Raw genomic sequence first — 112430 nt, 5'->3', positions numbered from 1 at the left:
CATGTAACACCAGAAGAAGAACAAGTAGAAGAAGAAACAACAGAAGAAATAAAAGAAGAAAAACCGGAAGAACCAAAGGTGACAGAAGAGCCGAACGTGCTTGAAACGCCAGAGGTGAAAGAACAACCGGAAATCTTGGTAACACTAGAAGAAACAACGAAGGAACTGGCAGAGCCATCAAAACCGGAAACACCAAAGGTGACAGAGGAAACAAGTGTGTTAGAAAAACCGGAAGTACAAAACAAACAAGATATACACAGTCAATCTGACGTACCATCTAGTAAAGAAAATAATAAGCAATCAAAATCTCTTCCTCAAACAGGTGGAGTATCAACTGAATCTACTTCTACTATTGCGGGTATGCTTGCATTAATTTTAGGAGCGATGATGTTTAGACGCAAAAAAAATTAATGAACGTGAGAGTATTAAGTGCCTGTGTTTGTAGTTAGGGAGCACGAGGTATATAAAAAAGCGGAGACGATAGGTCTCCGTTTTTTTTTGTTATTTGTGGGAATTTTACTGCCCGTAAACGCCAGATTGGTGAGAGTTGATTAAAGTTTCACTTTATAAACGAATGCTTTATTTTTTTGCGAAATCGTATGATTAGCGTAATGAAAATAATACCGAAAATAATTTTCCAAATGTGTTGACCAAGTATCATGAATATATCTTCTAAATTTTCACCTAACCAGTAACCACCGATCAAGAAGAATGATACCCAAAATAGAGCGCCTGAATAAATTGTCATCGCAAAGCGGCGAAATGGTAAGTTGATAATTCCTGCAAAGTATCCTGTAAAGTGGCGTACGCCTGGAATGAAAAAAGCGATAAAGATGAGGAAATATCTGTATTTATCGAACCACATTTTCGTTAAATCAATTTTTCGTTGTGTTAAGAATACATATTTGCCGTATTTCTGAATGAAAGGCATGCCAAGTTTGTTTCCTACAAAGTATTGGAATGTGATACCTACACTTGTCCCGATAAAAGATAAAATAATTAAAGTTGGTAAATTTAAATCACCTTGATGGGATAAAAATCCCGCATAGGCTAATGTTGGCTCCCCTGGAAATGGAAGAGCGATATATTCTAAAAGCAATCCGATGAGTACGACATAATACCCGTATTGCTGAAACAATTCATAAATCCATTCCATGTTGTACTCTCCTTTTCAAACTGATGTTGTGCCATATCTGCCCCTTTTCTTTTATGTTGAATAGCCTCACCCCAATTGAGCTGAAACTGTATTGGTGGAAGGGTTTAGTCTATCTAATGACCACGCGCTTCTTTTCTATATAGGAGTGATCGTGAAAGGGGTGAGATGTAAAGTGAATAATCATACTTCATATAGCCCTTTACTATTTAGTAAAGAGCATAGAAGTGTGAAAGTTACAATTAGTTGAAATCATAGCGGTATAAAAAGATATTTAGATTTTCTTGTATTGATTCAAAAGTAATTTCTTTTTCTGTGACACGCTTGAAGTTTTGTTTGTCATAAAATCTATAGTTACAGTTATTGTCTGTATATAAATATAAAGATGTCACATCTTCGGTTCTCATATATTGGAACAAGTAGTTCATTAAAGTTTTCCCAACTCCAAGACCTCTCGATTCTTCGGATACGATGAATAATTGTATGCAGCCTTGAAAGCGATCTTCTTTTCCTTGAATTAGTTCTTTATATGTTTTTTCAACTTTTATAAATGATTTTAAAAACTCTCTATTCTCTTTATTCGTCATGATTAGTTTCAGTGTGTTATAGGCAAAGCTAAAATTATTATGAAATCTCTTTAAACGATTTTTGTCTTTTTCGGAATCGCCTAAAATGACACCGATAACTTTATTATCTTTTTCAGCTACTTTGCTAAAAGAACTTCCTAAAATACAACTTTGTAGATAGAAGTTTAATAAGGAATCTAAATAGTTTTTATCTGTAATGAATTGATTAAATCCAAATGCTTCACCAATTAAATGTTTAATGGATTCATAGTCTTCTCTAACAATGCTTCTATATTTTACTGTGCTCATAATTATATACTCCCTTTATTAATGTAAATAACTTATTATAATAGTAATGTCTCCTCTAAGGGGAGAGTCAATAGTGGTAGGAGAAAAAGTAAAAAGGAAGAGATTCAGGTGAAAAAATTATTTTCTATTGGAGAAGTTGCAAAAATAAAAGATATAACGATAAAAGCATTAAGGTACTATCATAAGATGGGGATTCTTATTCCAAAGCATATTGATGAAGTAACAGGATATAGGTATTACTCTATAGATCAATTTATTCACATAGATATTATAAAAAGCTGTAGAGAACTGAACACCAGTATCGTAGAACTTCAAGAGATTTTTAAGGAGTGCAATACAGACAAATTATTCCAATTCTTATACTTAAAGAGAGCAGAAGCTGAAGAACATATAAAGAAAATGAAAGAGGTAATTGAAACGATTGATGGGTTACATGCGAAAGTAGGGAGTTCACAGGAAATGTTAAAACGTGATGAAGTATCTATCGAGTTCTTTGAACAGCGGTATGTCATTGTAGCGCCTTGTAAAGAAGTGGGGAGTTTACAGGAGTTACTTTATTATTCCGATTTAGAGAAAATCACTCAAGATTATGAAGGGGAAATGGCAATGGAAATGGGGATTCTCTACAATGTCAATGAAAAGTGGGATGTAGAACCGAAGTATGTTTTTAATAAGGTACAAGATCATGTACAGATGGAAGACATGCAAAATATAAAAATATTACCGAGCGGGAAATATTTAACATTGGCATATAGTAAAGAGAATGAAGAGGAACGTAGAAATACTATGATTAAATATGTAAAAGAAAATCATATAGAAGTGGAAAGTTTCATTGAAGTGGAGTTAGTTACTGATGTTTTTAATACAGAGTCGTATAGTTGTCAACTTCAAATTTTTATCGGGGATAGTGAAAATAAGAAGTTTTGACTTCGTAATTTGATAAATGGTGATCTCGTAATGTACGGGATCACCATCAGTGGTGTGCTCCTTACTTAGTAAAGGAGCACATTATTTACGTGAGAAACCTTCTTCATCAAGGTATTCCGCAGCTTCTGGATAAGAGTTGAATGTACCGTCTAAGTTTACGCCAGCGTAAACGTTCCACATGTCATCCTCTGAGATAAGAGTAAGAATATGACCATCTTCGTTATGCCATTCTTCTTCTTTCGCAGGCTCTGCAGGAACTACGATTTCTTCTTGTGATAGTCGTTCGATTGATTGCTCAATTACTGAACGCAATTCTTCTGCTGAAAATTCGCGGATGTTAATCATACCTTTATCGTCCGTTTTGTAACCTTTAATGCCGTTCGCATATACAAAGCCGTTTCCATTTGGATGTAAGTGATATACAACGTTCTTTTTATCTAAACGACTTTCTTCAAAGTGAAAGTTTACACGTTTTAATGATACGTTCTTTCTTTCTAATTCAGGGAAAGATTCAATGATCGATAATTTTTCTTCAAAAGTTAGCATAGTGCCTCCAAGTATATAGTAAAAGATTTAATTTGTTCATTATAGCATAGTTGCAATTGTTTCCAAAGATAAGGGGGAAACTTTTCATTGAATACGTTTACTTCACGAGACTGTAAAAAGTACGCTAACGAATAAATCTATTTAGGTGTACAATGGAATGTGGACTTAATAAGTAAGGTGGTTATTGTATGTTTCAAAAAATAGCAAAGGAATGTTTAGCAGGGTTTACTGTTGCGATTGTTGCATTGCCACTTGCGATTGCATTTGGTATTGCGGCAACGGGAACATCTGAAGGAGCGCTTGTCGGATTATATGGTGCCATTTTTGCTGGTTTATTCGCGGCGTTATTTGGCGGGACACCTGGGCAAGTAACAGGACCAACTGGACCGATTACAGTTATTGCGACAGGAGTAATTGCGACGTACGGGTTAGAAGCGAGTTTTATCGCATTTATGATGGCAGGACTGTTTCAAATTTTATTTGGTGTATGTAGGCTCGGTTCTTACGTTCGATATATTCCGTATCCTGTTGTTTCCGGATTTATGAATGGCATTGCACTGATTATTATTTTAGGTGAAATGAAGCACGTGCAAAATAGTTTTCTACTTGTATTATTAACGATTATTGTAATGATTGTTTCTGGAAAGTGGATTAAGGCCATTCCATCTAGCTTAGTTGCATTAGTCGGTGTGACAGCTACGCTTCCTTTATTTTCTTCTGTATTAGAAGGACTTACGGTGAATATTCCAATGGTAGGGGATATTTCGCTCAATAAGGTAATTGAAAAGATTGGAACCATTCCAGAAGCGATGCCGTCTATTCATATTCCGGCTTTAAGCGGCTTAGGGATAGTAGAACTTATTTTACCAGCGCTTAGCATTGCTTTATTAGGATCGATTGACTCGTTATTAACGTCGGTCGTAATGGATAACGTGACAGGTACACGTCATAAAAGTAATAAGGAACTTGTTGGACAAGGTATTGGTAATATGATGAGCGGATTGTTTGGAGGATTAGCAGGTGCGGGTGCGACTGTGCGTTCTATTGTGAATATAAGAAGTGGCGGTAAAACGGCGCTTTCGGCATGTATGCATAGCGTTATATTGTTTATTTTCATTATGGGGCTTGGCTCGGTCGTACAATACATTCCACTTGGCGTATTATCAGGTATTTTAATTTTAACTGGTATTGGAATGTTTGATTGGGAAAGCATGAAGAAGATGCATGTAGCACCTAAAGGTGATGTGCTTGTTATGCTCGTAACGATGATTGTCACAGTGAAGTTTGATTTAATGATCGCGGTTGCGTTCGGGATTATTCTTTCTTTCATTCTATACATGGTGAAATGTAAAGAGCGTAAAGCTTCAATTGTAAAAGAAAGAGAAGCAACGTATACGATTCAAGGCCCGCTTTCTTTCTTATCAGTAGATCGTATTTTTACGGCTTTACAAGGTATAAAGTCGCCGGTTGTTTTACGTATGAAAGATGTGCGCTATATGGATGTGTCAGGAGCGATGGCGTTATTAAATTTTGTTGAGCAGTCTGATAAAGCAGGAGCGAGTGTAACGCTTGAACAAGTACATCCAAGTATTGAAAAAACGATCGTAGTAATGGCGAACGATGAACAGAAAGAGAAATTGAAGTTTTTAGGCGTTTAGAAGGTATAACAAGAATATCTCACACTCTTAGGTGAAGAAATGATAAATGGAAAAGCATGGATTAAAATTATTTCAGATAAATCGAAAAGAACAATCACATAACAAAGAAGGTGCTTCAAAAGCCAGTGTGACTTTATGAAGCACCTTCTTTGTATTATTCAATATCAAGGTCAACAATCGTATAAGCAAGTATAACGGCAAAGAAAATACTTACGGCTGGAGCTGTTAATACGTGACCAGACATAAAGCCGATGCCGAGCGATAGGACGAGTGTACTAGCTAGTAGCATGTGTTTTACGCTTAATAGTTTCTTGAAGTTAGTGATGATGCAAATGAATATTTTAATACCAAAATAAAGAAGCGGTAGTAAGTACATAAGGAACCCAACAATTCCGAATGCGAAGAATAGATCGTGGAAATCCATTTCGACTAACTTCGGTTTAACCGTATAGTTACCAGCATAGCCCATTCCAAATAGTTTTTGAGATAGTGGTGCGTCTTTATAGTATTGTTTGTGTATGTTTAAAAGCTTGTCACGATCACTGTAAATTAAACTTTTCATTTCAGAGTCTGTTAATTCACCCTGCGCACGTTTTCTTGCTTCTTCTGGATCTTCTGTAATTAATTTTCCTTCTCTGCGGTCGTTTTCTTCTTGTACTGACTTTTTATGTTCATATATTTGTAAATGGATGCTCATATTTTTTGCGATAGGAGTATGTGGTGTAAGTACGAATAAACCTCCTAATATGATAGCAGCAACAGCTGTGTTTACAAGATATGTGAATCCTTTTCCTTCTTTTTTACGATGAATGATATATTCAATAAATAAGAAGAAAAGGGCGATACCAAGTGTAATAACAATGGCACCGTAGCCTACTTTCGTTCCGATCATGATGCTTGCATACATCGCAAGTATAGTTGGAATCCAGTAATAGACTTTTGAGAAAGAAGTTGTTTTATGGACCGAGTATAAGACAACGATTGGGAACATAATTGCGAAAATAGCACTTAAATCATTTCCAGCAAAGAACCAACCTCTTGAACCAATCTTTGAGTTTGGATAGCTTGGGAAATCTGTACTAGTTAACATTGCCACAATCATTGAGATACTGAAAATTAAAGTTGCATATAAGAAATAGGTAATGATTTTATGAAACGTATATTCGTTATTTTTTAACTCTTTAAATGCGATGATATATCCAAACAGTAGCACAATTGGGTATAGGATTTTTAAAATAAATTTCACTTCTTCGACCAATGAAATTGGAGATTTGACCATTAAATTATTAACAAGGCCGATTGCGAGTACAACTCCAAGTAGGCATAAGTAGAGAATATATTTTTTCGCATCCTTTTGTTTATGATGAAGAAGTAGATATCCTAATGCAAGAAGCATAAAGATGAACCGGACTACGATTCCGACTGTTGCGCTCATATGTAATACATAGATTGAAAAAGAGGTTAATAAATCTAAAATTGGTTGAAATACAATGAATAGCAGCAGTAAGTGGGGGAAGTAGTTATCCGTTTGTTTGAACTTATTAATCATATACTCCTCCATTTCTTCATTCTTTTATCCCGTTATTTGCCGGGCAGTAAAACTCCGCACCCGAGTGAGGGGATACAGGCCTTTTTTATAGGAAGACGAATGAAATTCAATATTTGTTTTTATGTATCAAACATAAGAATACACCATTTCATAGTAACGGTAAATAAATGAAATATATGGAGAAAACGACTTTAATTTCTATATTTTGCAACGGGATTGTATGTTTTATACAGAGCTGTATACAAATTATACAATTATTAGACAGAAAATTAAGAAAAAAGAAGGGTTTTTTATCTGCTTTCTATAATTATATAAGTATAATCTTTATGTGGAAAAGAGGGGTATATAATGGAAGTAACAAGTAAAACAGAATCTGTTGTTGTGAAATATGAAGGACGCGTAGCAACGGTTATGGTCAATCGTCCAGAAGTGTTAAATGCATTAGATGAACCAACGCTAAAAGAGCTATTACAAAAGTTGAAAGAAGTAGCGGAGAGTTCTGCGCATATTGTCGTGCTATGCGGGAATGGCCGTGGTTTTTCTGCGGGTGGGGATATTAAATCGATGCTTTCAAGTAATGATGAAAGCAAGTTTGATGGCATTATGAATACCATTGCTGAAGTCGTTGTGACTTTATATACGATGCCGAAGCTTGTGATTAGTGCAATTCATGGACCAACTGCTGGTCTTGGATTAAGTATTGCATTAACAGCTGATTATGTTATGGCAGATATATCATCAGTTATTGCGATGAACTTTATTGGAATCGCTTTAATTCCAGACGGTGGTGGTCATTTCTTCTTACAAAAACGCGTCGGTGAAAATATGACGAAGCAAATTATTTGGGAAGGAAAGAAATTATCGGCGACAGAAGCATTAGATATCGGTTTAATTGATGAAGTAATCGGTGAGGATTTCCAAACAGCTGTGAAGCAAAAGATTAGTGAATGGTCACAAAAACCGATCAAAGCAATGATTCAAACAAAGCAAATTTTATGTGAAGTGAATCGCTCTAATCTAGAACAAACATTGCAACTTGAAAAGCGCGGTCAATATGCGATGAGACAAACAGCGGATCATAAAGAAGGCATTGCTGCTTTTTTAGAAAAGCGTCTACCGGCATTTAAAGGGGAATAAAGTGAAAATGTAATCCGTGGGGATCATCCCCCGTTAATTCGAGATAAAGGGGAGAAAGTGCTAACACATTTTAGTATAATTGTGTTAGCACTTTTTTTTAGGAGTAATATATGAAGAAAAGTATCGGTGTTATCGTTATTATTTTACTTACATATTATGCTTTGCATAGTACACCATCTCTTGCAGTACGGACTGCGCTATTCTTTGAGGGACATCCAATTGTTGCTTTCTCAGGTGAAGTAACGAAAGAACGGGATGTGAAAAAAGAGGCGATTCCTGATGAGTACCAGACCTTATACGGCGATAAGAAAGAAGAACCAGAGCATTATTTCTTTCCGGTAGTAAGGGCGCACGGATCAGGAATTGATATGTTAAGTGCTTGTGTGAAAAAAGAATGGTTTTTCTATAAAGCAGAGCTCGGGTGTTATTAAATAGAGGAGGATAAATGATGTCAATGTACAACAAGCTAGTAAGAGATCGTGTTCCAGAGAAAATTTTAATGTCTGGAAAAACGTATACAGCACAAAAATTAACAGGACAAGCATACATACAAGCTTTAGCGAAAATTGGAACGGAAGAAATTCGTGAATTTGCTTCCATGAAAGAGCGTGAGCATGCATTAGATTCTCTTGCAGATGCACTGGAAGTTATTATCTCATTAGCGCGTGCAGAAGGTGCAACAATTGAAGATGTAGAACGCCTTCGTAAGCAAAAAGAAATAGAGCGCGGTGGATTTGAAAGAGGAATTTATTTATTAGATGTTTCAGAAGAATAGTTTCATAGGAAAAGCATTGCGTTAGTGGATAACGCGATGCTTTTTTGTCATTAAGATTAGGTTGAAGTGAATTGTATTGCAATTTAGAAAATTGAGCTATATCAGTAGAGGTTTCATAGTAAATTTTGTATACTGAATAGTAGAGAAAATGAGGAGGAAATGACAATGGCACATCATGCGAAAGAAACGATGGAACTCATTAAGGAGCTTGTCTCTATTCCAAGTCCATCTGGAAATACGGCGAAAATTATTAAATTTATTGAGAACTATGTGAGCGAGTGGAATGTAGAAACGAAGCGTAATCATAAGGGCGCTCTTATTGTAACTGTAAAAGGGAAAAATGATGATCAGCATCGCCTATTAACTGCACATGTTGATACGCTAGGTGCGATGGTGAAAGAGATTAAACCTGACGGTCGTCTTCGTCTATCTATGATTGGTGGATTTCGCTGGAACTCTGTAGAAGGAGAATATTGCGAAATTGAAACGTCAAGTGGTAAGACGTATACAGGGACGATTTTAATGCATCAAACATCTGTACACGTATACAAAAATGCAGGCGAAGCGAAACGCGATGAGCAAAACATTGAAGTACGTATTGATGAGCGTGTTTCTTCGGCAAATGAAGTACGCGAATTAGGAATTGAAGTAGGGGACTTCGTTTCATTTGATCCGCGTGTTCAAATTACAGAGAGTGGATACATAAAATCACGTCATTTAGATGACAAAGTAAGCGTCGCAATTTTATTGAAATTAATTAAGAGATTACAAGATGAAAAGGTAACATTGCCATATACAACGCATTTCTTAATTTCGAATAATGAAGAAATTGGGTACGGTGGTAACTCTAATATTCCAGAAGAAACTGTTGAATATTTAGCGGTTGATATGGGAGCGTTAGGTGATGGACAAGCATCTGATGAATATACAGTATCTATTTGTGCGAAAGATTCTAGTGGTCCGTATCATTATGCGTTACGTAAACATTTAGTTGAGCTTGCGAAGGCGAACAGTATTGAATATAAAGTAGATATTTACCCGTACTACGGATCTGATGCATCAGCTGCGATTCGCGCTGGATTTGATGTGAAGCATGCGTTAATTGGAGCTGGTATTGATTCTTCTCACGCTTTTGAACGTACACATGAGAGCTCCATTGCACATACAGAAGCGCTAGTCTATGCGTATGTAATGTCTAAGTTAATTGAAGACTAATTTCATAGAAAATAGAGAGAGCTGATTGGAAATCATATTTTTAATCAGCTTTTTATTTGGGGGGCAATATGAAGAAGTTATTGATGGGGAGTATCGTTGTAAGTTTAGCATTAAGTGGATGTTCTAAAGAAAGTTCAGAGGAAAAAGTAGTGACGAAGGTAGAGGATACCGCGGGGAATAAAAAAGAGAGTAGAAAAATACAAGGATCACAAATAAATCCACAAGTGCAAAGTCGCTACACTGTCTCAATGAATTCTACTGAGGGAGAAACGTATACTTTGCATGTATTTTCGAATAACGAACAACATGAAACACAAAAAGAACCTTGGGTTGGTGCACAAGAAGGGGATCAAATATATAAAGGTGAATATCAGCTTGCATTACAATCTACAAGTGAGACGTTATATTTGCAAGAGGCGCAAATTGGAGAGTTTGTATTTAATACGTCTAGAAAAAATGGATTTGTTAGTAAAGGTACACCAGATTTTTTCGTAGCATTGCAGCGTGAGTCTTCTAATTTTTCAACAGCGAAAGCTTTTTATATTCATAAAGGAAAAGTACTCGAAGTGAAAATTGGTGAAGATGATTTTGGTATTGCAGGAACTTGTTTTAAAGCGTTAGATAACGGGAAGTTTCTTATTGGGAATTATAATAATGGAGAAGGAATATGGTATTTCTCGACTTTCCAAACAAATCTTGAGACGGGAAAAGCAAAAAAGATCGATGAGATCAAGCTTCCTTTGGAGGAAGGGAATGTATATGTGAAAGACAATTTCAAATGATAGATTAGGAGAAGCGATTAGAGCAATATGCATTAATCGCTTTTTTATATACATTCATTATTAGTTATATATGCGATTTTTTATGTGAAGGGAGAACGTATTTACTATACATATATAATGTTATAATCTGTGAAAGGATTTATCCCGCATTAACGGGCAGTAAGCTCCCACCTCAAGATTCAGTTGGAGCAAAGAAATTAGGTGGGAGATCAACTGCCCGTAAATGCCCGATTGGTTCAACTAATAATCAGTGGGGGATGAAGAACCCCCCCACTGATTAAAGTTTCACTTTATAAAGGTTTCTCTTTATTTCCGGCATATGATATCATTTAATTTTATATGAAAAGTATTCGAGTAATCGTGAGAATAACAATTTTAAATGATAAAGGATGATAATAGATTGAGTAATCATAGTAAAATACCTGCATGTATATATACGTATGCATTTCGTGAGGATGAACGTTCTTTATGCTACTTGGAAATGCGCTCATTATTTGGAATGGAGTCCCACGTTAACATTTTGAAAAGTGATGTCAAAATTAATCCGAGCAGAAGCCCGTTTATTAAAGAACGAATTGAAGTTATGTATGAAGGAGACGACTTAGAAAGTATCTTGAAACAAGTGGAACAAATTGACTTGGCGGGAGCGACATTCAAAGTCATCTTCGTTAAAATTAATGACCTTGTTGGAGAGAATAAAATTGAATATGGAGAAAGACGTCTCATTGAGCGAGACCTTGGTATGCATATTGAAGGAGAAGCAGACGTTCGTAATCCAGAGCGCGTATTCGGGATTGTTCCTCTTGGGGGACGTTGGTACTTCGGGCATTATGTAGAAAGTGATCCGGTTTGGTATCATCACATAAAAAAACCGCATAGCTATTCGACATCACTGAGCACACGTGTTGCTAGAGCTGTCGCAAATATCGCTGTGCCAAATCCAGATGGAGTGCGAGCTATTGATCCGTGCTGCGGCATTGGAACAGTAGTAGTAGAAGCACTTTCTATGGGGATTAACATTGTTGGTAGAGATATAAATCCACTTGTGGTTCTTGGAACGAGAAAAAACATCGCACACTTTGGGTTTGAAGGAACAGTAACAAAAGGTCCAATTGAGGAAATCACTGAGAACTACGACGTCGCAATTATTGACATGCCGTACGACTTATTTACGCACGCAACACCAGAAGATCAATTTTCCATTCTCTCAAGCGCGCGCCGCATTGCAAAAAAAGTAGTCGTTGTTACGATGGAAACAATGGACGACATGATTCATGAAGCCGGATTTGAAATCACAGATCGTGGCGTCGCAAAAAAAGGAACATTCTCTAGACAAATTCTTGTTTGTGAATAGGAAAGGTCACCCGTTTGGGTGACCTTTTTTGGTTGGTATTAGCGTAGCCTGGTGTGGATTTAGTTGGTAGAAGAAGGAGTTTGATGGAATTTGTCGAATCCCTAATATATTATAATTTGTGATCGATATATTTGAAAAAACGCTGATATATTCCGAGAATCGTTCAATATCACTTTATCCCGCATTAACGGGCAGTAAAACTCCCACCTTAAAATTCAGTTGGAGCAAAGAAGTTAGGTGGGAGATCGACTGCCCGTAAACGCCCGATTGGTTCAACTAATAATCAGTGGGGGATGAAGAAAACCCCCACTGATTAAAGTTTCACTTTATCAGCATACTACTTTTCTTTTAATTTCTCTTGTTGCGCGATTAGTAGATTGCGCAAGATGTGTCCGCGGTAGCTTTCTAGCTTCCGTCCTTCCAAATAACGAACGCCTAATTTTTTTAGTTCGGCTACGTACCAGCCTTTTGTTCCGTAGTACATGAGATCACTTCCTTTTGCTTTTGAACAGTATATGTTGCGAAGATTTGGAAATTTCTCCTCAAATTAATATTGAATATTCAGTTTATTTGTATTATGATTAACTTATTATCGGATGACAGTGATTAGCCTCCCTGCAAGCCCGGATGTATGTTTGAAAATGAATAGAGGAACTTCTTTCCACTTGAGCTTCCTTAGCAGGAGGACGAGCCATAAGGATAGAGGCAGTAAAATTCAATGCAGCTGTAGGCGTTGTTTTTCTGGCTCTTTTTATTTTTTCTTAAAACGTAGGATGGGATTTTGAGAAAGCTTTATCAATGGGTTATGGCGCACGTTCATGCTAATGGAGGGGTTGGTGAACTGTTTGGCTAAAGAGAAAAAAGAGTTACAGAAGGATTTAAAAACTCGGCATATAACAATGATTTCGATTGGTGGGGTTATCGGGGGCGGCTTGTTTGTAGGAAGTGGAACGATTATTCAATCTACGGGTCCAGCAGCAATTTTGTCCTATATTATCGGGGCTTTAATGGTTGTACTCGTAATGCGGATGTTAGGAGAGATGGCAGCTGAAAATCCTGATAGTGGTTCTTTCGCAACGTATGCGAACAAAGCAATTGGGCCGTGGGCAGGATACACAATCGGATGGTTATATTGGTTTAACTGGGTCATTATTATCGCAATCGAAGCAGTACTTTTAGGCGTGATGATTAACAATTGGTTCCCTTCGATTCCAGCATGGATCGCAAGTTTGGGCATGGTCCTTCTCATGACGATGACGAATGTATATTCAGTAAAATTGTACGGTGAATTTGAATATTGGTTAGCGCTTATTAAAGTTGTGGCGATTGTTGCGTTTTTAATTTTAGGAGTTTCGATGTTTTTTGGCCTTGTTCCAGGGGTGGATAGACCGAGTCTTTCTATTATTACGGAACACGGTGGTTTCTTCCCGAACGGTATTGTCCCTGTCTTACTGAGCGTTGTGTTTATTTCTTTCTCTTTATCCGGAAGTGAAGTAGCAGCGATTGCGGCCGGGGAATCTGATAATCCAGAGAAAAATGTAATACGAGCGATTAATAGTGTAGTATGGCGCCTTATGCTTTTCTTCGTAGGGTCCGTAACGATTTTAGTTATGTTTATCCCGTGGACGGATAAGGAGTTATTAAAACTTCCGTATGCAAGTTTATTTAATATGGCAGGGGTACCTGCAGCCGCAGAGATTATGAATGGTGTTGTATTTTTATCACTACTTTCCGTTATGAACTCAGGTATATATACGAGTTCGCGTATGTTATTTTCACTTGCTAAAAAAGGCGATGCTCCGGCAGCTTTTTCAAAGTTAAATAGTAGAGGGACGCCGGTTATAGCGATCTATGCGAGTATTGTATTTGCATTTATTTGTGCGATGTTAAAATTTATATCTCCTGATAAACTGTTTGCGTTTTTAGCGAATAGTTCAGGTGGGGTAACGATGCTTATGTATATGTTCGTTGCAGTTTCACATGTAAAGTTAAGACGAGAAAGGGAACGAGAAGGCGCTGGAAAGCTAAAAGTGAAAATGTGGTTATTCCCGTATCTCACATATGCAACTCTTCTAATGATTGTTACGATATTTGTTTCGCAGGCATTTATTGAAGATATGCGCATGCAGTTTTACATGACAATACTAGCTACAATCGTAGTAATAATAAGCTATTTCCTAAGAGTTAGAAAAATAGATAAGCAAAAGTTAAATGATTTTACGATTATAAAAGATTCGGAAGTTAGCATAGAGAAAGAATAAGAAAAGGGGTATATTCCATGTTGAAAGAGAAGAAAGATATTACAACTACAAAATCTAGCATATTACATGAAAGAAGAAAGAATGCGGTGCCAGAAGGGCCTTACAATATTACAGAGTTATATGTGCAATCAGCAAAGGGAGCGATTATTACAGATATAGATGGTAATGAACTGATTGACTTTGCGGGCGGAATTGGTATGCAAAACGTTGGGCATTGCCATCCGAAAGTAGTGAAGGCAATCCAAGAGCAAGTGGAATCTTCTATTCATAGTTGTTTTCACGTAGCACCGTATGAAAGTTATATTGCACTAGCTGAAAGACTGAATGAATTAACACCAGGTGATTTTAAGAAAAAAACGATGTTTGCCAATAGCGGTGCTGAAGCAGTAGAAAATGCGGTGAAGATTGCTAGAAAAGCAACTGGTAGAAGTGCGATTGTTTCGTTCGAGCGTGCTTATCACGGGCGTACACTTTTGACGATGTCACTTACAAGTAAAGTGAAACCGTACAAGCATGGATTTGGACCGTTTGCATCAGAAGTATACAAATTACCATATCCATACTATTACCGTGCTGAAGAAGGACTGTCGCCAGAAGAAGTAGACGCGCAAATCTTAGCGTATTTCGAACGCTTCATGTTAGAGGAAGTAGCAAGTGATAACATTGCTGCGATTATTTTGGAGCCTCTTCAAGGAGAAGGTGGATTTATCGTTCCGACGACTACGTTCATGCAAGGTGTTCGAAATATTTGTGATAAATATGGAATTATTATGATTGCGGATGAAATTCAAACTGGTTTTGCTCGTACGGGTAATTTATTTGCAATGGATCATTTCGGCGTAGCTCCTGATTTAATGACATTTTCAAAATCAATCGCTGCTGGGATGCCGCTTAGTGCAGTAACAGGGAAAGCGGAATTGATGGATGCACCTGGTCCTGGTCAACTAGGTGGTACTTTCTCAGGAAGTCCAGTTGCCTGCGCAGCTGCACTAGCCGTTTTGGATATAATCGAGGAAGAGAATTTAGTGAAGCGTGCTACGGAAATTGGAAATCGTATGATGGAAGTATTTAATAGTTGGAAAGAGAAATATGAACTAGTTGGCGATGTGAGAGGTCTTGGCGCGATGACTGCAATTGAGCTTGTAAAAGATAAAGAAACGAAAGCGCCAGCAGCGGAAGAGGTTAAAGCGATTATGAAGGAAACGCATAGTAAAGGGGTCATTACGATAAGCGCTGGTATTTATAGTAATGTACTTCGTTTCTTGCCACCTCTTGTTATAACAGATGAACAGCTTGAAGAAGGGCTTACTATTTTAGAAGCAGCTATTGCGAAACTATCAAAATAAAAAAACGGTGGGGGCAGGGGCATGAGGTTTTTCAATTATATAAACGGTGAGTGGAAAGAACCTTCCACGAATGCATACGTTAAAGATTATAATCCGCATAACGGGGAAGAGTTAGGTGAATTCCCGCTTAGTTCGGCAGAAGATACACGAGTAGCAATTGCATCAGCGAAAGAAGCTTTTTATAAATGGAAAAAGTTATCGTTTCAAGAGAGAGCGAGTTATTTATGGAAAGCGGCAGCTATTTTAAAAGAAAAGGTAAATGAAATTGGCCGAGATGTAACGAATGAAGAAGGAAAGACGCTCGCAGAAGGGATTGGCGAGACGAAGCGGGCAATTAGCATTCTTGAATATTATGCAGGGGAAGCAAATCAGCCGATTGGAGAACTAATCCCATCCGCTAATGAAAGTACGATGCTTTACAGTAAGCGAGTGGCAGTAGGACCGGTTGGATTAATTACACCGTGGAACTTTCCGATTGCAATTCCAGCGTGGAAAATGGCGCCGGCACTTATTTACGGAAATACAGTTGTTATTAAGCCGGCTGAAGTGACGCCAAAATCAGTGTATCATCTTGTAAATGCTTTTCATGAGGCAGGTATTCCAGCAGGTGTAATCAATTGTGTGTTCGGAAAAGGCACTGAAGTTGGGACAGAATTAACGGGGAATCCGGATATACAAGCAATATCTTTTACCGGATCTAATCACGTTGGAAATATCATTCAAAAAGCAGCCGTTGAAACCCGGAAAAAAGTGCAATTAGAAATGGGCGGGAAAAATCCGTTAGTTGTATTAAAGGATGCCGATATTGAAAAGGCGGTAACTATTACGATAAAAGGTGCGTTTATGTCAACAGGGCAAAAGTGTACCGCAACAAGTAGAGTCATTGTAGAAGAGGAAATTTATGAAGCGTTCAAGGATCGACTGTTGCAGCGCACGGAAGCTCTTACAGTTGGGAATCCGTTAGATCCTGCTACATTTATGGGACCATGTGTTTCAAAAGGGCAGCAACAATCTGTTTTATCGATGATTGAAGTAGGGAAAGCGGAGGCTTCTTTATTGTATGGAGGCAGCGTGCCGGAAGAAGGAGAATTGCAAGCTGGTTGCTACGTGTTACCGACTATTTTTGAAAATGTAGATGTGGATGCGCGCATTGCAAAAGAAGAAATTTTCGGGCCAGTTATATGTTTATTTAAAGTGAATAGTTATGAAGAAGCAGTTTCTTTAGCGAATGATACTGAATACGGGTTAAGTGCATCGATTTGTACGAATAATTTAAGTTTATCGCAGCGGTTTATTGATGATGTGGAAGTTGGAATGGTGCACGTGAATTCAGAAACTGCAGGAGCAGAACCTCAAGTTCCGTTTGGCGGAATGAAAAATTCTAGTGCTGGACCGCGTGAACAAGGAAAAGCGGCGAAAGAATTTTATACGAGAATAAAGACAGTATACGTAGATCAAGTATAAGCGATAAAGTGAAACTTTAATCAGATAGGGGCATCCCCTCTGATTATTAGCCTTCACCAATCGGGCCTTTACGGGCACTAGGCTCCTACATAACTCCCTCGCATTCGCCGAATTTTGAGGGGGGGGCTACTGCCCGTTAATACGGAATAAAAAACATAGTAACGGAGGATGAAATATGCGTAAAGGGACATTTTTTATGGCGGGACACTCGAGACTTCCGAAAGGGATGGCTGTTCGCAGTATGTATGAAACATTAACAATTACAATTGAGGCAGATCATAAATATCATGTCATTATTGAAGCGTCATGTACGCTTGCGACAGAGCACGGTAGGGACTTCGTCGCTCAAATTTTGAGAGGACATAGTTTGCAAGATGGTATTGAAGATATCGTTCAAGATATTACAGATCATTATCAAGGAAAAGCGCAAAATGCTATCGTCAGTGCGGTAAAAGATTTGCATCGTCAATACGTAAGTTATTTAAATGATGAACAGCTCGAGGGTGAGTACGAGGAAACAACTCCATAAGAACTGTCTAGTTTATCGCATTTATGTCCATAAACAAGAGCCAGTTGTATTTCTTTTAAAGAGATACGACTGGCTTTTTATATTGAGGAGGCAAAAATTATGAAAAAGTTAAATGAAGTTCAAGTTGTAAAAAAGGAAACGAAAAAAAGAGGATGCGCAGAGAGTAAGGGTATTTGTAAAATGTGTAAAGTTTGTAGAGAAAATAGTAAAAAATAAATTGACATTAAGAATATTATGAATTATCATTTAATTAATAAGGTCCATACGAGAAATTAGCCTTCTCTATATCCGATCTTACTTTTCTGTTTTACAAATATTTTCATACAAACTGTCTATTATTATTGTACTTTAAGAGATTAAAGAACATTCGTAATTATGAGCCAGTTGTACGTTTTCGCGATTTTTATGTCGTGGATGCGTATGACTGGCTTTTTCGATGTTAGGGCAGTAAGACCGAATCTCAGCATAAGAAGATAAGGATAACTGTCTGTAAAAAGCGTCAATACGTTCTTCATATTTAATTTAGGGAGGAATTGAAATGTCGATTATTACAGAACAAAGTACGAAGATGAAATTTGCAAAGAAATATGAGGGGTATGAAATTGTTCCTCATCCAGAGCATAAGCGTTTATACCATATTGTGTTAAATCAGCAGTTGCTTAAACAGTTTTTTGAAGAGGTAAAAGAGCATTCAGAGCAGTCATTACAATATATTCCGTATTCTCGGTTTAATCTTGCGGATGGAATGAGAAAGATTTTTGGGCAATCATTTATGGATAACATTCGCGGCATTATTCATGACCGTGAAACGGGTGGATTTACAATTGGGGTACAAGGTGAAACGGCAGATCCAGCAGACTACGTGAAATTTGCGACAGCATTAACGCATTTAATCGGGGCGCCGAACTTTGATGCGATGACAGGAACGTATTATGCTAGATTTAATGTGAAAGATACGGATAGTAGTGATTCTTACCTTCGTCAAGCGTACCGTTTATTCACACTTCATACAGACGGTACATTCGTTGATGAGCCAACAGATTGGCTTCTTATGATGAAAATTGAAGAGCAAAATGCAGTAGGAGGGGAATCCCGTTTACTACATTTAGACGATTGGGAAGATCTTCAGAAATTTAGAGATCACTCGCTCGCATCTGTTAAAATTACGTATAAAGCACCACCAAGTAAAAATGCGCAAGAAATCGTATATCGCGAAACATTTTTTGATGTAAATAACGCACCATGCATTTGCTTTATCGATCAGTTCGCGTATCCAGATAATATTGAACAAGCAAACTATCTGAAAGACTTATCATATTCAGTTGAAAATTCACCAGCAACACATGCATTAAAATTACCAGTTGGTGACTTAGTTCTTTTAAATAATTTGTTTTGGATGCACGGAAGAGCTGCATTTGAGAAAAATAAAGGTTTATATAGAGAACTAATGCGTCAGCGCGGTTGTTTTTCTAAATAAGTTTGTATGGCGGGTCTTAAAAAAGGCCTGCCTTTCATCATATTAAGGGGGAAGTAGGATGTATGACTTTATAATTATTGGCGGAGGAATTGTTGGGCTTTCAACTGGAATGGCTTTAACGAAAAAATTCCCTCGTGCGAAAATCGCGATCATTGAAAAAGAAAAGGAACTTGCACATCATCAAACTGGACATAATAGCGGAGTAATTCATTCTGGAATTTATTATAAACCAGGGAGTTATAAAGCGAAGTTTGCCAAAGAAGGAAACGCAGCTATGGTTCAATTTTGTAAAGAAAATGACATCGCTTATGACATGTGCGGAAAAGTAATTGTCGCTACAGAAAAGGAAGAACTTCCTCTTTTACATAACTTATATGAAAGAGGCTTACAAAACGATTTACATATTGAAAAAATAGGTAAGGAAGAATTAGCTGAAATTGAACCTCATGTAAAGGGACTTGGCGCAATCCGTGTTCCTTCTTGCGGGATTGCTGACTATAGAGGAGTAAGTTATGCATTTGCCCGCTTGATTCAAGAAAGCGGCGGAGAAATACATTTAGGAACAACGGCGGAGCGTATTACTGAGAAGAAAGACGCCGTAACAATTGAGACAAATCAAGGTGTATTTAAAACGAAATTTCTCATTAACTGCGCTGGCTTACATAGCGATCGTATTGCGAAAAAGACAGGTATATTAACTGATATGAAAATTGTTCCGTTTCGTGGTGAATATTATGAACTCGTCCCAGAAAAACGCCATCTTGTAAAACATTTAATTTATCCAGTTCCAAATCCAGAATTCCCATTTCTAGGTGTTCATTTTACAAGAATGATAAACGGAGACGTACATGCAGGACCGAATGCAGTATTAAGCTTTAAGCGAGAAGGTTACACGAAAAAAGACTTCGACATAAAAGACTTCATGGAAACAATGACATACACAGGCTTCTGGAAAATGGCGATGCCGAATATGAAAGAAGGCATAAAAGAGATGGTGCGTTCATTTAGTAAACAATCATTTCTAAAAAGCTTGCAGCGCTTAATACCAGAACTGACAGAGAAAGATATCGTCCCAACGCATGCGGGCGTAAGGGCACAAGCAATTTTATCGAACGGAAATATGGTTGATGACTTCTGCATTATCCCTGGCATCAATTCGCTGCATATTTGTAATGCGCCATCTCCAGCTGCGACGGCAAGTATAAAGATTGGTGAGGAGATTGCGAAGCAAGTGCCGGATGTGGTGGCGGTTAGGGTTTGATGGATCCCCCGAGTTTTCGGGGGATTTTTTGTTGGGGTTAGGTGTGTAGATTTGAAATAAAGTTACGATGTTGCTAAAAAAAGATGCAAAAAAACAAATAGAGCTACATCACTTTGTTAAGTTAAATGAAGTAGTGGCCCTTATAATAGAGAAGTCCGCGCTATTATAAGGGCGAATTAGTGCATTCTTATTTCCTACCACTCAAAATCATTGCATTTCCTAATACTTTTTTGTTCAATAAGAGTTTTGGTAACTCTATTTCTTCAGCAAGCTTGTAGCTATTCAATTCGGATACACCATGTTTCTTTAAGACATGTAAGAGCTCTTTTTCATCTCCAAATACTTTTTCATCCATAAATAAATCTAAGAAAACAAACTCGCCACCAGGTTTTAATACTCTTAATGCCTCATTAATTACTTCAGTTTTATTTTCTCTATCTTTTACTTCATGAAATGTTAGACAGCTTACAATTATATCAAATTCATCATCAGTAAAAGGGAGTTCTGCAGCACTTGCTTTCAGAAAATCAATTCTATCAGAGACCCCTTCTATTTCAGCATTCTGCTGGCACTTGGATTTGGAATATTCCCAATTTCCGCCCCAATAATCAATTCCAGTTAGATAGGACTTAGGAAAAGTCTTTGCCAGTTTAATAATCAAGGAACCACTACCGGTTCCTATATCTAGTATTTTTCCTTTTTCATCCCAATTCACCTTGGCAACAATTAAATCATGTATTTTTGACTGATAATTCCCCCCAACTGCTGCAAATTGGTAAACTGAATAAGAAAGTATAAATGCTATATAAATAAAAGGTAACGCAAAAATACCTGACAGGATTCGCAGATATACATTAACAGGTAATAATGTTACCAAGAGAAGAATGAGTGAAATAGCCAAAAAAATAATTAGTTTGTAAATTCGTATCCAAGTTTGATATTTCGTTTTTGTTTTTAACATATTAGCCATCCTTAAATAATCTATCTTTTGTTTGCTATAATTATATAGGAAAGCAATAATCCTGTCTTATAGTTTAAGTACATTACTTCATAATCTTCATCTGTTTTAACATTAATATCCAATTATTTCAGAAGAGATTCTCCACAATCTGGCCCGTTTGTTGCAAAAGAAAAGGAGGTGCCACAGCACCTCACAAGGACGAATATGTGGCTTGAATTCCACAATGAATTTTATACATTATGAATAAATGACTTTTTTTATTGGCTGATTAACGCTCTACTTCATAACTAATCCCATACTTCTTCAGCTTCTTATATAAGTTAGCACGGGACATGCCTAACTTTTTCGCAGCGATGCTTTTGTTTCCGTACGTGTCTTCGAGAGCTTGTATAATTCTAGTTTTCTCTAAGCTCTTTTTCTCATCAGTGAGTGAGCGCTCTGTATGATGGATAGGCTTCTGCAACGGCAATAGTTGTAAAATGTTTGCTTCACGTATCTCTTTCCCGTCATGAAGGACAATTAACCTTTCTATTATGTTACGTAATTCGCGAATATTACCCGGCCAAAAGTATGTATGTAGTTTGTTCATTGCTTCTTGATGAACAAATGGAGCGGGCTTGTTATATTTGAAGGAAAATTCCTTTAAGAAATGATGGACTAAAAAGGAAATGTCATCTGTTCGTTCCCTTAGCGGCGGGATGTGCGCTGTGAAAACATTTAGTCTATAAAATAAATCAGATCGAAACGTCCCGTTGAGCACCATATCTTCTAACATACGATTCGTTGCGGCAATAATTCTTACGTCTATCTTTTTCGGTGTTTGCCCACCAACTCGGTAAATCTCTTTTTCTTGTAAAGCACGGAGTAGTTTCACTTGCATATCAAGCGGGAGTTCTCCTACCTCGTCCAAAAATAAAGTGCCGCCATTTGCTAGTTCTAACTTTCCTGCTTTTCCGCCCTTAGCGGCTCCCGTATAAGCTCCAGATTCATAGCCAAATAACTCACTTTCAAATAAAGCGGCAGGAATAGCGCCGCAATTAATTGGGATAAAAGTATTTTTGTTTCTAAGGCTTGCTTCATGAATGGCCTGAGCGAAAAGTTCCTTTCCAACGCCGCTTTCTCCTGTAATTAAAATTGTCGCATCTGTAGTTGCTACCTTTTTCATGTTGTGGATAATGTGCTGAAGTGTGGCGTTATTCCCTTTAATCGTGCTGAAGGGGTCATTTTGTTGATGCTGAATCAGTTGTTTTAATTGCTGTAATTCTTCAGAAGTAGAGGATAATTTTTCATTTAACTTAATCGTCGCGGTAATATCTCTTTCTACAGACATAGAACCAACTAATTCGTTGTCATCGTTATAAATAGGAGTCGTACTAATTAATACGTGCTTATCTGGACGCGGAAGATGATAAATATCCCGGACCGGTTGCCCGCTCTCAAGAACTTTTAAATTCATAATATCTTCTTTTGAAAAGAACTCCTGCACGTTTCTTCCGATAATATCTTCTTTTTTTATGTTATACATTTTTTCTGCTGCCTCATTCCAGTACAGCATAACTCCTTCCGTATCTACGATAGAAATCGCTTCTTCCACGTAAGAGAGGAGTGTATGCAACGTTGGAACTGCAAAGGTATCGAATTGTTTCATAACATGGCCTCCAAAGAATTTATCTCGCTATTTGTGGGCTAATAATCAGTAGGGGATTTATAAAACCACCACTGATTTTATAAAAAAGTAGACAGTAGTATACAGATTTGTTGCCAAAAGGATACACCTTTTTCAGAAAAATGTAAACAAATTAACGCTTTGTGATTTGGCATAGTATTTGCATTGAAAATAGTATCAACATATAGGGGAGAGATAGAAATGAAGATTAGTAAAGTGTATACAACAATTGATGCTCATGTAGCTGGGGAACCGCTTCGAATTATTACGGGCGGAGTGCCAGAGATAAAGGGAGAAACGCAACTTGAAAGACGTGCATACTGCATGGAACATTTGGATCATCTTCGCGAGGTTCTTATGTATGAACCGAGAGGACATCACGGCATGTACGGTTGTATCATTACACCGCCTGCAAGTGCTCACGCTGATTTTGGCGTTTTATTTATGCACAATGAAGGCTGGAGTACGATGTGTGGTCACGGCATTATTGCTGTCGTTACAGTAGGAATTGAAACAGGCATGTTTGAAGTGACAGGTGAAAAACAAAAGTTCATTATTGATAGCCCTGCTGGGGAAGTTATTGCGTACGCAAAATTTAACGGGAGTGAAGTAGAGTCCGTATCATTTGAAAATGTTCCTTCGTTCGTATATAAGAAAGACGTCCCTATCAAAATAGATGACTATGAATTTCAAGTAGATATCGCATTTGGCGGAGCATTTTATGCGGTAGTAGATAGTAAAGAATTTGGTTTGAAAGTTGATTTCAAAGATTTATCTGCTATTCAAACGTGGGGCGGTAAAATTAAACACTATATCGAGAGTCAAATGGAAGTGAAACATCCACTGGAAGAAGGTTTAAAAGGAATATACGGTGTTATTTTCTCAGATGAACCGAAAGGGAAAGACGCTACTTTACGAAATGTAACGATCTTCGCTGATGGGCAAGTAGACCGTTCTCCTTGCGGCACAGGAACTTCTGCAAGAATCGCAACCCTTTTTGAAAAAGACGCTCTGCAACAAGGAGAAACATTCATCCACGAATGCATTACTGACGGACAATTTGAAGGAGAAGTGTTATCCGTAACAGAGGTAGACAAATATGAAGCTGTCGTTCCAAAAGTAACGGGGAATGCATTTATTACAGGATTTCATCAGTTTGTTGTAGATCCGAGGGATGATTTGAAGCGGGGGTTTTTGTTAGCTTAATGTTTTCTTAAGGGAGGGGCCTTTGGATGAAGTGGTGGCGAAAACAAAAATTACCTGTGAAAATTTTGATAGGGGCATTAATCGGTATTGCTTTAGGGGTAGCATTTGGACCGAAAGTAGCGGTTTTAAAACCGATTGGGGATATATTTATTCGTTTATTACAAATGATTATCGTTCCTTTAACTTTTTTAAGTATCGTCTCAGGTATTGCGGGGCTTGAAAATCCGAAAATGTTACGAGCAATTGGCGGAAGGATTTTTATTTACTATGCAGTCACAGCGGTATTAGCGACAAGTATTGGCGTAGTAATCGCTTATATTATCAATCCTGGTAAAGGGGTAGAAGGTCTTCTTGCAAGCGGGCAGAACTTTAAAGAGGAGAAGTTTAGTTTTGTAGATAATATTGTGCAATGGTTTCCTTCCAACGTCATTCAAGCAGCTGCAGAAACAAGTATGCTTCAAATTATTATCTTTGCTATTTTTGTCGGCATGGCTCTCATTCTTCTTGGCGATCAAGCGAAAGGGACTCGTAAACTAGTTCATGAAGGTGCAAAAATAATGATTAAAATTGCGGAAATGGTTATTGGATTTGCACCTTACGGAATTATGGCGTTAATTGCTCATGTAGTTGGCACATTTGGATCAGATATGCTTACTGCGGTCGTTAGCTATGTAGTAGCTGATTATTTGTCATTGTTACTTATTATTCTCGTTATGTATCCAATTGTATTAAAAATTTTCGGGAAGATAGGTCCAGTACATTTTTATAAGCAAGCAAGTCCAGCTATGCTCGTAGCTGCAAGTACGACATCGAGCAGCGCAACGCTTCCAGTAACGATGGAAGTGGCGCAGAAAAGACTTCGTATATCAGAGTCAGTAGCTGGCTTCACCATTCCGCTTGGAGCTACTATTAATATGAATGGACTATCAGCAGCGCTCGGTGTTTTAGCGGTTTTCGCATTAAATGTATATGGAATTCCAATTACATTTGGGCTTATTGTGCAAACTGTATTTTTAGGAATCGTCCTTGCAGCGGGCTGCGCTGGAGTAAAAGGTGCAGACGTTATTACTGCGACCATTTTACTTTCTACACTAGGGCTCCCGCTAACAATTATCCCGATCATCGCAGCTGTTTCTCCGCTCGTTGATATGGGCCACACGGTTGTAAATATTACTGGTGATTTAGTAGGAGCGCAGGTTGTGAATGAAAATATAGCACAAAGTGAGGAGAAGAATATAGGAAAGGGTGAAAAAATATGCTAGTTATAAGCGCGAACGAACAAAGAAATTTAGTAAATATGAACGAAGTCATTGAATACGCAGCGCTTGCCTTAAAAGAGTTTTCCGCAGAAAGAACGATTACACCAATACGCGGCTCATTACCATTTGCGAGCGAACAAAATACCGCATTAATTATGCCTTCAGTCGCGGAAGGACTTGAAGCACTCGGAGTAAAAATAGTAACGGTAGTCCCGCAGAATAAAAAGATAGGAAAGAAAACGATAAACGGAATTGTGATGCTATCAGACTTTCAAACGGGAGAACCACTCGCACTTTTAGAAGGCTCCTATTTAACGATGATCCGAACAGGCGCCTTATCAGGAGTAGCGACAAAATATTTAGCTCGTCATAACGCAAAAACTTTATGTATTATTGGCACGGGTGAACAGGCGAAAGGAATTGCTGAAGCTGTATTCGCCGTTAGGGACATCGAAAAAGTCATTTTATACAATCGAACGGAAGAAAAGGCATATGCATTTGCGCAATATATACAAGAGACATTTAACAAACCAGCTTACGTCTATGCAAGTCCAAATGAAGCAATAAGCGAAGCTGACATCATCGTCACAACAACGAACGCATCTACACCAGTCTTCTCAGAATCACTAAAAACAGGTGTCCACGTAAACGCCGTCGGCTCATTTAGACCGAGCATGCAAGAACTACCATCTCACGCTATTGCTAACGCAACTAAAGTAGTAGTCGAATCAAAAGAAGCAGCACTAGAAGAAACAGGTGACCTTCTAGTGCCAATAAAAGAAGGTTTATTTAAAACTAGCGACATTCACGCTGAACTTGGTCAAATTATAAGCGGGGAAAAAGCTGGTAGGGAGAATGATGAAGAGATTACTGTCTTCAAATCAGTTGGTTTGGCGGTAGTGGATATTATCGTTGCGAAGTATTTGTATGAAAAAGCGGTGGAATGTGGAGTGGGGAATAGGATTGAGTTTTGAGAGACTGCCTTTTGGTGGTCTTTTTCTTGTTGATAAGGGGGAGTTATATGTTTTCAAGTGTAGGTTTGAAATAAATTCGTACTGTTTAAAAATAAGAAGGTAATCACACATTAGTCATATCTAATATGTGATTACCGTTTCTATTTAGCTGTCATGGCACCGTCTGCAACCACAGCACTACCAGTCATTGCTGATGATTCATCTGAGGCAAGGAATAAAGCTACATTCGCAATTTCTTTTGTATGAATAACACGACCAATCGGTTGGAAGTCATCAATATTATTTAGTACATTTTCAATACCACCCATTAGATTCGCATGTGCATCGTTAATGGTAGTATTCACCCAACCTGGACAAATGCAATTGGCACGAATATTTTCCTTAGCATAATCCAATGCTATGGCCTTGGTAAGCATTAATATAGCTCCTTTGGAAGCTACATATGCAGATAACATAGGCTCTGCAACCAAGCTGTTTACAGATCCTAAATTAATGATAGATCCTCCACCATTTTTTCTCAGCTCAGGGATACCGAACTTGGTCGTTAAATACATGGATTTCACATTTACATCCATGGTCCGGTCCCACACCTCTTCTGTGATATTTTCGATTTTCCCAGGTACATTTATCCCTGCATTATTACAAATAATATGTAAAGCGCCAAAATGTTCCACAGTATAATTGATTAATTTTTGAACTTGATTGGAATCGGAAACATCTATACGGAAAAATTCAGCATCGCCACCAGCATTTTGTATTTCCTCTACCACCTCTGCTCCTTGGTCGATGATATCACTCACCACGACTTTCGCTCCTTCTTCAGCGAATCGTTTTGCAATGGCTGCGCCAATTCCTCTTCCAGCTCCTGTTACAATCGCAACTTTTCCTAACAATCTCATACGCCAACCCTCCATTAAATTATATTACTCTCGGAATGCCGGTGGTTTTATTTTATATCCTCCTGATTTAACTGCTCCCACCGTAATGCCTAGAATCAACCAACAAGCTCCAAAAATAAAGGTCTTTAGGCCAAAGCCTGACCAAACAAAAGTAACAATGCCAAAACCAATCAAAGGCATAACCAAATAATATATAAAAGATTTCAAACCACGATTTCTCTTTTTAAAGAAAAAGTACCAACAAACACATAAATTTAAAATCATAAATGAAGTAACGGCCCCAAAGTTAACAACCATTAAGATTGTTTCTGTTGGTAACGTGAGAACAGTAACGGCACATATGATGGCAGACAAATAAGTTGAATTTACTGGTGATTGATATTTTGGGTGAATCTTCTTAAACACATTCGAGAATGGTAGAAGATTGTCACGACTCATAGAATAGAGAATTCTAGAGGTCGCTGCCATACAGTTTAAATTTACTGCTCCGGCTATAGCAACTACGTTAATAAGGGTTATTACTACGTAAAAGACGGTGCCACCGGCTTCTTTCAAAATATTAAAATAACCTAAATCTGGGTCGAGGTTGGCATAGTTTGGATGGATCAAATGTGCGATATACGCTTGAGCCACAAAGAAAAACCCGATAAATACAATAGAAAGAACCGTTGCCTTTCCAACAGTTTTTCTTGGTTCTGTCGCCTCTTCAGACAGCGTACTAATCCCATCAAAACCTAAGAAACCAAGGACGGCGATTGTAGTTGAAGTGGCAATCAATCCAAAATTGAAATGTTGAGATTGGAAGAATGGATCAAGGGTAAATCCACCAGTGCCGTGACCTCCTACAAACACATAGTTAATACCAACAATCAATACGGCTGCAATGACAATGACTTGTACGTAAAACATAATCATGTTCATTCGAGAAGTAACTGTGATGCCTCGGATATTAATATACGTATTAATAGCAATAAACAGTAATGCCCATATTGAGGAAGGGACATTAGGAAAGATCCCAGTCATCCAGTTTCCAGTCATCGAATACAATAACGCTGGCAGTAGGACATAGTCAGCGAGGATAATCCAACCTGCCACGAATCCAACATGCGGATTTACTGCACGTTGAATGTACGAATATACAGATCCAGATATAGGGAATTCTTTTGCCATATGGCTATAGCTGTAGGCAGTAAACAACATGGCAATTACCCCTACGATATACACCAAACATGCCATGCCAAAACTTTGCTGTGCTACCATTCCATACACTTGCATCGGCGCCAATGGAGCCATAAAGACCATGCCATAAATGGTTAGCTCTTTTAAACCAAGGCTTCGCTTTAATTCTTGTTTGTATCCAAATTGACTTATTTCAGTTTCAATCTGAGACATAGATTCACCCCTTTTTTAATATATTAAGAGTATTATAGTGAAAATTCTGAATATTTTCAATAATGTTTTTCAAAGCTATTATCTAAAATATTACTGATGGGATTAGTGCAAAATTAGATCTGTTCGCTGATAGAATTGTAGATAAATATCTGCAAGAAATTGTTGGATATTATTGGAATGAAGATTGTGTTTTTATATTAGAAGGAAATCGTAAACGTTGTTCAAGAAGCTATAAAGTATTTGAAAAAAGTAAAAGATACTCTTGGGGATTTTGTTGTACGGTATTCGATTTTTATTTTAGAGAGTCAGAAACTCAAAATGTATATATATAAATTATAAAAATAGTTATATAATCGATAAGGATGAAAACGGTTTATGAACCAATAGGAAAGGAATATAGAGTATGGAGGAATGGATTGCAAGTCAGAAAGAAACCAACCATCATAAAATAGCGATAACATTATTTCCTATCAGTCTATTTTTAGGGTATATCCATCCAGGATTATTTGGTTTGGGATTATTTTTATTTTTTATTATTACATCATTTAAGTTATTGAAGAAAATGCTATTTTTTATGCTTATACTAGGCATCATATCGGTAATCCTTCCTTTTTTAGCACCAATTATTTTTATTGTTATGCTCGTTCTCTTTTTTATGAGAATTCAGTTTGTGCTAAAAAATTGGAGGCCTTTTTTAGCTGGATTGCTTGTATATGGAATTGCGGCTATTTTACTAGCCAGAATGAGTTTTGATCCTACTAGTGCTTCTTTAGCCTATGATTCTTCACCTAGTAAATTAATCGAGTCTATTATTGTTTCGGGTTTAGGTTTTATTGGTATAAGAACAACGTTAATTTGGTTGTATGGTCATAATTATAGTAGTTATGCAGCTCTTGGAATTATGGGAAGCGTACCTCTTATTATCATTTCTTTCATTTTGCCATTTTTAAAAATGCATGTTGGTGGAGATGCTTATGTCGCAGAGCCAGGGATGGTTGATGGGCACGCTGTTACAGGGGAAACAGTTGTACATTCTTCAGATGCGCATATAACTAAAGGAACGAACGTACAACATGTACAATCATATGTAAGAACGGCACCAGACGGAGATGTAACGAATAACTTATCGTATCATGGTCCAGATACAAATCTTGTAAATATAGAAGCGCAAGGAAATGATTATGTAAAAGTTACTTCAGATACTAAAGATTCTTCACAGTGGGGAAGCATGACTCCAGAACAAAAAGAAACTGCTTTGAATGCATTTAATGGAACATTAGTAGGACAAGGTATGGTAGATAAAGTGTTAAAACGTGTGGATCCGAAGAAAGGACGGAATCGTTTTTGCGGACATTGTGGTAAGGAAAGGTCTGGAAAAGAACGATTTTGTGTTTCATGTGGAGGTAGCCTGGAAGAGGATGAACAAGCTCCAAAACAAATGGATAATAGGAAGAAAGGGAACTTTATTCTATTCAGCGTTGTGGGAGCGATCGTTGTAATAACAGCGATACTTATGATGAAAAATTCATTTTTCTCAGAGGATGATAAAGTAGCAACTAGCGAATATAGCGAAGAAGACAACACACAACTAAGCACCGCATCATTATCGGATATAGATGGTTATTGGGTAGATAAAAGTGATCCAAGTTATGTCGGGATTCATGTAATTGATGATAAAAAAGGCGAAATAACGCTCTATAACGGTGAAGAAAACGTTACATACTTATTTAAAGAGCAAGATATTGATGAGAAAGAAATTAGTTTACGCATCTATGAAGTGAAATCTGACTTAGAAACATTCACACCGTTTAATGTTCGTGTAAATGTAATAGATGACGAGGAGATTGAGTTAATCAGGCTAGGGCATGAAGAAGAGGACCTTTCACTTACACGAATGACGAAGGAAGAGTTTATGAATTACTATGAGCCTGTTGATGAGAAAAAAACGTATACAGGACAAAGTGATAAACGTGAACAATCTAATCGTACAAATACGAAAATACCATTCTCACACATAGAAGCTAGCTGGATTAATACAAGTGGCGGACCAAATATATCAATTATCTTGCAAGAAGGCGAGCGAAGCGGTGAAATTATTATTGATGAAGGACAACCGGGTGGTGGCAGGCTCCCTCAGCATAAATTCTATATAAGTTCTGAACCAAAGAATGGAGATAATACATATATTCTTTCAGTACAACAAAACTCAGGTGAATATAGATATGTAGAGTTGACGTTGACGGAAGATCGATTACGGATGATGATGGATGGACAGGAGAGTTTTTATCGGAGAGGGTAGAAGCGATGTTGTCTCAAAAGGTGTAAATTAGTTTTTACTATTATATATATAATAGAATCGTCCCTTTATTTAATTGGGTTGTGGTGATTCTTATATGTACAACGCAATTCAAAAAGCTGCACCTCTAACAATTAGAGGTGCAGCTTTTTTTACCATTCTCGCCATTCTTCTGTGATGTCTTCTTCAGATTCTAAGCCAGCTATTCGTGCTGCTGTATCGATAAATTCATAGAGATCTTCTCTTTCCATTGTTTCGATAAAATAGTCATGTTCGATATTTAATTCATTTATTTTAATAACTACGTCTTTAACGACTTGCATGATTTCGACTTCGGTTGGGTGCTCTCCCAATTGCTCTAAGTTGTTAATGTAAGTGTCGAGCACTTTATTTGTTGCACTTATATTTTCTTCAGTGAAAAATTCCCCATCTTCATCATTCTCAATCCATGGGGTTGTTGGTTTGTTTTTTTTCAATTCAGCAAATGTCATGATAACCTCCTAAAAATGTTTTTTTATCTTTAATCTCATTCTATATTTTCGATCATATATAACAACCATTTTAGAAAAATTTTCTGTAGACTGCTAGTTTTTTAACTCGTTTTGCGAGGCTACCTTTTGGTGGTCTTTTTATTTTATCCCCCGCATAAATATATTTTATCGCAAGAATTCATTGGTAGATTTCAAACTTTCTATCTTTGCGAAAAAGTTTGACAATACATACAGGTAGTGGTATTTTAAAACCTATAAGAAAACTTGGTATTAATTCCGAGTTTTCTTATAGGTGTAAATAGTCGAGAGGGGTCGAAATATGAAAAAGAAGTTGTTTGCATTACCAATTGTCCTAATATTATTTATTGCATTAGCAGCTTGTTCTGGGGGAAAAGATTCTTCGAAGCAAGCAGGAACTAGTACGTCAGGGACTCCGAAAGATGGAGGGACGTTAACGATTGGCGTTAGCGATAATCCTGATACGATGAATCCGCTTTATGCGAATGATCGTGTGTCATTAACTGTGCAGCAAGCTTTATATGCACCGCTGTATCATATGGAAGACGGTAAGAAAAAGTTTGTTCTTGCTGAGAGCTTTACGCCTTCAGAAGATCAATTAACATGGACGTTGAAGTTGAAAGATAATTTGAAGTGGCATGATGGTAAGAAGATTACATCAGACGATATTGTATTTACATTCCAATCTATTTTAGATGAGAAGCAAAATAGCTCAAGTCGTGAGAACTTTATTTTTAAAGGCAAACCGCTTGAGGTGAAAAAAGTAGACGAGTTAACAACGCAATTCGTTTTACCACAAGTTAGTGCATCTTTCGAAGGGGTTATGAACGATTTCTTCCCAATTCCGAAACATGTATTTGAAGGTGAAGCAGATTTAGTGAAGAGTAAGAAAAACCTACAGCCTGTAGGATCAGGTCCATTTAAATTAAAAGAATTCAAATCAGATGAATATGTTGCGTTAGAGCGATTCGATGATTATTTCGCTGGGAAAGCGAAATTAGATTCTATCGTGTACCGCGTTGTAAAAGACCGTAATACAGCAAATGTTTCACTGCAAAACGGTCAAATTAATATGAAGATGATCGAACCGCAAGATTATAAGAAATTAGATAGCACAGGGAACTTCTCGATGGTGAAATTCCCTGAAGGTAGATTATTCTACTTATCTTATAACATGAATACAGACCTTATGAAGAAAAAAGAAGTGCGTCAAGCAATTGCGCATGCGTTAGATAAGAAAGAAATGATTAACTCAGCATTCGTTTCTAGTGAATTTGCAGAACCGGCAAATTCAATCTTAACACCAGACGCTATGTATTATGCGAAAGATATAAAAGAGTATAAGTATGATCAAAAAGCAGCGAAAGATTTATTAGCAAAAGCTGGTGTGAAAGATAAAGAAAAAGTACGCGTTATGTATGTAACGAATAATAAAATTATGGAAAGTTTAGCGCTATATACACAACAGAAATTACAAGAAGTTGGCTTACAAGTTGAACTAAACGCATTAGATGCTAGTGCGGCAAGTGAAAAAGGATTAGATAAAGAGAATAAAGACTATGACATTACATTCGGTGGTTACATTATGGGACCTGAGCCAGATTCATATAAGAGCTTATTCTTAAGTAATGCCGAGTACAATTATGCACGTTATAAAAATGCTGATTTCGATAAGTTATGGGAAGAAGCTGCAGTTGAAACAGATAAAACAAAACGCGCAGAGTTATACCATAAAATCCAAGATACGGCGAGAGAAGACGTACCTTATCTACCAATCGCATATCCGAAAGCAGTTATTGCAGTAGATAAAAAGTTTGATGGATTAAAAGAAGCAAAAGCAATTCCTGTCACAATGTTTGAAGATCTATCGAAAATTTATGAAGTGAAATAAGAAACTATAAAGAAGCTGGTGGAAATCAGCTTCTTTATCCCGTATTAACGGGCAGTAAGATTCTCGCCTCAAAACTCGGCGAATGCGAGGGAGTTAGGTGGGAGTCGGGCTAATAATCAGTGAGGGGGGAAGGCTGTGTATAAAGTAATTGCAAAGAGGCTTTTAAATGCAATTCCGCTTTTATTTGTTATTTCTATTATTTCTTTTCTATTAATAAAGCTAGCACCGGGCGATCCCGTTCGAAACTTTGTAACGCCGAATATGAGCCCGATTGATGTCGAGCGTATTCGCAAAAGTTTAGGACTAGATCAACCGATTTACGTGCAATATATTTTATGGTTAAAAAATATTTTAACAGGGAACTTTGGTTACTCACTTCAAAATCATCGTCCTGTTTTAGAACTTATCACAGAAAGATTACCGGCAACAATCGGGTTAATGGGATCATCTTTACTTGTATCATTTGTAATCGCAATCCCGCTTGGACTATTTACAGGTGTGAAAAAGAACTCGTTCTTTGATCGCATCGTGAACTTTATCTCCTATGTGGGAATCTCAATGCCAGTCTTTTGGTTCGCGTTACTATTAATCTACTTATTCTCTTTAAAACTGAACTGGCTTCCGAGTATGGGTATGCGCACAGTCGGTCAAGATTCTTTTTGGGATATTGTCCAGCACGGTATTTTACCTTGCATGGTGTTAGCGTTCCAAAACGTCTCTGTTTATATGAGATACATTCGTTCAAGCACAATTCAGCAATTAGAAGAAGATTACGTGCAAATTCAATATGCGTACGGCGCTTCAAAGAAATCGGTTTTATTTAATCACGTACTTCGAAATGTATTAATTCCGATCATTACAATTTTCGGATTGTCTATTCCAAGTTTAGTAGGCGGAGCGTTTATTACGGAAACAGTATTCTCATGGCCAGGACTCGGATCGCTCGGGGTAAATGCTATTTTTAGATTTGATTATCCAATTATTATGGCAATTACATTACTATCATCGTTCATGTTAATTCTCGGTAACTTAATTGCTGATATTTTATATGGCGTAGTAGATCCGCGCATTCGAATGAGGGGGTGATTTGGAATGAACAATAGGAGATTTCAAACGATAAAAAATAGTTTTACGAAAAATAAGTTTGTTGCAATGGGGGTTATCATACTTGCGGTTTTAACGATTGCATCGATTTTTGCATTCATATCACCGTACGATCCTAGTAAAATGTCGATTCCAGATCGCTTACAAGAACCGAGTATGAGTCATCCGTTCGGAACAGATGATTATGGACGAGATTACTTAACGAGAGCATTATATGGCGGAAGAGTTTCGCTTGCAGTTGGCTTTCTCGCGATGATTGTTTCTATTACAATCGGTACCGCAGTCGGAACAATTAGTGGATATTTTGGCGGAAAGTTAGACAATCTTTTAATGCGAGTTGTGGAAGTACTTATGTCAATTCCATCATTCTTTTTAATGCTACTATTAAATGCATATTTAAAACCAGGAATTACAACGCTTGTTCTTATTATCGGATTACTAACGTGGATGGATACCGCGCGTATCGTAAGGGCAGAAACGTTATCTGTAAAAGAGCGTGAGTACGTTTTATACGCAAAAGTGTCAGGGCAAAAGTCATTTATGATCATTGTAAGACATATCATTCCGAACATTTTATCAACCATTATTATCGCAGCGACATTAACAATTGCGACATCGATTTTAATGGAATCATCACTTAGCTTCTTAGGGTTAGGTATTAGAGAGCCAGATTCTTCGTGGGGTAGCATGTTAAATAATGCGCAAGGATACATAGGTGAAGCTTGGTATTTAACACTCTTCCCAGGATTCCTTATCCTATTAACGGTATTAAGTTTTAACGTAATTGGTGAAGCGCTGAAGAAAGCTTTCGCACCAAAAGGAGCAGGGCATGAAAACTAAAGTGCTAAGTGAAGGGAGTGAGAAGCGTGTCTGAAAAACTATTAGAAGTGAAAAACTTAAAGACTTCTTTTTTCATAGAAAGTGGCGAAGTTGAAGCGGTTCGCGGTGTTTCATTTCGTTTAAATAAAGGAGAAGTAGTTGGTATCGTTGGGGAGTCTGGAAGCGGAAAGAGTGTGATGGCGAAATCAGTTATGGCTCTCGTTACGTCACCAGGGAAAGTGAAAGAAGGAGAAATCCTGTTTCATAATGAAAACATCCTTTCGAAATCTGAAAAAGAATTGCGTTCTATGAGAGGAAATCAAATTTCACTTATCTCTCAAGATCCAATGTCAGCGTTAAATCCAGTCGTGAAAATTGGAAAGCAAATGACGGAAGTAATCATACGGCATCAAAAAGTGAAAAAGAAAGAAGCAGAGCATATCGCGGTCAATTTGTTAAAACAAGTCGGTCTTTCTTCACCAGAAGAAAGGGTGAAACAATATCCGCATGAACTAAGTGGCGGTATGAAGCAGCGGGTTATGATTGCGATGGCAATGTCTTGTAATCCAGACCTTCTCATTGCGGACGAACCGACGACAGCGCTTGATGTAACGATACAAGCGCAAATACTAGATTTAATGAAAAACTTGAAAAACGAAACGAATATGTCGTTACTTCTTATTACGCATGACTTAGGAATTGTTGCGCAAAACTGTACACGAGTTATCGTAATGTACGGCGGGCTTATTATGGAAGAAGGGCCTGTACTTGATATTTTCCAATCGCCGAATCATCCATATACGAAAGGTCTATTAAACTCTCTGCCAAAAATATCGAATGGCGTAAAAGAAAGACTCGCGCCAATTCAAGGTGTAACACCAAACTTACTACATCCGCCGAAAGGTTGCCCATTCGCAGAGCGTTGTCCACATAAAATGGACATTTGTGAAAAAGAACGTCCGCCATATTTTGAAATTGGAAACGAAAGACGCTCTATGTGCTGGCTAAATGATAGGGCGGTAGGTGATTCCCATGAATGAAGAAAACTTAATTGAAGTTCGGAACTTAAAAAAGTATTTTCCTATTAAAAAAGGACTATTCGGCAGAAAAACAGAGCAATTAAAAGCAGTAGACGACCTTAGCTTCACAATTAAAAAGGGTGAAACATTCGGATTAGTAGGAGAATCAGGCTGCGGAAAATCGACGACAGGAAGAAGTATCATTCGTTTACACGACGTCACTTCAGGGAACGTTTTATTCGACGGACAAGATATCGCGAATTTAAAAGAAAGTGAACTAAAAGAATATCGAAAACGAATGCAAATCATTTTCCAAGATCCATACGCATCATTAAACCCGGCAATGAACGTATTCCAAATTATTAGCGAACCGATGAACATTCACAGCTCTTACACAGCGGAAGAAAGAAAAGAAATGATTCTAGACCTTCTCAAAAAAGTAGGACTAAAAGAAGAACACCTATATCGCTACCCGCACGAATTTAGCGGAGGTCAACGCCAGCGCATCAGCATCGCGCGTGCACTATCTGTAAAGCCAGACTTCATCCTATGTGACGAACCAATCTCAGCACTCGATGTCTCAGTCCAAGCACAAGTCGTAAACATGCTGCAAGACATCCAAGAAGAAACAGGAGTCACATACTTATTCATCGCACATGACCTATCAATGGTAAGGCACATATCAGATCGAATCGGAGTCATGTACCTAGGAAACATAGTAGAAATCGCCGACAGTGAAGACCTATACACAAAACCGGCACATCCATACACACAAGCACTACTCTCATCCATGCCAGAACCAGATCCCACAAACACAGGCAAAGAACGGATTATTCTGCAAGGTGAAGTACCAAGCCCGCTAAACTCACCATCCGGCTGCAAATTCAGAACGCGCTGCAAATTCGCCACTGAAAAATGCGCGCAGGAAGTACCGAAGATGGTGGAGATTGCGAAGGGGCATGAAGTGGCTTGTCATTTGTTTTAGAGGAGGAAGCATCGGGGGGACCTGGTGCTTTTTGTTCTTTCTTTGTAAGGGGCGTGAATTGGATCAAGCAAAAAAATATGAATGATATCATTTTACATGTAGGGGATATTAGAATGAGTGGTTGACGAGGATTGAATCCTGATGTTATGTTATATGATAACGAATCTTGGAGGTGAGTAGATCGTTGACTAATGAAAAATATGATGTATCAGAAATTATTGAAATTCCAGATGAGTACTATTATATAACTGTCCCTAAACAAGTCATTTCAGAAGCAGTGCGTGAAGGGATGCATAATAAGCGTCTATCATTACGAAAGGCGGCAGATAAGATTGAGGGTATGAGCTTTCCGCAAATAGCCCGTATTACTTCTGGAGAGAATTATAATATTGATACATTACTTAAAGTATTAAACGTACTAGATTTGGAAATCCAAATTAAACCGAAAAGTAAGTAATTCATATGCATTTTTACTAATGTTAAGTTGAATAAAAAATAAATTGTTTCTGTCGATCATTGAAAAGTACATATAGGGGGAATTTCGAATGAATTATGTTGTTATTACAGAATATCCGAATCTGGTGTTTGGTAAGGATTTTGTAAAATTGCTAAGTGGCGCGCTTTCTAAGCGAACGAAGCTTGGGCTATTGGATAGTCTCTATCGATTAAATCGATATGGATTAGATTCCATGATGACAGGAAGTCGTTTGCGGGAAAATTCCGAGGGAGTGGGAATTTTATATATCCAGCAGGATACTCTGGAGTTAGAGTTAATGATTGAAGCGAAAGAGAGTTCTTTATTCGTTAGAGTACATAGTTGCAAGCGAAAAGGACTAGAAGCTATAAGGGGTTAGAATACGATTATTATCGTATTCTAATCTCCCTAATAATAAAACCCTTATATGAACTGAGATGACACAGACAGATATGGAATAGAGAATATAAAATATAAAAAGAGAGAGAGGGAAAATATAAAAATTTAGCTTTCGTTTAATAAAGTAGGAATATAATTCAATTTTGTTACTGAATAAGAATGTAGGATATATAGGGAAAATAAATTTAATATCGTTAGAGTATAGTAAAAGTATATTGGTGTGCTAATTTAATAGTTTTTTGTTGAATACTGAGGGCAGTGATTCTATTTGTATAAAAAAAGTTAAACTTATAGTACAAAAAAATAATGAATTTTTGAAAAAAGGGTCTATAAACATTTGTTTATAGACCCTTTTTTAGTTGAATGGAAATGGATTTTACGCGCTAGAAAAAATAAAGGTATGGACACGAAATTTGTTATCATATAAAATAACGAGTGTAATCATATTTGATAACGAAAAGTTGGGGGTATCTTGTATGGAAAAGGACTTTAATAAAATAGAGAATCGTGAAATTATAAAACGTTTGTTAATTTCAGAAGACTATTATGAGTATTGCATCATAGAGTCTTATAGAGAATTGAACGCAGATCATGCTTACTTAATTGGTATCAACGGGTTTTATGTAAAGGTTATATGTTTTGGTAGTCGTATGGTTGTAGCATCCGTTGTTTTTCCGAAAGCGTGGAAGGTTGAAGAAGTTGCTGAATGGTTATATGGAAGTGATATTTGTATAGCGATGGAAGATGAACATGGGTACTTTGTTGAAAGGGCGGATTGTATTTTAGGAGGAGTTTTCTTCAAGGGGAGATGTATTGCTGCATATGTATCAGGCACAGAAACAGTATATTGTTGGGAGGATACGTATGTTGATGCTGGAAAGTTATATGGAGAAGAAAAGTGTGCTGTAGATTTAATGTTTCCTAAGCCTACTAGTAGTATTTCGATACATTCTTATCAAGAAGAGTATATTGAAAATACACATTGTATAGTACCATCAGAGAAGTTAGAGAGTTTGCATAATGTAAGTACAGTTAATATTGAGGTTCAAGGTGATTCTAGAATTACCTTAACGATTAATTGATGATAAAAGTAAGGGTTTTCCAATTTTTTTATTTTAGTGAAAGAGAGAATGCCTTATAATATTGTATAGAGTAATAATAAATTGAAGCAACGTAGCTAGGGCTTGTATCAACATAATTTCTAGAACTGGATTTTTGATACAAGCTTTTTGTGTGCATGTTGTTCCTCTATAACAGAGATTTAGATCTATTTGTGAAGGTAACGAAAATTGTTTTTATGATATATAAAAATATAATAGAATTCATTTTAGAAAGTAGGGGGAGAGATTATTAATATGAATCAACTGGTTACAAATAAAGTAGATGAAAACACAGTACATCCTTGTTATATAAACTTTACAACCAACGCTTTGAATGATATTGCTAAACTGCTTGGTTATAAGCATAAAGAAATACCTTTTGATATAAAAAAAGGAATAGCAAAAACGTTGCTTGCATCTCAAGATACATTTTTGGTTCATCTTGAAAAAGCTAGTGGAAAAGTTAGTGAAGAAGCTGAAGAGGAGATGTATATAAATCTTAATTTTGACACTTCTAAAAACCCAGATTTGAAAGCGCCTTCGAAGGATGAAGCATTAAATTTTTATGGGGTAATAAAAGAAGATGGATTGTTAATTATAGCTGCCAAACTGTTACATAGGGGAGTTGGGCAAGCGAGCAATAGAAGACTTACTGCACAATTTCGTTTTTTTGTAAACGAATCTAGTAGAAGTAGACAATCATTACCCGATGGAATTATTGAGGGAATAAAATTATTACCAGTCGCTAGAGAGCGATCTATGCTTGTAAAAAGACGTTTAGAAAGCTGGGAAATTTACTTAGATATGATCGTAAACCGAGCTGAGAAAGAAGAAGTACTAATGGACTTTAATTCAGCAAAGTTAACTGAGAATTTAAGGGAACTGGTAATACATTGTCCGGACTTAAGAGAAAAAGTCGGTGATAAAAAATTAAGAAGTGCAACAGCGAAGTTTATTTTTGGAGAAGATAGTGCAGAAGAAACAGAAGAGACTGTTGGAAGAGTAAGACGCTTTATTTTTGAAAAGGATTTAGTAGAAATTGAACTAGACGAGGATTATGTTGAATATGCGCGACAAAATAAATGGTCTCCCGTTTCATATGGAAAAGTGCATATTAGTAATTATGGTGAATTAGCACAAGCGAGGCGCTTAAGAAAAGGATTTAGGGATTTGCAAAATGGTTTAGCAAAAAATCCGAATTTAGAAAATCTGTTGTTTGGCGAGGATTCTGCAAAGGGGACAACGGGGAATGTACATCATTTTGAATTCACAGAAGCAATCCAAGAGAATTTAAATAAATATCAAATTGAGGCTGTGAAAGGTGCATTAGCTGCTGAAGATATTTATTTAATTCAAGGTCCACCGGGTACCGGGAAAACAACAGTAATAGCAGAAATTTGTTATCAGAATGCTGAAAGAGGATTGAAAACACTTATTGCTTCACAATCAAATCTTGCGGTTGATAATGCATTAAGTAAATTGTTGGATCATCCTAAAGTTCGTATTCTTAGAAAGGGACGAACGCAAACGATTGAAGAAGAAGGGAAAAAATATATCGAAGAGAATATTGCCGAGACTTGGAAGGCGCAAACAAAGGATAATGTAGAACAAGATATTATTGAAATAAATAAAAAGGTACATGAGGTTAAAGAATCAATTAAGTTGAGTAATAAAGATATTAAGTTAAATGAAGAGAGATTAGAGTTCATTAAACAGAAGCCATCTATAGAAGAATGTATTCAGCGGTTAGAAGAAGAACTGTCTCGATATAATGTTCAAATGGATTCTTATCAATCGACCCAAGAAAAATTAGAGGGAAGAAAAGAGGTCATAGAAGAAAAGCTAACAAAGGATCGGAAAGAAATAAAGCGAATTACAGCGACGCTTGAGAATTGGTTTGAACGAAATGTGTGGCAAGATGTGACAGGGAAGATAAATAAGGAAATTGAAAATTTAAAGGAACAAATTACTTTTGTTGAGAAGAAGGAACTATTTGAACAGATTTCGGTAAAAAATGAAATGTTAGAAGCACGATTAAGCACATTGCAAGCAGAGTATTTGGAAGTGAAGCGATTTGTTTCTGAAGCGAACTACATGGAGTACGCGCAATTATGTGATTTTATTAATGGAAGGACAGACTTAAATTCAGAGACAATTTTACAATTGCAACAGAAAATAGACCATTATATAAGCATAGGGAAAGATAGCGTATTTCGTAAAGAGAGTATAGAGATTGCTATAAAAAAATGTAAGGAATTTGAGAAACAAGTCAGTTCTATTATAGGTAAACAAGAGGAAATTCTAGCAAAATATAATTACGACATCGATTTAGCTAGAAGTATCGTTCAAGATTCCAAGTATGTACTCACTCCTGAAAATGTAGGAGCGAAAATTTCTCGGGTAGCTAGTAGTGTGTTGTCTTTTAATAAACCCAATATAGTAGAAACTATTCTTTCCAAAATAAAGGGAAGGCGCCCAGAAAAAATAGAGGAGCTAATTGCGGAGTATCACGAAGCAATTACGATAAGAAAGTTTCTTTCTGTGGAAGTGAAAGAGCAAGAAAAACAGTTACGTGACTTAAGTGATTTCAAACATCAGCTTCCAATCTTTATTAAGGAATTCCAAAACGAATTAATTGAGCATTATAGACAGAAAGAAATGAAATTCTTGAACGGGGTTCATGATCTACAATCTAACTTAATAATCATTGAAGAAGAGTTACAGCAAGTAGAGCAGTTATTAACTAACATGAGAAATAAGAATATTGTTGTAGAAGAAAATAAAACAGTATCGGATATAAGGAAGTTACTGAGTAGAAAAGAGAAGAAACTTAAACAGTTAGGCAGTGAAATAGAATTTAAACAAAAATATATGGAAACTGTACAGACAAAAAACATCGAATGCCAACATAACGAAGCGGAACTATTAGAAATAGAAGAAAGTCTTACGAAAAGTCAAAGTTCAATCGCAGAGATCACATCGTGTACGAAGGAGGTAAATGAAGAATTACAAAAGCAAAACCTAATTTTCGAACCCTTCCGTGAGATTGATGTGGAAAAAGAAAAACGTGCTATAGCGAGAAACAAGAAGAGGATAGAAGGCACGATTCAAATGTTCAATGATGAAATAAGTAAGTTAAATAATCATTTGATTGTTAAAAAAGAATGGGTGAACATGCTAAGTAGTGCAAAGGATTATGATTTAAAGGCAATAAAGAACCTTTATATAAAGTATGCAAATGTAATCGGAATCACTTGTGTACAATCTGCAAGCAAGAGTTTTATGGATGAGTATCCGGATTTTGATGTAGTTATAATCGATGAAGTTTCTAAAGCGACACCACCTGAATTATTATTACCAATGTTAAAGGGAAAGAAAATTATTCTTGTTGGGGATCACCATCAATTGCCTCCTTTAATAGGTGAAGAAACATTAGAAGAAGTAGTAGAAAAAATCCCGGATGCAGTGAAACAAGAAGAGGTAAAGGCGTACTTAAAAGAGTCTTTATTTGAACGATTATTTAATTATCTTCCTGATGAGTATAAAACGACTTTACGAATTCAGTATCGTATGCATAAAGACATTATGGAAACCATCACCCAGTTTTATGAAGGGAAGGATGGTAAGACTAGTTACGGTTTAAGTTGTGGATTAGAGAATTCAGATGTGCAGCGTGACCATCAGTTAGAGGGAGAATATATTAAACGAGGACAGCATATTATGTGGTTCGATATTCCGCATGAAGAAGAATTCTTTGAACAGACAGAAGCAGGAATGACTAGTCGTTATAATGAAGCAGAAATAAAAATCATTTTAGAATTATTAAGGGATATAAACGAGGCGGTTGAGAAAGGGAAAAGGGAAGGACGTATTAACGAAAACGAGCAGAAGAAAATTGGGATTATTAGTTTCTATGGCGAACAAGTTCGAAAGTTAAAACATATCGTAGATGATCACCGTAAGGACTTAACACATTTAAGATTTAGAATAGGAACAGTAGATAGATTCCAAGGGATGGAAAGTGATGTTATAATCGCAAGTTTCGTTCGAAATCATAATAAAAGAAATGAAGACATTGGATTTTCAAATGACTATCGTCGTTTAAATGTAGCTTTATCACGTGCAAAAGAGCTTCTAGTTATTACAGGGAGTTCTAAGATGTTCACACAAAAGGCGAAGCGCATAGAGAGTAAAAAAATGTATATGAAAGTAAAAGAGGTTGTACTTGATAAAAATGGTATGCGAGATCATAAAGGCTATGTGAAGTAGGAAAGGACTTGATAATTTTGTTATGGAAATTGTGGGACAACTATTCTGAAAATGAATTTCAAGAAAGAATGTTACAACAAGCAATTCAAGATAAAGAATATTTACAAATTTTAGGATCACAAGAATGGAAGATCCCTCTCTATTTACATAATATCAAACTTACGACAGCTACAAAGATGAAGATTGATATTTTAAAAAAGATGATTATGCATACGATGTTGAACATGGAAATTACTAGTATGGAACAACTAAGTGAGTTTTTACATGTGGATAGTTTATTTATCTATGATATTGTAAGCGAAATGAAAGATACCGGTGCTATCGAAGAACAACAAGGGGCATATGGTTTAACTCAAAGAGGAATAGAACAATATAATGCAGGTATGATACTAAGTAAACCGATTCAAGAAGATTTCCTGTTTATGTATAGTGCCTTTAATAAGGAAGTTGTACTAAGGGAAAAAACGAATTTACTAGTTAACAAGGATTGGGATATTGATACATATCGATATGGACCGGAAAATGAAAGTTTAGAGGGTAAAGTATTAGAGGAAGCATTATTGCGTCAATTTATTAAGCAAAGTGGTACTGACTTTGAAATAGGTGGAAACGAAAAAATCATTTCAAAAATAGGGCCAGTTGAATTGAAAGAAGAAAAATACGCGAAATGTATAGAGTATCAGTTATACGATATGTTAGACGATAAAGTATATACAAGGGTGTGGAATGGTGCTTTAGGAAGATGGGATGAACGTTTTGAAGAAGAAATTCATAAGTACGAGAGTGAACAATGGAAAGCTCAGTATAATGAAGCGATTATTCAAAACTTCCCTGAGCGCTATGAATATTTGAGAAACACATGGAAAACAACAAATAAAAAAGGGAAAAAGAAAGTTTTACATATTTTACGTGGAAAGGACATTAGGGATAAGTTTCTTAATTCCTTTACAGAAACAAAAAGGAAAATGTTGATGGTCTCGCCATGGATTTCAAACCACGTTGTTGATCGTGAAATGCTAGAGCGATTGCAAAAATTTGCAAAGCAAAATAAGACGCTATACATTTCATGGGGAATTGCGAAGAACAGAAACAATGAAGACCGCCTTCCAAGCGTAGAACTTCTGGAACAATTAAGTGGGATTAAGCATGCTGATGGTACCCAGGCAGTATTTGTAAGGTGGTTTGGTAATCAGCACAACAAGGAAATTGTTGTAGATAGTAAGTATCATTTACTAGGCTCATTTAATTGGTTGTCATACAGAGGGGATTATGACATTCGTCATGAATCAGTAATTATGGTTAATGATGAAAAAGTGATTACAGATACTACAGAATATATTGAAGAGAAGTTTATTACAGCTCTAGAAAAAGAGTTGAATGATTTCTTGTTAATGGGATATTCGAATGTAGAAGAAGTCCAAATGTTAAATTGGATGAAAGAATTGGTGCTATTAGATAGTTCATTCGAAAAACGAAAGCAACTCTCTGATAAATTCATTACATTTTTGCGAGAAAATCAAAAAGAAGAAGTACTTCACGAGATTGCTTGTTTGTGGGCCCGTTACAATGCCGAAGACTTTGGAGTCCGCTCATACTTAAGTGAACTACTAAAGCAAGAAAAATTAGACCTTGCGAAAGAATATGTTTCTCTTTGCTTTAAAGATATTCCAACAAGTGTAATGTGGGATAGATCACCAGAATTAAAGGACTATAAAGGCTGGATGACAGAGCAAATGAATTCGCAACCAGTTAAAAAGGCTAAAGTGAAGGCGACAGGTAAAGGAAAAGGAAGACCAAGGGTGAAAAAGTAGTGATGAAAGGTTTTTTATAAATGATTGAATTTTAGTGGATGTTATAAGGAGAGGGAGCGTTTCGTTTAAATAGGAATGAAATACTCCCTTTTATTTTTTCTTTTGATGCATTTTTTTTGAATAATATATGTGACGCAAATACTACCATATTTCAAGTTATAATTTAGTTATAACAAATTCTTGGAAATGGAATCATATGGTGATGTCTGTGGAGATTGTTTTGAGCCTTATAAATTAATGACGGTGGTGTGGGGAATGGATTATAATTTTGAGATTTTATCACTTTTAGATAATTCGATGGAGTTCGAGAAGTTACATAGTAAGTTTAATCGTTTTAATCCTTTTAAAATATTAAAGGTAGATAAGTTTGAGATTAGGCATTCTAATATGATCGCTTGGCTACTTGATCCTACGGAAAATCATCATTTAGGTTCTATGTTTGTAAATAAGATTCTTTCTAAAACGTTTGTAAAAGCAGAGAATGAGGAGCGAATTGGTCAATATAATTTTATTAAATTGCATAAGCAGTCTCTTCAAGATTTGGAAGTATTCCGCGAAGTACAGACAAATAATAATAAGCGAATTGATATTTTAGCAATATCAGAGGCGCAAAAGGTTGCAATTCTTATTGAAAATAAATATAAGTCATCAGAATCAGATGGACAATTGGAGAATTACTTAAAGTTTGTTAACAAGAAATATGAAGGGTATACTATCATTCCAATATTTTTAAGTTTAGATGGTAGTGCGCCAAGTCATGAGGCATATCTTACTTTAGATTATGGGGATGTATTAAATATCCTGAAAGGGCAATTAGAAATTTATAGTGAGTATACTTCTAGTACGATTAAAGATTTTATTTCCTACTATATTGATATATTAGAAGGAGAACTTGTTCGTGATGAGGAAGATATTGAGCTAGCGTTAGCAGTATATAAAAACCATAAAGCCGCTGTGGATCTTTTATACCTAAATGGTGATGGAAAAGTGGCTGGAAAGTTTGTTAATAGAGAACTGCTAGATGCTGTGAATAGATTAAACGCTGAAGAAAAAGAAGATCTTCGCCAAATTTATATGACTTATGCTGAAACTCTCACTTTTATTCATGAAGCAGGAAATAGTGTAATGAGAGAGGCATTCTTACAATTTGTAGATCAAAATCAAATACCGGAAGACTGCTCTCATGAACATATTCGAATCCCGTCTTTCATTTTTGAAGAATGGAAACAATTCAATGAAATTGTTGGTGTTCCAAACCATGAGTGGTGGTTAAATAATGCTCTTATAACTTGGTTTGAAAGAAAAGCAGATGGGCGTATGAAACTTATCGTTGAAGTTGGACCGCTGGAATATAAACAGAGATTAAAGTTATTATGCAAGTTAGAGGAGAATGGAATTAATATTAAAGCGAAATCTAAAGAAGCTGGATCCATGTATACAAGAATTTATGCAGGATATGAAAAGATAAGTGATTGGGCAGATCAAGATGAAATTCTCCGTGTGATGAATGATATGTATAACAATGCTGATTTTAATCAAGTGTTGGCAGCTATAGGCGATACTATAAAAGGGCTTGTATACGGGGAAGAAGATTCTTCTGAAATTGTTGCGGTAGAGAGTAGCCAAACAGACGTGGATACTTTAGCTAATGCTTTTCAATTATTCGTCCATGAACAAAAGTTTCAAGAAGGCTTTTATAATATTCATCACCGACTACCATCATTTATTATGCCGGAGTTTCGCCTACTTGAAGAACAATTTGGAACACCGAAATGGAATTGGTGGTTAAATAACTGTGCAATTATGTGGTTTGAACGTTTGAAAGATAATAGATTGAAACTGACGCTAGAAATTGGACCAATAGAATCACAAAAGAGATTAGTACTATTAACAAGGCTTGAAAGTAAAGGGAGAAAAATAAGCACAGCAGCGAAAAGGCCAGAAGCGTCGTATACGAGAATTTACACAAATACAAGTAATATAAGTAATTGGTCGGATGAAGATGTAGTCATGAATGCAATGAACGAGTTATTCAATGATACGAACTGTCAAAATGTTATTCAAATGTTAACGGACATTGCTGAAGAGGGCGTTCATATTTAAAAGGGATTGCCAAGTGCAGAGGAATGTACTTGGCAATTCTTTTAATGTCATAAAGGAGATTGGTCATTAATGAAATTAGCAAAAACACAGATACAACAATTTATATCAAAACAATTGGAGCTTTTTGAGTTGGAAAAATTAGATGTCGAGTTCGCAGTTCGAGGGTTGGATTTTGATCCAAACATGTTTATTCGTGCGGGAGAAATAGGATTAGAAATAGGGTTTCATAGAATAGTATGGAACAGTCCATGTACACCAGATATGACAAAATTTATTCATCATATATTATTATGGGAACACCTAGATGAGTTAAGTAACAGTGCGAAATCGGTGGAAATTAAAGAAAGTATTATTATGGTGGCTGAGTTTAGAAAAAGGCGGTATCAGCAGTGTAAGTTTTGTGATACAAGGACATTGCCGGAACATCTTTTTGAGGATGGTGTATGTCAGGGGTGTGCTAGTGTGCATTTTGGGGTGATGTATTAAAAGTTTATATAGAAGTAATTTCAGATATGGTATGAAAAGATGGTTCTATTCTTTTATACTTGAATGAGGATTGATGAATAGAAACGAGGAGTAATATGAGTAAATTAAGTAATTGCCTTCGCATGATTGAACTCCTGCATGCGAGAGGGAAAATGAAAATTAGTGAATTAGCAGAGTTGTTGGAAGTAAAAGAGCGGATGGTCCGCATTTATCGTGATGATATTGAAATGGCAGGTATTAAAATTGAGACAACTAAGGGAAGGGACGGTGGTTACTCTCTTTCGAATACATCGTTATTTCCTATTAAAAATATGTCACAACAAGAGATAGATGCATTAAAGTTCTCCATTCAACAACTAGTTTCAAAAGGTAATGATGTTTATTCACGAGACGCACAAGTAGCGTTAGATAAATTGAACGCTGTTCGGAAAGTGGAAACGAATAAAGATCGTCATATATATTTTGTTCAAAGATCTAAGCCAAATTATGCATTTTCGAATGAAAATCAAAAATATGTACAACTACAAGAAGCGTTATTTACAAGACGTAAGGTGAAAATCCAGTATGAGAAACGGTCTGGTGAAGGGTCAGAAAGAATTATCGATCCGTACGGCTTTGTGCACTACAATGAATTCTTTTATTGCTTAGCCCTGTGTAATGATAAAAAGGAAAAACGTATGTTTAAACTATCTCGAATAAAAGATATTAAAACTTTGTATGATACATATAAAATACCCGATAATTTCGATATCCGAGAAGAATTTCCGAAATTCGGTATTATGAAAGAACCATTAGAAGTAGAGTTACTCATCTATCCGCCATTCGCTACATCCGTACCAGAATCCATTTGGGGAGAGAATCAAAGGATAGAACATAATGATGACGGTAGCATTCTCTTCCGCGCAACAATGAGCGGGAAAGAATCGATTAAGAAGTGGATTTTAGGGATGGGAGCCTCAGTTAGGGTGGTTGAACCCGGGGGATTAAGAGATGAGGTTGTTGAGGAAGGGCGGAAGTTGTTGGAGTTGTATGGTTCATTTTAAATGAATGGATTGGATGTACGAATTAAAATTAAAAGTGACGTTATAAGTACCGGTTTTAGTGTTACTATGAATATATATTAAGATTTACATATAATTTTACAAAACCTTTATAAGATATAGATAGTAAATGGGAGTATGGTTTTATATTTGGATATTTTATGTAATTCGCACACGGTTATTAATTAATTATAAAAGAATATGATAAAATATTATTAAAATACTAATGAGATGGCGTGAGGGATATTAAATATGTCTGAGGAAAAATATTTTTTAAGTTTTATAGAGCATATTAATCAAGTTGCAGCGGTTAATGCAAAAAAGATGGAAGAATTAATATATGAAGACCCAGCAAGTGCAATTGTGAAAGCTAGGCTATTTGCTGAAGCTATATTGAATGAGGTGTTCACTCAAGAAGATATAAAGGTACCATATATTTCATCCCTTTATGATAAAATTTCCTATCTTGCAAAAGAAGGTTATATAACAGCGGAAGTACAAAGGGATTTTGATACAGTTCGTTTTACGGGTAATAAGGCAGCACATGATGGTTCGTTTAATGATATTACTGCAGCTTTTAAATTGCATAAAGTTATGCATAATATTGCTGTTTGGTTATATGAAGTATATTCACCAGAACAATTGAAGATACCGGCTTATGAGCATCCAAGACCAGTACAAAGTAATGAAGCAGACATACAAGAATTGGTGAAAGCGCAAGTCATGCAATTAATTGGTGTTACTAATAAGGAAGAGACTAAAAAAGAAGAACCTATTGTTGAAGATTTAACGGAAGAGAGCATCCTTCGTAAAGACCTTCCCGAGGGAGAAAGTTATTTATTAAGAGAGCTAAAAAGATTACAAGATTCATCACAAGAGGCTATTGAAAACGCAAATGCATTTAGTCAATTTAAAAAATATATGCACGTAGAGAGAAAAATCCAAACTGATTTAGAGCGTATATTAATACAAAATAAAGAAGTTGATTCGTCTAGTTTAATTCTTCTTTGTGGTAGTGTTGGAGATGGGAAATCCCATTTATTAGCTTATTTAAAAGAGAACAAACCAGAATTATTAGAAGGGTATCAAATTTTTAATGATGCTACAGAAAGTTTTTCTCCTAACAAAAATGCAATGGAGACTTTAGAAGAAATACTTCAAGATTTCTCCGACCAATCGATTGGGCAATCGAATAAGAAAGTTATTTTAGCAATCAATATGGGAGTTCTTCACAACTTTATAACGTTAAACCATGAAGAATTTACATATGAAGCTTTAAATAAATTTGTTGACGGCAGTGGTCTATTTTCTTCAAGCATTACCACTTGTTATAGTAAAGATCATTTTGATCTAATTAGTTTCGGTGATTATCATTCGTATGAACTAACAGAAAAAGGGCCACAATCAACTTTCTTTTTAACTTTATTAAATAAAATATTTAGTAAAGAAGAGGATAATCCTTTTTATTTGGCCTATCAAGAAGATGTAAATAGTAATATTCGAACAATGGTTCATGAGAATTATGAATTTATTCAGGAACCTTACGTACAAAAACAAATTGTTAATTTAGTTATTCAAACGTTAGTGAAATTTAAGTTAGTTATATCGGCTCGTGCATTTTTGAATTTTGTAGCTGATATTATTATTCCAGATAAACTAGCAGTAATTAAGACCCTTTCTGAATTTGAAGTGTTGGAGCAAGCGGTTCCTAGTCTGATATTTAAGCGAAAAGAGCGTTCACCTATCTTGAAGTATATACATGAATTAGACCCAGTTCATAGAAGATCATCTTATATTGATCAAATTATTATCGATTTAAGTACTTTAAATGAATGGGATACGGTATTAAATCGTTGTGTAGCATCTGGTCAAGGTAGAGGATGGCTAAATCCTTTTATTGGTGAAGAAAAAGTGGACGGTCCATCATTTATTGGTTTCTCGGAAACTGTTATTCGAATCACATATTTAACGAATGAAGATTTCTCTCAAAAGATTGAGGATGAGACGTATCATAAATATGTAAACAAATTGTTTGATTTCAATTCGGGTAATAAAAAAGAAATTAAAGTCTTTTATGAAGAAATAAAAGAGGCGTTATTTAAATGGAAGGGAAGTCCGAAAAAGGGTTACATTTATTTAAATAAACCAAGCGATAAGTATAGATTGGCTCAACAACTTAATTTAAAGCCATCAATTGACCATTTAAAATTTAATCAAAATGATGTACTGGAGTCGTTTAAAGCATCACTTGTGTTAGCTTATCACAATGGAGATATTAAAAATACTATTGAGTTAGATATTGATTATCAACTTTATAATTTACTGGTAAAAGTTTGTCGAGGGTATTGTCCAAATAAAAAAGATGAAGAAGATGCGATTAAATTTACAGAGTTTGTAGAGAAAATCATGAAATTTGGAGAGAAAGAAAATGAGTTATTGATACATTTCCCTAATGACTCTCGTTTTTATAAGTTAAACAGAGATGATTTTGGTGCATTCGTGTTTGAAAGGGAGCAGTAATTGATGAATACATTACTAAAAATTGAAGAATTGGAAGAATTGTTGGGAAAAGATAGGCATGATGTTGGTAAAGTTGTAGATATTTTGCCTTTTGTTACAAAGAGAACGAAAGCCATTCGTGGAAACTTTAATGAAGTTTTAGGGGAGTATGTTCGAAATATTTGTGGTTTAAAGCTGGCTGACAAGAAGAGCAAAGGTGAAGAAGAACTATTTTCTTCTAGGAATCCTTTTGTGGATCAAATTATGGAGGAAATTGAATATACACAGGAAGCGGAATATGATCTAGATCGTTTTTTAAACCAATATTTGTTTGGTCAAGATAATAAAATTAAACCTATTCATCCATATTTGTTTAATTATATGGCTGCACCTGAGAAGAATGAGTTGTTAAAATACGGACAATTTGTAAAAGATGTTCTCGTTTATGATGAAGGTAGTATTAGTTCTGTATTTGACAATAAGGAAAGTGAAGATATATTAACAGAGTTAATATTAAATAAATTAGATATTCCAACTAAAGAGCCAGTTAAGCAATATCAACCTTTAATGGCGTTTTTAGCAAATTCATATCAGGAAGATTTATTGTTTTTGAGCCAATATAAAGATTACTTCTTGAAATCTTTCCCATTACTTACGCATTTTTATAGTTTTATGTATGTATGTCAATTGGTTGTGAAGTTTGAACAATTTGATGAAGCTGATTATTCGTATTCTAATCCTTTATATTTTGCTTTAGAATGGGAGTCTATTAGTAAGAGAAGAAAATCTGCGGATGATTTAGAAGGGTTTAGAAGAGTAAAAGATAAAGCACCTAATTTATTTGTGCACATGCACACGATGTCTCAATTAAGTTATAACGAGCTTCAGGATGAATCAGCTGATGAAAAGAAAAGCTTTAAATTTATGAATTATAGAGCATTAAAAGATTTAATAGATGAAAAAGGTCCAAATGTTTCAGAGCAATTTTTAGCAGATAGTAAACAATGGATCAATAAGTATAGTGAGCTTTGGGCGAAGCGAGTAACACCTAAAGATGCACCAGAAAATGTATCTGAGGCTTTTAAAACATTGTTTAGTTGTCTAAAAGAGGGAATGAATACAGACGCATGTAAAAAGTTTGGAGAGAACATTGAAGATTTAGGAGCAGATGTCTTCCTAAAAAATCGAGGTAGTATTGGTGCAGTCTTTAATATGAGTCATGAAATGCTGTTACTTTTAACAGCTGTATGTGTAAAAGAAGAGAGAATGCCTTTAAATCGTTTGTTTGAGGAATTTTCAAAAAGAGGAGTGGCTTTTGATCGTCATTCGAAAAAGATGATTATAGAGCTGTTTGATTCTCATAATATTCTAGATAAAAAAAGTGATAGTGGTGATGCACAGTATGTCAAACGAATTTTATAATTATATATGTGAGTTGTTATTGGGTGATTTTAAAAACCGCTCAATAAAGGCTGGGGATAGATTTTATTTACAGCTGGATAAAGTAGAGGATGTAGAGAATTTAGTAGAAGCATTCCAGGAGCAGGAAAATGTTAAGCAATTCGTTTATAAGCATGAATTAGGTGAAGCATATAAAACATTTTCAATTGAAATACAAAATGTTCAACTTGTTATTGCTTATACAAATGAAAATGTTAAACCAGATTTCTTAGTTACTTTACGAAATCAAGTTGGTGAACAAAAAGGTGTATGGAAAGATACAGCTTTATTGAGTATCGTTTCAGAGCAATTGGATTCAATTCAGGGAGGAAGTAGTGATCTTCAAAAGGATGGAATGCCGTTGCATCCTAATTCTATAGTAAAGGGATTAAAACAAGAAATTGAAAGTAGTATGTTAGATAAAACTGCTCAAATTATCCTTATAGAAAACATGGAGATGATTAAGCAAGAACAAGCACACCAACAAGTTACTTTCTTTGAATTTGAAGAAATCTTTTCTACGCTTGCAAAAGGTACGATTGAAGATAAAGACTATCAAAAATTTGCAGTTTTTAAAGATGAAGAATTAGCTACTTTTAAAGGGAATAAACAAAAAGAACGTTTAAGTGCGAATAGAGAATTATATGAATTTGTTAGGAAAATTCATGACTTTGGTTTAGGAACAGAGGAACTAGAGAAGAAGTTTATTCCTGAGGGAGCTAGTAAATTAAAACGAGAAGATTGGCAAGAAATTAACTTTGCCGATGTTAATCGGTTCCATCAGGATTATTTAGATCTTCATAAAAAGGTATCGATCAATTTAAAAGAGTTGACCGTTAAAGAAGGATTACATTTTTGGGATAAACCTCAAAAGGAAACGGCAGCAGGAGAAAGGAAAAGACACTTAGTTATATTTAATCCGGAAGGTAAGGAAGAAGTGCATTTAAATGCTGCATTTTCAATTTATGGTGGAAATGTTAAAAGCTTATCGAACAAATATGTAAAAGTACCTCCAACTTTTAAGAAAAATGTAGAAGTATCGGTAGGGAAAATAAACCTTAGTGCGGTTATAAAAACAGATGGTAAACAACCTACATTTACTAGGTTATCTTATAAGCATGAGGATAAATCAACTTTAGGCGTAGAATTATTTATTGTTGTATTACCAATCGATCCATATGTATTAGATGCTTTTAAAACAACATATTTGATTGCTCCTAATAAGCGTCTAATTGAACTTCAGCATGAAGATAATGAGCTTTCATTTGGACAAGGATATAACAAAAAATCAATGGAAATCTATGAAGAAAATGCAACTGTTGATTGTAGTATAGATGATGAACTTACTATTCTCCCTCAACCTGAAGCGTATAATGATGAAGAAGAAATGAGAGTTAACATTCGTTTGACAGAGAATGGAACAATCATTCCAGTTATATTGAAAAATGAGTTACCAGAATCTACTCCAATTAATGGAGCGCGAATTTGGAAATTAAAGCGTGAGCAGCAAAGAGATTTTGAATGGATAAATAATCGTTTGCGTTTTGGAAATAGAGAATTCTATTTAAGCCCGGAATATAAAAACTTATTCGAGTGGGAGTACCAGTGGATTGAAAATGGATTTAGGTGTGCTGTAGTAGAGTCTGATGCGTTGGTCTCTGAAGAGGTGTCTATTAGCGATGAACTAAGAGAAGCGTATAGTAGATTTTTAACTTACTTTAAAATTAAAAAAGGCATACCGAGCTTGTGTTATTACAGTGAAGAGCTAGTTAAAAGAGCAGAAGAGTATTTGAATGCTTTTATACAAGAGATTAAAAGTTTTGAAGAAGGACATGAGGCTGGCAAACGCGGACGAGATTTATTTAAGTTAGGGACAGTGATCGGGAATAATGTAATTAAATTTACACCGTTTCATCCAGTGATGGTTGCTTTCCAATTAAAAATGAATAATTTACTTTCAAATGAAGAAGTAGATAATAGTATTTTACAGCGATTAAAGCCAGATGGACTAGTTCCATATATTTATAATGATCGAGATCAATTGTATAGACCGGATAATCAGAATATCGCATTAGAGTGGATGGATTTTAAGCCAGTCAACCAAGTGTCAGTATCGGATGCAAATCAATATTTAGCAAAAGTAATTGAGGATAAAATTCAGCAATTTGAAGGACACTTTGGTTATTTATTTAGTGAGTACTCTAAAGCGCCGTTACAAATTAATTTAATTAACATTGAAAACGACCATGAAACATTTAGAGGTATTGTAAATTGGATGCTTGAAAGAATTAAATCAAAAGGGCCTGAAGGTTTAAAAGCTGTTGAAGTGACTCTTTATAAAGAAGAGGGACAGGATAGTGCATTTGATAATTTCTCAAGAATTGAATCGGTAGAGGAGTTTCAAACAAAGTTTAATATTAATTTAGGCGCAAAACAGCAGCATGAGCCTCAGGATATATTACGATTTATTCGTGAAAAGCTATTTTATTATAAAAAAGAAATAGGAGAAGAGTATAAGTATGCTCATATTTCTTTCTATAAAATGCAAGCACAAGAGCGATACGCATTACAATCTATGGATGAGATGTTATCAGGTTTAGCGATTGATGGGCTGTACACTACAGTACCTTCAATGAAGAGTGATGAGAATTATAAGAGTGGTTTCGGTGTTAAAGCATATGCTATAGGGGAAGAGAATCTATTAACGCAAACAACGTATTATTTTAATGAGTTAAGTGCAAATCTTCATAATGGAGGAAATAATACGTATCGAAAAGGTGAAGCGATTTTCTCTAGAACAACAAGTGCTGATGAAAAAACTCTAGAAGACATTTTTAAATCTTCTTATTGGGTAACGTTTGTAGACCCAAGCTTTGATCTGGAGTTCTTTAATGATTACGAGCAAAATTTAGTTGTTATTCATTATAGCGATCAATATTCATCTTCAAGTAGATATGATGCTATTACTGTAACAGACAAATCGCAACAATATCATTTTGTGATTGAAGAATTTTTAAAGACGAAGCAAGTAGCGAGTAAAAAAGAAAATGTAGAAAGTACTATCAAAGCATTTAATACTTTTAATGGTGAATGGTTACTTCGTGTTATTGGTAGTAAGGGACATTACTCTAGAGAAAAGTTGAGTATCATTTCTGCTATAAAGTTCTCTTTAGCTTATTTTGAACATCGTGATATTTTATGGGTGCCAATTTCTCTAGAAGAAGTTTTACGGGTTGCAGGTGCTGTTAATTTAAAGAAAGCAGACGGCATATTTACAGCTAAAAACTTAGGGGTAAAAGGTGTTCATAGCGATGATTTACTGTTAATAGGTTTGGAACAAGTAGAGAATGATTTATTGATGCATTTTTATCCTGTTGAAGTAAAAATTGGTGCTAACAAAAATGATGTATTAGAAAAGGCAAGAACACAGGTTAAACATACGAAGAAATTAATTAATGATGCATTAACAACCAATTCATTTGCTAGCCGTTTCTATCGTAATTTCTTTGCTCAACTTTATATTTCTAATGCCAATAAAATATTTAAAAGTAGATTCTGGGAAGAGAAAAATTATGAATTGAATAATAAAGTGGTTGAGAAACTGCTGAAAGATCAATTTATAATTTCAAACGGAATAGAATCATCGATTGGTGAAGGGGCTATATTATCCTTCCAGCGAGATGCGTATCATAGAAGCGCTAAATTGGATGAAGGAATTACATTGTTAAATCTTCCTGAGTTTGATGGATATAGTGGTCTTATACAACCAATGGAAGATATGAAGAATTGGATTCAAGAAACAGAAGGCGATTTTATTAAGGAAGAATTACTTTCTTATAAATATACAGGTGTATATAGAGAAGAAGAAAGTACAAACGCAGAAGAAAATGAGTCAGTGATTGATGTAGAGGTAGAAGAACAGCCTGAAATTATCGATTCTAATGAGGGTACTGAAGAGAAAACTGAAGTTCTCGAAGAAGAAAAAGAGCCACAAAAATTAGAAGAATCCCGAATTCTAATTGGGAAGGCAGAGAACTCGAATAGAGAGATTTATTGGGAATATGGTAATAAAGGATTGGCGAATAGACATTTGCTGATATCTGGTAAATCCGGACAAGGTAAGACATATTTCATGCAATGCTTATTATTAGAAAAATCGAAGCAAGGCATTCCAAGTATTGTTATTGATTATACAGAAGGATTTTTACCAAACCAATTAGAAGATGAATTTGTACAAGCAATGGGTACAAAGTTAAAACAAAAAATTGTATATAGTGAACAACTTCCAATTAATCCGTTTCAAAAGAATGAAAGGGATATCGGAGGAATTACGCTTCCGGAATCTAATACGGATGTTGCTGAAAGAATTAAGAGTGTATTTGCTGCTGTATATAGCACGTTAGGTGTGCAGCAATTAAATGCGATTTATGAAGGTACTCTTAATGGATTAGATAAGTATGGAGAAGATATGAGCTTAATAAAGCTTAGAGAATGTTTAGAAGAAGAGGGTTCTAACTATGCTAAGACGGCATTATCTCAAATACGACCACTTATCGATCGGAATCCATTTAGCCATCAAAATACAATCAACTGGAAAGATGTTGTAGATAGTGATGGTGAGATTTTTATTATTCAGTTGACTGGATACCCTCGAGATGTTCAATTAATGATTACAGAATTTATTTTATGGGATCTTTGGAATTATTCCGTAAGGTTTGGAAATAAAAATAATCCAATGCCTGTCATAATGGATGAAGCACAAAATCTGGATCATACGGAAAAATCACCTTCTGCACGAATTTTACAAGAAGGACGTAAATTTGGATGGTCTGCATGGTATGCAACTCAATTTTTAAAATCTCAATTGGCTACTGATGAATTAGCAAGGCTACAAAACGCTTCACAGAAGATTTATTTTGCGCCGCCAGAACAAGAGATTTCTACAATTGCTACAAGTCTATCTAATGACTCTTCAGAGAAAAAAGAATGGGAGAATAGACTTTCAACATTGAAAAAAGGTCAATGTATTGTACATGGTCCTGTGTTACAAGGAAATGGCGAATTGTCTCAGCCAACTGTAACAGTGGTTGATATTATATCTTTATCTAAGCGAATGTAAAAAGGAACCACCTTGGTGGTTCCTTTTGTTTTTAATTTAATACAATAATGCGATAGTCTTCTAATGAAGATAAATTGTCTATTTCTTGTTTGATGATCTTTAGCCCATACTCTATATATAGAAGCATGTTTTGCGTGATTTCATCTTCATTTAAAGCAATTTGCATTTCATTAATAATTAAATGTTTAAAGAGTAAAAACTCTTTATCTTTAATAATATTATCTGGGATTGTCCATTTGTTTTTTCCGTCTTTAAAGTCATCATTTATTTTTCCTGTAGCGTTAGCAATACCTTTTGCTAATGCCATTTTTACCCCTTGTGGTCTATCAATCTCAAGTACTTCACAGAGTAGGTCGAGAGTTTCTTTACCTGTTCCTGAGAGATTCATTCTTCTATTTGCCATAATATCACACCTTTATAAAATCAAAATAGCCATCGCGGATAACTGTATATTTCTTTGATTGGTCATAATCAAGCATATATTGCTTGTATGAATGCTCTTGCATGAAATTAATATAGTCTTGCGTAATTTCTGTATCTGTAGATAAGATAATTACTTGCTCACTAAGTTCTTTATAGTAATGATTAATCAAATGATTTCGATGATAACTATCTAAGCGTCCTAGTGGTGTATCGATTACCATAGGGAGAGCTAAATCAGAGGCTTTTGTTAGGGCCCAAATTAGCGATGAAGAAATCATTTGCATTTCACCAGCAGATCGATCTTGAATACTAATTTCTTGATTACGATCGTTGTACAGTCTCACTGTATACGTTGAAATATCGAATTCTATTTTTCCAAATTCATCTTGCTTACGGAATAATCGACTTAACATTGAAGAAAACTCTTCGCGAATAAAGCTTGCTTTCAATTTAGTCATTTCATGCACATATGAATTCATAGTATGAATTAACTTTTTGACATAAATTAATCGTTTGTTTAGAGCATCATAATCTGCACCTTGATCAGAAAGGCGGGTTAGCTGGTTCACAGTGGTTGTTCTTTGTTCTTTAATTTTATTTAACTTTGAAATAATCGATTTATATTTTAAGTTAAGTTCTCCTAATTTTTTAGTTAGGATATCAATTCGTTCATTTTCTGCACTAATATCAATCGTTTCAGGTGCATTTCTAATTTCAATTTCTAATGCCTCTAATTCAAGATTCAGTTTTTCAATTTTATTTATTAAATCAATAACATAACTATTATTTCTAGCAGGGAGATTTACAAGGTAGTTATAGTCTTTATTAGAAATGTCGTGAATATCTACATGATTTTCAGGTATATCTTTTTCGATATTATTTTCTTTAACCCAAATTTCTCTCCCGATTTCCTTGAGTTGATTTAATTGCTCATTTGAAAGGGGAGGAGTGAACGGTTGGTTTAATAATTCATCCATAAATTTTTCATAAGGCATTAAAGAAGCATCTTGTATCATTTTCTTTTGACGAATATTATATTCTGATTTTAATTGTTCCTGTAGCTTTTTAGTTTTTCCCTTTAAAATAATATGCACAGCGTTGCTGTTAAAATAGTCTTCAAAGTTTTCTTTTGCTAGACGTAATTCAGTTGCTATACTAGATTGTTTTTTTACAATAACTTCTCTTGATTTAGAGTTAGTTGTAATTTTTTCATTACGCTCTTTTTTAACCTCATTGATTAGATCGTCTAATTTCTGTCGTTCAGAAGATATATGTTCTTTTCTTTTTTCTAGATGTTGTATTTGCTCTTCGAATTCTTTTAAATTAGCATCTAAACTTTTTAATTTATTTTGATCAACTGCTTTTGCTAAATTTTTCTCTATGCCGGTCTTAATAGAGGTGAGATCAGATAGTAATAATTTATAGGTTTCCATTCCAGTAATTTTGTGAATGGCTTCTTTCATTTCTTCACTATTTTGTCGTAAAATGATATCTTTGATTTCTTCACCATCGAAAATAAAAAATGGTGCAGCATGATATGGAATCATTTTATCCATGAAGCGGTTAAAAGTATCTATATTATCAATGCGTACAGTTTTACCAATCATTGCACCAGGCTTTTTCACAGTTAAATCACGGTTTTCACTAATCAACCTTTTGTTGTGATCAAAGCCCCATTTAACTTTAATAGTCCATTCTTCATTTTTATCCGTTTCAATAGCAAGGGTTACAGAACAATCTCTCCCACCTTCGTCGAAGAAAGTATTGTTAATAACATTAGAAAAGACACGTTTATGCTCGGCAGGAGAGAAACCTCTTTTTCCGAATAAAACATATAAAATTGCTTTTAAAATTGTAGTCTTTCCGGCCCCATTTAAGCCGCCTAATAAAATAATATTTTTTTCGCCTTCTTCACGTACCTCTTTGGGGATATAGAAATCAACTTCTTGATGCCCATAATACGTTTTATAATTATCAAAAATAAGTTTTTTAAATAACATTATGTAGTCACCTTTACTTTATTTTGCATAAAAATCAATTAAATCTAGGTAATCTTTTTTTCTATGATTTTCACTTGTGTTTTCATATGAAAATTTTTCAGCAGAACGTAATAAGTCATATGCAAGTTTTGTCGATAAGTCATTTTCTTTACAAATTTTTGCTAGTAATTCTAGCTCTTGTTCTTTTAGTTTATTCATTTTTTACCACCTTCAATATAAGCGTGAAGTATAGGGATACCCTGTATATAATATTACCATATTTTTATAGGTGATTAAAAATAGAGAAAGTTGTGATTTTAAGAGGGGCGAAGCTATTAACGGAGATAAAAAATTACTAGGTAGTTAGTAAGGAAATAAAGAAAACAGAAAGGAATATTCCTTTCTGTTTTCTTTATAGATTATTAAAAACATCCAACTCTTCTAAACTAGTAGTAGAAGAAAGTGAGAACCTAATAGTAGAACGTAAATTATCCATAGATAATCCGATAGCTTGTAATACATGACTTGGTTTACTTGAGCTACAAGCCGATCCAGTAGAAACAGCAGCTACCGGAGAAAGAGTTCTTACAAGAGTTTCGTTATTTACGCCTTTAAATATGACACTTAAAATTCCAGGTATTTTATCTTGTGTATCATTATTAAATTCAATATGATTTTGGAATTTGTTTTTTAGAATATCAGCTAATTTGCTCTCTAGTTGCTCTAATTTATAGATGTTTTGTTCTAAATTAATATATGCGATTTCTGCAGCTTTTCCCATTCCGACAATATTATGGACGGGAAGTGTGCCACTGCGTATATCACGTTCTTGACCACCACCGTGAAGTAGAGGGGTAATTTGGATTGGCAATCCTAAATTATCTTTACCTATTATGGTTACCCCAACACCCTTTGGACCATGAAACTTATGAGAAGAGCAGGATAAAAAGTTTATACCGTCTATGTCTGAAAGAGAGAATTGTACTTTTCCAACTACTTGTGTAGCATCTGTATGGAAGAATACTTCATTCTCTTTGCAGATTTTAGCGATCTTGTTTATTTGGTTTAGAGAACCAAGTTCGTTGTTTCCCCACATAATTGAAACGAGAAGCGTTTTTTCTTGTTGAATAGCTTCAGTTAGTTCTTCTAAATTGATTCTTCCATATTGATCTACATCAAGATATGTGACTGTATAGCCATTCTCTTCTAAAAATTTACAAGTTTCTATAATAGAAGGGTGTTCTACTTTAGAAGTAATAATGTGATTGCCTTTATCTTTATGATAATGAGTGATGCCTTTCAAAATAAAGTTGTTACTTTCTGTAGCACCACTAGTAAAAATTACTTCATCAGTTTCACAACCTAGTAACTGAGCTACATGTTTTCTTGCTGTTTCAACAGCGTCTTTAGCATTTTGAGCTAATCCGTAATATTTGCTTGAAGGATTTCCGAATTCTTCAAGTAAATATGGTAACATTGCTTCTTTCACTTCAGGTAATAATTGTGTTGTGGCACTATTATCAAGATAAAGCATAGGAATCACTCCTTACCGTATTTTAGCAAGTTCATTGTGAATTTCTCGTTGTTTCCAGCATGTTTATATTCACTGTCTAATAAGTTAATTCCGCGTTCTAAGTGAGCGTTGAATAGGGTAGGGAAGTATTCATTATCAGATACTTCACGTCCCGCATGCTGGGTGATTAAGGATTTATAAATAAAATCATATTCCCCAGTTAATGTGTGACGATTGATTTCTAATCCACCAGCTTCTTTATCCACTGAAATCTCAGGGGAAGTTGGATCAGCTAAGGACAATCCAACTGCTAAACGAGCTAAAATATTTGGTGTTAAATTAGTAGGAGCTTGTAATTCTTTTAGCTTATCTGATACTCTTTTAGATATTTTTAAACGGTAGTTCATTTTACTTGCTCCTTATTAAAGTTGAAATATTGATCTGAAACATTCACTTTTCTTAGTTCTGTATTAAATTCTAATAAGTATCCATGGGATACAAAGTTTTTTAGTAAATTATAGTGTTTTTCATCAACTTCAGAGTTGGTTGACAAGATTAAAACTTGTTCACCACATGCAGGGATGAAATCTACTAAAATATTATGTTTATGTGTTTGATCCAGACGTCCTAGAAGTGTATCGAATATAAATGGAACACGACGGCCAGAACATTTGAACATTGCCCATATTAACGATAGTAAGAGAATTTCTTTCTCACCTGCAGATAATGTCTCTTTTGCCACATGGTCACGATTATTATCATATAAAGTTACTTCAAATGTACTAGAATCAATGCGTAAAGAAGAAATATATTGATGTTTACGCATTAACTTATTAAGCATTTTTGTAGCTTCGATTTGTACTTGTTGTAGTTTCTTTTGATGTTGTAACATTTGAAACTCTGTACTTAATTTCATGATGCTTTGGGCGATTAAGAATGTATTTCTCGTCTTATTGCTTTGTTGTACAATATGTTGCTTTGAGTCAATTGTATTTCGTAATGTTTCTAAAGCATCTTGTCTAGATTCTAAAATACTTAAGTTTTCTTCTACTTCTTTTTCCAACTTAAAGATTCTTTCTTGTGTTTGAGCCATATTTTCTAACATTTTTGTAAACTCATTTGTAGAATCATTAGTAGAAATTTTCTTTCTTAGCTCTTGTGCTTGAAGTAAGTTTTCTCTATTTTCTTGAAGTAATTGAATATATGTGTCATGAGACTCTTTTTCAACTTGTTGTGCCGCTACTTCAAATTGTGTGCGTTGTGTTGGTGAAACTCTATGGATATACTCAACGTCTGCATCATTAGGTTTAATAATGTTGAAAATTTGTTTCCTTAATTCAACAGCTAAATCATTAGGAGATGAGACGCCAGGTAAACTTTTAGCTAATTCAAGAGCACGATCATCGGTTAACTCTGAAGTTAATTGATTTGCTAATGATAGTTTTTCTTCATTTTGCAATTGATTTTTAGTAGATAATAATAAGTTTTTGTTTAGATAGAAAGGTAAAAGAGTTTGAATAAATTCTCGAACTTTTTCAGAATTAGCTTTTCGATTTGCTTCAATTTCTAATACTTGTCTATTTAATGTTTCACGTTCTTCTTTAATTAAACCACCATGTGTTTCAAAATCTTTTTTCAGTAAAGAATAAGATTCTTTTGATTCTTCAATTTGCTGCTGAGCTGTTGTGATTGTGTTTTCGAGATCTATAATGTTTAAAGATTGTTCTTTCTCTTGATGTTGAAGGGTAATGATTTCACTTTCTATAGAAGAAAGGTGCTTTTGATCAATTTCTTGTTGTAAATAATTAGTTAAATCTCCTTCTAAATTTCGGAATAAATCTAAGTTGAATATAACAGTAGATAATTCTTTCAAATAAGATGATAATTTATTTTCATTTATTATTTTTGAAATTTCTTCTCCATCAAATAAGCATAGATCAAATAATTTAGGTGGGAAATTCTCTCTCAGTCTTGATTCGAAAATATCTTTTTCAGCATCGTTTAAATAACGACCATCTTTTTTTACAGTGAATTTTTCTTTTATCGCGCTGTTTAAAATGTTCCAAGACCTTTTGAAAGTATAAACATATCGCTTGTAATTTTCTACTTCACTAAAAGTAATGGTAATGCTAAAAGGATTTGTTTCATCCTTACGAGCAGAAGCATTTAAATATCCATGGACGCGCTTGTAGTAATCGTTATTCTCTGTCTTATATCCATAACCAAAACAACCAAATAATCCTAGTTTGATGGAGTTTAAAAATGTTGTTTTCCCGGCACCATTTTCCCCACCTATTAAAATTACTTTTCTTTTTGGAGAGGAGATAGACAAATCGAAGGTATTTCTTTCTGTATAAGCTCCTATGTTTTCTAATTCTAGTTGTTCAATTAACATAAATTTAACCTCACCCTACAAATGTAAGTAGTCTTGCTTTAGTACTTTTTCAATTTCGTTCATTAATCCACGACGAACTTTATAACCTGAAAAATCTTTTTCAAGTGATATAAGTTTTTTTAATGCTTTAAAGTCTACGTTGTGTTTGCTACATAATGATTCTAAATCTGTAATTTGTTCATTATCAAATAATGGACGATCATCATATTCCCAATTTAGGTCATATCCCATTACTTCTTTAAAAATACTAGGTAAAGAATCTTCCCAATCACCAGTTTCTAACCAGTAACGACGAATAACACGTAATTCTTCTTCTTTAATTAATTCAAAATTCTCTTCTTCAGGATGTTGTAAATCTCTTTGGACAATAAGAAGTCTGCGTAAGATTTCTTTTCGGGCGTTCAGTGTAAAAGGCCCTAAACCAAGCTGTCCGAGTTGGTTATTTTCAAGTTTCACTAAAATTTTTGGATCCTCAGGAGAACTTAAATCAATATTGTTTATTGCTAAATAAGACTTTAGTTCATCTCTTTCTAAAATTGTAAATTCTTCTAAATTAATCATCTGTTTAGGGCGACTAGATTTTTTGGGAATGATTACATATTCAGTATCATCTTTTACTTCAGTTTTTAGTGTATTAAAGTAAATTTGACCACCTTTACGGTATTTCATACGAAATGCTCTATCATCGCGAATTCCAGCTAGCCAATTTCTGAATTCTAATAAAGGTTTCATCCAATCTGATCCGCTAAGAATGAAGCCATTCAATGCTTTATCTTCATTTACTACTGTACATACCCAGCAACCAAAGCGACTGTTTCCACATGAACCAGCACTTTCTTTAACGGTTTTATCGACAACAAGAGGGCATTCACCACTACTTGAATCTTGATAAAGCTTATTTAATTCATGGTTATCGTTCCCCCACGGAGAAGGATTTTCTAGTAAGTAGTCCCAAACATTATTTAAACTAAACTGTCTAATCGGTGCAAAAACATATGCATTTGTTAACGTAGAATGGCGCATTAAATCTTTACCCTCAACAGTATGGGATTTAAGAACGTTATCACGAGTAGCACTTTCATTTTCGCGTACACCAAGGACCATAATTACTTCGCCAAACGTAGAAACTTTGTCCATTATAAACGCATTTGCTGGTTCAATTTTTAAGCGATCTGTACACCAGCGAAATTGTTGGTTTGGTGATGGATAACCCTTTCCAACAATATTTGCCCAAAATGATTGCTCATATTTAGGTTTTACTTTGTGGGTTTCAATAGGTAAATCGCGTTTTAAAGCTTCTTCCTGGATTCTGTGTAAAGTAACATTAATCGATTGAATAATTAATGGTGTTTCTACTAATGTATCTGAAGAGATTACATACACCTTTTTGTGTAATTGCTCTGTAGGTAATTCGCTTAAAGCTTCAAAAACAAGTTGAACGACAACTGTGGAATCTTTTCCACCACTATAACCAACAACCCAAGGACGGTCGTCAGCACGATAAACTTTTTTTATGTGCTCTTTTGCGTCAGAGACAAAATCGTTTTTATTATTTATTAAATCAGTAATGAGATTATTTAACATTATCATGCTCCTAACTGGAATTTCTCTTCTATCTTTTGTTCTCCTTCTGTAAGAGGAAGACCTAATTTTTCTTTTAATTTGTTTGCAGTTAAAGTGACCGTTTCTTTTGTTTTTTGTATACGCCCATTTATATTAAAAGCTCGCCCTAGCCAATCAGAAGTATTAGAGCGACTATAATCGACATTGGCTAATAGAGAGATGTATTCTTTCCAATCTTGTGGATGGTTTTCAAAAACATATCTTCCGATTAAACCGACAGATTCAATAAATACTCCATGTCCAACAATATAGTTCATTCGGAGTTCACGGGGGCTTAGTTCTTTTTTGTAAACTAAATTCCATTCGACTATTGTATCACAAAGAAGGTTCCAAAATTCTTTTAAGAATTGTTCTTCATTTTCTGTAATTAAGTCACCTTTTGTTTTTCCTAGCAGTCGAAGGTTTGTATTAAAAATATGATTTAAAGCTAGAATCTTTGGTGAGTTTTTAGATAAGTTGACTTTTTCTTTGTCAGTATATCGTGATAGTAATTTATTTTCATCGACAATTTCTTTTGTAACTAATGCTAACTTATCCCGATGATCATATAAAATACCGATAGATGAAGTTGTATTAACTGCATGGCGGTTAAGATCTGAGAAAATTTGTTGTGAATTTCTTAAACCTTGATCATGATAGAACACAACTGAAATCGTTTCATGTCCTAACTCTGGTGAAAGCTTTATCGCCTCTTCGATAGCTGCCCTACGGTGTTGTCCGTCATTAATCAGGAACTTAGAATCCAGGGAGATACGAAGTTGCCCTAAATCTTGAAATGATTGATCCGCACTAAATGGCTGGAATTCGATATCGCCATCTATGGATGCAGTAAGGGATGAAAAAACATAATCATTTTGATTCTCAATAATATAATTTGTGATTTCTGGGATCCTAATTTTATTTAATATCCTCTGAGCTCGATGTTCAGCAGGGATTTCTTCCTCATCAAATAGAAAAATTTTTGGAATTAAGCGTAAAGGGCACATTACAACAAAGTACTCTTTACCACCTTGCTTTCCACGTAAAGCGGGGAAGTTATAGCTAAAACCATAATCCATTCATTACATCTCCATTCTTTACGTACGTAATTTATATTTTTATTATAAAATAGATACAAGTGTTCGGCAAGAATAGTAACTTGATTATATGAAATTTAATATTTTCCATTAATGGTGCTTGAACTTCCCAAAACGTCACCCCCGAATCTAAAAGAGACAAATCAAAAAGGGTGAGAAAACTAATCATGAAAACCACCACAAAAGAAAAAAGAAACATCATCATGCTACTCTCAGCCACAATAGGAATCTTTTCGCCAATACAGCTTAAAAGAAGCAATGCAGCAGTTTAACCACTAGTTAAACTGCTTTTCCATTATAATAGAAGAAAAACCAAACGGAGGAAAATCCCATGCCAACCTACAACAAACTAATTAGAAACAAAATCCCACAAATAATAAAAGCTAACGGAAAAACCCCCACAACAAGAATCCTACCCGAAGACGAATACATAAAAGAACTCTGCAAAAAAACAGAAGAAGAACTAACAGAATACATCGAGGCAAAAACGAAATCCGATAAACTCGAAGAACTATCCGACCTACTAGAACTAATAAACGCCCTAGCCGAACACGAAGGCACAACACTAGAAGAAAACAATAACATCCGTAAAAAGAAAGCAGAAGAAAGAGGCGGCTTCTCAGATCGAGTCTTCCTAATCAAAGTAACCGATAACTACGCCCTCATAAGCCCCTTCCAAGCCCCTACCAAGTAATAAATCACTAAGAAAAAACACAACAAAACAAAAACACCAACAAACACCGTAGTAGTAGTCAAAAAAAATTTGAAATAACACGCCAAAAACCCGGCCCTCCCTCCTATATATATTACAAAGGGGCTTTTACATTTTGAATGGGGACGGGAGGAATTTGGATGGCGGTGTATCGTAATGTGCAGGTGAATTTTTGGCAGGATGATTTTGTTTTGGATTTGACGCCGGAGGAGCGGTATTTTTATGTTTACTTATTAACTTGTTCGAAGACGACGCAGTGCGGGATTTTTCCTTTTCCGAAGCGGTTAGCTGAGATGGAGACGGGTTATAACAGGGAGACTGTTGATAAGCTTTTGCAGCGTTTTGTTGATTATGGGAAGATTCTTTATGATGCGGAGACGAGGGAGTTATTTGTTTTGAATTGGCTTCGTTATAATCCTGTGACGAATACGAATGTGGAGAAGTGTGTGCTTCGTGAGCTTAAGGGTGTGAAGAATAAGGAGTTTGTACATATGTTTCTTCAGAAGTGTGCGGAGGAGGAGTTGAGTGTTCCGATGCTTTTAGCACATTTCGGTATGCCTGGTGATTTGGCTATGGATGATGTTGATCCAGTTTGCGAGGAGATAGAAGAGGAAGAAGAGGTTGTACAGGAAGAGACGGGAAGTAAGGTGTTCACGTTTTATGAGCAGCATTTCGGTAGTTTGTCTCCGTATACGGTAGAGGAATTGAATGCGTGGATGGATGAATTGTCAGAGGAGCTGGTGCTGAAGGCTCTTCAAATTTCGTATGAGAATAAGAATCGGAAGATGGCTTATGTGAAGGCGATTTTGCGAGGATGGCACGGGAAAGGGTTTACGAAAGTGTCTGAGGTTGAGGCGGATGCTGCAAATTTTCGGAAGAAGGGGGCGTCTGTTAGTACGAGGGAGACGGAGCATTTTTTGGCGAAGTGTGAGGAGTGGGAGAAGAATGTGCCGTCTGAGGAAGAGTTGCAGCGCTTTTTAGCGGAGCGCGGGTGGCGGCCATGAGTATTCAAAATGTGGAGGCGGAGAAGACGGTGTTAGGTTCTCTATTACTTGATGGAGAGCTTATTAAGGAGTGCCGTTTGACGGAGCAGTATTTTTCTATGCCAGTGCATAAGTCTATATTTCAGTTAATGCGAAAAATGGAAGAAGAGGGGCAACCGATTGATCTTGTGACGTTCATTTCTCGGGTAGATCCAAATTTTTTGAAGGGGATCGGGGGAATGGAGTATTTTATAGGGTTAATGGATGGTGTGCCTGCGACTAGAAACTTCTCTTATTATGAGGGGCTTGTTCGAGGTGCCTGGAAAATGTATCAGGCAGGTGTTCTCGGGCACAAGATGGGAGAGCGTCTTATTGCGGAGAAGGATGAGAAAATTATTGGTGAGACGATTACGGCACTTTGTGAGTTAGAGGAAAAGGACTGCGTATGTGAGTTTGATTTGAAGGATGCGTTAGTTGGTTTGTATGAGGAGCTTCATCAAGACGTGAAAGAGATTACGGGGATTGAAACCGGTTATACATCGCTAAATAAAATGACGTGCGGATTGCAGGAAGGTGATTTTGTCGTTCTTGGTGCGCGTCCTTCTATGGGGAAGACTGCGTTTGCGCTAAATGTTGGGTTACACGCAGCGAAGTCTGGAACGGCGGTTGGATTGTTTTCGTTGGAGATGAGTAGTAAGCAATTGTTGAAAAGGATGGCGTCTTGCGTGGGTGAAGTGTCAGGAGGCCGGCTGAAAAATCCGAAGCATCGTTTTGCGCTGGAAGACTGGGAAAAGGTGAGTAAGGCGTTTGCGGAGATTGGTGAGTTACCACTTGAAATTTACGATCAAGCAGGCGTTACGGTGCAAGATATTTGGATGCAAACTCGTAAGTTAAAGAGGAAGCACGGCGATAAAAAGCTTTTAGTCATTATAGATTATTTGCAGCTTATTACGGGGGATCCGAAGCATAAGGGCAATCGATTTCAGGAGATTAGTGAAATTTCGCGTAAGCTTAAGTTATTAGCGCGTGATTTGAATGTTTGTGTAGTAGCGTTGTCGCAATTGTCCCGTTCTGTAGAGTCACGCCAAGATAAGCGCCCACTTTTATCTGATTTAAGAGAGACGGGACAAATTGAGCAAGATGCGGATGTCATTATACTTATGTATCGTGAAGATTATTACGATAAGGAAACGAAGCAGAAAGAGATGACGGAGATTCATGTGGCGAAGCATCGGAATGGACCTGTGGGCAGTTTTAAATTGAGATTCTTGAAGGAGTTTGGGCGGTTTGTGGAGAACGGGAATTAGCTGGAGGGGAAGTTTGTGTCTAGAAAAAAGTTATGGATTATTATACTACTCGTTTTCGTTATTGCGTTAGGCGTGATTGGTTATAGATTACTAGGTCCGTTTATAGAGGGGCGAAGTTATTATTATAGTCATACTGCTTTTACGGATCTTTCAAATGAATCGATTGGAAAGATGAGGCTTCATGACAATATTGATAAAGAGGCATTTAGAAAAGAATATGGTGAACCTATTAGTAAGGAAGGCAACGTTTTATACGATTATTACCATTGGAAGAACGGAGTAGAAACAGCTTCAATTATGGAAGGAAAAGAGAAAGGTAAGATTGTTCGTTTAATAGTTGGAGAAGATATAGACCTTAAGACGGCCAAAGAAATAGGACTTGGTAGTACGAAGCAGGATGTTATTGATTCTTATGGTTCGAATTATTATGAACGGACCGAACAGGGGGCTACTATTATTGGCTATGCTGACCATAAACTGCATACAACAATTGAGTTTTGGTTAGGAGAAGGGGAGGTAGTGCGTATTCGTTTGGATGATGCGGATGTTGACTAATACAGTATGAAAGTAGTAATTAAACAAAAGATGGGTACATATCAATTGCTTTTTTGTTGGTTCTAATCGATCGGAATGTGGGTTTAGGGAAATATTAGACTTAAAGCAGCTAGAGAAAATCAAAAAGACTAGTTTCCTAGTCTTTTTGATTTAAAAGTTCTTCAATATATATATTTGTTAAAGGGGTATCTTTCGCTTTTTGCTCAATAAAATCATATTCATATATATACCCATTTTTATCTAGTACATAACGTTGCATTACGACTATAGCCCCAGCGTGATTATCTTGTCTTAAAGCAAGTATAGTATTACCATTATCAGTTGTACCGTCTACATCCACTTGATAGTCTTGGGGATTACTTTTACCAGAAATCAAGTAATCTTCTACTGCGGCCATAATTTCTTTCGCTTTGTATCCGGATTCTTCAGGTGAAGGAGCAATAAACGTCTTATCAGTCAATTGTTTCTTCAATTTCTCCTTATCAATCTTCGCGGACGTTTTGTTTGCAGTTTCTTTATTATTTTCTGTATTATCATCAGCGTTCTGATCAGGATATGTATTCATTACTTTTTCAGTATTTAAATCAATGATTTTAAGATTACCGATAGTTGGTGCATCTAAACCACCCATTTCGAACATAATGGCGTAATTTGCAAGTATTTGTATGACTTGTCCGCCGCCGCGATTTGAGGTAATTGTCCCTTTTGTATTGGAGTTTTTATTAAATTCCCAACCAGCATCCTCAAGGCTATTATCCCAAGGAGAGCCTATGTAAATACTGTAGATTTTTTGTGCTAATTTTTTATCTAGTTCATATGTCTTTTGTTCTTTACCTGTTTTAGCTTCTAAACTAGCAATCTTTTTTGTTAGTTCTTTATTTGTTTGTTCTAGGGATTCTTTTTCCTTTTGGATAGTCTGTAATTCAGTGTCAGAATTCGTATTTTCATTTGCTTTACTCGGAGTGTTATTGCAGCCTTGCAAAAGTAGTAGTGATGTGGCGAGTGTGAATATGACTTTAATCTTTTTCATAAATACCCCTCTTTTTCTCTTTTATTTCCTTTTCTACCATATAACGTATAATTGTATTCGTCAAATTAACTTTCGCTACTATTTACATAGATAAAAAGCTTCTCAATATTAAAACACCAGTATCGTTCAAATAGATACTGGTGTAGGTGTAACTCTAAATGAGGAGAATGAAAATAATAGATTTTCGTGAGGCATGCTTATTTATCCCGCTATTTGTGGGCAGTAAAACTCCCACCTCCAAATTCGGCTGGAGCAAAGAAGTTAGGTGGGAGTCGGGCTGCCCGTAAACGCCCGATTGGTGAGGGCTGATTAAAGTTTCACTCTATTCCACATTCTTTTTATAATTCACCCGCAACAACCCCTTAAAATCCACCTCAGCAATCAACACACTCAACAAGATAAGCGTCGCCCCTAAATACCCTTTCCCTGTCAGTGTTTCTCCTGTGAAAACGAAAGCAAAGCCTGCGGAAAAGACAGGTTCTAATGAAAAAATAAGACCTGTATGTGTAGGTGTAGTGTATTGCTGGGCGATTACTTGTACAATGAATGCGACTGCGGTGCAAAATATGCTTAAGATTAATATGATGAGCCATGAATCGATCGTGCTAGGAAGTTTTGGTGTTTCTATAATGAATGAAAAAATAAGACTAAATAGGCCGACAAAACCCAGCTGCACTACCCCTAGTGCAATGGAGTTTACATGTTTCGTTACGCTTCCAGTAATGATGACGTGAATCGCATAAAACAAAGCAGATAATATGCAATATATATCGCCATTACCGATCTTGAATTCACTCGTTAATGTTAATAAGCCGATTCCGATTATCGTTAAAATAATTCCTACTATAACCTTCTTTTCAGGGACGTGTTTTAAAAAGATAGCTGATATTATTGGAATGAAAATGACTGTGAGACAAAGTAAGAAACCAGCATTAGAAACGCTTGTATACTTTGTACCAAACGTTGCGAAAATGTAAACGATAAATAAAACAGAAGCCAGTATAAATGCATATTTGACAGTTTTAAAATCGATCTTGAATAAATGTTTGTAAAATATTAAACCTGATAAAAGAAAGGCGATAATAAATCGTAATGCGATTAAATTATATTCTTCTATGCCATCAAGTCCAAGTTTTGTAAGTAGGATGGATGCACCCCAAAAAAATGTAACTAGTAGTAACATTAAATCCGCTTTTAATTGTAGTCTCATGTCTATTCCCTCGTTATGTATAATTTGTAATCTGATACCCACTCTCCATTGTTTATTTTAATATTAATTCTGAATATTTGGAACAAAAATTTATCGACGGTTTTTTCTTCATTCAATTATTGAAAGTTCGGATTTGAAGAAGGGTGGTATGTGAGTTTCTAAAGTGAATAGAAATAATGAACCAAGAGCCCAATTTCTCTATTTTATATGGAGAGATGGGGTTCTTTCGTTTTGAAATGATTATGAGAAATTTCTTATATAGTTCTCATATATTCATCATGTTTCTTTCATTCTCTTCTCACGTCCAAGTTTTACACTCAATGTATCAAAGATAAAGGGAGGTAATACATTTTATACTTTTACCAAAATGAATGATAGATGGTGGTGAACAGATGAAAAAGAATAAACGTAAAAAATTGCGTTGGTTAAAATGGATTGTGATCCTTCCGTTACTTCTGGCGTTACTATTGTTTGGATTACATAGTATGAAGTTTGACAGGTGGGACCACGAGAAGCATAAGCAAGCGGAGTATACTGTTTCTCATGATAAAGAAAGAGAGGCTTTCGTCACGCAAAAAGAAAAGTTTCATAGCTTTGAGCGAGATCAGCATCATGAAAAAGAGTTTGAAGGCTTATTCTTTATACCATTCCTGTTAGCATTTGGATTTGTTCTTTTCGGTTGGTTAATCCTTCGCAAGTCTGAAGGGAATATGGTTAAAAAGTGGACAGGCATATTGCTCCTTGTTGTTGGAGTGTTACCAGCCCTTCCGATTCTTGCATTTGTGGCAATGATCGTTTGGGTATATAAAAAGTTTAAAGAGAAAAGAATGGCAACCGATATAGATGTATACAGCGATTTTCAAGTGCAAAAACAAGTAGATATTTTAGATCAATGGGAACGTAATATTCGTAAGGAGGAGAAATAATAATGGGTATTTTAAAACGTATTAAAAATATTGTAGTGGCGGATGTGCATCAAACGTTAGATAAGATAGAAAATCCTGTTAGTATGTTAAAGCAATATCTTCGCGAAACAGAACAGCAAATTACGAAGGCTGAAAAAGCACTTTCTCACCAATATTATTTAGAACAGAAATATGAAGCATTAATTTCAGAAACGGATGCTCTTATTGCGAAGAGAACTCGCCAAGCTGAGCTTGCTGTATCACGAGAAGAAGATCATATGGCGCAGTTAGCCTTGCAAGAAAAAATTGTGAGTGAGAAAAAAGCGGAACTATATCGCCAGCAGTACGAAATAACAAAAGCGCAAACAGCGACGCTTTATGAACAAATTGATAAATTGCAAAAGAAATATGGAGAGTTGCAGTATAAAGAACTAGTTCTTGTTTCGCGGTTAAATGCGGCGCAAGCGATAAAAGAAAGCAACAGAGCGATTGATTCGTTCCATACAGAAAGTACAACGAAAGGTTTTGCGCGCATCGAATCGTATGTGCAAAAGTTAGAAGCCGAAACAGCTGCTAGTAACTATTTTTACAATTTGAAGTCTCCTAAGCAGCAAGAAGCGCTAGATCAAAATTTGCAAGAAGAAGTACAGCGAGAGTTAGAGAAGTTAAAAGAGAATAAATAGTGTGTAAAAAGCCCATTTTCATATGGGCTTTTTTGGTTGGGGAAAATGTCTTTTTACATTTCTTTTGTAACATCATACCGCAGCAACTCTCCCTGATCGTAAAACCTCTCGAAAATAATGCCCATTACATAGAAGAATACTAGACCGAAGCCAATATGAATCAGTGTAAACGTCGGTCCAAATGAAGAAAATTCATATACGATAATCGGCAATTTCGCAGTTGTCCAAACGCCTAAGAAAAATACGATGTATCTAACGCTCGCACCTTTTTTCAAAAGTAATGCGGCGATGGGAAAGGCGACGTAGAGAGGACCAGCTGCAATGCCACCTAATAATAGAGAGAATAAGATACCATAGATGCCCGATTTTTCTCCCATATATTTCATTAACGTTTCTTTCTGCACCCATTGATCAAGTAATCCTACAAATACTAGGACAGGAGGGAGGAGAAACAGCATATCTAAAATACTATTACCTGTTAATTGTAATGCGCTCCATCCTAAAGATTGGTTTATAAAAGTTAGTACGATAAGTCCAATTAGTAAAATGAAAAAGAAGCGATATCTTTTTAATTCGTTCATACCATCACCACCCAAATGATATAGGAGAATAGGAGAGACATGAGTAACGCAGATGCATTACGAGCATAAGCGAAACTTCGTCCGAACATTTTTTGCTCCATCGGCATCGTTGTAATTCCTACTGCCATGAGTGTAGACATAAGTGCCGCCACTTGAGGAAGGCCTGCACCATGTTGAATTAATGTATTTCCAAGAGGGAACACAACAAAGCTTGGGATGAGTGCCACAGAACCGAGGATTGCAGAATAAATAACACCTAAGAATCCAGATTGTTCTCCAATGATGGAAGAGATGAAGGCCGGCGTTAAGATTGAGAGCGATAAACCAACGAAGAGCATGATGGAAAGCATGGCAGGTAGAAGATTTCGAAACATTTTCCATGACTTCAATAGAGCGTCTTTCGTTTTATTACGATCCTTCATAAAAGAAATTCCCGTAAGAATAATGGCTAACGTGTAAAGGATAACACCGTTAATCATGATCGGATTCCGTTAAGTCTTTATATTTGCCTAGGAAAAAGGATAAGTTCTTCATTTTTTCTTCAATATCTATTTGAAAATCTGCTAATTGTTCCTTTCCGGCAGGGGTAATTTTGTACATCTTTCTCGGTTTGTCTTGATCGACTGTACTTACATAGGATTCAATTGCACCTTCGTTTTCTAATTTTTTTAGTGTGCGGTATAGGATGGCACTATCGATTGGGTTGACTGGAAGTTCTTCTTCACACTTTTGCAATAATTGCCCACCATAGTTATCCCCCTCGGCTAGAAATAATAAAAGAAATGCCCCTGTATGTCTTCCTGTATGTTTCATAAATAGACCTCCTAGAATGGATTACGTTACTGTTAATGACAGCATACTGTTGTTAACAGTATACGGTGCATGAAATGCTATGTCAATTTTAAAAATTGTGATTTTCGAGAGAGAAACTCACAATAACACTTTTTCCAATATTCGAGTGAAATCCTGTATTTTGATATATTCAAATAGAAATTCTCTGGGTTCATATTTTATGAAGCCACTGGAAGTTGCTCCGTTGATATCTCTATTAAGCCTAAGATTTCAAACGGAGTTGTTTTTTCCATTCTTGCTAACTTTTCGTTCATTTAGAAATCATCACGCGCTTAATGCGGTGATTACTTCTAAATAAAAAATCACATATCCATAAAAAGGAGAATTACATATGATATTCTTTATGTAAGATATTTGAATAAAGATAGGGGAAGTGAGTATGGACAAGAAGATAACGTATTGGCTAGGATCTATTATAGGGATAATAGTGCTTGCAGCTGGTATGACTTATGGGATGTTACAGTTTGCTGAAGTACCAATAGGTGGTGAGGAGCATGCTTTTGCAGAATCTGATAAAGAAGAACCACCATCGAATGAAGCAGAAATTAAAGGTTCCAATGCACAGCTTCATATCACTAAAAGTTCTACTGAAGAAGAAGTTATTTCAGCTATGCATAGCATGACTCATCAAAAGGTAAAAGCGAATGACGGACGGGGCGCAACTCCTATGTCTAAAAAGAATGCAGAGAAAGTAAGAAACATTCTAAATGAAAATGATTTTAAGAATAAAGAAGAACTATTAGCAATCACTGAAAGATGGGTAAATAGGGATTTTAGTAAAATCGTAGAAGAACATAACTATTTCTGGGAACTTCAAGACGGCAAGATAGGGGAAGCTACAAAAATGGATTCGTTAGACGAGCAAACATTCTCTCTAAATACTTTCGGTGATGAAGTAACAGCCGCATTAAGTAAATCAGGGGATCTTCAGTATGTTGGAGAATAATAAACATCTATAGATTATAGTGAGAAGCTTACCTTTTCTAAATTTCTTCAATACATAGAGGTGATTTTCAAGCAAGAGGAAGGCGCCTTATGGTGTCTTTTCTTTATGGGGTACTGACGCATGCCCATCAACTTAAGAATTTAGAATTCCCCCCAAAAAATATGAGTTTTTCGTTACAAGTTATCACAAAATTTCGTTTTTGGGGTAGTTTTATTTTCTTAGCTTGATTGCGATGAGCGGTACCCCATAAAGGCCCCTGATACATAATTGATGTTCTGCCATTTGTAGAAAACAATCCACTTATACCATTTTAACAAGAAGAAATATCTCGTCCATGTTGTAATATTGGCTTACGTTAAGCTTGTGAAAAAATCATATTCATGTATAATACAATTGATGTATGATACAATAGTTGTAGGAGGGTGACCTTTTTGAAAAGAGAAGATGCCTTAAAACTAAGAACAGATATTAAGAAAATGATTATAATAACTGGGGTTTTTGAATCTCAAAATTTGCCCAATGGACCATTTGAAAAACCTTTACCAACTTCTCAAATGATGGCGTTAGAGGAACTAGAGGTGGAAAAATTAACTGTTTGGCAACTATCCAATAAACTTAGATTAGAGACTTCAACTGTAAGTAGATTGGTAGATAAGTTAGTAAAAAAGGGGCTTGTTTATCGTGAAGTAAATGAAAAAAATAGAAGAGAACTTTTTCTGCACCTCACAGAAAAAGGTCACATAACAGTTAATTGCTTAAGAGAGCAATCCATTACATTTTATCAAAGTATTCTCAATAATTTATCAGAATCAGAACAAAAAATAGTTGTGGATGGTTTTGAATTATTTATTGATTCTATTTCTAAGCCTTTTGATTAGAGTGAGGTAAATCATAACATTTGGAGGATAAAATGAGTTTGCATTTTGAACGTCCTATTATTGAATTAAAAGAGAAATTTGATGAATTAAAGAAAATTATGGAAGAAAATAATGTGGATTTATCGTCAGAAATTCATGAATTAGAAAAACGTTTAAATAAAATGCAAGATAAAATTTATTCTAATATTACACCTTTTCAACGAGTTCAAATTGCAAGGCTACGTAACCGGCCCACGACATTGGACTATATACCTTTATTGTTTACAAACTTTCTCGAACTTCATGGTGATCGATTATATGGTGATGATAAAGCAATGATAGGTGGTATTGCAAAATTTAAAGGGATGCCCGTTACGGTTATTGGTCATCAAAGAGGTAGAAATACAAAGGAAAATATAGAAAGAAATTTTGGAATGGCACATCCAGAAGGTTATAGAAAAGCGCTAAGACTTATGAAACAAGCTGATAAATTTAATCGCCCTATTATTACATTTATTGATACAATAGGCGCCTATCCAGGGAAAGGGTCTGAAGAACGTGGAATTTCTGAAGCGATAGCTCGAAATCTATTTGAAATGGCTACACTTAAAGTGCCAATTGTTTGTATTGTAATTGGAGAGGCATCAAGTGGTGGAGCTCTTGGCATTAGTGTCGGTAACCATATCCATATGTTAGAGTATTCATGGTACTCGGTAATTTCGCCAGAAGGAGCAGCATCTATCCTATGGAAGGACGCTAAGTATGCTCCAGAAGCTGCTGAACATATGAAAATTTCAGCAAAAGATTTAAAACATTTAGGAATTATTGATGAAATCATTCCTGAAATTAAAGGTGGAGCACAAAATGATATAAAATCACAGGCAAAAATGATTGAATCTGTAATCGAATCATCTCTAAAAAAATTGATACTATTATCCTCGGAAGAGCTTATACAACAGCGATATGAAAAGTATAGACAAATAGAGAATTATAAATGAAAATATTTAAAGTCCGTATTACATTTCGGAGGATTCTCGCAAAAAAATTCTAAATATTTTGTAAGTAACCTCTTAAACTGGGATATGCTGATACTATTACTCTACAAAAGATGTGTGATCGGTATGGAAAAGGAAAATTTGTTCAAATGGAAGCATTATCAGCAAGATATTATTTTGTTAACTGTACGTTGGTACGGTATAACTTAATTTTTCGTGATTTAGTAGAAATGATGAGGAACCAGGATTATCCTACCATTATGCTAGAAATATATATGTTATATTTTCTTTTCCACTACCTTTGCACCAGAACCAAAAAATACGCTATTCTTTCTGTAGAATCATAGGAAAGGATGGCGTTTTTGTATGTATCTATCAATTTCTGACGAATTACAATTGTTTGCTGAAGAATTATATGAACATCTTACCCCTTCATTTTTGGGAAATCTCGCTAGAGAGCTAGGTTTTGTAAAACGAAAACGTAAATTTTCAGGGTATATGTCAAAAATGAATTTCCTGAATACTTTCGAAACGGAACAATAAAAAAACAATCTCAGTACATCAAAGTTGATTTAGAGCACATCATGGATACCTTAAAACCAGGACAGTCCTATGAAATAAAAGAAGCTTATATTGGAAAGGATAAAAAACTATTTACTCGGGTGATTATGTATCGATTAACAGAAAAACAACTTCGTGAGCGTATGAAAAAACAAGTGTACACAGAAAGTAAAAAAGGGATTACATATTAGGAAAAAAGCAAACGATTAGCTGGCATGAACCTATATGTTACCAATACACCTTGGGAGATTGCTCCGATGGAACAAATCCATAATTTTTACTCTCTCCGCTGGCAAATTGAAATCATTTTTAAAACTTGGAAATCCTTATTTCAAATTCATCATTGGCAACATATTAAACAAGAGCGATTAGAATGCCATGTTTATGGAAAACTCATTGCCATAATTAAGTGAATATAAAGCAATTGGAATGATTCAAGATCACTTATCGAGTTTGTATCAAGCCATACAACAAAACATCCAAGAAATAACAAAGATCCTAATCAGCCTGTTCCACCTCCTACAGAAGAACGGAAGAAAATCTCATCGATATGAGAAGAAGACTGTTTTTGATATTATGGGCATGGGGTACTGACGGCAAAACGTAGATTTTATCCGCTAAGAATATGCAGGATCTCATGCAGACTACAAGAACGATTTGAGCTCCCAAATCCTGTTGCAACAGGAATGTATGAAACCTTGCATACAAAGAAGGGAACTGAAAGCCAGGAAACTATTGATATGAATGACTTTCTGAGATTTGTTTACTACTGATAATGATACGTTATGTTAACCGAGCATGTATGGAATATACATCCATTTTTTATAACAAATCGTTTCTTCTAGATGGTATAATAAGGAAAAGAGGAGTTCGTGTAGTATGAAAAAGCGAATACGTTCGGATTATCTTATTTGTTTAACATGAATTGTCATTGCATTTAGAGCCAACATAAAGAGGCTTTACCTAATAAAAAAACAAATGGTAAGAGCCGTTAACACCTCTTTTCAGAACAAAATATGTACATAGGGGGTTATTAAAGGTGAGAAAAAAAAGTTGTACATTACTCATTGAAGAATGTGAGGAATTATTAGGTCAAATAGACGATAAATTCCGTAAAACCTTTGAAAATCCTGAAAATATAGAAGTTGCAGTACCTAAAGTTAAAACCTTCTTAGAACATTGCAGAAGCATACTAGAATATACTGCACAAGATATTTTTGAGTTGGTAGTGCCTGAACAGGAAAGAATTCGCAAATTAAAAAGTAGAGACAACAATGTTTATTTTCCTTATGGATCAACAACAAAGATATTTAGAAGCAGTGTTTCAAGAAGTTTACCAGGATTAATGAGTAGTAATGCACAAGTATACAGTCTAGTTGAAGGTCTTCAAGATTATAAAAGAGATAAAGAAAAGGAATTCCTTACATACATGTGTAGGGAAACCAATTATAACAAGCATGATGATTTGTCAGAGAATGAAAGACAGAGTACCATGTATACACAAATTGGAAGTGCAGCAAAAATTGGTCAGGGTGCGAGTGTTCTTTTTCAGGACTGTGTTATCAATGGTGTGCCAACGGGAACTTTTTCAGTTGAAAACGGTCAGATACGAGGTAATATAAATCCTCGTCTTCTTGGGGAAATAGTTCAGTATGAAGAAGGACAATATGTATTCAAAGGTACTAAAAGAAGTGTAGTACAGTTCCTACAGTTTTCTTTAAACGAGATTAAACAGTTCGTTGATGATTTGTACAAGATATTAGAATCAAGATATGTTTAAATAAACGAAAGATATTTACTGCCTCTTTCGATAATTATGTAAATGAGCTCCCCATATGGGAAGCTCATTGTATTTTTTCTAGCTTGGCTGGGTTCCGAAATGCTGGCGGTACTCCGATCTAGTCGGGGGAAGGCGCCTTATGGTGTCTTTTTTATTACCTTTCGACACAATATGACAATATACAAATAACTTGTTTGCTACTATGAGTTGAGAAATCTTACATTTTAGACGCTGGAGGATACATATTATGAACAATAAATTATTAATCGCACTCACAAGTTGCGTTTTAAGTATGGGATTAGCAGCATGCTCAACTAACAAAGCAGCAAGTACTTCTAATGACTCTAAAGCTGAAGAAAAATCACAAAAAGAAGCGAATAAGGATCAGAAGGCTGAAGAAAAAGCTAAACAAGAAGAACAACAGCGTCAAGAAGCGGAGGCGCAACGACAAGCGGAAGAAGAGAAAGCTAAACAAGAAGAACAGCAACGTCAAGAGGCCGAAGCACAACGGCAGGCTGAAGAAAAAGCCAAGCAAGAAGAACAACAACGTCAAGAGCAGGAACAAGTCCGTAAACAACAAGAAGCGAAAAAGCAACGTACAGTAAAAGAAACAAGAATCTATGACGTTAACGGAAACGATGTGACCGAGGAAATGAAGAGAGTAGAAGAGTTAAATAAAGAAAGTATTGAAGCAGCAAATAAAGAAGTAGGCCCCGAATGGGAAAAATACCAAGAAGAACAGATAAGAAAGCATGAAAAAGAACGTAAGGAAAAAGAAGAACGTGAGGAACGAGAAGGTTTAGAGTATGCGAAAAGGAGAGCACAATCATTTGAGGATAAAGAACGAGAAAAAATGAGTTGTGACGACGCGAAAAATGTTCTTGAACAATTAAAAAATGCCGAACAGAATCCAGCTATAAAAGAAAGTATTGTCAAGTATCAAGAAAAAGTAAATATGTGTAGCAAGCAATAAAATAACTTAACGTGGTAAAATAATATTTGGATGGGAGTCCAATACATATTATTAAAATTAAAGTGGTTCAAGTCGGAGAAAGGCGCCTTATGGTGTCTTTTCTTTTTACCATTCGACAAAATGTAACAATATACAAATAAATCATTTGCTACTATGAGATGAGAAATCTTACATTTAAAAAAGAACTATTTAAAATAATTAATACAGATCGGAGGGAAGAAAATGAAACGAAAGTTACTTACGGTGTTAACATGCGGTACATTACTTATGAGTATGGCTGCTTGTAGCTCAAATGAGAAGACTGCAACTGAATCGAAACCTAAACAAGAGGAAAAAGTTCAGGAAAAACCGAAAGTTCAATCCATTCAAAAGCAACAAAAAGATAGTTATGTAGTAAGTGAAGATGATTTATCTAAAGCAGCACAGTCGATTGGAGAAATCAAAAACGAGCAAATTATAAATGACATGATGATACATATGTCTCTCCAAAAACTCACATTCAATGGGAATAATCTTCATGCTCCTGGTACCCGTGAGATAGGTCGATTTCAAATGACAAAAGAAAACATTCAATACTTAAAAAACAACTTAAATGTTATCCATAATGATGAAAGACAAAAATATGAAGCTATTCTGAACAAATGGTACGATGGAAATTTCGAATCCGCAGTTGAAGACTATAGAGAAATTCTTTCTTTGCGTCTTGGAAAAGAGCAAAGTGTGGATAGATCTAAACTAGCTAAAAAAACGGATAGTGATGAAAAAGAATTTATTCTCCATTTCTTTGGTCAAGAAGGATTAAATATTCATAATAAGGAGTGGAAATATGGAGAGTTATAGAAATAAAACTGAATTTCACTTCACTAAAAAGTACAATGCTTTTACTCTGCAATACGGTATTTCTTTTTGGGGTCACATGGCCATCAACTTAAGGTTATTAACTATACCCAAGTGTGAAGAAACACGAAAGAAATAACTAAGATTCTTATCCGTCTGTTCCACCTTCTACAGAAGAATGGACGGAAATCAATAGGAATATGAGCTGTACATCCAAAAACACAAAAAAAAGACACTCTCAAGAGTGCCTCTACTTAGCAGCCGATTCCGCCGCCCCAACAGCTAGCTCCAACGATGATTAGTAAAATAAAGAGCACAACAAGTAAGGCAAATCCGCCGCCGAAACCACAGCCTCCACCACAACTTCCGCCATAGCCCATATTAACTCCTCCTTCCATAAAGTCCATTTATTAATGGATTTAATTCAATTTATGTTTTTAAGGATGAATGGAGCAGGTCCTTTTGAAAAATAAAGGTACTTGGGATTTTAAAAGAATAGACGACCTTATTTTTGTCACCGCTATTTCAACGATTACATATTGTATTTTATTCTGTGTATTGGGGGAAGGAGGATCTTTATGGCTAATTCTGAAATGATTTTACGTTTACTTACGGATTTAAAGATTGAACAGCAAGCTTTGCGAGAACAAATGGAGAAAATGCAAACAGCTTTAAGTATTCTTGAAGAAAAACCACCTATTCTGGAAAAGAAATCAGCTACTCTCGAAGAAAAACCACCTACTACAAAGCAAAGAGCTTATTCTGGACGCCCAACATCTTTTCGTGATTGGAGAGCATCTACTCAAAAGAATTCATAAGAGTATAAGAAAAGAAGGCATCCATTAAGATGTCTTCTTTTACTTGTATAATCTGAATTTATTTTTAAACGGATCCCCATAAATGATAAACCATGCCACTAACAAAAAACACTAATCCTAAAAACAAAACGATTAAAGCAAGCATTCCATTTTTATTATGCTCCATAAAGTTAGCTCCTTTTTATTTATTTACATACAAAAAAGCCCTTAGTCGTAATTATGGCTAAAGGCTTTGATCATTATACTTTTGTGTTTCATATTACTTCAGTTAGCTGTATCCGAGTAATATTCTTCTGCATTAAACTCTTTAATGAGTGATATGTCGTTTGTATCAGGGTTAAACTTAAATATCTTAATTTGACCAGAGTTATCTTTGTCTGCAAATGTATTATCGCCAATTTGGGTCATGTTGCTGATGTTTGGGGTAGAATTGCTACCATGATCATTAATTTCCACAACTCTTTCACGGTCCCAAAATGCAATGACAATGATCAAGATGATAAGGCATATACGTATGTTACGTAGTTCTCTAGTGGTGGTATTTTCCATTTGATAGTCTCCTTTGTCATGTAATAGATTTTGTGTGTAAAAGAGAAAATTCCTAAGAATAGAATATAAATAAAAAAGACACTGTAAAAAGTGTCTTTTTTATTTGAGTTATGCGCATTACTTAATAAGACGCTAGTTCCTCAGTCCGGATATGAGGAACTATGTAGGGTGATTTCATTATAACATTTTAACCAATAATGGGTCTATATGGAATTTGAAGAAGGGCTAAAAATTTGAGTTATGCGCATTGTTTAATAAGACGCTAGTTTCTCAGTCTGGCTAGGAGTAATTATGTAGGGCGATTTAATTGTAATATTCTAAATAATAATGGGTCTATATGGAGTTTGAAACAGAACTGGAAAATTATTATGCCTTTGTTTTTCCTTGTAAAAAAATGTTCAATAATTTATCATTGTAAACGTTTACTTATTGTGTATAATAAAGTTAAGTTAATAATTAAAAGGATTGTTACTGTTCGGCAGGCAAAACCTAAATTGATCTGAAGGCTACGGGTGTAGTGTGGCTTTTGGAATCAGTTTAGGTTTTTTTATTACCCTTTTGTAATATTAGTAGAAAAAGAAGGCGGAACAATATGAGAATCCATAAAATCTTAAATAACAATGTTGTTTGTACGATGAAGGATAATGAGACAGAAGTTGTACTTATGGGCAGAGGTTTGGGGTTTCAGAAAAAAGTTGGCGATGCGATTGATGAATCTAAGGTAGAAAAAACCTTTGTGCTAGAAACAAGAGAATTATCAGAGAAACTGGCTAGGTTGCTAACTGAAATTCCTGTACAGAATTTAGAAATTACAGAGAGAATTATTCAGTTTGCTAAGACAGTTTTGCCGGGGACTTTAAGTGATTATATTTATCTTACATTAACGGATCACTTAAGTTTCGCCTTAACTCGGCATAAAGAAGGAATGGATCTTAAAAATACTTTGCTTTGGGAGATTAAGAGGTTCTATCAGAAAGAGTTTGAAATTGGTCTACAAGCTTTGAACATTATTGGAGAAGAGACTGGGTTTAGACTTTCTGAAGATGAAGCAGGGTCAATTGCACTACATTTCGTTAATGCGCAGCAAGGAGAGCCGGCGATGCAGCAAACGGTGGCGATGACGAAAATCGTCCAAGATATTTTAAATGTTGTAAAGTACCACTATAAAATGAACTTAGATGAAAATTCATTTAACTATAGTCGGTTCGTAACGCATTTACGATACTTTGCCCAGCGTTTAATGCAGAAGGAATTGCATTCGGCAGAGGATGATTTTTTATACGAGCAAGTGAAAAGTAAGTATCATGAAGCATATTGTTGTACAGAGAAAATTGAGGCATACTTACGAAAAGCACATAATAATCATCTTTCAAAAGATGAAAAAGTGTATTTAACGTTGCACATTCATCGTGTAACGAAACGCAATGAATTATGTAATTGAATAAACGGGATTGTTACTGTTTGGCAGGCAAAACCTAAATTGACTTTTAATGGAGTGATTCGTATGTATCACGCTGTTATGGTTAGTTTAGGTTTTTTCTTTATAAAAATGATAAATGGGATGATTGTAAGGAGGAAGAACTACTATGAAGTATGAAAAGTTGGCAAAAGACATACTGAAACATGTTGGCGGAAGAGAAAATATAAATAGCGTCGTACATTGTATAACTCGTTTACGATTTCAGTTAAAAGATGAGGGGAAAGCAAATACGGAAATACTGAAAAATATGGAAGATGTTGTGACTGTTATGAAAAGCGGTGGACAGTATCAAGTTGTTATTGGTAACCATGTATCCGATGTGTATAAAGCGGTTATTGTTGCCGGGGGATTTCAAGAAACAGAGGAAGAAACTACGAATGAGAAGAAAAAGAGCAGTCTCATAGATATTCTTTCTAGTATTTTTACTCCTATTTTAGGAGTACTGGCTGCAACGGGGATGATTAAAGGTTTTAATGCACTATTTGTAGCATTAGGTTGGTTAAGTACTCAGTCAGGAACGTATCAAATATTAAATGCGGTTGGGGATTCGTTATTTTATTTCTTCCCAATCTTCCTAGGATATACAGCAAGTAAGAAATTTGGAGGATCGCCGTTCATTGGTATGGCAATTGGGGGAGCTTTAGTTTATCCAGCTTTATCAGGTTTAACAGCAAGTGAGCCATTATATACGCTATTTGCTGGAACGATGTTTGAATCGCCAATTCATATTACGTTTTTAGGAATACCGGTTATTTTAATGAATTATGCATCATCTGTTATTCCAATTATTCTCGCTACTTATTTTGGATCGAAAGTAGAAAGAACGTTAAAGAAAGTAATTCCAGATGTTGTTAAAACATTCGTAGTACCATTTTGCACATTACTTATCGTTGTACCAGTCACATTTCTTGTGATTGGCCCAATTGCGACGTGGGCAGGACAATTTTTAGGACAGGCTACACTTTGGATTTACAATTTAAGCCCGTTAGTAGCAGGCGTTTTAATCGGAGCTTTCTGGCAAGTGCTTGTTATTTTCGGTCTTCATTGGGGAATTATTCCGATTGGGTTTAATAATTTAGCAGTGAACGGTATCGATCCGATACTAGCGCTTACATTTGCTGCTTCATTCGCTCAAATTGGTGCTGTTCTAGGGGTTTGGATGCAAACGAAACAGCAAAAATTAAAAACACTTAGTATTCCAGCTTTTATTTCGGGTATTTTCGGAGTTACAGAACCAGCGATTTATGGTATTACACTTCCTCTTAAAAAGCCGTTTATTATGAGTTGTATTGCTGGAGGAATTGGCGGCGGAATACTTGGCGTATTCGGTACGCAAGCTTATATGACAGGTGGTCTTGGGATATTTGCGCTTCCAACATTTATTAGTCCTAAAGATGGTATTACAGCTGGATTTTGGGGCGCAATTATTGCGATGGTTGTTTCCTTAATACTAGGTTTTGTTCTTACTTATTTATTTGGTTTAAATAAAAAACAAACATCTACAGAAACAGCTGAAGCAATTGATAAAATAGCTGCATCAAACGATGATGAAATAGTCTTTAGTCCTTTTCATGGTGTAGTTAAGCCTCTCCAAAACATTGACGATGCTGCATTTGCATCAGGTGCGTTAGGTGAAGGGGTTGCGATTGAGCCTTCAGAAGGAAAGTTGTTTTCACCAGTTTCAGGTACGGTTTCTGCGCTTTTCCCGACGAATCATGCAATAGGAATTACGGCGGATTCAGGTGCTGAAATTTTAATCCATATTGGGATGGATACTGTGAAACTAGATGGCAAATTTTTCTCTTCTCGTATTGAACAAGGAGCGAGAGTAGAAAAAGGGCAATTACTTATTGAATTTAATATATCTGAAATTCAAAAGGCAGGTTATATTGTGACAACACCAGTTGTTGTTACAAATTATGATAAATATAGCATTAAGAAAACTGAAATGGAAAAGATTCAAGCAGGAGATTCCTTACTAGAGTTAGGAGTTAAATAGTAGTTACATTTCATACCGATTCAAACGAAGAAAGGTATTCTTGGAAAATCGTAATACCTTTCCTCGTTAATTCTTATATAAAGGAGTTTTTCTATATGTCTAAAGTTATTTTTCCTAAAGGATTTTTATGGGGTGGCGCAATTGCGGCCAATCAAGTTGAAGGCGCATATTTAGAAGATGGAAAAGGATTAACGACGGTTGATCTATTACCAACTGGTGAAAACCGTTGGGATATTATGAAAGGAAATATTCATTCATTTACACCGGTAGAAGGGGAGTTTTATCCATCACACGAGGCAATTGATTTTTATCATCGTTATAAAGAAGATATTGCTTTGTTTGCAGAAATGGGATTTAAAGCGTTACGTGTATCTATTGCTTGGACACGTATTTTCCCAAATGGTAATGATGAAAAGCCGAATGAAGCAGGGTTACAGTTTTATGATAACCTATTTGATGAACTGTTGAAGCACGGCATTGAACCGGTCGTTACGATGGCGCACTTTGATGTTCCTGTTCATCTAGTAGAAACGTATGGAAGCTGGAAAAGTAGAAAGCTTGTAAACTTCTTTGAGACGTATGCAAAAACGATTTTTAATAGATATAAAGATAAAGTGAAATATTGGATGACGTTTAATGAAATTAATATGCTGTTACATTTACCTTTTATGGGAGCAGGGCTAGCATTTAAAGAGGGTGAGAATAAAAAACAAACGCAGTATCAAGCAGCACATCACCAGCTTGTCGCAAGTGCTTTAGCTGTGAAAGCGTGTCATGAAATCATCCCGGGTGCAAAAATCGGTTGTATGCTTGCCGCTGGTGCAACGTATGCATATACATGTAATCCAGACGACGTTCTTCGTGCGATGGAACAAGACCGTGAATCATTCTTCTTCATTGATGTACAAGCAAGAGGAGAATATCCTGGATATGCGAAACGCTTCTTTAAAGATAACAATTTAACAATTGAAATGGAAAAAGAAGACGAGGAAATTTTAAAAGAGCATACAGTTGATTATATTGGCTTTAGCTATTATGCAAGCCGAGCAACAAGCACCGATCCAGAAGTGTTAAAAGGTATAACGAGCGGAAATGTATTTGGTTCTGTTGAAAACCCATATCTTGAAAAATCAGAGTGGGGATGGACGATTGATCCGAAGGGCTTCCGTATTACAGCGAATCAACTTTACGATCGTTACCAAAAACCTTTATTTGTCGTTGAAAATGGTCTTGGTGCAATTGACCAATTAAATGCTGAAGACGAAGTGAACGACGAATACCGTATTGATTACTTACAAAAACATATGACGGAAATGTCAGAAGCAATCCAAGATGGAGTAGATATTATCGGATATACAAGCTGGGGCCCAATTGACCTTGTAAGTGCTTCTACAGGAGAAATGAAGAAACGTTACGGATATATATACGTGGATAAAGATAATGAAGGAAAAGGTTCATTAAACAGATCGAAGAAGAAAAGCTTCGATTGGTATAAAGAAGTAATTGAGACGAATGGTGAGAGTTTGGAATTTTAAGTTTGAAAAGGAGGACATCTTAATGGATGTCTTCTTTTTTTTATTGTGAATAAAGTATGGAGCTATATTTCCCTTTACATGAACATAACGGTATAATATAGTTAAGTTAAGTGAACTTAACTATCTAAACCGAAATAACAGCATGGAGGAAAAAAGCTATGGCTAGAACGTATAAAGAAGTAATTAATGAAATGAATCGAGCCTACACTGAATTTTACATTTTACTATTTCAGGATTTAAAGGATGAGTTCGGTCTTACAGGACAGCAAGAGAGTATGCTATTTCATATTAATTTAAATGAAAACACGACAGCAAATCACATTGCGACTACTTTTAATATATCAAAAAGTGCTGTGAGCCAAGTTTTATCGAAATTGGAAAAACAGAAGATGATTTCAAAACAAGTTAATCCTAACAATAAAAGGGAGTATTTCCTTACACTTGGTCCAAATGGTAGTAAGTATATAGAACGGTTGTCTGAGTTAGATGATGTATTAATTGAGAAGTATTTTTCTAAAATCGATATCGGTGCTTTAGAGCAAATGACTGATACGTTAACGAAAATAAATAAAGTTATATTGGAAGAAAAACAGAAGGATCTTGATTCTAATGAGTAAAAATTTTGATGAAGCAATTAATAGAAAGGAGGAGAAGCATGTGATGAGTTACATACCAAATATGATTACGATAGCGAATTTTGTATGTGGACTTTTGGCTATTTACGCTATTTTCGCTCACGATATATATTTAGGAGCAGTTTTTATTATTTCAGGTATGTTATTTGATTTTTTTGATGGCATGGTCGCTCGAAAACTGGATTCTGTTTCGGAAATTGGCGGAGAGTTAGACTCATTTGCGGATTTAGTGACCTTTGGTGTGGCACCGTCTATTCTTGCATATAGTATCGCGTTAAAAGATTTGCAGTCTATCGGGATGTTATGTGCGCTTGCTTACAGCGTTTGCGGCATGCTTCGGCTTGCGAGATTTAATACGCAGCAAAGCAAGCTCCCGACATTCATAGGCATGCCCATTCCATTTGCGGCAATGTGTCTCCTCATTTTATGCTTTTTGAATAATCCAGTTTCCGTGGCGTTTGGCACATGCGTATTGGCTTATTTAATGGTGAGCAGAATCAAATTCCCTCATTTTAAAAAAGATATATCGGAAAATTTGGAGTCTGAGAGATGGGATTGATGATACGTAAATATAATGAGAAAGATAAAGGAGTATAACATGATTCATATGGCACTAAGATCATTCAGCATACAAATGTATTACTTGCTAGGCGTGATGTTATTAGGATGGTTGATGACACCTTTTTCAGCCCAGTTTGTAGGGATAAGCATTGGCCTTTTAGTTAGTATGTACTGCGCCTGGATTTTAGGAAGGCGTATTGAAAAGTTCGGAGATAGTATTGTAAAAAAAGAAAAAGCACCGATGCTTGGAATGATAAATCGGTTCGCAGCTGCAGTACTAGGCGCGATTATTATGTATGAAATTGAACACCATAACTTCATGTGGACATTTGCAGCTGGAATTATGAGTGGGTATTTCTTAATTATTATTAATTTAGGATATTACAGTATGAGAGATGCGAAGAAATAAAGTGCTGCGTAAATAACTAATTTGGATGACTTGAATGTATAAACCTAAAAACTTTCCTTTATAGAGAGCCTTTTATTACAAAGAAAAGACACCCATATAAGAGTGTCTTTTCCAATAGTTTTTTAGCAGAAGCAAGAAGCTCCAACAATGATCAGTAAAATAAACAATACAACTAATAAAGCAAAGCCGCCGCCACAACTACTACAACTACCACCAAATCCCATAATAGTTCCTCCTTTTAATAAGAGGGGAAAACAAAGGGTCACTCATGTATTTTAACGGATTCAAATTACTTTATGTTTTTTACGCAATCATTGAGCAGGTCCTTTTGAAAATAAAGAAAAGACACCCTAAGGTGCCTTTCTCCGACTTGAACCATCTTAATTTTAATAATATGTATTGGACTCCCATCCAAATATTATTTTACCATGTTAAGTTGTTTTATTCATTGAGAAATAAAATTAAAATCTATGTTTTGTTGTTTTTGGAAATATTCCATATCAATCATTACAATACACGTTTTAGTTTTTGAATGATTTATTTGTCTAAAAGTTGAAATTAAAAAGAACCCCATAAATGATAAACCATTCCACTAACAAAAAACACTAATCCTAAAAATAACACAACTAAAGCAAGTATTCCATTTTGATTATGTTCCATAAAATTAGCTCCTTTTAGATTTATTTTTATATACAAAAAAGCCTTTAGTCGTAATTATAGTTAAAGGCTTTGCGTATTATACTTTTTAGTTTATAAAATCTTATAAGAAAAAGAACCTGTATTTTATATATAGAAGGATTTATAATGTTTTTTTATCAAGTTTGGAATTGAAAATGTACTAACTTGATAATGAAGCTTGGCTATTAGAATTGAAAAATTTTAGTTTTATTATAATTAATAGAAATGAAAGTAGTGTGAATATAAATCCGCTCCAAATAAGCTGGTGAATACCTAAGTTTGAAATGAACCAGCCTCCAATAGTTGTTCCTAGAGTAATTCCGAGATTTGAGAATGAAACGAATAGACTATTACCAAATTCAGGTGCTTCTTTAGCTTCGCTTATTAACCATGTTTGACCAACAATTAATCCACCAGCATGTATGATTCCCCAAATGAATACCATAAAAATCATTGGAACAAGGTAGGAACCTAAATAATAAACCAATATGTAAACAATAGAATATAGAATAGGGAATGCTATTACGGTATTTACTGTGCTTTTTTGCAGGAGACTGCCAAATAAATGATTACCTAAAATCATAACTATACCAAATATGAATAGCATAATACTGATGAGAGATCCATTCATGGAAGTTACTTTTGCAAGGTACTCGGCGAAATAGCTGTATACAGAAAACATGGCTGCAAAAAGGAATGTGACGGTTAAAATATTTAACCATAACCCTGGTTTACCGAGTATACGAATTTGTTTGCCGAAGGACATTTTTTCTGTAACAGGCATAGAAGGAAGAAAGATTAATATTCCAATGAATGCAAGGGCGTTAACAAGCGCTCCGAATAAGAAAGCAATTTCCAGTGAAAACTGGTCTGCAAGGTAAGAGGTTAATGGTACACCTAGAGCAAATCCAACAGTAATACCCATGAAAACTTTTGTAACTGCTTGACCGCTCTTTTCTGGCGGGACAAGTTTAGCAGCTGTTACAAGAGCGATTGAAAAGAAGAGTGGATGAAGTGCTGCCGGTAAAATACGAAAAATAAGCATGATTTCAAATTGTGTTGTATAAGCGTAGATTATATTTGAAATAACAAATGTGAAGGTTGCTGTTAATAAAATTATTTTGCGATTAATCCCAGAGACGAGCAGAATTAAAAACGGGCCAGAAATAGCAACAACTAGTGCAAATATACTTACTAAAAATCCTGCCTGTGCAGTTGAAATGCCGAATTTCTGAGTGATTTGTGGTAATACACCGACAATACCCATCTCGGTAGTAATAATTCCGAACACACCAATTGCGAGTGTCAGAATAAGTAAAGGATTTACTTTTTTCATTTATAAAACTCTCCATTCGTATCATTATTTTGAAAGTAAAATCGATTCATTAACAAAGAAATGAGCATTATTGCGAGTATGATCAGATGTCAATATTATTAAGGTTATGTAATTTAAAATACAATAACAGATATCTAAATAACTAGATATGATATACTAAAAAAAATTCTCCTTTCTATGTTTCTTGCTTTTATAGGTAGTGAAGTTTTGTTAAAGATGTATTGGACATCTGTAAAAAGCAGAATGCGTGAAAGCTAATAATCAATTGGTAGGTTGATTATTAGCTTTCACTTTATAATTCGTTTTGAACGTATTCAGAAAACTCTCGTATTGTGTTTTCATTTCGACGATAGTATGTCCATTTTCCAATTCGGTCAGAGTCTAGTAGCCCTGCCTTTTTCATAGTTAATAAATAACTAGAAATAACCGATTGGGCTAAGCCAGTTTTAACCTGGATATCTCCTACACACACTCCAACTTGAAAGTTAAGGTCTTGCTCTAGATAAGGTTTTTCATCGAAATAGTTTTCTGGATTTTTCAACCATGATAAAATTTGACATCTTGTTTCATTTGACAATGCTTTATAAATTAATAAAGGTTCCATAAGGATATTATATCTACTTTTATAGATTTGTAAATGGGTTTTGGTGATTTTAAGGGAAGAAGGTATATGTAGATTCTTTAAAATGTGGATGAGATGCTTTAGCCATGGGGATGGCAATAGCTGTTATGATGTTAACGAGAACAACACATCCTCGGGCAGGGGCCGATCCAATTATCGTTATTTTAGGGGCAAACAGTTGGAGTTATTTAGTAACACCAGTTTTAGTTGGTTCCGTAGTTATTGTAGTTATTGCTTTATTCATTAATAATATGAGTAGTAAGAAGAAGATTTCAAATATATCACAATATATTAAAGGAATTGAGGGAGAAGCACAATGAAAAAGATTATAAACAAACCAGAAACATTAGTAATGGAAATGTGCAACGGAATGGTTATGGCTCACCCAGAGCTTGAGCTTTTGAAAAAATATAAAGTGATTAAGAAGAAAGAAATGAACGAAAATAAAGTAACGTTAATTAGTGGCGGCGGTAGTGGTCATGAGCCAGCACATGCAGGATTAGTCGGAAAAGGAATGTTAGATGCGGCAGTGTGCGGAGATGTGTTTGCTTCACCTTCACAAATTCAGGTATATCAAGCGATTAAAGAGACAGCTAGTAAAAAAGGTACGTTATTAATTATTAAAAATTACAGCGGCGATATTATGAATTTCAAAAACGGTGCGCATTTAGCGACGGAAGATGGAATTGAAGTAGACTACGTAAAAGTGGATGATGATATTGCGGTAGAAGATAGTCTATATACAGTAGGACGCCGCGGCGTTGCGGGCGTTATTTTAGTGCATAAAATCGCCGGTGCAGCAGCGGAAGCAGGTATGGATTTAGGAGCGGTGAAAGCTATCGCGGAAAAAGCAGCGGCTAACGTGCGAACAATCGGTTTAGCGTTAACTTCTTGTACAGTTCCAGCGAGCGGATCACCTACTTTCACACTTGCGGAAGATGAAATGGAATACGGCGTCGGTATTCACGGTGAACCAGGTATTAAGCGTGAAAAAACGATGTCAGCAGATGAATTAGCGAACCGTATGACAAATGATTTACTAAAAGATTTAGGAGTAAAAGATGGTGAGGAAATCGCGCTTCTTGTAAACGGTTTTGGCGGCACACCACTGCAAGAACTTTACTTATTTAACAACGCAGTTACGAGAGAGCTAGCTGCTAGAAACATTAAAATTAATAGAGTATTCGTCGGTAATTATATGACGAGTATCGATATGGCTGGTATGTCTTTAACAGTAATGAAGTTAGATGATGAGCTAAAAACATTACTATCGAAAGAGTGTAATACACCAGCGTTTAAAGTAGATGGACCAGTTGGAAGTGTAGAGTACGTGAATGTGCTTGAAGAGGCAGAAGAGAAGGAAGTTTCCTTTGAAATAGAAACAGCGGAAGAGCACGCTGTGATTAAAGATAATGTCATTACATTAAACAATATGATCTATCTCGTTGATAAAATGAGCGACATTATTATTAAAAATGAAGTACCGTTCTGTGAGCTAGATACACATGCAGGTGACGGCGATTTCGGAATGAGTGTGGCAAAAGGATTTAAGCAATTAAAACGTGAGTGGCATTCTATTGTAGATCAAGAGAATGTAACGATTGGATCATTCCTTGATGGTTGTTCGATGATTATTATGGAACATTGCGGCGGCGCTTCTGGTCCAATTTGGGGCGGTGCATTCCGCGCAGCTAGTAAAGCAGCAGGTGAAAAACGTGAGCTAACAGTGAAAGAATTCGCTGAAATGTTGCAAGCGGCACTGCAAGGCATACAATCTATTGGTGAAAGGTCGTTCGGAAGAGGAGCGGTAGTTGGTGATAAAACACTTGTTGACGCACTTGCTCCATGTGTAGATTCTTGGATTGATAGCGCTTCAAACGAAGTAGACGTAAAAACTGCCTTTGAAAAAGGTGCAGAAGCAGCCGTTAAAGGCGCAGCGTATACGAAAGAAATCGTAGCTCGCATGGGCCGCGCTGGTACAGTTGGCGAAAGAAGTTTAGGATATCCAGATGCAGGTGCACATGCGCTTGGGGTTATCTTTACGGAGATTGCGGGTAGTTTGAGATAGGAATTAGAAGATTCCCTCTGCCTTAAGGTGGAGGGACTTTTATATAGTTGATTATATGTAGACGACTTCTTTCGATGCTCTCTCTGTAAAATATGAGTTTGTTACTATTTTTGATAAAACCTTATTTTAAAGCTAAACTTAATATTTCTCAACATGCATATATTGAGCTAATCTCTTCTAGAGAGTAGTTCTTTTTTATCTTTTAGTTTTTAATGGAGAATTTTTTGAAAAAGACCAACGATTCATTAAATCGATGGTCTTATGTTTATATATTATTCATTTGTATCTATATCAAATTTTCCCGGTACTTTTTGCTTATTTGAGAGATTTCTTCAATCAAATTGTATTTTAGACTTAGTTTTTTTGTGATTGCAGCTTATCAATTTTCCAGTATGTTTCTAGAGGGTCTAAAGAGCTTTCAATATAAAACATATATTCATCTGCGGTACCTGGTACTTCAAAAGCTATTTTCAATTCTACCGTTTCATTTGGTTTAACTTGTATATCAGAAGGGTTTTGATCAAGCACCTTTCCTTTATAGGCCTTTCCGTCTTTTTCATTTTTTAAGTTATATTTTAATTCTGATAGTCCAATCGTTTGACCTCGTACATTTTTTACAGAGACATTAACAATGACGGAATCGTTGCTGTCATTTAAATATGCACTTTGAACGGAGGTCAAGTAATAGCCTCCCTTAACACTCTCACCAATTAATAAAATACCTTGTTCTAAGCGGCTCATATCTTCTTTTTCTTCAAAATTTATTAATTCTTCATTTTCATTTTTTGCGGTTGGTTCTTCTATTGGACCATTTTCAATGGCACTATCTGTTTTATCTTGTGTGCAAGCAGCCGTAACACTGACCAATACTAGAATAAAAGTAAGTAATATAGATAATTTCCTCATAAAATTTATCTGTCTCCTTAAGTTTCTCAATTTTGTGCAACTATACATATAAGATTAACATAATGTCTCATTATTGGCTCAAAATAGGAAATTTTTTAGACAACTTATTCTTTTTACTTTTAATATACATTCGATTGGTTCCCGCGATATTTGTTAATCTTTTAAAACATTGGCTTAGTAATACCGAGGGTTATTATAGATATATTAATCATATAATTTGGCCCTATCAAACTGATCGTTTTTTGCATCTAATATATTTTATTTTGAAAGGATGTGATTATATGGCTTATAAATCTACTGGAGTGTTTCGAGTTCCAGTTTCTGAAAATGGGATTATTCCAACGGCTCTCAACATTATGTTAAAAAATAAATATAAATTAGCTTATCAAGTCATTGCTATTTTTTATGCGATTTATCTGATATCTCCCTTAAATGCATATATAATTAATCTAAAGTATGGTTCTATATTAGGAATAATTATAAATTTAAGTTGTTTTATAGCAGTAATAATTTGTGTAAACCGTTCAAAAATATAATACTATGAAATTAGTTAGCGAGAGATTGTTTTTCAGTTTACATCCAGCTAAAATAATAAACTAGGATATTATCAAAATAAATGAGTGATCCTAAGTGCATTGACCCCTGTCAAGTAGACAGTATTTAACAGCGTAACTAAGCAACCTGAGTTCTATATTTATATGGATTCAGGTTGTTTAATTGTGTTTTTGAAAAACTGACCAATTGATAGAAAGCACTTCAAAAGGTGGTGTTTATTATTTTTGGCTACCTTATGAAGTGCTTTGAGTGGGATGAAGAGATTGTTTCATAAGGTGTAATTTTTAATTAATTAAGCATATTTCCCTTTGTCGGGGGGATGAACAAAAAAACTAGTTTAAAAATTTTCACACCAGAAACAGATAAAGTGATAAAGTATTAATTATTGTGCGTGTAATTATAAAAAAAGAGCCTTCCCAAATGATGCTTTTAATAGTTTAGCTGATACGATTTTAGGAAATTAATAGCATGTTATACCGCTAGTATTTACCTGATTTCCAAGAAATAGAGGTGATTGTAGGTGACTAAACCTTTTAAAAAAAATAGTCGTTATATGGTGGGATTAGACAGTTTAAGGGGCCTAGCTATACTAGGTGTTATTTTGTATCATATTAATTTTAATTGGATGCCTGGAGGATTTTTAGGGGTTACTGTATTTTTTGTACTCTCAGGTTATTTAATTACAGATATTCTAGCGATGGAGTGGAAGAGAAATAAGAGAATTGATTTGAAGAAATTCTGGCTTAGTAGGGCAAGGAGATTGCTTCCAGCAATGTTTGTTATGCTCGTTATAACGTTGGCATGGATTACGATTTTTCATAGCTCTTTACTTGAAAAAATGCGTGGAGATTCATTAGCGGCGTTATTTTATGTTAGTAACTGGTGGTATATTTATCATAAAGTATCTTATTTTGATAGCTTTGGTCAGCCTTCTCCGCTAAATCATTTTTGGTCGTTAGCTGTTGAGGAACAATTTTATGTGGTTTGGCCGTTCGTCATTAGTTTAGGATTTTATTACATAAAAAAACAATCACGCATGATCTTATTTATTTGTCTAGGAGCAATTGCATCTGCTTTATTAATGGCAATTCTATATGAACCAGGCTCTGACCCAAGTAGAATTTATTACGGTACTGATACACGGGCTTTTTCTTTATTAATTGGAGCGGCACTTGCTTTACTTTGGCCAAGCAGTAGACTTGCGAATAAAATTATTCCGAAGGCGCGTCTTATTCTTGATATTGTTGGGGGAGTTGCTCTTAGTATCATTCTCATTATGTTTTGGAAGACGAATCAATATGAGCCGTTTCTATACCGTGGGGGAATGGTCCTTTTATCAATTGCTACAGCCTTGTTAATCGCTAACCTTGCGCATCCGGCTAGCAGAATCACACTGTTTTTGAAGTTTAGACCACTGCGTTGGATGGGTGTGCGATCATATGGAATATATCTTTGGCATTATCCGATTATTACATTGACGACTCCGACGGTAAATGCTGGAGAGTTTTCGATTACAAGAGCAATTCTTCAATTTCTCCTAATTATAGTTATTGCACAACTTTCGTGGAAGTTTATTGAAAATCCAATACGAAAAGGCGCATTGAAGAATATTCGGATTAAGAACTTGAAAATAAGAAACTTAACTGTAAGTGTTAAGTTAGCTTTAGTATGTGCAGTATTTATTTCTTCGATAGCTACTTTTGGATTAACAACAGCTAGTAAAGCAAAGGATAATCCTTCAAAAGATAAGGTGGAAGCAGTGCAAGAAGAGCAGGCTAAACATCCCGTTGCAGTTCGGGATGAACCAGCTAATGAACCACCTCAAAATAAAGAAGAACAAAAAGAAGAGCCTAAAGACCCTCTAACAGTTACTGCTGTAGGAGATTCAATCATGATTGATATTGCTCCGTATTTAAAAAATACTTTTCCTAATATTAGGATTGATGCGGAAATAGGGCGGCAAATGTCCAAAGCAATTCCTGTTGTGGAACAGCTAAAGAATGAGGGGAATTTAGGAAATCATGTCATTATTGGATTAGGTACAAATGGAGCCTTTACTAAGGAGCAATTAGCATCATTAATAAAAGTGATTGGGGATGAACGTAAAATTATATTAATTAATACGAGAGTACCACGTCCGTGGGAATCGTTGGTGAATGAGAAGCTAAAAGAAGCAGCATCAGCTTACAAAAATGTGGTGTTAGTCGATTGGTATGCAGCAAGTGCTGGACATCAGGAATACTTTGAACCAGATGGTGTACATTTAACGAAAGCAGGTGCAGAAGCATATGCTGATCTTGTAGCAAAAGCAGTGAATCAATAGAGAGTACGGAAAAGATTCTGGTGAAAAGATTTACAAACCGTATTTAGCGTTTTTTTGTTATTAATCCAATATATAATTTCAAAAATCCCTTTCCTTTTTCTTAAGTTCATAAGGCCGATCCTTTCTAAAATCGTTCCTTTATTTTGTACTTGCTTTTCCTGATTGGTTACGTTCTAACTACCATATTCTTTGCATTCTCCTTAATTCCTAACTTTCTCAATAAATTAAGTGATTGCTTATTTTTTGGATCTATAGCTGCATCTATGGTTTCTACCCTCAACTTATCAAAAGACTTAAATCCTTTACCCAGTAATGTATGCTTAAGTCAAAGGCGATTTCTACAATTTTATTTTTTAATTGCAGCAGCAAGTAGAAAAGGGAATTCATGAAGGTATTAGCCCAGGGAAAATAAGCCATAGAAGAAACATAGCGCTATAGCTTATTAATGCTTATTTTTATGGATGCAATATGTATAGCGATAACAATAAATAGATACAGCGACTAGAGTTGGAGTAAATGTAGGAGATTAGTAAATAGAAATGAAGTTTTTAATAAAAGAATATTGGTTTAGATATTGACTGGACTTAGAGTTATGTCCAGTCTCTTTCTTTATGGCGACAAGTTTCTTGGGTTTGGTCTTTCGAAATTAAGTGTGGGTGTCGAATCGCTATTTCTACTAACGTTACTTTTCGCTCTTTTGATTACTATGCCTAAATTAAGAAGAGACTTTACAGGTTATTTCTTTTTGAGTGATAAAAAACATTTAAATTATTGGACTACCAATATTGTTTCTTCTAATTATAAAGTTCCAGCTGTATGTTATATTTTATTGCTATTTTACGCATCCCACCCTGCGCAAAAAAATATTTCTCAACATTTTATTTGTTGAAAAAGATTGAATATTCGTATTATAACGAATATTATATTGCTATCGGCAAAAAAAACAATAATTCGCAGAAACTGGGGAGGAAATACATTGAAAAAGAATAAGAAGTTCAAACCTTTATCAGTATTAGCAACAGCGGCAGTACTAAGTAGTAGTTTTGCTTTTGGAAGCCATGCAGCGTATGCTGATACGCCATCATCTCTACCAATAGACGAGCATTTAATACCAGAGGAGCGTTTGGCAGAAGCGTTAAAACAACGGGGAGTAATTGATCAATCTGCATCACAAGCTGAGACTTCAAAGGCTGTCGAAAAATATGTTGAGAAAAAGAAAGGGGAAAACCCTGGGAAAGAAACCTTGACAGGAGATAGTCTTACGCAAGAAGCTTCTGATTTTATGAAAAAAGTAAAAGATGCAAAAATGAATGAAAATGAACAGGCGCAGCAGCCAGCAGCAGGACCAGTAGCTGGACAAGGTGCAGGATTGAATCCAGGGAAATTAAATGGAAAAGTACCTACTACACCAGCGAAGCAAGCTGATTACAATGGAGCTGTTCGAAAAGATAAAGTACTTGTTTTACTCGTAGAATTTAGCGATTTTAAGCATAACAATATTGATCAAGAGTCAGGATACATGTATTCTAAGGACTTTAATCGTGAACATTATCAAAAAATGTTATTTGGTGATGAACCATTTGCGTTATTTGATGGGTCGAAGATTAACACATTTAAACAATATTATGAAGAGCAATCTGGTGGGAGCTACACAGTTGATGGAACTGTAACGGAATGGCTTACTGTTCCAGGAAAAGCTTCAGACTATGGTGCGGATGCAGGTACTGGCCATGATAACAAGGGTCCTTTAGGGCCACGTGATTTTGTGAAAGAAGCATTAAAAGCAGCGGTAGCAAAAGGGATTAATTTAGCAGATTATGATCAATTTGATCAATACGATCAAGATGGTGATGGAAATAAAAATGAGCCAGATGGCATTATTGACCATTTAATGGTTGTACATGCTGGCGTTGGCCAAGAAGCTGGTGGCGGTAAATTGAAAGATGATGCGATTTGGTCTCATCGTTCAAAACTTGGATCAAAACCATATGCGATTGATGGCACAAAATCATCTGTTTCAAATTGGGGCGGAAAGATGGCTGCATATGATTATACAATCGAGCCTGAGGACGGAGCGGTTGGTGTGTTTGCGCATGAGTATGGTCATGATTTAGGCTTACCAGATGAGTATGATACAAAGTACTCTGGACAAGGTGAACCTATTGAGTCATGGTCTCTTATGAGTGGCGGCAGCTGGGCTGGAAAAATTGCAGGAACAGAGCCAACAAGTTTCTCACCACAAAATAAAGAGTTTTTCCAAAAGAATATGAATGGTAACTGGGCGAATATTGTTGAGGTAGACTACGACAAACTTCGCACGGGAGTTGGTGTTGCAACATATTTAGATCAAAGTGTTACAAAATCAAAACGACCAGGAATCATTCGTGTTAACTTACCAGACAAAGATATCAAAAATATCGAAGCGGCATTTGGTAAGAAGTTCTATTACAGTACAAAAGGAAATGACATTCATACAACACTTGAGACACCAGTATTTGACTTAACAAATGCAAAAGATGCTAAGTTCGATTATAAGGCATTCTACGAACTTGAAGCGAAGTATGATTTCCTTGACGTATATGCAATCGCAGAAGATGGAACGAAGACACGCATTGATAGAATGGGCGAAAAAGATGTAAAAGCCGGCGCGGATACAACTGATGGTAAGTGGGTTGATAAATCATACGATTTAAGCCAATTCAAAGGGAAAAAAGTAAAACTGCAATTTGAGTATTTAACAGATATTGCAGTAGCTTATAAAGGATTTGCGTTAGATAATGCTGCATTAACTGTAGATGGCAAAGTTGTTTTCTCAGATGATGCAGAAGGACAGCCAGCAATGACGTTAAAAGGATTTACTGTATCTAACGGATTTGAACAGAAAAAACATAACTACTATGTAGAGTGGAGAAATTACGCTGGTTCTGACACGGCATTACAACATGCGCGTGGACCAGTATTTAATACAGGAATGGTTGTATGGTATGCGGATCAAAGCTTTACAGATAACTGGGTAGGTGTTCATCCAGGTGAAGGATTCTTAGGAGTAGTAGATTCTCATCCAGAGGCAATTGTAGGAACATTAAATGGACAACCGACTGTGAAGAGCAGTACGCGTTATCAAATTGCTGATGCGGCATTCTCATTTGATCAAACGCCAGCATGGAGAGTAGACTCGCCAACTCGCGGTATCTTTGACTATAAAGGCTTACCAGGGGTTGCAAAATTTGATGACTCTAAGCAGTACATCAACAGCGCGATTCCAGATGCAGGACGTAAGTTACCGAAACTAGGATTAAAGTTTGAAGTAGTAGGTCAAGCTGAAGACAAGTCTGCAGGTGCGGTTTGGATTCATCGATAGAATAAGGTGAAACTAAGAGGAGCTGTGTCATAAGTTGGTGAAACCGACTTATGGACAGCTCTTCTTTTTATTGTTGAAAAAGGATAGTTTAGGAAGCAGTTCATGGAAAAGAAAGATGTAAAAGTTGTTTTTAATAAAAGCTCAGAAACTGATATGTATGTTAATATTTTCCTAACGATTTTATGACTACAAAGTTTGTTTATGAAGAGCAAATGAAGGCGAAGAATAAGCAAGGGTAATACAAAAACGCTATCTTTTAAAAAGGTAGCGTTTTTGTTATGGATTATAGAGTTATTCCTGCATTTGACATATACAGTTCAACTGTATAAAATGAAACTATACAGTTGAACTATATAGTTTGGCTATATATTTATCGTTACATTGGAGGTCTTTATGAATCGAGATAAAAATTTACCATTAACGGAGACAACGTATTACGTTCTTTTAGCTTTATTAGAGCCAGCGCATGGGTATTTAATTATGCAAAAGGTGGAGGAACTTAGTAATCATCAAGTGAAAATCGCAGCGGGCACACTGTATGGTGCGGTTGAAAATTTATTAAAGCAACAATTAATAGAATCGGTAAAAAGTGAAGATAAACGAAGAAAAGTCTATGTCATTACTGAACGAGGGAAAGAAGTATTACATTTAGACTTTATGAGAATGCAGCACATTATTGGGGTTACAAAAAGCTTATTAAATGTATAGTTAGGGGGAAGCGATGATGTGGAGATTGAAGTTTTTCGTTGATTTTGAGAAAGAGGAAAAATGGTTAGAAGAGATGGCTTGGAAAGGCTATCAACTAGAAAGTAATACATTTGGTTATAAATTTAGAATCGCAGAACCTGAGGATGCGACAATTAAAATAGATCATAGAATATTTAGTAGACGAAGTGATTTCGTTAATTATTGTACGTTATTTGAGGATAGTGGCTGGAAGCATATAGCTGGTAATAGGTGGTCAGGCACGCAATATTTTAAAAAGATAAATGAGGAAAGTGAAGATGACATTTTTTCGGATCAAGCGTCACGAGCAGGGAAGTATAAGCGTCTATCTAAAACATTTCTAGAATTAGCGATATGCTCTATTCCGATGTTAATCCTATTTATGTTTACTAATATGATTAATTTAGAAGCACTTGTAAATCCGAAAGAACTATACTTGACGCCAGGACTATGGGATAAGCAAGGCGCGGCATTTTTAGGATCATTTTTATTTGAAACGCCATTCGCATTAATGAGAGGCATTGCATGTTTGTTTATCCCCGTTGCAATTGGTATGTATTTAGTTTTCTCATATAAAGCAAATAGGTTGTATGAAGAGAGAAGATGATAGGAGAGATCCCTTTAAAGCTGATGCTTTGAGGGGATTTTTTTGAATTTGTAAATGCATCTTCTTAAAAATAATTAAGGAGAAGGATACGGATTGGAAATAAATTATCATGATTTGAAAGGAGAAAGAGAGCATACTTTCGTATTGTGTAATAAAGAAAAGGCCCGCCTACGGAAATAGGCGGACCTTTTCTAATAGTTTTTTAGCAGAAGCAAGCTGCTCCAACGATGATTAGTAAAATAAACAATACAACTAATAAAGCAAATCCTCCAGAAAATCCACAGCCGCCACAACTACCACCAAATCCCATAATAGCTCCTCCTTTAGATAAGAGGATAAAACATGGGGTCGTTCATCTGATTTTAACAGGTTCGTTTTATCTTATGTTTTTACGCATGGATTGAGCAGGTCCTTTTAAAAAAAGAAAAGACAGCCTAAGGTGCCTTCCCCCGACTAGATCGGAGTACCGCCAGCATTTCGGAATCCACCCACGCTAGGCAAAAAATACAATGAGCTTCCCATATGGGGAGCTCATTTACATAATTCTCGAAAGCGGAAGTAAAAGCAAACCTCTCCTCCTGTTTAGAAAGGGGCTTATAATACTGCTTATGTACAACAGTATGTAGCATCACTAAAGGCATCTTCGGGAATATATACTTTACCATCTTTTATTTCATACGGAATGTTATTTCTTTTCAGTTTAGCTGTATCAACAGTGTCAACAGTGCTACCCCACTGTTCTAACTTACTGTTGTACTTTTGACAAGCAGGTAACATTAAAAGAGCTGTAAAACATAAAAATAGATTTCTAAAACGATGTTTCTTCATAATAATCCTCCTCTTCCTTGATTGTATCATTCGGGAGAAGCGATTTGTTATAAAAATTGGATTTATATTACATATATGTAATATTAACGTAACGTTTCATTATCGGGATTCAATGTATTTAGAAGACTATTAAAAGTCCTCCAGATTATTTAACTGGGGGACTTTCGTGTCCACATAATTCTTGTTCTCAGAAGTTCTACACTTTATGTTCAGGATGGAAATCTAATGGGTTAGTTCAGATTACGAAGGTCAGGCATAGTGTTTTAATATAGAGTTGGAGCCGGAGGAGAACAATGGAAGGAAACAATATCGTTTATAGCAACCGAATAATGATTCCATCTCCCGCCGAAAAACCTATAGCCATAAACTCTTTCGTGCCCAACAGTCGTCAAAAAAAACCAGAAATTGTCTTCGTTTCTAAGCCACAGATACGTGAATCGAAATATACAATTTTGAAGACCCCAAGGGCTCTGGGCATAGAGTGGCATTTGTCGTATATATACCATGATTCGAGGTTCACTCCTTATTGAAATTAGACTTATAACTAATTTTATGCTCAGGGTCAAAGATTAGATTGGATGTATGCCTAGTAGCCTACTTAAATTCAATTTTGAATGTATATAGTATATATGTGGGGTTAACATAACGTCCCATTATAACAATATTTGGGGGTTTATTGAGAAAATATTTAAATTATGAAGCTCTCTCTGTAAAACAATAAATTTTAATCATGTTTTTGAGGGAGTAGTTATTTCACTACAAGAAAATTTTCATGGATCAGTGCGGCGGGACAAAAAATGTTGAAGATTGGCGAGAGCATTTTGCGATGACAGGGGAGTGGTCTTGTCTTTGTTGAGGTTGATAGTTTTTTAGCAGAAGCAAGCAGCTCCAACTATGATTAATAAAATAAATAATACAACTACTAAAGCAAATCCTCCAGTAAAGCCGCCACAACTACCACCAAAGCCCATAATAGTTCCTCCTTTAGATAGGAGGGGAAAACACGGGGTCACTCATGTATTTTAAAAGAAGAAAAAGATAACATACTTGATACATTTTATATTTGAACTATCAATTTTAGTGAAAAATAAAAGAGACCAACCTTTTAAATAATAAAGATTGGCCTCTTTCAATATTAATTAGAAATAAAATCGAATTTCTTTAATATAAATTTCCAAACTTGTTCTTCTCCAATTATTACAGAAGCTCTACCTACCATTCCTGTATACAACTCATGTGAATCTTGTATATCAATTGTTGCTTCTAATTCATACACATACCCTTTAGAATCCTTATCAAAAATAGGATGTGCTGATAAATAAGTTACTATTCCTGTTTGTTTATCAGATTTCTTTAGTTTAAACGAATATTGTACTTTATCCCCTTTTTTAATGCCTTTTATATCTTGAGCCGGTAATAAAATTCTAATCTTTTTCTCATTATCCTTAGGAATAATTGAAACTACCTCTTGACCAGGATCAACTAGATCCCCTTTTTGCATAGCAGAGGGGAATTGTACAACCCCATCCCTTTGCGCCCTTATACTTGTCATTTCATTTTGATTATGTAATACATCCAACTCTTGCTTTTTTATAAAGATTTCTTGCTCTAAAGGTTCAATTCGCTGATTAACTAAAACAATAGTACTTTCTTTATATTGATTTAAAGCATTTTTCTTTTCTTCTTGCTTTCCTTCTTTGGAAATATCAATCTTTTTTCCTTCATTTTGTAAAGTCTCTTTTCTTAATTGAATTCGTTTTTCAATACCATTTCGTTGAGAATCTAAAGATTCTACCTTATCATTCAGAGATTGTTTATAATCATCTAACACAGCCTCTTTTTGTTTTTTAACGGAATTTATTTCTTTTTGTATATTTTCTTTATCTATAATTAAACCTTGTAATACTTCATCTTGCTCAACCATGACTTTATTGTTATCTATAACTTTTATCTCATTATCTTTTTCATTTTGTAAAGATTGATAAGTTTGTTCATATGATTTATATTCTTCTATAATTTTTTTATCTGTATCATCAAAAAAGAGTGATTTATGAACTTGAATACTCTGTTTTAATTGTTCTAACATTCCTTTTTTCTTTTCTAAATGTTTAATAATTTGGTCCAATTGACTCTGTTTATCCATTAATTCCTGATTCTTTAATTGAATCAAAATGTCCCCTTTTTTCACCTCATCACCTGATCTAACAGCAACAGTATCCACAATTCCCCCAATTTGTGTTCTGGATACGCTTATATCAGATTTACCTTGTATCATTGCAGTACCTTTACTCACAATATCTACTTTTCCTATATATGCCCAAATCATAAAAACTAATAGACTCATAAATAAAAAACATAACAATCCCATAATAAAACGAGGTGGCTTTCTTTCTAACAGTTCTACACTATCCGTTAATTGATCAAAAGAATAAATCTTATTCATATTGACCACCTCTCATTACATAAGCTTTTTCTTCTATATGTTCTACATGAATCGTTTGATTCTTCCAAAGACGATAATATTCATTTTTCATAAATAATAATTCTTCGTGAGAACCTTGTTCTATAATAGTTCCATTTTTCATTACAAAAATTTTATTTGCATGCTGAATGGTACTTAATCTATGCGCAATCATAATTACCGTTATTCCTAGTAAGCCTAATTCTTTTAGCATATCTGTAATTAATTTTTCTGTTGTAGAATCTAAATTACTAGTGGCTTCATCTAAAATTAAAATATCTGGTTTCTTTAACAATGCCCTTACGATAGCTAATCTTTGTCTTTGTCCTCCAGATAAATTTGAAGCATTTTCTTCTAAAATCGTCTCATAACGTAATGGTAATTCACTAATAAAATCATGAGCACAAACTTGCTTACATACTTGAATAACTTCTTCTAATGAAACTAAACGATTCAATCCAAATATCAAGTTTTCATAAATAGATCCACTAAAGAAAAAGGATTCTTGTGAAACATATGCAATACGATTCCTCAATGCTACTCTATTTATCTCTTTAATTTGATAATCATCATAATATATATCGCCTTGATTAAGATCATAATAATTCATTAACAATTTGGAAATAGTAGTTTTTCCAGAACCACTTTCCCCAACAAACGCAACTTGACTACCTGGATCAATAGAAAAACTTATATTATTTAATACATTCTTACGTGTCCCATAACGAAATGTAGCATCCATACATTCAATTTTTCCAGATAACTTTTTAGGAGAAACTTTATTATATTCTTTTTCATTTTGTTCTAAATCTAAATCAAAAATTTCATTTAAACGTTCTCCCGCAATTAATGCAGATTGCATTGTAGGCTGAATTCCTATTAAATTTTCAATTGGATTCAAAAAATAAACCAAAAGCGCATTATAAGAAATTAATTCCCCAATTGTCAGGTTCCCTTTTAACACTTCCATTGCACCAACCCATAAAATAATTGTCCCACCAATTAATTCAAGCCCCATCTTAATAGAACTTTGTAAATTAGCTAACATTCCACTTTTAAAAACATATCTCAAAAGATTAACAAAACGACTTTCTGTTTGAAAAAAGACCTCTTTTTCAGCATTATATGATTTTACAGTTGCAATACCATTTAAAGATTCCACCAAATAAGATGTTAATTTAGCATTACTCTCCATCTCTTTACGATTAATCTTTTGATAAGGTTTATGAAATCCCCAAATAATACCTATATAAAAAGGAATTAATAGCAATGTAACCCCAAATAAAATCGAGCTATGCACATATAACAACACTGCTCCTAACATTACCATTACTGTATCAATCATTAATGTAACAGTTATCGTTGATAATGCATCTCGTATTTTGCCAGCATCCATAAACCGCGAAATAATCTCTCCAACTTTTCTTGTTTCAAAAAAATGCAGCGGCAAACCAACTACATGACGATAGTATCCAAGCATTAACTGAATATCTATACGTCTACTCAAATACAAAATCAAATGCGTTCTAAAATAAGAGAGCAAAATTTTAAAAATATACAAAACGATAATTCCTATAGAAACAATATGAAGCGTTTGTATTAATTGATTTACAACTATATCATCAATTAACAATTTAAAATAAAATGCTCCCGCAAAACCAAACAGATTAAAAAATATAGAAGCAATAAAAATTGGAAATAACAAATTAGTCTGCAGCTTCAATAAAGACAAAAAACGAGAAAAGCCCCCTTTAGATACTTCTGCCTTCTCAAAATTTTGTTTTGGACTCATCAAGATTAAAATCCCTGTCCAAACTTTTAAAAAGTTTTCCAATTTATATTTAACAGACCCACTATCAGGATCTGCAACATATACTCTATTATTCTTCACTTTATGAATTACTACATAATGTAGTAATTCGCCATCTACTAATATATGAGCAATTGCAGGCAAAGGAATTTCATTTAAAAGTGTAGGATCTGTTGATTTTACTCCTTTCACCTCAAAACCAAGTCTTTCTCCAGCTTCCAATATTCCTTGTACATTTGTACCATCTAAATCTGTCCCTGCAATTTGACGGATTTTAGCAATTGAAATAGAAAGTCCATAATATCTTGATATCATTGCAAGACATGCTGGACCACAATCTTTTAAATCATGCTGTTGAATACATTTAAACTTTTTAATCAAATTCAATCCTTCTTTCACTATTTTATACCGATCTATAATTCAGTATATAAAATAAAAGGAATTTAAAATTAAAAAAATAAAAAAAATTCTAAATATGTAAAATTGCATATTTAGAATTACATATTTTGTATTAGAATAAACTATGAAATATATATTTCTAAATATTAAAATATTATTGGGAGGTTTACAGCATGAAATTAAATAACACAAAATTTGCTGAACTTAATGAAAAAGAACTTCAAACAAATGGTGGAGCAAGAGGGATTTTTGGTCCTATTGTCAAAGCTGGAAAACAGTGTTGGGATAATGCTTCTTGCCGCGAAAAAACATATGGTACTTATGGTCGAACAGATAGTCGATATAAACATGGAGCTCCATATGGAAAATGGTAATATTTAAATAATACAAAGAGGATTCATTAGTTTGTATGAATCCTCTTTGTATTTTTAATTATATATTTATAATGATAAATAGTTTAAAATACAAAGAGGATTCGTGTTAAATATTGTTATATTTTAATTGAAAAGGAAAGATAATTAGTGATAAAAAAAATACATCAATTTTTTGTGAATTTGCATCCAATATCATTTATATTAGTTATGGTAATTTTAAGCTATTTAATTACCAGACCATTTATTTTATTCTTACCAGAAGTACAAAGTAATCCTTCTCAGAATGAACCTATATATATTCAAATCGTATCAGTTTTAATTATAGCTCCTATAGTAGAAACTTTAATTTTCCAAGTTTTTTTATTCTGGATTCTTCGCTGTATTCCCTGGATTCGTGAACATGATTTATTAATAATTTTAATTGCAGCATTAATGTTTGGTTTATATCATCCATTTGGGATAACTTATATAATATGTATTACAGTAACAGGAATTCTTTATAATTATGCTTATTTGATTTATTATAAAAAAAATGAAAAAGTACAAGTTACAATATCTGCATTTGGGATTGTGTTTTGGATACATGAGGTAGATAATATAATTTCTCTTACAATACAAAATCTGTTTTTTTAATAAATTAGGCTTAATAACAAAGTACTTGCTATAAACCGTAAAATAAACTCTTTAAATCATATAAAATACTAAGATTTGTTACCAAAAACTATAAAAATAACATGTTTATAGCAAGGGAATGCTTGTAGACTGATCTATACTGCATTCCCTTATTGGGGTACCGCCACACATTCATCAACTTAAGATCTCTTAATAATACCCTCAGAACGAAAAATGTGTGCATTTTGTTCGCTTTTTATTATTTTGGGGACGAATGTATTACTATGAGGGTTTTACCTTTAAAGTATTAGTGACACTTGAATCCCTGTACATTGTGTGGGGATTTTTTTTCATAAAGAAAAGACACTCACATAAGAGTGTCTTTTCCGATAGTTTTTCTAGCAGAAGCAAGCAGCTCCAACTATGATCAATAATATAAAGAGGACAACGACTAAAGCAAATCCTCCAGCAAAGCCACCACAGCTACCACCAAAGCCCATAATAATGCCTCCTTTTAATAAGAGGAGAAAACAAGGAGTCACTCATGTATTTTAAAGGATTCATTTTACTTTATGGTTTTACGCATTAATTGAGCAGGTCCTTTTGAAAATAAAGAAAAGACACCCTAAGGCGCCTCCCTTGATTTGCTAATCTAGTTTGATTGTATTATTTATTAGAATGGTATATGTATGTTAATGCGACTATAATAGCAGAAATAATGAATACTGTAGCTTTGAAATAAAGTTTGATCATTTTTGCGATCTTTCCTCCATTAAAGCGCCCGATTGCGGAAGATCAAGAAAATGATTAGGATTGCTGCTTATAGCTTGTTGAACTAACGCACCCGTTACTTTAAGTGAATTGATTCACAATTTTACTGGGAATTTACCTAAAAAAGCTGAATTAACTTAATAAAAAAAGGACTCCCTTTTTGGGAATCCAATTCATTCAGTGTCACTTTGGTTAAAGTCTAATCTTCTCGGTTCGCAACACTGTCATTAGCCTCATCGGCACCTTCGCCGACTGTGTTACCCATCGCTCCTCCTGCAACAGCTCCTGCAACGGTACCAAGTGGGCCAAGAACAGAACCCAAAGCAGCTCCAGCGACAGCACCGACACCAGTTCCTACCGCTTCGCCAGCATCATTATCGACACGATTACGTTCGTTTTTATCAGCCACTCATCTCACTCCTTATTTAGAATAGGCAAGTGCTTTCCAGCACAATACCTTACATATTTTTCCCTATAAGGACGGATTTATGCGAAGTTTAAATCTGTCCTTAAAACTTTGCAATCCCAAAAAGTGCCACTCCCTACTTGATCCACACAAGCTTTTTCTTGCAGCACAAATATATCTGGGTTTCCACCCAATTCTATTTTGTTATATATATTTATAAAGTTTAATTAATTCAATGTAAATTTTATAAAGAAAAGACACTCTTATATGAGTGTCTTTTCTGATAGTTTTTTAGCAGAAGCAAGCAGCTCCAACTATGATTAATAATATAAAGAGGACAACGACTAAAGCAAATCCTCCAGCAAAGCCACCACAGCTACCACCACAGCTACCACCAAAGCCCATAATAATGCCTCCTTTAGATAAGAGGAGAAAACAAAGAGTTATTCGTGCGTTTTAATGGATTCATTTTACTTTATGTTTTTAAGTATTAATTGAGCAGGTCCTCTTGAAATAAAGAAAAGACACTCTTATCAGTGTCTTTTCTTTATTTTTATAGCAATAGAGGATTTTTATTAGTAGGGGTCCCACCAACTAATTGACATAAAACCCTCTTATCAGTAGTTAGTCTGCCTAATTTCAAATGAGAATAAGCTCTTTTATTTCCTTTAAGCATAGCATGTAAAAGAATATGAAATATTTATAAAAAGTAGGTGTAAACATGACATTAGATTCTCATCGTATTATAGGTTTCCCTGGAATGGGTATGGGAGGTTTCCCTGGAACAGGTATGGG

Annotated in this window: 98 protein-coding genes and 5 pseudogenes; 66 read left to right on the top strand and 37 right to left on the bottom strand. The window is 35.3% G+C overall.

Annotated elements, in window-relative coordinates:
• Positions 1 to 411, top strand: a 411-nt coding sequence (locus COI75_RS02080; RefSeq protein ID WP_255265667.1) for an LPXTG cell wall anchor domain-containing protein, incomplete at its 5' end; no start/stop codon positions are given.
• A 148-nt stretch (positions 412 to 559) separates the two neighbouring features.
• Here COI75_RS02080 and COI75_RS02075 read toward each other — a convergent pair.
• On the bottom strand, positions 560 to 1156 hold the full coding sequence (locus COI75_RS02075; RefSeq protein ID WP_000454872.1) for a DedA family protein: 597 nt from the start codon (positions 1154 to 1156) through the stop codon (positions 560 to 562).
• A gap of 239 nt (positions 1157 to 1395) precedes the next feature.
• On the bottom strand, positions 1396 to 2028 hold the full coding sequence (locus tag COI75_RS02070; RefSeq protein ID WP_000108761.1) for a GNAT family N-acetyltransferase: 633 nt from the start codon (positions 2026 to 2028) through the stop codon (positions 1396 to 1398).
• A 108-nt stretch (positions 2029 to 2136) separates the two neighbouring features.
• Here COI75_RS02070 and COI75_RS02065 point away from each other — a divergent pair, with 108 nt between their 5' ends.
• The gene (locus tag COI75_RS02065; protein WP_000732822.1) at positions 2137 to 2955 is read left to right on the top strand and encodes a MerR family transcriptional regulator; all 819 of its coding nucleotides are present in this window, start codon (positions 2137 to 2139) and stop codon (positions 2953 to 2955) included.
• An 81-nt stretch (positions 2956 to 3036) separates the two neighbouring features.
• Here COI75_RS02065 and COI75_RS02060 read toward each other — a convergent pair whose 3' ends face one another.
• Positions 3037 to 3501: a hypothetical protein gene (locus COI75_RS02060; protein WP_000955005.1), complete on the bottom strand. Its 465-nt coding sequence runs from the start codon at positions 3499 to 3501 to the stop codon at positions 3037 to 3039.
• 188 nt (positions 3502 to 3689) lie between these two features.
• On the opposite strand from COI75_RS02060, the gene COI75_RS02055 reads away from it, so the two are divergent.
• Complete coding sequence (locus COI75_RS02055; RefSeq protein WP_000486702.1) at positions 3690 to 5159, top strand: SulP family inorganic anion transporter; 1470 nt, start codon at positions 3690 to 3692, stop codon at positions 5157 to 5159.
• Positions 5160 to 5313: 154 nt separating this feature from the next.
• On the opposite strand, the gene COI75_RS02050 is transcribed toward COI75_RS02055, so the two are convergent.
• On the bottom strand, positions 5314 to 6708 hold the full coding sequence (locus tag COI75_RS02050) for an O-antigen ligase family protein (protein WP_000608624.1): 1395 nt from the start codon (positions 6706 to 6708) through the stop codon (positions 5314 to 5316).
• 348 nt (positions 6709 to 7056) lie between these two features.
• On the opposite strand from COI75_RS02050, the gene COI75_RS02040 reads away from it, so the two are divergent.
• The 6 genes from COI75_RS02040 to COI75_RS02015 all read left to right on the top strand — a co-directional run bounded on the left by COI75_RS02040 (position 7057) and on the right by COI75_RS02015 (position 11971).
• Positions 7057 to 7845, top strand: coding sequence for an enoyl-CoA hydratase (locus COI75_RS02040; protein WP_000454181.1), 789 nt, complete (start codon positions 7057 to 7059; stop codon positions 7843 to 7845).
• A gap of 110 nt (positions 7846 to 7955) precedes the next feature.
• A complete protein-coding gene (locus tag COI75_RS02035; RefSeq protein ID WP_000748201.1) occupies positions 7956 to 8276 on the top strand; it encodes a hypothetical protein in 321 nt (106 codons plus the stop codon).
• Between the two features lie 17 nt (positions 8277 to 8293).
• Entirely contained in the window at positions 8294 to 8620 is a 327-nt protein-coding gene (locus COI75_RS02030; protein WP_000063207.1) for a nucleoside triphosphate pyrophosphohydrolase, read from the top strand.
• Positions 8621 to 8785: 165 nt separating this feature from the next.
• Positions 8786 to 9835 (top strand): M42 family metallopeptidase, encoded by a 1050-nt coding sequence (locus COI75_RS02025; protein ID WP_000930024.1) that lies wholly within the window; start codon positions 8786 to 8788, stop codon positions 9833 to 9835.
• Between the two features lie 68 nt (positions 9836 to 9903).
• Positions 9904 to 10617 carry a hypothetical protein gene (locus COI75_RS02020; RefSeq protein WP_000735158.1) on the top strand — a complete coding sequence of 238 codons (714 nt, stop codon included), beginning with the start codon at positions 9904 to 9906 and terminating at the stop codon, positions 10615 to 10617.
• Positions 10618 to 11017: 400 nt separating this feature from the next.
• The gene (locus COI75_RS02015; RefSeq protein ID WP_000064974.1) at positions 11018 to 11971 is read left to right on the top strand and encodes a TRM11 family SAM-dependent methyltransferase; all 954 of its coding nucleotides are present in this window, start codon (positions 11018 to 11020) and stop codon (positions 11969 to 11971) included.
• Between the two features lie 337 nt (positions 11972 to 12308).
• Here the strand turns inward: COI75_RS02015 and COI75_RS02010 are convergent.
• A pseudogene (locus COI75_RS02010) lies at positions 12309 to 12532 on the bottom strand (YflJ family protein).
• Between the two features lie 275 nt (positions 12533 to 12807).
• Here COI75_RS02010 and COI75_RS02005 point away from each other — a divergent pair.
• From COI75_RS02005 to lhgO, 6 genes are all read left to right on the top strand, one after another.
• The gene (locus COI75_RS02005; protein ID WP_002095879.1) at positions 12808 to 14232 is read left to right on the top strand and encodes an amino acid permease; all 1425 of its coding nucleotides are present in this window, start codon (positions 12808 to 12810) and stop codon (positions 14230 to 14232) included.
• 17 nt (positions 14233 to 14249) lie between these two features.
• Entirely contained in the window at positions 14250 to 15578 is a 1329-nt protein-coding gene (gene gabT / locus COI75_RS02000; RefSeq protein ID WP_000910587.1) for a 4-aminobutyrate--2-oxoglutarate transaminase, read from the top strand.
• Positions 15579 to 15599: 21 nt separating this feature from the next.
• Positions 15600 to 17042, top strand: coding sequence for an aldehyde dehydrogenase family protein (locus COI75_RS01995; RefSeq protein ID WP_001210431.1), 1443 nt, complete (start codon positions 15600 to 15602; stop codon positions 17040 to 17042).
• Positions 17043 to 17217: 175 nt separating this feature from the next.
• Entirely contained in the window at positions 17218 to 17571 is a 354-nt protein-coding gene (locus COI75_RS01990) for a DUF3870 domain-containing protein (RefSeq protein WP_001225453.1), read from the top strand.
• 538 nt (positions 17572 to 18109) lie between these two features.
• The gene (gene glaH, locus COI75_RS01985) at positions 18110 to 19048 is read left to right on the top strand and encodes a glutarate dioxygenase GlaH (RefSeq protein WP_000022849.1); all 939 of its coding nucleotides are present in this window, start codon (positions 18110 to 18112) and stop codon (positions 19046 to 19048) included.
• Between the two features lie 58 nt (positions 19049 to 19106).
• Positions 19107 to 20309 (top strand): L-2-hydroxyglutarate oxidase, encoded by a 1203-nt coding sequence (gene lhgO / locus COI75_RS01980; protein ID WP_000271843.1) that lies wholly within the window; start codon positions 19107 to 19109, stop codon positions 20307 to 20309.
• A gap of 187 nt (positions 20310 to 20496) precedes the next feature.
• On the opposite strand, the gene COI75_RS01975 is transcribed toward lhgO, so the two are convergent.
• Together COI75_RS01975 and COI75_RS01970 are read right to left on the bottom strand one after the other, a co-directional pair.
• Positions 20497 to 21270, bottom strand: coding sequence for a class I SAM-dependent methyltransferase (locus COI75_RS01975; protein ID WP_000920906.1), 774 nt, complete (start codon positions 21268 to 21270; stop codon positions 20497 to 20499).
• A gap of 268 nt (positions 21271 to 21538) precedes the next feature.
• The gene (locus tag COI75_RS01970) at positions 21539 to 22918 is read right to left on the bottom strand and encodes a sigma-54 interaction domain-containing protein (protein ID WP_000808494.1); all 1380 of its coding nucleotides are present in this window, start codon (positions 22916 to 22918) and stop codon (positions 21539 to 21541) included.
• 219 nt (positions 22919 to 23137) lie between these two features.
• Between COI75_RS01970 and COI75_RS01965 the strand changes: the two genes are divergently transcribed.
• The 3 genes from COI75_RS01965 to COI75_RS01955 are packed head-to-tail and all read left to right on the top strand — an operon-like array spanning position 23138 to position 26375.
• Entirely contained in the window at positions 23138 to 24142 is a 1005-nt protein-coding gene (locus COI75_RS01965) for a proline racemase family protein (RefSeq protein ID WP_000703391.1), read from the top strand.
• 26 nt (positions 24143 to 24168) lie between these two features.
• Positions 24169 to 25404, top strand: a complete 1236-nt coding sequence (locus tag COI75_RS01960; RefSeq protein WP_000872378.1) for a dicarboxylate/amino acid:cation symporter — start codon at positions 24169 to 24171, stop codon at positions 25402 to 25404.
• The gene (locus tag COI75_RS01955; protein WP_000960334.1) at positions 25398 to 26375 is read left to right on the top strand and encodes an ornithine cyclodeaminase family protein; all 978 of its coding nucleotides are present in this window, start codon (positions 25398 to 25400) and stop codon (positions 26373 to 26375) included. Before COI75_RS01960 ends, COI75_RS01955 begins: the two co-directional genes overlap by 7 nt.
• Positions 26376 to 26515: 140 nt before the next feature.
• Here the strand turns inward: COI75_RS01955 and COI75_RS01950 are convergent, their stop codons facing one another.
• Positions 26516 to 27274 (bottom strand): SDR family NAD(P)-dependent oxidoreductase, encoded by a 759-nt coding sequence (locus COI75_RS01950; RefSeq protein ID WP_001237781.1) that lies wholly within the window; start codon positions 27272 to 27274, stop codon positions 26516 to 26518.
• A 24-nt stretch (positions 27275 to 27298) separates the two neighbouring features.
• Positions 27299 to 28666, bottom strand: a complete 1368-nt coding sequence (locus tag COI75_RS01945; protein WP_000078173.1) for an APC family permease — start codon at positions 28664 to 28666, stop codon at positions 27299 to 27301.
• Between the two features lie 403 nt (positions 28667 to 29069).
• Between COI75_RS01945 and COI75_RS01940 the strand changes: the two genes are divergently transcribed.
• Complete coding sequence (locus tag COI75_RS01940; protein WP_098448207.1) at positions 29070 to 30965, top strand: hypothetical protein; 1896 nt, start codon at positions 29070 to 29072, stop codon at positions 30963 to 30965.
• A 149-nt stretch (positions 30966 to 31114) separates the two neighbouring features.
• Here the strand turns inward: COI75_RS01940 and COI75_RS01935 are convergent, their stop codons facing one another.
• Positions 31115 to 31453: a hypothetical protein gene (locus COI75_RS01935; protein ID WP_000141635.1), complete on the bottom strand. Its 339-nt coding sequence runs from the start codon at positions 31451 to 31453 to the stop codon at positions 31115 to 31117.
• A 319-nt stretch (positions 31454 to 31772) separates the two neighbouring features.
• Between COI75_RS01935 and COI75_RS01930 the strand changes: the two genes are divergently transcribed.
• The 16 genes from COI75_RS01930 to dptH all read left to right on the top strand — a co-directional run bounded on the left by COI75_RS01930 (position 31773) and on the right by dptH (position 58030).
• Positions 31773 to 33362, top strand: a complete 1590-nt coding sequence (locus COI75_RS01930; RefSeq protein WP_000727662.1) for an ABC transporter substrate-binding protein — start codon at positions 31773 to 31775, stop codon at positions 33360 to 33362.
• Positions 33363 to 33497: 135 nt separating this feature from the next.
• Complete coding sequence (locus COI75_RS01925) at positions 33498 to 34448, top strand: ABC transporter permease (RefSeq protein ID WP_000278792.1); 951 nt, start codon at positions 33498 to 33500, stop codon at positions 34446 to 34448.
• A 6-nt stretch (positions 34449 to 34454) separates the two neighbouring features.
• Positions 34455 to 35306 carry an ABC transporter permease gene (locus tag COI75_RS01920; protein WP_001065298.1) on the top strand — a complete coding sequence of 284 codons (852 nt, stop codon included), beginning with the start codon at positions 34455 to 34457 and terminating at the stop codon, positions 35304 to 35306.
• Between the two features lie 26 nt (positions 35307 to 35332).
• Positions 35333 to 36325 carry an ABC transporter ATP-binding protein gene (locus COI75_RS01915; protein ID WP_001291129.1) on the top strand — a complete coding sequence of 331 codons (993 nt, stop codon included), beginning with the start codon at positions 35333 to 35335 and terminating at the stop codon, positions 36323 to 36325.
• Positions 36318 to 37289 carry an ABC transporter ATP-binding protein gene (locus COI75_RS01910; protein WP_001001496.1) on the top strand — a complete coding sequence of 324 codons (972 nt, stop codon included), beginning with the start codon at positions 36318 to 36320 and terminating at the stop codon, positions 37287 to 37289. The genes COI75_RS01915 and COI75_RS01910 overlap by 8 nt, the downstream gene beginning before the upstream one ends.
• Before the next feature lie 184 nt (positions 37290 to 37473).
• Positions 37474 to 37746, top strand: a complete 273-nt coding sequence (locus COI75_RS01905) for a hypothetical protein (protein WP_000180578.1) — start codon at positions 37474 to 37476, stop codon at positions 37744 to 37746.
• An 88-nt stretch (positions 37747 to 37834) separates the two neighbouring features.
• The gene (locus COI75_RS01900) at positions 37835 to 38143 is read left to right on the top strand and encodes a hypothetical protein (RefSeq protein ID WP_001110300.1); all 309 of its coding nucleotides are present in this window, start codon (positions 37835 to 37837) and stop codon (positions 38141 to 38143) included.
• 496 nt (positions 38144 to 38639) lie between these two features.
• The gene (locus tag COI75_RS01895; RefSeq protein ID WP_000409756.1) at positions 38640 to 39245 is read left to right on the top strand and encodes a hypothetical protein; all 606 of its coding nucleotides are present in this window, start codon (positions 38640 to 38642) and stop codon (positions 39243 to 39245) included.
• 273 nt (positions 39246 to 39518) lie between these two features.
• Positions 39519 to 43532 (top strand): AAA domain-containing protein, encoded by a 4014-nt coding sequence (locus COI75_RS01890; protein ID WP_098448206.1) that lies wholly within the window; start codon positions 39519 to 39521, stop codon positions 43530 to 43532.
• Positions 43533 to 43540: 8 nt separating this feature from the next.
• Positions 43541 to 45343 (top strand): hypothetical protein, encoded by a 1803-nt coding sequence (locus tag COI75_RS01885; RefSeq protein ID WP_098448205.1) that lies wholly within the window; start codon positions 43541 to 43543, stop codon positions 45341 to 45343.
• Between the two features lie 255 nt (positions 45344 to 45598).
• Positions 45599 to 47446 (top strand): PD-(D/E)XK nuclease family protein, encoded by a 1848-nt coding sequence (locus COI75_RS01880; RefSeq protein ID WP_098448204.1) that lies wholly within the window; start codon positions 45599 to 45601, stop codon positions 47444 to 47446.
• Between the two features lie 69 nt (positions 47447 to 47515).
• A complete protein-coding gene (locus tag COI75_RS01875) occupies positions 47516 to 47932 on the top strand; it encodes a hypothetical protein (protein ID WP_098448203.1) in 417 nt (138 codons plus the stop codon).
• 95 nt (positions 47933 to 48027) lie between these two features.
• Positions 48028 to 48975 (top strand): helix-turn-helix transcriptional regulator, encoded by a 948-nt coding sequence (locus COI75_RS01870; RefSeq protein ID WP_098448202.1) that lies wholly within the window; start codon positions 48028 to 48030, stop codon positions 48973 to 48975.
• Positions 48976 to 49224: 249 nt separating this feature from the next.
• Positions 49225 to 51492: a DNA phosphorothioation-dependent restriction protein DptF gene (gene dptF, locus COI75_RS01865; RefSeq protein WP_098448201.1), complete on the top strand. Its 2268-nt coding sequence runs from the start codon at positions 49225 to 49227 to the stop codon at positions 51490 to 51492.
• Positions 51493 to 51495: 3 nt separating this feature from the next.
• Complete coding sequence (gene dptG, locus COI75_RS01860; protein WP_098448208.1) at positions 51496 to 52893, top strand: DNA phosphorothioation-dependent restriction protein DptG; 1398 nt, start codon at positions 51496 to 51498, stop codon at positions 52891 to 52893.
• Positions 52874 to 58030, top strand: coding sequence for a DNA phosphorothioation-dependent restriction protein DptH (gene dptH, locus COI75_RS01855; protein ID WP_098448200.1), 5157 nt, complete (start codon positions 52874 to 52876; stop codon positions 58028 to 58030). The genes dptG and dptH overlap by 20 nt, the downstream gene beginning before the upstream one ends.
• A gap of 31 nt (positions 58031 to 58061) precedes the next feature.
• On the opposite strand, the gene COI75_RS01850 is transcribed toward dptH, so the two are convergent.
• The 8 genes from COI75_RS01850 to dndB form a co-directional block, all read right to left on the bottom strand.
• Positions 58062 to 58433, bottom strand: a complete 372-nt coding sequence (locus COI75_RS01850) for a hypothetical protein (protein ID WP_098448199.1) — start codon at positions 58431 to 58433, stop codon at positions 58062 to 58064.
• A gap of 4 nt (positions 58434 to 58437) precedes the next feature.
• Positions 58438 to 60453 (bottom strand): DNA sulfur modification protein DndD, encoded by a 2016-nt coding sequence (gene dndD, locus COI75_RS01845; RefSeq protein WP_098448198.1) that lies wholly within the window; start codon positions 60451 to 60453, stop codon positions 58438 to 58440.
• A gap of 18 nt (positions 60454 to 60471) precedes the next feature.
• Positions 60472 to 60651 (bottom strand): DNA modification system-associated small protein, encoded by a 180-nt coding sequence (locus COI75_RS01840; RefSeq protein ID WP_001037503.1) that lies wholly within the window; start codon positions 60649 to 60651, stop codon positions 60472 to 60474.
• Between the two features lie 193 nt (positions 60652 to 60844).
• Positions 60845 to 61966 (bottom strand): cysteine desulfurase DndA, encoded by a 1122-nt coding sequence (gene dndA, locus COI75_RS01835; RefSeq protein WP_098448197.1) that lies wholly within the window; start codon positions 61964 to 61966, stop codon positions 60845 to 60847.
• Between the two features lie 5 nt (positions 61967 to 61971).
• Positions 61972 to 62352, bottom strand: a complete 381-nt coding sequence (dndE, locus tag COI75_RS01830) for a DNA sulfur modification protein DndE (RefSeq protein ID WP_098448196.1) — start codon at positions 62350 to 62352, stop codon at positions 61972 to 61974.
• Positions 62349 to 64340, bottom strand: coding sequence for a DNA sulfur modification protein DndD (gene dndD, locus COI75_RS01825; RefSeq protein ID WP_098448195.1), 1992 nt, complete (start codon positions 64338 to 64340; stop codon positions 62349 to 62351). Before dndD (COI75_RS01825) ends, dndE begins: the two co-directional genes overlap by 4 nt.
• A 15-nt stretch (positions 64341 to 64355) precedes the next feature.
• On the bottom strand, positions 64356 to 65924 hold the full coding sequence (gene dndC / locus COI75_RS01820; RefSeq protein ID WP_098448194.1) for a DNA phosphorothioation system sulfurtransferase DndC: 1569 nt from the start codon (positions 65922 to 65924) through the stop codon (positions 64356 to 64358).
• A gap of 2 nt (positions 65925 to 65926) precedes the next feature.
• Positions 65927 to 67021: a DNA sulfur modification protein DndB gene (gene dndB / locus COI75_RS01815; RefSeq protein ID WP_098448193.1), complete on the bottom strand. Its 1095-nt coding sequence runs from the start codon at positions 67019 to 67021 to the stop codon at positions 65927 to 65929.
• A gap of 185 nt (positions 67022 to 67206) precedes the next feature.
• Between dndB and COI75_RS27740 the strand changes: the two are divergent.
• From COI75_RS27740 to COI75_RS01795, 5 genes and pseudogenes are all read left to right on the top strand, one after another.
• Positions 67207 to 67281: pseudogene (locus tag COI75_RS27740) on the top strand (DUF4870 domain-containing protein); the annotation flags it as partial.
• Positions 67282 to 67370: 89 nt separating this feature from the next.
• The gene (locus COI75_RS01810) at positions 67371 to 67733 is read left to right on the top strand and encodes a nucleoside triphosphate pyrophosphohydrolase (protein WP_098448192.1); all 363 of its coding nucleotides are present in this window, start codon (positions 67371 to 67373) and stop codon (positions 67731 to 67733) included.
• 158 nt (positions 67734 to 67891) lie between these two features.
• Positions 67892 to 68755, top strand: a complete 864-nt coding sequence (locus COI75_RS01805) for a DnaD domain-containing protein (RefSeq protein ID WP_098448191.1) — start codon at positions 67892 to 67894, stop codon at positions 68753 to 68755.
• Positions 68752 to 70041, top strand: coding sequence for a replicative DNA helicase (gene dnaB, locus COI75_RS01800; RefSeq protein WP_141535072.1), 1290 nt, complete (start codon positions 68752 to 68754; stop codon positions 70039 to 70041). Before COI75_RS01805 ends, dnaB begins: the two co-directional genes overlap by 4 nt.
• A 15-nt stretch (positions 70042 to 70056) precedes the next feature.
• The gene (locus tag COI75_RS01795) at positions 70057 to 70596 is read left to right on the top strand and encodes a hypothetical protein (RefSeq protein WP_098448189.1); all 540 of its coding nucleotides are present in this window, start codon (positions 70057 to 70059) and stop codon (positions 70594 to 70596) included.
• Positions 70597 to 70732: 136 nt separating this feature from the next.
• Here the strand turns inward: COI75_RS01795 and COI75_RS01790 are convergent, their stop codons facing one another.
• A complete protein-coding gene (locus tag COI75_RS01790) occupies positions 70733 to 71626 on the bottom strand; it encodes a hypothetical protein (protein WP_098448188.1) in 894 nt (297 codons plus the stop codon).
• Between the two features lie 322 nt (positions 71627 to 71948).
• Positions 71949 to 72836: a DMT family transporter gene (locus tag COI75_RS01785; RefSeq protein WP_098448187.1), complete on the bottom strand. Its 888-nt coding sequence runs from the start codon at positions 72834 to 72836 to the stop codon at positions 71949 to 71951.
• A gap of 392 nt (positions 72837 to 73228) precedes the next feature.
• Here COI75_RS01785 and COI75_RS01780 point away from each other — a divergent pair, with 392 nt between their 5' ends.
• Positions 73229 to 73762 (top strand): hypothetical protein, encoded by a 534-nt coding sequence (locus tag COI75_RS01780; RefSeq protein WP_002097543.1) that lies wholly within the window; start codon positions 73229 to 73231, stop codon positions 73760 to 73762.
• A gap of 2 nt (positions 73763 to 73764) precedes the next feature.
• Positions 73765 to 74424, top strand: a complete 660-nt coding sequence (locus tag COI75_RS01775; protein WP_000511935.1) for a PspA/IM30 family protein — start codon at positions 73765 to 73767, stop codon at positions 74422 to 74424.
• 53 nt (positions 74425 to 74477) lie between these two features.
• On the opposite strand, the gene COI75_RS01770 is transcribed toward COI75_RS01775, so the two are convergent.
• From COI75_RS01770 to COI75_RS01760, 3 genes are read right to left on the bottom strand one after another with little or no spacing between them, the layout of a single operon-like run.
• The gene (locus COI75_RS01770) at positions 74478 to 75005 is read right to left on the bottom strand and encodes a permease (protein WP_001004192.1); all 528 of its coding nucleotides are present in this window, start codon (positions 75003 to 75005) and stop codon (positions 74478 to 74480) included.
• The gene (locus COI75_RS01765) at positions 75002 to 75484 is read right to left on the bottom strand and encodes a hypothetical protein (protein WP_000606989.1); all 483 of its coding nucleotides are present in this window, start codon (positions 75482 to 75484) and stop codon (positions 75002 to 75004) included. Before COI75_RS01765 ends, COI75_RS01770 begins: the two co-directional genes overlap by 4 nt.
• Positions 75477 to 75818, bottom strand: coding sequence for a PadR family transcriptional regulator (locus tag COI75_RS01760; RefSeq protein ID WP_098448186.1), 342 nt, complete (start codon positions 75816 to 75818; stop codon positions 75477 to 75479). The genes COI75_RS01765 and COI75_RS01760 overlap by 8 nt, the downstream gene beginning before the upstream one ends.
• Positions 75819 to 76236: 418 nt before the next feature.
• Between COI75_RS01760 and COI75_RS01755 the strand changes: the two genes are divergently transcribed.
• From COI75_RS01755 to COI75_RS01720, 8 genes and pseudogenes are all read left to right on the top strand, one after another.
• The gene (locus COI75_RS01755) at positions 76237 to 76803 is read left to right on the top strand and encodes a PRK06770 family protein (RefSeq protein WP_098448185.1); all 567 of its coding nucleotides are present in this window, start codon (positions 76237 to 76239) and stop codon (positions 76801 to 76803) included.
• A gap of 431 nt (positions 76804 to 77234) precedes the next feature.
• Complete coding sequence (locus COI75_RS01750) at positions 77235 to 77681, top strand: MarR family winged helix-turn-helix transcriptional regulator (protein ID WP_002095873.1); 447 nt, start codon at positions 77235 to 77237, stop codon at positions 77679 to 77681.
• A gap of 32 nt (positions 77682 to 77713) precedes the next feature.
• Positions 77714 to 78658 carry an acetyl-CoA carboxylase carboxyltransferase subunit alpha gene (locus COI75_RS01745; RefSeq protein WP_000052080.1) on the top strand — a complete coding sequence of 315 codons (945 nt, stop codon included), beginning with the start codon at positions 77714 to 77716 and terminating at the stop codon, positions 78656 to 78658.
• A gap of 123 nt (positions 78659 to 78781) precedes the next feature.
• Positions 78782 to 78900, top strand: a pseudogene (locus COI75_RS01740) (IS6 family transposase); the annotation flags it as partial.
• A 249-nt stretch (positions 78901 to 79149) separates the two neighbouring features.
• Positions 79150 to 79810 (top strand): annotated as a pseudogene (locus tag COI75_RS01735) (transposase); the annotation flags it as partial.
• 445 nt (positions 79811 to 80255) lie between these two features.
• On the top strand, positions 80256 to 80996 hold the full coding sequence (locus tag COI75_RS01730; protein ID WP_001227885.1) for a hypothetical protein: 741 nt from the start codon (positions 80256 to 80258) through the stop codon (positions 80994 to 80996).
• Between the two features lie 247 nt (positions 80997 to 81243).
• On the top strand, positions 81244 to 81969 hold the full coding sequence (locus COI75_RS01725) for a hypothetical protein (protein WP_001060553.1): 726 nt from the start codon (positions 81244 to 81246) through the stop codon (positions 81967 to 81969).
• A 222-nt stretch (positions 81970 to 82191) separates the two neighbouring features.
• Complete coding sequence (locus COI75_RS01720) at positions 82192 to 82809, top strand: DUF6241 domain-containing protein (protein WP_000823779.1); 618 nt, start codon at positions 82192 to 82194, stop codon at positions 82807 to 82809.
• A gap of 251 nt (positions 82810 to 83060) precedes the next feature.
• On the opposite strand, the gene COI75_RS01715 is transcribed toward COI75_RS01720, so the two are convergent.
• Positions 83061 to 83186: a YjcZ family sporulation protein gene (locus COI75_RS01715; protein ID WP_000540378.1), complete on the bottom strand. Its 126-nt coding sequence runs from the start codon at positions 83184 to 83186 to the stop codon at positions 83061 to 83063.
• Between the two features lie 198 nt (positions 83187 to 83384).
• Here COI75_RS01715 and COI75_RS01710 point away from each other — a divergent pair, with 198 nt between their 5' ends.
• Positions 83385 to 83624 carry a hypothetical protein gene (locus COI75_RS01710; RefSeq protein ID WP_000013688.1) on the top strand — a complete coding sequence of 80 codons (240 nt, stop codon included), beginning with the start codon at positions 83385 to 83387 and terminating at the stop codon, positions 83622 to 83624.
• A gap of 264 nt (positions 83625 to 83888) precedes the next feature.
• On the opposite strand, the gene COI75_RS01700 is transcribed toward COI75_RS01710, so the two are convergent.
• Complete coding sequence (locus COI75_RS01700; protein WP_000432337.1) at positions 83889 to 84173, bottom strand: YmzC family protein; 285 nt, start codon at positions 84171 to 84173, stop codon at positions 83889 to 83891.
• 592 nt (positions 84174 to 84765) lie between these two features.
• On the opposite strand from COI75_RS01700, the gene licT reads away from it, so the two are divergent.
• From licT to COI75_RS01670, 6 genes are all read left to right on the top strand, one after another.
• A complete protein-coding gene (licT, locus tag COI75_RS01695; RefSeq protein WP_098448184.1) occupies positions 84766 to 85614 on the top strand; it encodes a BglG family transcription antiterminator LicT in 849 nt (282 codons plus the stop codon).
• Between the two features lie 145 nt (positions 85615 to 85759).
• Positions 85760 to 87652, top strand: a complete 1893-nt coding sequence (locus COI75_RS01690) for a beta-glucoside-specific PTS transporter subunit IIABC (protein ID WP_098448183.1) — start codon at positions 85760 to 85762, stop codon at positions 87650 to 87652.
• A gap of 95 nt (positions 87653 to 87747) precedes the next feature.
• Positions 87748 to 89187 carry a 6-phospho-beta-glucosidase gene (locus tag COI75_RS01685; protein ID WP_000048726.1) on the top strand — a complete coding sequence of 480 codons (1440 nt, stop codon included), beginning with the start codon at positions 87748 to 87750 and terminating at the stop codon, positions 89185 to 89187.
• A gap of 158 nt (positions 89188 to 89345) precedes the next feature.
• The gene (locus COI75_RS01680) at positions 89346 to 89804 is read left to right on the top strand and encodes a MarR family winged helix-turn-helix transcriptional regulator (protein WP_000124774.1); all 459 of its coding nucleotides are present in this window, start codon (positions 89346 to 89348) and stop codon (positions 89802 to 89804) included.
• A complete protein-coding gene (pssA, locus tag COI75_RS01675; protein WP_000041725.1) occupies positions 89797 to 90381 on the top strand; it encodes a CDP-diacylglycerol--serine O-phosphatidyltransferase in 585 nt (194 codons plus the stop codon). Before COI75_RS01680 ends, pssA begins: the two co-directional genes overlap by 8 nt.
• Before the next feature lie 39 nt (positions 90382 to 90420).
• The gene (locus tag COI75_RS01670) at positions 90421 to 90792 is read left to right on the top strand and encodes an ATP synthase subunit I (protein ID WP_000581620.1); all 372 of its coding nucleotides are present in this window, start codon (positions 90421 to 90423) and stop codon (positions 90790 to 90792) included.
• Between the two features lie 122 nt (positions 90793 to 90914).
• On the opposite strand, the gene COI75_RS01665 is transcribed toward COI75_RS01670, so the two are convergent.
• The 3 genes from COI75_RS01665 to COI75_RS01650 all read right to left on the bottom strand — a co-directional run bounded on the left by COI75_RS01665 (position 90915) and on the right by COI75_RS01650 (position 93410).
• Entirely contained in the window at positions 90915 to 91016 is a 102-nt protein-coding gene (locus tag COI75_RS01665; protein WP_000505688.1) for a YjcZ family sporulation protein, read from the bottom strand.
• 614 nt (positions 91017 to 91630) lie between these two features.
• Positions 91631 to 92806 carry an MFS transporter gene (locus COI75_RS01655; RefSeq protein ID WP_000757560.1) on the bottom strand — a complete coding sequence of 392 codons (1176 nt, stop codon included), beginning with the start codon at positions 92804 to 92806 and terminating at the stop codon, positions 91631 to 91633.
• Between the two features lie 292 nt (positions 92807 to 93098).
• Positions 93099 to 93410: an ArsR/SmtB family transcription factor gene (locus COI75_RS01650; protein ID WP_000433543.1), complete on the bottom strand. Its 312-nt coding sequence runs from the start codon at positions 93408 to 93410 to the stop codon at positions 93099 to 93101.
• Between the two features lie 95 nt (positions 93411 to 93505).
• Here COI75_RS01650 and COI75_RS01645 point away from each other — a divergent pair.
• Both COI75_RS01645 and dhaK read left to right on the top strand, forming a co-directional pair.
• Positions 93506 to 93748 (top strand): annotated as a pseudogene (locus COI75_RS01645) (HPP family protein); the annotation flags it as partial.
• A complete protein-coding gene (dhaK, locus tag COI75_RS01640; RefSeq protein WP_098448182.1) occupies positions 93745 to 95496 on the top strand; it encodes a dihydroxyacetone kinase subunit DhaK in 1752 nt (583 codons plus the stop codon). The pseudogene COI75_RS01645 and the gene dhaK, both read left to right, overlap by 4 nt.
• A gap of 354 nt (positions 95497 to 95850) precedes the next feature.
• Here the strand turns inward: dhaK and COI75_RS01635 are convergent, their stop codons facing one another.
• On the bottom strand, positions 95851 to 96402 hold the full coding sequence (locus tag COI75_RS01635; RefSeq protein WP_001228899.1) for a DUF4352 domain-containing protein: 552 nt from the start codon (positions 96400 to 96402) through the stop codon (positions 95851 to 95853).
• Positions 96403 to 96683: 281 nt separating this feature from the next.
• Here COI75_RS01635 and COI75_RS01630 point away from each other — a divergent pair, with 281 nt between their 5' ends.
• The 5 genes from COI75_RS01630 (at position 96684) to COI75_RS01610 (ending at position 103974) form a co-directional block, all read left to right on the top strand.
• Positions 96684 to 96938, top strand: a complete 255-nt coding sequence (locus COI75_RS01630) for a hypothetical protein (protein WP_000323640.1) — start codon at positions 96684 to 96686, stop codon at positions 96936 to 96938.
• Positions 96939 to 97477: 539 nt separating this feature from the next.
• Positions 97478 to 99280, top strand: a complete 1803-nt coding sequence (locus COI75_RS01625) for an acyltransferase family protein (protein ID WP_000165419.1) — start codon at positions 97478 to 97480, stop codon at positions 99278 to 99280.
• A 976-nt stretch (positions 99281 to 100256) separates the two neighbouring features.
• Positions 100257 to 102641 carry an immune inhibitor A domain-containing protein gene (locus tag COI75_RS01620; protein ID WP_098448181.1) on the top strand — a complete coding sequence of 795 codons (2385 nt, stop codon included), beginning with the start codon at positions 100257 to 100259 and terminating at the stop codon, positions 102639 to 102641.
• 393 nt (positions 102642 to 103034) lie between these two features.
• Complete coding sequence (locus tag COI75_RS01615; RefSeq protein ID WP_001078071.1) at positions 103035 to 103349, top strand: PadR family transcriptional regulator; 315 nt, start codon at positions 103035 to 103037, stop codon at positions 103347 to 103349.
• A 13-nt stretch (positions 103350 to 103362) separates the two neighbouring features.
• Entirely contained in the window at positions 103363 to 103974 is a 612-nt protein-coding gene (locus tag COI75_RS01610; protein ID WP_002095871.1) for a DUF2812 domain-containing protein, read from the top strand.
• A gap of 202 nt (positions 103975 to 104176) precedes the next feature.
• Here COI75_RS01610 and COI75_RS01605 read toward each other — a convergent pair whose 3' ends face one another.
• The 5 genes from COI75_RS01605 to COI75_RS01575 all read right to left on the bottom strand — a co-directional run bounded on the left by COI75_RS01605 (position 104177) and on the right by COI75_RS01575 (position 109454).
• Positions 104177 to 104284 carry a YjcZ family sporulation protein gene (locus tag COI75_RS01605; RefSeq protein ID WP_000505672.1) on the bottom strand — a complete coding sequence of 36 codons (108 nt, stop codon included), beginning with the start codon at positions 104282 to 104284 and terminating at the stop codon, positions 104177 to 104179.
• Positions 104285 to 104580: 296 nt separating this feature from the next.
• Complete coding sequence (locus tag COI75_RS01595) at positions 104581 to 104802, bottom strand: hypothetical protein (RefSeq protein WP_000716604.1); 222 nt, start codon at positions 104800 to 104802, stop codon at positions 104581 to 104583.
• An 869-nt stretch (positions 104803 to 105671) separates the two neighbouring features.
• Complete coding sequence (locus COI75_RS01585) at positions 105672 to 105773, bottom strand: YjcZ family sporulation protein (protein ID WP_000505676.1); 102 nt, start codon at positions 105771 to 105773, stop codon at positions 105672 to 105674.
• A 164-nt stretch (positions 105774 to 105937) separates the two neighbouring features.
• The gene (locus tag COI75_RS01580; RefSeq protein WP_001034070.1) at positions 105938 to 107245 is read right to left on the bottom strand and encodes an HlyD family secretion protein; all 1308 of its coding nucleotides are present in this window, start codon (positions 107243 to 107245) and stop codon (positions 105938 to 105940) included.
• Positions 107238 to 109454, bottom strand: coding sequence for a peptidase domain-containing ABC transporter (locus COI75_RS01575; RefSeq protein ID WP_000591614.1), 2217 nt, complete (start codon positions 109452 to 109454; stop codon positions 107238 to 107240). The genes COI75_RS01580 and COI75_RS01575 overlap by 8 nt, the downstream gene beginning before the upstream one ends.
• Before the next feature lie 191 nt (positions 109455 to 109645).
• Between COI75_RS01575 and COI75_RS01570 the strand changes: the two genes are divergently transcribed.
• Together COI75_RS01570 and COI75_RS01565 are read left to right on the top strand one after the other, a co-directional pair.
• Positions 109646 to 109846 (top strand): hypothetical protein, encoded by a 201-nt coding sequence (locus COI75_RS01570; RefSeq protein WP_000773911.1) that lies wholly within the window; start codon positions 109646 to 109648, stop codon positions 109844 to 109846.
• A 147-nt stretch (positions 109847 to 109993) separates the two neighbouring features.
• Entirely contained in the window at positions 109994 to 110479 is a 486-nt protein-coding gene (locus COI75_RS01565) for a CPBP family intramembrane glutamic endopeptidase (RefSeq protein ID WP_000591801.1), read from the top strand.
• Positions 110480 to 110856: 377 nt separating this feature from the next.
• On the opposite strand, the gene COI75_RS01560 is transcribed toward COI75_RS01565, so the two are convergent.
• The 3 genes from COI75_RS01560 to COI75_RS01550 all read right to left on the bottom strand — a co-directional run bounded on the left by COI75_RS01560 (position 110857) and on the right by COI75_RS01550 (position 112040).
• Positions 110857 to 110958 carry a YjcZ family sporulation protein gene (locus tag COI75_RS01560; protein WP_000505675.1) on the bottom strand — a complete coding sequence of 34 codons (102 nt, stop codon included), beginning with the start codon at positions 110956 to 110958 and terminating at the stop codon, positions 110857 to 110859.
• A 470-nt stretch (positions 110959 to 111428) separates the two neighbouring features.
• Complete coding sequence (locus COI75_RS01555; protein WP_000764045.1) at positions 111429 to 111638, bottom strand: glycine zipper domain-containing protein; 210 nt, start codon at positions 111636 to 111638, stop codon at positions 111429 to 111431.
• 288 nt (positions 111639 to 111926) lie between these two features.
• A complete protein-coding gene (locus COI75_RS01550) occupies positions 111927 to 112040 on the bottom strand; it encodes a YjcZ family sporulation protein (RefSeq protein WP_098448180.1) in 114 nt (37 codons plus the stop codon).
• Positions 112041 to 112430 lie beyond the last annotated feature (390 nt).

This window comes from Bacillus cereus, assembly GCF_002564555.1.
Lineage (GTDB): Bacteria > Bacillota > Bacilli > Bacillales > Bacillaceae_G > Bacillus_A > Bacillus_A cereus_K.
The sequence above is the reverse complement of the archived record's forward strand: the minus strand, read 5'-3'. Positions and strand labels throughout refer to the sequence as shown.

Bases quoted from the DNA above. Each gene is read 5' to 3' on its own strand.
- COI75_RS01785 (WP_098448187.1), bottom strand. From the start codon at position 72,836: ATGAGACTACAATTAAAAGCGGATTTAATGTTACTACTAGTTACATTT.
- COI75_RS01780 (WP_002097543.1), top strand. From the start codon at position 73,229: ATGAAAAAGAATAAACGTAAAAAATTGCGTTGGTTAAAATGGATTGTG.
- COI75_RS02040 (WP_000454181.1), top strand. From the start codon at position 7,057: ATGGAAGTAACAAGTAAAACAGAATCTGTTGTTGTGAAATATGAAGGA.
- COI75_RS01670 (WP_000581620.1), top strand. From the start codon at position 90,421: ATGATTCATATGGCACTAAGATCATTCAGCATACAAATGTATTACTTG.
- COI75_RS01550 (WP_098448180.1), bottom strand. From the start codon at position 112,040: ATGGGCTTTGGTGGTAGCTGTGGTGGTAGCTGTGGTGGCTTTGCTGGA.
- COI75_RS01805 (WP_098448191.1), top strand. From the start codon at position 67,892: ATGGCGGTGTATCGTAATGTGCAGGTGAATTTTTGGCAGGATGATTTT.
- lhgO (WP_000271843.1), top strand. From the start codon at position 19,107: ATGTATGACTTTATAATTATTGGCGGAGGAATTGTTGGGCTTTCAACT.
- COI75_RS01840 (WP_001037503.1), bottom strand. From the start codon at position 60,651: ATGAATAAACTAAAAGAACAAGAGCTAGAATTACTAGCAAAAATTTGT.
- COI75_RS02055 (WP_000486702.1), top strand. From the start codon at position 3,690: ATGTTTCAAAAAATAGCAAAGGAATGTTTAGCAGGGTTTACTGTTGCG.
- COI75_RS01900 (WP_001110300.1), top strand. From the start codon at position 37,835: ATGAATTATGTTGTTATTACAGAATATCCGAATCTGGTGTTTGGTAAG.
- COI75_RS01880 (WP_098448204.1), top strand. From the start codon at position 45,599: ATGGATTATAATTTTGAGATTTTATCACTTTTAGATAATTCGATGGAG.
- COI75_RS01850 (WP_098448199.1), bottom strand. From the start codon at position 58,433: ATGGCAAATAGAAGAATGAATCTCTCAGGAACAGGTAAAGAAACTCTC.
- dptH (WP_098448200.1), top strand. From the start codon at position 52,874: ATGTCAAACGAATTTTATAATTATATATGTGAGTTGTTATTGGGTGAT.
- dndB (WP_098448193.1), bottom strand. From the start codon at position 67,021: ATGGATTATGGTTTTAGCTATAACTTCCCCGCTTTACGTGGAAAGCAA.
- COI75_RS01725 (WP_001060553.1), top strand. From the start codon at position 81,244: ATGAACAATAAATTATTAATCGCACTCACAAGTTGCGTTTTAAGTATG.
- COI75_RS02035 (WP_000748201.1), top strand. From the start codon at position 7,956: ATGAAGAAAAGTATCGGTGTTATCGTTATTATTTTACTTACATATTAT.
- COI75_RS01570 (WP_000773911.1), top strand. From the start codon at position 109,646: ATGAAATTAAATAACACAAAATTTGCTGAACTTAATGAAAAAGAACTT.
- COI75_RS02060 (WP_000955005.1), bottom strand. From the start codon at position 3,501: ATGCTAACTTTTGAAGAAAAATTATCGATCATTGAATCTTTCCCTGAA.
- COI75_RS01655 (WP_000757560.1), bottom strand. From the start codon at position 92,806: ATGAAAAAAGTAAATCCTTTACTTATTCTGACACTCGCAATTGGTGTG.
- COI75_RS01775 (WP_000511935.1), top strand. From the start codon at position 73,765: ATGGGTATTTTAAAACGTATTAAAAATATTGTAGTGGCGGATGTGCAT.
- COI75_RS02030 (WP_000063207.1), top strand. From the start codon at position 8,294: ATGTCAATGTACAACAAGCTAGTAAGAGATCGTGTTCCAGAGAAAATT.
- COI75_RS01810 (WP_098448192.1), top strand. From the start codon at position 67,371: ATGCCAACCTACAACAAACTAATTAGAAACAAAATCCCACAAATAATA.
- COI75_RS01965 (WP_000703391.1), top strand. From the start codon at position 23,138: ATGAAGATTAGTAAAGTGTATACAACAATTGATGCTCATGTAGCTGGG.
- COI75_RS01690 (WP_098448183.1), top strand. From the start codon at position 85,760: ATGAAGTATGAAAAGTTGGCAAAAGACATACTGAAACATGTTGGCGGA.
- COI75_RS01910 (WP_001001496.1), top strand. From the start codon at position 36,318: ATGAATGAAGAAAACTTAATTGAAGTTCGGAACTTAAAAAAGTATTTT.
- COI75_RS01720 (WP_000823779.1), top strand. From the start codon at position 82,192: ATGAAACGAAAGTTACTTACGGTGTTAACATGCGGTACATTACTTATG.
- COI75_RS01715 (WP_000540378.1), bottom strand. From the start codon at position 83,186: ATGGGCTATGGCGGAAGTTGTGGTGGAGGCTGTGGTTTCGGCGGCGGA.
- licT (WP_098448184.1), top strand. From the start codon at position 84,766: ATGAGAATCCATAAAATCTTAAATAACAATGTTGTTTGTACGATGAAG.
- COI75_RS02075 (WP_000454872.1), bottom strand. From the start codon at position 1,156: ATGGAATGGATTTATGAATTGTTTCAGCAATACGGGTATTATGTCGTA.
- COI75_RS02025 (WP_000930024.1), top strand. From the start codon at position 8,786: ATGGCACATCATGCGAAAGAAACGATGGAACTCATTAAGGAGCTTGTC.
- COI75_RS01770 (WP_001004192.1), bottom strand. From the start codon at position 75,005: ATGAACGAATTAAAAAGATATCGCTTCTTTTTCATTTTACTAATTGGA.
- dptF (WP_098448201.1), top strand. From the start codon at position 49,225: ATGTCTGAGGAAAAATATTTTTTAAGTTTTATAGAGCATATTAATCAA.
- COI75_RS01605 (WP_000505672.1), bottom strand. From the start codon at position 104,284: ATGGGATTTGGTGGTAGTTGTGGCGGCTGTGGATTTTCTGGAGGATTT.
- COI75_RS01635 (WP_001228899.1), bottom strand. From the start codon at position 96,402: ATGAGGAAATTATCTATATTACTTACTTTTATTCTAGTATTGGTCAGT.
- dndA (WP_098448197.1), bottom strand. From the start codon at position 61,966: ATGCTTTATCTTGATAATAGTGCCACAACACAATTATTACCTGAAGTG.
- COI75_RS01890 (WP_098448206.1), top strand. From the start codon at position 39,519: ATGAATCAACTGGTTACAAATAAAGTAGATGAAAACACAGTACATCCT.
- COI75_RS01580 (WP_001034070.1), bottom strand. From the start codon at position 107,245: ATGAATAAGATTTATTCTTTTGATCAATTAACGGATAGTGTAGAACTG.
- dndD (WP_098448195.1), bottom strand. From the start codon at position 64,340: ATGTTAATTGAACAACTAGAATTAGAAAACATAGGAGCTTATACAGAA.
- COI75_RS01790 (WP_098448188.1), bottom strand. From the start codon at position 71,626: ATGAAAAAGATTAAAGTCATATTCACACTCGCCACATCACTACTACTT.
- COI75_RS01760 (WP_098448186.1), bottom strand. From the start codon at position 75,818: ATGAAACATACAGGAAGACATACAGGGGCATTTCTTTTATTATTTCTA.
- COI75_RS01685 (WP_000048726.1), top strand. From the start codon at position 87,748: ATGTCTAAAGTTATTTTTCCTAAAGGATTTTTATGGGGTGGCGCAATT.
- gabT (WP_000910587.1), top strand. From the start codon at position 14,250: ATGTTGAAAGAGAAGAAAGATATTACAACTACAAAATCTAGCATATTA.
- COI75_RS01935 (WP_000141635.1), bottom strand. From the start codon at position 31,453: ATGACATTTGCTGAATTGAAAAAAAACAAACCAACAACCCCATGGATT.
- COI75_RS01940 (WP_098448207.1), top strand. From the start codon at position 29,070: ATGGAGGAATGGATTGCAAGTCAGAAAGAAACCAACCATCATAAAATA.
- COI75_RS01650 (WP_000433543.1), bottom strand. From the start codon at position 93,410: ATGGAACCTTTATTAATTTATAAAGCATTGTCAAATGAAACAAGATGT.
- dndE (WP_098448196.1), bottom strand. From the start codon at position 62,352: ATGAACTACCGTTTAAAAATATCTAAAAGAGTATCAGATAAGCTAAAA.
- COI75_RS01665 (WP_000505688.1), bottom strand. From the start codon at position 91,016: ATGGGATTTGGTGGTAGTTGTAGTAGTTGTGGCGGCGGCTTTGCTTTA.
- COI75_RS02020 (WP_000735158.1), top strand. From the start codon at position 9,904: ATGAAGAAGTTATTGATGGGGAGTATCGTTGTAAGTTTAGCATTAAGT.
- COI75_RS01875 (WP_098448203.1), top strand. From the start codon at position 47,516: ATGAAATTAGCAAAAACACAGATACAACAATTTATATCAAAACAATTG.
- COI75_RS01585 (WP_000505676.1), bottom strand. From the start codon at position 105,773: ATGGGCTTTGGTGGTAGTTGTGGCGGCTTTACTGGAGGATTTGCTTTA.
- COI75_RS01595 (WP_000716604.1), bottom strand. From the start codon at position 104,802: ATGAAGAAACATCGTTTTAGAAATCTATTTTTATGTTTTACAGCTCTT.
- glaH (WP_000022849.1), top strand. From the start codon at position 18,110: ATGTCGATTATTACAGAACAAAGTACGAAGATGAAATTTGCAAAGAAA.
- pssA (WP_000041725.1), top strand. From the start codon at position 89,797: ATGAGTAAAAATTTTGATGAAGCAATTAATAGAAAGGAGGAGAAGCAT.
- dptG (WP_098448208.1), top strand. From the start codon at position 51,496: ATGAATACATTACTAAAAATTGAAGAATTGGAAGAATTGTTGGGAAAA.
- COI75_RS01960 (WP_000872378.1), top strand. From the start codon at position 24,169: ATGAAGTGGTGGCGAAAACAAAAATTACCTGTGAAAATTTTGATAGGG.
- dndC (WP_098448194.1), bottom strand. From the start codon at position 65,924: ATGTTAAATAATCTCATTACTGATTTAATAAATAATAAAAACGATTTT.
- COI75_RS01975 (WP_000920906.1), bottom strand. From the start codon at position 21,270: ATGTTAAAAACAAAAACGAAATATCAAACTTGGATACGAATTTACAAA.
- COI75_RS01560 (WP_000505675.1), bottom strand. From the start codon at position 110,958: ATGGGCTTTGGTGGTAGCTGTGGTGGCTTTGCTGGAGGATTTGCTTTA.
- COI75_RS01970 (WP_000808494.1), bottom strand. From the start codon at position 22,918: ATGAAACAATTCGATACCTTTGCAGTTCCAACGTTGCATACACTCCTC.
- COI75_RS01710 (WP_000013688.1), top strand. From the start codon at position 83,385: ATGGCTAATTCTGAAATGATTTTACGTTTACTTACGGATTTAAAGATT.
- COI75_RS01930 (WP_000727662.1), top strand. From the start codon at position 31,773: ATGAAAAAGAAGTTGTTTGCATTACCAATTGTCCTAATATTATTTATT.
- COI75_RS01945 (WP_000078173.1), bottom strand. From the start codon at position 28,666: ATGTCTCAGATTGAAACTGAAATAAGTCAATTTGGATACAAACAAGAA.
- COI75_RS01745 (WP_000052080.1), top strand. From the start codon at position 77,714: ATGAGTTTGCATTTTGAACGTCCTATTATTGAATTAAAAGAGAAATTT.
- COI75_RS01995 (WP_001210431.1), top strand. From the start codon at position 15,600: ATGAGGTTTTTCAATTATATAAACGGTGAGTGGAAAGAACCTTCCACG.
- COI75_RS01765 (WP_000606989.1), bottom strand. From the start codon at position 75,484: ATGATTAACGGTGTTATCCTTTACACGTTAGCCATTATTCTTACGGGA.
- COI75_RS01955 (WP_000960334.1), top strand. From the start codon at position 25,398: ATGCTAGTTATAAGCGCGAACGAACAAAGAAATTTAGTAAATATGAAC.
- COI75_RS01630 (WP_000323640.1), top strand. From the start codon at position 96,684: ATGGCTTATAAATCTACTGGAGTGTTTCGAGTTCCAGTTTCTGAAAAT.
- COI75_RS01990 (WP_001225453.1), top strand. From the start codon at position 17,218: ATGCGTAAAGGGACATTTTTTATGGCGGGACACTCGAGACTTCCGAAA.
- COI75_RS01895 (WP_000409756.1), top strand. From the start codon at position 38,640: ATGGAAAAGGACTTTAATAAAATAGAGAATCGTGAAATTATAAAACGT.
- dnaB (WP_141535072.1), top strand. From the start codon at position 68,752: ATGAGTATTCAAAATGTGGAGGCGGAGAAGACGGTGTTAGGTTCTCTA.
- COI75_RS01920 (WP_001065298.1), top strand. From the start codon at position 34,455: ATGAACAATAGGAGATTTCAAACGATAAAAAATAGTTTTACGAAAAAT.
- dndD (WP_098448198.1), bottom strand. From the start codon at position 60,453: ATGTTATTTAAAAAACTTATTTTTGATAATTATAAAACGTATTATGGG.
- COI75_RS02050 (WP_000608624.1), bottom strand. From the start codon at position 6,708: ATGATTAATAAGTTCAAACAAACGGATAACTACTTCCCCCACTTACTG.
- COI75_RS01755 (WP_098448185.1), top strand. From the start codon at position 76,237: ATGGACAAGAAGATAACGTATTGGCTAGGATCTATTATAGGGATAATA.
- COI75_RS01615 (WP_001078071.1), top strand. From the start codon at position 103,035: ATGAATCGAGATAAAAATTTACCATTAACGGAGACAACGTATTACGTT.
- COI75_RS01700 (WP_000432337.1), bottom strand. From the start codon at position 84,173: ATGGAAAATACCACCACTAGAGAACTACGTAACATACGTATATGCCTT.
- dhaK (WP_098448182.1), top strand. From the start codon at position 93,745: ATGAAAAAGATTATAAACAAACCAGAAACATTAGTAATGGAAATGTGC.
- COI75_RS01680 (WP_000124774.1), top strand. From the start codon at position 89,346: ATGGCTAGAACGTATAAAGAAGTAATTAATGAAATGAATCGAGCCTAC.
- COI75_RS01610 (WP_002095871.1), top strand. From the start codon at position 103,363: ATGATGTGGAGATTGAAGTTTTTCGTTGATTTTGAGAAAGAGGAAAAA.
- COI75_RS01870 (WP_098448202.1), top strand. From the start codon at position 48,028: ATGAGTAAATTAAGTAATTGCCTTCGCATGATTGAACTCCTGCATGCG.
- COI75_RS02070 (WP_000108761.1), bottom strand. From the start codon at position 2,028: ATGAGCACAGTAAAATATAGAAGCATTGTTAGAGAAGACTATGAATCC.
- COI75_RS01950 (WP_001237781.1), bottom strand. From the start codon at position 27,274: ATGAGATTGTTAGGAAAAGTTGCGATTGTAACAGGAGCTGGAAGAGGA.